At 65.6% G+C, this 115,343-nt stretch carries 89 protein-coding genes and 2 pseudogenes (2 of these 91 cut by a window edge); 51 read left to right on the top strand and 40 right to left on the bottom strand.

Features of this window, described 5'->3' with window-relative positions; translation table 11 throughout:
- Positions 1-486, top strand: the 3' portion of a protein-coding gene (locus tag ABDW49_RS25560) for a glycosyltransferase (RefSeq protein ID WP_343616411.1). It extends 957 nt beyond the left edge of the window; the window shows 486 of its 1,443 coding nt (coding positions 958-1,443); its start codon lies beyond the left edge, outside the window; its stop codon occupies positions 484-486.
- Here ABDW49_RS25560 and ABDW49_RS25555 read toward each other — a convergent pair.
- Entirely contained in the window at positions 483-1,799 is a 1,317-nt protein-coding gene (locus tag ABDW49_RS25555) for an MFS transporter (protein ID WP_343616409.1), read from the bottom strand. The genes ABDW49_RS25560 and ABDW49_RS25555 overlap by 4 nt on opposite strands.
- 142 nt (positions 1,800-1,941) lie before the next feature.
- Here ABDW49_RS25555 and ABDW49_RS25550 point away from each other — a divergent pair, with 142 nt between their 5' ends.
- Complete coding sequence (locus ABDW49_RS25550; protein WP_343616407.1) at positions 1,942-2,271, top strand: FAD-dependent monooxygenase; 330 nt, start codon at positions 1,942-1,944, stop codon at positions 2,269-2,271.
- 50 nt (positions 2,272-2,321) lie between these two features.
- A complete protein-coding gene (locus tag ABDW49_RS25545) occupies positions 2,322-3,068 on the top strand; it encodes an FAD-dependent monooxygenase (RefSeq protein WP_343616405.1) in 747 nt (248 codons plus the stop codon).
- A 6-nt stretch (positions 3,069-3,074) separates the two neighbouring features.
- On the opposite strand, the gene ABDW49_RS25540 is transcribed toward ABDW49_RS25545, so the two are convergent.
- A complete protein-coding gene (locus ABDW49_RS25540; RefSeq protein WP_343616404.1) occupies positions 3,075-3,635 on the bottom strand; it encodes a carboxymuconolactone decarboxylase family protein in 561 nt (186 codons plus the stop codon).
- 415 nt (positions 3,636-4,050) lie between these two features.
- On the opposite strand from ABDW49_RS25540, the gene ABDW49_RS25535 reads away from it, so the two are divergent.
- From ABDW49_RS25535 to ABDW49_RS25510, 6 genes and pseudogenes are all read left to right on the top strand, one after another.
- Positions 4,051-4,803: a response regulator gene (locus ABDW49_RS25535; protein WP_343616402.1), complete on the top strand. Its 753-nt coding sequence runs from the start codon at positions 4,051-4,053 to the stop codon at positions 4,801-4,803.
- Positions 4,800-5,738, top strand: coding sequence for a cytochrome c peroxidase (locus ABDW49_RS25530; protein ID WP_343616400.1), 939 nt, complete (start codon positions 4,800-4,802; stop codon positions 5,736-5,738). Before ABDW49_RS25535 ends, ABDW49_RS25530 begins: the two co-directional genes overlap by 4 nt.
- Complete coding sequence (locus tag ABDW49_RS25525; RefSeq protein ID WP_343616399.1) at positions 5,735-8,134, top strand: DAHL domain-containing protein; 2,400 nt, start codon at positions 5,735-5,737, stop codon at positions 8,132-8,134. Before ABDW49_RS25530 ends, ABDW49_RS25525 begins: the two co-directional genes overlap by 4 nt.
- Before the next feature lie 208 nt (positions 8,135-8,342).
- Positions 8,343-11,378: a TonB-dependent receptor gene (locus tag ABDW49_RS25520; protein WP_343616397.1), complete on the top strand. Its 3,036-nt coding sequence runs from the start codon at positions 8,343-8,345 to the stop codon at positions 11,376-11,378.
- Between the two features lie 230 nt (positions 11,379-11,608).
- Positions 11,609-12,037, top strand: a pseudogene (locus ABDW49_RS25515) (RNA polymerase sigma factor); the annotation flags it as partial.
- 303 nt (positions 12,038-12,340) lie between these two features.
- Positions 12,341-13,042 (top strand): FecR domain-containing protein, encoded by a 702-nt coding sequence (locus ABDW49_RS25510; protein WP_343616395.1) that lies wholly within the window; start codon positions 12,341-12,343, stop codon positions 13,040-13,042.
- A 10-nt stretch (positions 13,043-13,052) separates the two neighbouring features.
- Here ABDW49_RS25510 and ABDW49_RS25505 read toward each other — a convergent pair whose 3' ends face one another.
- A complete protein-coding gene (locus ABDW49_RS25505; RefSeq protein WP_343616394.1) occupies positions 13,053-14,594 on the bottom strand; it encodes a winged helix-turn-helix domain-containing protein in 1,542 nt (513 codons plus the stop codon).
- Positions 14,595-14,900: 306 nt separating this feature from the next.
- On the opposite strand from ABDW49_RS25505, the gene tssK reads away from it, so the two are divergent.
- Genes tssK through ABDW49_RS25485 form a run of 4 tightly spaced genes read left to right on the top strand, consistent with a single transcriptional unit; the run spans position 14,901 to position 21,680 of the window.
- Entirely contained in the window at positions 14,901-16,244 is a 1,344-nt protein-coding gene (gene tssK, locus ABDW49_RS25500; protein ID WP_343616392.1) for a type VI secretion system baseplate subunit TssK, read from the top strand.
- The gene (icmH, locus tag ABDW49_RS25495; RefSeq protein ID WP_343616390.1) at positions 16,241-17,539 is read left to right on the top strand and encodes a type IVB secretion system protein IcmH/DotU; all 1,299 of its coding nucleotides are present in this window, start codon (positions 16,241-16,243) and stop codon (positions 17,537-17,539) included. Before tssK ends, icmH begins: the two co-directional genes overlap by 4 nt.
- 5 nt (positions 17,540-17,544) lie before the next feature.
- A complete protein-coding gene (gene tssM / locus ABDW49_RS25490; RefSeq protein ID WP_343616389.1) occupies positions 17,545-20,931 on the top strand; it encodes a type VI secretion system membrane subunit TssM in 3,387 nt (1,128 codons plus the stop codon).
- An 11-nt stretch (positions 20,932-20,942) separates the two neighbouring features.
- The gene (locus ABDW49_RS25485; protein WP_343616387.1) at positions 20,943-21,680 is read left to right on the top strand and encodes a PP2C family serine/threonine-protein phosphatase; all 738 of its coding nucleotides are present in this window, start codon (positions 20,943-20,945) and stop codon (positions 21,678-21,680) included.
- Positions 21,681-21,683: 3 nt separating this feature from the next.
- Here ABDW49_RS25485 and tagH read toward each other — a convergent pair whose 3' ends face one another.
- Genes tagH through tssI form a run of 3 tightly spaced genes read right to left on the bottom strand, consistent with a single transcriptional unit; the run spans position 21,684 to position 25,518 of the window.
- Positions 21,684-23,036 carry a type VI secretion system-associated FHA domain protein TagH gene (tagH, locus tag ABDW49_RS25480; RefSeq protein ID WP_343616385.1) on the bottom strand — a complete coding sequence of 451 codons (1,353 nt, stop codon included), beginning with the start codon at positions 23,034-23,036 and terminating at the stop codon, positions 21,684-21,686.
- Positions 23,033-23,596 carry a hypothetical protein gene (locus ABDW49_RS25475; protein WP_343616383.1) on the bottom strand — a complete coding sequence of 188 codons (564 nt, stop codon included), beginning with the start codon at positions 23,594-23,596 and terminating at the stop codon, positions 23,033-23,035. The genes tagH and ABDW49_RS25475 overlap by 4 nt, the downstream gene beginning before the upstream one ends.
- The gene (gene tssI, locus ABDW49_RS25470) at positions 23,593-25,518 is read right to left on the bottom strand and encodes a type VI secretion system tip protein TssI/VgrG (protein WP_343616382.1); all 1,926 of its coding nucleotides are present in this window, start codon (positions 25,516-25,518) and stop codon (positions 23,593-23,595) included. The genes ABDW49_RS25475 and tssI overlap by 4 nt, the downstream gene beginning before the upstream one ends.
- Before the next feature lie 122 nt (positions 25,519-25,640).
- Between tssI and ABDW49_RS25465 the strand changes: the two genes are divergently transcribed.
- The 9 genes from ABDW49_RS25465 to ABDW49_RS25425 all read left to right on the top strand — a co-directional run bounded on the left by ABDW49_RS25465 (position 25,641) and on the right by ABDW49_RS25425 (position 35,802).
- The gene (locus tag ABDW49_RS25465; protein WP_343616380.1) at positions 25,641-26,642 is read left to right on the top strand and encodes a type VI secretion system ImpA family N-terminal domain-containing protein; all 1,002 of its coding nucleotides are present in this window, start codon (positions 25,641-25,643) and stop codon (positions 26,640-26,642) included.
- Between the two features lie 325 nt (positions 26,643-26,967).
- On the top strand, positions 26,968-27,510 hold the full coding sequence (gene tssB / locus ABDW49_RS25460; RefSeq protein ID WP_343617398.1) for a type VI secretion system contractile sheath small subunit: 543 nt from the start codon (positions 26,968-26,970) through the stop codon (positions 27,508-27,510).
- 44 nt (positions 27,511-27,554) lie between these two features.
- Positions 27,555-29,036, top strand: coding sequence for a type VI secretion system contractile sheath large subunit (gene tssC, locus ABDW49_RS25455; RefSeq protein WP_343616379.1), 1,482 nt, complete (start codon positions 27,555-27,557; stop codon positions 29,034-29,036).
- Between the two features lie 40 nt (positions 29,037-29,076).
- Positions 29,077-29,562 carry a type VI secretion system tube protein Hcp gene (locus ABDW49_RS25450; protein WP_343616377.1) on the top strand — a complete coding sequence of 162 codons (486 nt, stop codon included), beginning with the start codon at positions 29,077-29,079 and terminating at the stop codon, positions 29,560-29,562.
- Between the two features lie 159 nt (positions 29,563-29,721).
- Entirely contained in the window at positions 29,722-30,042 is a 321-nt protein-coding gene (locus ABDW49_RS25445) for a hypothetical protein (protein WP_343616375.1), read from the top strand.
- 8 nt (positions 30,043-30,050) lie between these two features.
- On the top strand, positions 30,051-30,557 hold the full coding sequence (gene tssE, locus ABDW49_RS25440) for a type VI secretion system baseplate subunit TssE (RefSeq protein ID WP_343616374.1): 507 nt from the start codon (positions 30,051-30,053) through the stop codon (positions 30,555-30,557).
- Complete coding sequence (gene tssF / locus ABDW49_RS25435) at positions 30,557-32,431, top strand: type VI secretion system baseplate subunit TssF (protein WP_343616372.1); 1,875 nt, start codon at positions 30,557-30,559, stop codon at positions 32,429-32,431. The genes tssE and tssF overlap by 1 nt, the downstream gene beginning before the upstream one ends.
- Positions 32,395-33,438 (top strand): type VI secretion system baseplate subunit TssG, encoded by a 1,044-nt coding sequence (gene tssG / locus ABDW49_RS25430; protein ID WP_343616371.1) that lies wholly within the window; start codon positions 32,395-32,397, stop codon positions 33,436-33,438. Before tssF ends, tssG begins: the two co-directional genes overlap by 37 nt.
- Before the next feature lie 9 nt (positions 33,439-33,447).
- Positions 33,448-35,802, top strand: a complete 2,355-nt coding sequence (locus ABDW49_RS25425) for a protein kinase (protein WP_343616370.1) — start codon at positions 33,448-33,450, stop codon at positions 35,800-35,802.
- Between the two features lie 19 nt (positions 35,803-35,821).
- Here ABDW49_RS25425 and ABDW49_RS25420 read toward each other — a convergent pair whose 3' ends face one another.
- Genes ABDW49_RS25420 through ABDW49_RS25405 form a run of 4 tightly spaced genes read right to left on the bottom strand, consistent with a single transcriptional unit; the run spans position 35,822 to position 42,242 of the window.
- Complete coding sequence (locus ABDW49_RS25420) at positions 35,822-37,252, bottom strand: efflux transporter outer membrane subunit (protein ID WP_343616368.1); 1,431 nt, start codon at positions 37,250-37,252, stop codon at positions 35,822-35,824.
- A 26-nt stretch (positions 37,253-37,278) separates the two neighbouring features.
- A complete protein-coding gene (locus ABDW49_RS25415) occupies positions 37,279-38,436 on the bottom strand; it encodes an efflux RND transporter periplasmic adaptor subunit (protein ID WP_343616366.1) in 1,158 nt (385 codons plus the stop codon).
- Between the two features lie 9 nt (positions 38,437-38,445).
- Complete coding sequence (locus tag ABDW49_RS25410) at positions 38,446-41,622, bottom strand: efflux RND transporter permease subunit (protein ID WP_343616364.1); 3,177 nt, start codon at positions 41,620-41,622, stop codon at positions 38,446-38,448.
- A complete protein-coding gene (locus ABDW49_RS25405; protein ID WP_343616363.1) occupies positions 41,619-42,242 on the bottom strand; it encodes a hypothetical protein in 624 nt (207 codons plus the stop codon). The genes ABDW49_RS25410 and ABDW49_RS25405 overlap by 4 nt, the downstream gene beginning before the upstream one ends.
- Before the next feature lie 87 nt (positions 42,243-42,329).
- On the opposite strand from ABDW49_RS25405, the gene ABDW49_RS25400 reads away from it, so the two are divergent.
- Positions 42,330-43,250, top strand: coding sequence for a LysR family transcriptional regulator (locus ABDW49_RS25400; RefSeq protein ID WP_343616361.1), 921 nt, complete (start codon positions 42,330-42,332; stop codon positions 43,248-43,250).
- A gap of 129 nt (positions 43,251-43,379) precedes the next feature.
- A complete protein-coding gene (locus ABDW49_RS25395) occupies positions 43,380-45,422 on the top strand; it encodes a radical SAM protein (RefSeq protein WP_343616359.1) in 2,043 nt (680 codons plus the stop codon).
- 30 nt (positions 45,423-45,452) lie between these two features.
- Here ABDW49_RS25395 and ABDW49_RS25390 read toward each other — a convergent pair whose 3' ends face one another.
- Positions 45,453-46,214 (bottom strand): methyltransferase, encoded by a 762-nt coding sequence (locus ABDW49_RS25390; protein WP_343616357.1) that lies wholly within the window; start codon positions 46,212-46,214, stop codon positions 45,453-45,455.
- Between the two features lie 385 nt (positions 46,215-46,599).
- Here ABDW49_RS25390 and ABDW49_RS25385 point away from each other — a divergent pair, with 385 nt between their 5' ends.
- A complete protein-coding gene (locus ABDW49_RS25385) occupies positions 46,600-47,886 on the top strand; it encodes an ROK family transcriptional regulator (protein WP_343616355.1) in 1,287 nt (428 codons plus the stop codon).
- Positions 47,887-47,915: 29 nt separating this feature from the next.
- On the opposite strand, the gene ABDW49_RS25380 is transcribed toward ABDW49_RS25385, so the two are convergent.
- From ABDW49_RS25380 to ABDW49_RS25355, 6 genes are all read right to left on the bottom strand, one after another.
- Positions 47,916-49,337, bottom strand: a complete 1,422-nt coding sequence (locus ABDW49_RS25380; RefSeq protein WP_343616353.1) for a glycoside hydrolase family 125 protein — start codon at positions 49,335-49,337, stop codon at positions 47,916-47,918.
- Complete coding sequence (locus ABDW49_RS25375; RefSeq protein WP_343616352.1) at positions 49,334-51,697, bottom strand: GH92 family glycosyl hydrolase; 2,364 nt, start codon at positions 51,695-51,697, stop codon at positions 49,334-49,336. Before ABDW49_RS25375 ends, ABDW49_RS25380 begins: the two co-directional genes overlap by 4 nt.
- Positions 51,694-52,743 carry a glycoside hydrolase family 43 protein gene (locus ABDW49_RS25370; protein WP_343616351.1) on the bottom strand — a complete coding sequence of 350 codons (1,050 nt, stop codon included), beginning with the start codon at positions 52,741-52,743 and terminating at the stop codon, positions 51,694-51,696. Before ABDW49_RS25370 ends, ABDW49_RS25375 begins: the two co-directional genes overlap by 4 nt.
- Positions 52,744-52,848: 105 nt before the next feature.
- Positions 52,849-55,776, bottom strand: a complete 2,928-nt coding sequence (locus ABDW49_RS25365; RefSeq protein WP_343616350.1) for a TonB-dependent receptor — start codon at positions 55,774-55,776, stop codon at positions 52,849-52,851.
- A gap of 233 nt (positions 55,777-56,009) precedes the next feature.
- On the bottom strand, positions 56,010-57,959 hold the full coding sequence (locus tag ABDW49_RS25360; protein WP_343616349.1) for a sugar-binding domain-containing protein: 1,950 nt from the start codon (positions 57,957-57,959) through the stop codon (positions 56,010-56,012).
- A 7-nt stretch (positions 57,960-57,966) separates the two neighbouring features.
- Positions 57,967-60,237, bottom strand: a complete 2,271-nt coding sequence (locus ABDW49_RS25355; protein ID WP_343616347.1) for a GH92 family glycosyl hydrolase — start codon at positions 60,235-60,237, stop codon at positions 57,967-57,969.
- On the opposite strand from ABDW49_RS25355, the gene ABDW49_RS25350 reads away from it, so the two are divergent.
- Entirely contained in the window at positions 60,236-60,415 is a 180-nt protein-coding gene (locus tag ABDW49_RS25350) for a hypothetical protein (RefSeq protein WP_343616346.1), read from the top strand. The two genes, ABDW49_RS25355 and ABDW49_RS25350, sit on opposite strands and share 2 nt — an antisense overlap.
- A gap of 51 nt (positions 60,416-60,466) precedes the next feature.
- On the opposite strand, the gene ABDW49_RS25345 is transcribed toward ABDW49_RS25350, so the two are convergent.
- Complete coding sequence (locus ABDW49_RS25345) at positions 60,467-60,742, bottom strand: hypothetical protein (RefSeq protein WP_343616344.1); 276 nt, start codon at positions 60,740-60,742, stop codon at positions 60,467-60,469.
- 37 nt (positions 60,743-60,779) lie between these two features.
- Here ABDW49_RS25345 and ABDW49_RS25340 point away from each other — a divergent pair, with 37 nt between their 5' ends.
- The 7 genes from ABDW49_RS25340 (at position 60,780) to ABDW49_RS25310 (ending at position 67,914) form a co-directional block, all read left to right on the top strand.
- Positions 60,780-61,346, top strand: coding sequence for a TetR/AcrR family transcriptional regulator (locus ABDW49_RS25340; RefSeq protein ID WP_343616342.1), 567 nt, complete (start codon positions 60,780-60,782; stop codon positions 61,344-61,346).
- Between the two features lie 45 nt (positions 61,347-61,391).
- Entirely contained in the window at positions 61,392-62,360 is a 969-nt protein-coding gene (locus tag ABDW49_RS25335; RefSeq protein ID WP_343616340.1) for a quinone oxidoreductase, read from the top strand.
- Positions 62,357-63,076, top strand: a complete 720-nt coding sequence (locus ABDW49_RS25330) for an SDR family oxidoreductase (protein WP_343616338.1) — start codon at positions 62,357-62,359, stop codon at positions 63,074-63,076. The genes ABDW49_RS25335 and ABDW49_RS25330 overlap by 4 nt, the downstream gene beginning before the upstream one ends.
- A 257-nt stretch (positions 63,077-63,333) precedes the next feature.
- Positions 63,334-65,385, top strand: a complete 2,052-nt coding sequence (locus ABDW49_RS25325) for an FUSC family protein (RefSeq protein ID WP_343617397.1) — start codon at positions 63,334-63,336, stop codon at positions 65,383-65,385.
- Positions 65,382-65,606: a DUF1656 domain-containing protein gene (locus ABDW49_RS25320; RefSeq protein WP_343616337.1), complete on the top strand. Its 225-nt coding sequence runs from the start codon at positions 65,382-65,384 to the stop codon at positions 65,604-65,606. Before ABDW49_RS25325 ends, ABDW49_RS25320 begins: the two co-directional genes overlap by 4 nt.
- Positions 65,606-66,505: an efflux RND transporter periplasmic adaptor subunit gene (locus ABDW49_RS25315; protein WP_343617395.1), complete on the top strand. Its 900-nt coding sequence runs from the start codon at positions 65,606-65,608 to the stop codon at positions 66,503-66,505. Before ABDW49_RS25320 ends, ABDW49_RS25315 begins: the two co-directional genes overlap by 1 nt.
- Positions 66,499-67,914 carry an efflux transporter outer membrane subunit gene (locus ABDW49_RS25310; protein ID WP_343616335.1) on the top strand — a complete coding sequence of 472 codons (1,416 nt, stop codon included), beginning with the start codon at positions 66,499-66,501 and terminating at the stop codon, positions 67,912-67,914. The genes ABDW49_RS25315 and ABDW49_RS25310 overlap by 7 nt, the downstream gene beginning before the upstream one ends.
- Positions 67,915-67,917: 3 nt before the next feature.
- On the opposite strand, the gene ABDW49_RS25305 is transcribed toward ABDW49_RS25310, so the two are convergent.
- The 3 genes from ABDW49_RS25305 to ABDW49_RS25295 form a co-directional block, all read right to left on the bottom strand.
- Positions 67,918-68,766, bottom strand: a complete 849-nt coding sequence (locus ABDW49_RS25305) for a LysR family transcriptional regulator (protein ID WP_343616333.1) — start codon at positions 68,764-68,766, stop codon at positions 67,918-67,920.
- An 81-nt stretch (positions 68,767-68,847) separates the two neighbouring features.
- A complete protein-coding gene (locus ABDW49_RS25300; protein ID WP_343616331.1) occupies positions 68,848-69,501 on the bottom strand; it encodes a DsbA family protein in 654 nt (217 codons plus the stop codon).
- Positions 69,502-69,640: 139 nt separating this feature from the next.
- Positions 69,641-71,425, bottom strand: a complete 1,785-nt coding sequence (locus ABDW49_RS25295) for an amidohydrolase family protein (RefSeq protein ID WP_343616329.1) — start codon at positions 71,423-71,425, stop codon at positions 69,641-69,643.
- A 335-nt stretch (positions 71,426-71,760) separates the two neighbouring features.
- On the opposite strand from ABDW49_RS25295, the gene ABDW49_RS25290 reads away from it, so the two are divergent.
- Together ABDW49_RS25290 and ABDW49_RS25285 are read left to right on the top strand one after the other, a co-directional pair.
- Positions 71,761-74,847 (top strand): TonB-dependent receptor, encoded by a 3,087-nt coding sequence (locus ABDW49_RS25290; protein ID WP_343616327.1) that lies wholly within the window; start codon positions 71,761-71,763, stop codon positions 74,845-74,847.
- A gap of 127 nt (positions 74,848-74,974) precedes the next feature.
- Entirely contained in the window at positions 74,975-77,365 is a 2,391-nt protein-coding gene (locus ABDW49_RS25285) for a zinc-dependent metalloprotease (protein WP_343616326.1), read from the top strand.
- A gap of 18 nt (positions 77,366-77,383) precedes the next feature.
- Here ABDW49_RS25285 and ABDW49_RS25280 read toward each other — a convergent pair whose 3' ends face one another.
- The 4 genes from ABDW49_RS25280 to ABDW49_RS25265 form a co-directional block, all read right to left on the bottom strand.
- A complete protein-coding gene (locus ABDW49_RS25280) occupies positions 77,384-77,578 on the bottom strand; it encodes a YbdD/YjiX family protein (protein ID WP_343616325.1) in 195 nt (64 codons plus the stop codon).
- A complete protein-coding gene (locus ABDW49_RS25275) occupies positions 77,575-79,617 on the bottom strand; it encodes a carbon starvation CstA family protein (RefSeq protein WP_343616324.1) in 2,043 nt (680 codons plus the stop codon). The genes ABDW49_RS25280 and ABDW49_RS25275 overlap by 4 nt, the downstream gene beginning before the upstream one ends.
- Before the next feature lie 395 nt (positions 79,618-80,012).
- The gene (gene hutC / locus ABDW49_RS25270; RefSeq protein ID WP_343616323.1) at positions 80,013-80,768 is read right to left on the bottom strand and encodes a histidine utilization repressor; all 756 of its coding nucleotides are present in this window, start codon (positions 80,766-80,768) and stop codon (positions 80,013-80,015) included.
- 58 nt (positions 80,769-80,826) lie between these two features.
- A complete protein-coding gene (locus ABDW49_RS25265) occupies positions 80,827-82,182 on the bottom strand; it encodes a formimidoylglutamate deiminase (protein ID WP_343616322.1) in 1,356 nt (451 codons plus the stop codon).
- 123 nt (positions 82,183-82,305) lie between these two features.
- Between ABDW49_RS25265 and hutI the strand changes: the two genes are divergently transcribed.
- The 4 genes from hutI to hutU all read left to right on the top strand — a co-directional run bounded on the left by hutI (position 82,306) and on the right by hutU (position 86,860).
- Positions 82,306-83,517, top strand: coding sequence for an imidazolonepropionase (gene hutI, locus ABDW49_RS25260; protein WP_343617393.1), 1,212 nt, complete (start codon positions 82,306-82,308; stop codon positions 83,515-83,517).
- Between the two features lie 190 nt (positions 83,518-83,707).
- On the top strand, positions 83,708-84,505 hold the full coding sequence (gene hutG / locus ABDW49_RS25255) for an N-formylglutamate deformylase (RefSeq protein ID WP_343616320.1): 798 nt from the start codon (positions 83,708-83,710) through the stop codon (positions 84,503-84,505).
- 31 nt (positions 84,506-84,536) lie between these two features.
- On the top strand, positions 84,537-84,935 hold the full coding sequence (locus ABDW49_RS25250) for a hypothetical protein (RefSeq protein ID WP_343616318.1): 399 nt from the start codon (positions 84,537-84,539) through the stop codon (positions 84,933-84,935).
- A complete protein-coding gene (gene hutU / locus ABDW49_RS25245) occupies positions 84,920-86,860 on the top strand; it encodes a urocanate hydratase (protein ID WP_343616317.1) in 1,941 nt (646 codons plus the stop codon). The genes ABDW49_RS25250 and hutU overlap by 16 nt, the downstream gene beginning before the upstream one ends.
- 34 nt (positions 86,861-86,894) lie before the next feature.
- Here hutU and ABDW49_RS25240 read toward each other — a convergent pair whose 3' ends face one another.
- Positions 86,895-87,371: an Lrp/AsnC family transcriptional regulator gene (locus ABDW49_RS25240; RefSeq protein ID WP_343616316.1), complete on the bottom strand. Its 477-nt coding sequence runs from the start codon at positions 87,369-87,371 to the stop codon at positions 86,895-86,897.
- Between the two features lie 121 nt (positions 87,372-87,492).
- Here ABDW49_RS25240 and alr point away from each other — a divergent pair, with 121 nt between their 5' ends.
- Genes alr through ABDW49_RS25225 form a run of 3 tightly spaced genes read left to right on the top strand, consistent with a single transcriptional unit; the run spans position 87,493 to position 90,270 of the window.
- The gene (alr, locus tag ABDW49_RS25235; RefSeq protein WP_343616314.1) at positions 87,493-88,623 is read left to right on the top strand and encodes an alanine racemase; all 1,131 of its coding nucleotides are present in this window, start codon (positions 87,493-87,495) and stop codon (positions 88,621-88,623) included.
- A complete protein-coding gene (locus ABDW49_RS25230; RefSeq protein ID WP_343616313.1) occupies positions 88,620-89,876 on the top strand; it encodes a D-amino acid dehydrogenase in 1,257 nt (418 codons plus the stop codon). Before alr ends, ABDW49_RS25230 begins: the two co-directional genes overlap by 4 nt.
- A 40-nt stretch (positions 89,877-89,916) precedes the next feature.
- Positions 89,917-90,270, top strand: a complete 354-nt coding sequence (locus ABDW49_RS25225; protein ID WP_343616311.1) for a RidA family protein — start codon at positions 89,917-89,919, stop codon at positions 90,268-90,270.
- Positions 90,271-90,679: 409 nt separating this feature from the next.
- Here the strand turns inward: ABDW49_RS25225 and ABDW49_RS25220 are convergent, their stop codons facing one another.
- Positions 90,680-91,903: a threonine synthase gene (locus ABDW49_RS25220; RefSeq protein WP_343616309.1), complete on the bottom strand. Its 1,224-nt coding sequence runs from the start codon at positions 91,901-91,903 to the stop codon at positions 90,680-90,682.
- Between the two features lie 466 nt (positions 91,904-92,369).
- Between ABDW49_RS25220 and ABDW49_RS25215 the strand changes: the two genes are divergently transcribed.
- The 6 genes from ABDW49_RS25215 to ABDW49_RS25190 all read left to right on the top strand — a co-directional run bounded on the left by ABDW49_RS25215 (position 92,370) and on the right by ABDW49_RS25190 (position 97,739).
- Entirely contained in the window at positions 92,370-93,206 is an 837-nt protein-coding gene (locus tag ABDW49_RS25215) for an oxidoreductase (RefSeq protein ID WP_343616307.1), read from the top strand.
- Between the two features lie 12 nt (positions 93,207-93,218).
- A complete protein-coding gene (locus tag ABDW49_RS25210) occupies positions 93,219-94,238 on the top strand; it encodes an AraC family transcriptional regulator ligand-binding domain-containing protein (protein ID WP_343616306.1) in 1,020 nt (339 codons plus the stop codon).
- Positions 94,239-94,248: 10 nt separating this feature from the next.
- Positions 94,249-94,920, top strand: a complete 672-nt coding sequence (locus tag ABDW49_RS25205) for an NAD(P)H-binding protein (RefSeq protein ID WP_343616305.1) — start codon at positions 94,249-94,251, stop codon at positions 94,918-94,920.
- 188 nt (positions 94,921-95,108) lie between these two features.
- A complete protein-coding gene (locus ABDW49_RS25200) occupies positions 95,109-96,167 on the top strand; it encodes an aromatic ring-hydroxylating dioxygenase subunit alpha (RefSeq protein ID WP_343616303.1) in 1,059 nt (352 codons plus the stop codon).
- A 16-nt stretch (positions 96,168-96,183) separates the two neighbouring features.
- Positions 96,184-96,411 carry a hypothetical protein gene (locus ABDW49_RS25195; RefSeq protein WP_343616301.1) on the top strand — a complete coding sequence of 76 codons (228 nt, stop codon included), beginning with the start codon at positions 96,184-96,186 and terminating at the stop codon, positions 96,409-96,411.
- Positions 96,408-97,739 carry an AtzE family amidohydrolase gene (locus tag ABDW49_RS25190; protein ID WP_343616299.1) on the top strand — a complete coding sequence of 444 codons (1,332 nt, stop codon included), beginning with the start codon at positions 96,408-96,410 and terminating at the stop codon, positions 97,737-97,739. Before ABDW49_RS25195 ends, ABDW49_RS25190 begins: the two co-directional genes overlap by 4 nt.
- Before the next feature lie 52 nt (positions 97,740-97,791).
- Here ABDW49_RS25190 and guaD read toward each other — a convergent pair.
- From guaD to ABDW49_RS25140, 10 genes and pseudogenes are all read right to left on the bottom strand, one after another.
- Positions 97,792-99,113, bottom strand: a pseudogene (gene guaD, locus ABDW49_RS25185) (guanine deaminase).
- A gap of 21 nt (positions 99,114-99,134) precedes the next feature.
- Entirely contained in the window at positions 99,135-99,461 is a 327-nt protein-coding gene (uraH, locus tag ABDW49_RS25180) for a hydroxyisourate hydrolase (protein WP_343616298.1), read from the bottom strand.
- Positions 99,458-100,900 (bottom strand): NAD(P)/FAD-dependent oxidoreductase, encoded by a 1,443-nt coding sequence (locus ABDW49_RS25175; protein WP_343616296.1) that lies wholly within the window; start codon positions 100,898-100,900, stop codon positions 99,458-99,460. Before ABDW49_RS25175 ends, uraH begins: the two co-directional genes overlap by 4 nt.
- Complete coding sequence (uraD, locus tag ABDW49_RS25170; protein ID WP_343616294.1) at positions 100,897-101,388, bottom strand: 2-oxo-4-hydroxy-4-carboxy-5-ureidoimidazoline decarboxylase; 492 nt, start codon at positions 101,386-101,388, stop codon at positions 100,897-100,899. The genes ABDW49_RS25175 and uraD overlap by 4 nt, the downstream gene beginning before the upstream one ends.
- Positions 101,388-101,768, bottom strand: coding sequence for an oxalurate catabolism protein HpxZ (gene hpxZ, locus ABDW49_RS25165; protein ID WP_343616293.1), 381 nt, complete (start codon positions 101,766-101,768; stop codon positions 101,388-101,390). The genes uraD and hpxZ overlap by 1 nt, the downstream gene beginning before the upstream one ends.
- The gene (gene puuE / locus ABDW49_RS25160; protein WP_343616292.1) at positions 101,765-102,634 is read right to left on the bottom strand and encodes an allantoinase PuuE; all 870 of its coding nucleotides are present in this window, start codon (positions 102,632-102,634) and stop codon (positions 101,765-101,767) included. The genes hpxZ and puuE overlap by 4 nt, the downstream gene beginning before the upstream one ends.
- Positions 102,634-103,875 carry an alanine--glyoxylate aminotransferase family protein gene (locus ABDW49_RS25155; RefSeq protein ID WP_343616290.1) on the bottom strand — a complete coding sequence of 414 codons (1,242 nt, stop codon included), beginning with the start codon at positions 103,873-103,875 and terminating at the stop codon, positions 102,634-102,636. The genes puuE and ABDW49_RS25155 overlap by 1 nt, the downstream gene beginning before the upstream one ends.
- Positions 103,868-105,136 (bottom strand): allantoate amidohydrolase, encoded by a 1,269-nt coding sequence (locus tag ABDW49_RS25150; RefSeq protein ID WP_343616289.1) that lies wholly within the window; start codon positions 105,134-105,136, stop codon positions 103,868-103,870. The genes ABDW49_RS25155 and ABDW49_RS25150 overlap by 8 nt, the downstream gene beginning before the upstream one ends.
- On the bottom strand, positions 105,133-106,722 hold the full coding sequence (locus ABDW49_RS25145) for a gamma-glutamyltransferase family protein (RefSeq protein ID WP_343616288.1): 1,590 nt from the start codon (positions 106,720-106,722) through the stop codon (positions 105,133-105,135). Before ABDW49_RS25145 ends, ABDW49_RS25150 begins: the two co-directional genes overlap by 4 nt.
- A gap of 10 nt (positions 106,723-106,732) precedes the next feature.
- Positions 106,733-108,097, bottom strand: coding sequence for an NCS2 family permease (locus ABDW49_RS25140; RefSeq protein ID WP_343616286.1), 1,365 nt, complete (start codon positions 108,095-108,097; stop codon positions 106,733-106,735).
- A gap of 374 nt (positions 108,098-108,471) precedes the next feature.
- Here ABDW49_RS25140 and ABDW49_RS25135 point away from each other — a divergent pair, with 374 nt between their 5' ends.
- Complete coding sequence (locus tag ABDW49_RS25135) at positions 108,472-109,383, top strand: LysR family transcriptional regulator (protein ID WP_343616285.1); 912 nt, start codon at positions 108,472-108,474, stop codon at positions 109,381-109,383.
- 7 nt (positions 109,384-109,390) lie between these two features.
- On the opposite strand, the gene ABDW49_RS25130 is transcribed toward ABDW49_RS25135, so the two are convergent.
- The 3 genes from ABDW49_RS25130 to ABDW49_RS25120 are packed head-to-tail and all read right to left on the bottom strand — an operon-like array spanning position 109,391 to position 114,544.
- Positions 109,391-110,755 (bottom strand): ankyrin repeat domain-containing protein, encoded by a 1,365-nt coding sequence (locus ABDW49_RS25130; protein ID WP_343616284.1) that lies wholly within the window; start codon positions 110,753-110,755, stop codon positions 109,391-109,393.
- Entirely contained in the window at positions 110,748-112,067 is a 1,320-nt protein-coding gene (locus tag ABDW49_RS25125) for a DUF1552 domain-containing protein (protein WP_343616282.1), read from the bottom strand. The genes ABDW49_RS25130 and ABDW49_RS25125 overlap by 8 nt, the downstream gene beginning before the upstream one ends.
- Positions 112,064-114,544 (bottom strand): DUF1592 domain-containing protein, encoded by a 2,481-nt coding sequence (locus tag ABDW49_RS25120; protein WP_343616280.1) that lies wholly within the window; start codon positions 114,542-114,544, stop codon positions 112,064-112,066. The genes ABDW49_RS25125 and ABDW49_RS25120 overlap by 4 nt, the downstream gene beginning before the upstream one ends.
- Between ABDW49_RS25120 and ABDW49_RS25115 the strand changes: the two genes are divergently transcribed.
- Together ABDW49_RS25115 and ABDW49_RS25110 are read left to right on the top strand one after the other, a co-directional pair.
- The gene (locus ABDW49_RS25115) at positions 114,543-114,749 is read left to right on the top strand and encodes a hypothetical protein (protein ID WP_343616278.1); all 207 of its coding nucleotides are present in this window, start codon (positions 114,543-114,545) and stop codon (positions 114,747-114,749) included. The two genes, ABDW49_RS25120 and ABDW49_RS25115, sit on opposite strands and share 2 nt — an antisense overlap.
- A 258-nt stretch (positions 114,750-115,007) precedes the next feature.
- Positions 115,008-115,343, top strand: partial view of an adenosine deaminase gene (locus ABDW49_RS25110; RefSeq protein WP_343616276.1) — the 5' end (the start) only. The gene runs 1,218 nt beyond the window's last position; only the first 336 of its 1,554 coding nucleotides appear in the window; it begins with the start codon at positions 115,008-115,010; its stop codon lies off the right edge, out of view.

Below are 115,343 nucleotides of genomic sequence, written 5' to 3'. Positions count from 1 at the left end.
GCCAGTCCGCTGGCCTTTCTGCGCCAGCGGCGGCGCTGGTTCGGCGGCTTCCTCCAGACCCAGCACTGGAACCGCGACATGGTCGGCAACCCCCGCTTCGGCAAGCTGGGCACGCGCATGCTGCCGGTCAAGGCGGTGGACACATTCCAGCCGATCTATGGGCTGACGGCTTTTGCCGTGCTGGTCAGCCTGTTCCTCACCCATGGCCTGTCGCTGGCCGCGCCGATCCTCTCGGTGATGGTGGCCAAGGTGGCGCTGGATCTGAGCTTTCACCTGTGGTCGATCACGCTGTACCGGCGCTGGACGGGGCAGAGCGAAGGGCTGGGGCTGGTGCAGGCCGTGCTGGTGTCCTTTGCCGAGCCCTTCACCTTCCAGCTTCTGCGCCATGCCGGGGCACTCTGGGGCTGGGGCGCCTTCCTCTCCGGGCGGGAGAGCTGGGTGAAGCAGCATCGCACCGCCATACCCCTGCTGGCGGGGCGGGCTTAGTTCTGCCTTGCCAGGCCCGGCGTTTCAGGTGCCTGCCCGGCCTCGTCGGTCCGTAGCCGGGCGGCAGCGACAAGGGCGATCAGGCTGACAACAGCCGCTCCTCCCGCATAAAGGCCCACGGGCGCCAGACCGCCATGCGCCGACAGGGCGGTGGCGACCAGCGGCGTCAATCCGCCGCCGAGCACACCGGCCATGTTGAAGGCGATCGATACGCCGGTGTAGCGGACGCCGGCGGGAAACAGCGTGGGAAGCCAGCCGCTCAGCGGGCCATAGACGGTGCCCATCAGGAAGAGCGTGACGGCCAGATAGGCGAAGATCAGCCGCAGCGAACCGCTTTCCATCATCGGGGCGAGGGCAAGCCCTGCGCCCACCACGCACACGCATCCCCCGGCAAGCACCAGCCTTTCGGAGAAGCGCGCGTCCGCGAGACAGGCGGCAAAGGCGATGCCGAGGGCAAGGAAGGGAATGGCCGCAAGCTGCACGCCCAGCAATTGCTGCATCGGATAGCCCAATGTTCTGGTCGCATAGCTGAGCGTGAAGCTGGTAACGATATAGTAGAGCGCAAAGCAGCCGATGGCGCCGAACGTGCCGAAAGCAAGCCCGCGCCAGTGAAAGCGGATCAGCGTGGCGAGCGGCAGTTTCGGCGGGACGGCCTTGCGCAGCGAGGCGGTAAAGGCGGGCGTTTCGGCCAGCCGCAGGCGCACCCACAGGCCGACGATCACGAGGATCGAACTCAACGCGAAGGGGATGCGCCAGCCCCAGGCGCGGAATTGCTCGGGGCTGAGCCATGCGCCCATCAGCAGGAACAGGCCGTTGGCGGCCAGCAAACCGGCGGGCGCGCCAAGTTGGGGGAACATGCCATAGCGGGCCCGCCAGCCGGGCGGGGCATTCTCCACCGCCACCAGCGCGGCTCCGCCCCATTCGCCGCCCAGTCCCAGGCCCTGGCCAAAGCGAAGCAGGCACAGGGCAAGCGGCGCCCACAGGCCCGCCTGCGCATAGGTCGGGAGGACAGCGATCAGCGTGGTCGACAGGCCCATGGTCAGCAGCGAGACGACCAGCGTCGATTTGCGCCCGATGCGGTCGCCGAAATGGCCGAACAGCACCGCGCCGATCGGGCGGGCGATGAAAGCGACGGCCAGCGTCGCGAAAGCCGCCAGTTGCTGAGCCTGCGGCGAGCCGGACGGAAAGAAAAGACCGCCCAGCACCAGACTGGCCGCGGTGGCGTAGATGTAGAAGTCGTAAAATTCGATGCTCGTTCCCACAAAGCTGGCCAGCAATGCGCGAGGATTATGGTGATGATGGGTTTTGGACATGGGTTCGCATGTCATGATTATCGTGAAAGCGGTCAAGACTTCCGGCAGGCAAGAAGTGTGACATCCGTAACGCGCAAACAGTTTGTCCGGACCGGCCGAATGCATTAGGCGGCAAATTATCGAGTAAATTGAGGACTCCAGCGTGCCACTTCCATCGCAAGACCCCGTTGTTATCGCCGGTGGCGGCATTGCGGGCCTTGCGCTTGCCAGAATGCTTCAGGCGGGCGGCGTGCCCTACGTGCTGGTGGAGCGTCGATTGACCCCGCAGGACGGCGGGCTGGCGATCAATCTGCCGGGCAATGCCATTCAGGCGCTGGCCGACCTTGGCCTGCGCGACAGGATCGAGGCAGAGGGGCATCCCATCGGCCGCCGCGAATACCGCACCGCTGGCGACAAGCTGCTCTTCGCGATGGACGAGGATGCTTTCTGGGGGCAGGGCTGCGCCCCCGAAGCATTCGCCGCGCCGCGCTGACGGCGATGCTGAATGAAGGGCTGGATGCTGACCGGCAGCGGCCCGGAACCGTGCGTTCGCTTGCCCTGCATGCGGCCCGCCCCAAGGTTCTGCTGGCGGACGGTTCGGCCCTCACCGCCAGCCTGATCGTGGGCGCGGACGGGGTGCGCTCGACCATTCGGCAGGAGCTTTTCGGCACTGTCGCCGGTCGTGGGCACGCCATGCTGGCCGATGCGAGCTGGCGCTTCATGGCGCCCAATCCGGGCCTCGATTGCTGGACGGTCTGGGCCGGCGCGGATGGCATGGTCTTGCTGATGCCGGTCGACGAGCATGAGGTCTATGGCTGGGCCGCGATCACCAGACCGCGTGCCAAGAACCTCTCCAGAGCCTCGCTGATCGAGCTGGCCAAACAATTCCCCGACCGCGTTCGCGAGGCGGTGGCTCAGGGCATGGCGCGGCCCGGCGGGCTGTATCACTCGCCTCTGGAAGAGGTGCGGCTGGATCGCTGGCATGACAAGCGCGTCGTCCTGATCGGGGATGCGGCGCATGCCACCGCCCCGGTCTGGGCGGAAGGGGCCGCGCTTGGCATGGAGGACGCGATCGTGCTGGGCCGCCTGCTGGCCGAAGGGGCCGATATGCCTTCGGCGCTGGCGGCGTTCGAGGCGCAGCGGCGGTCTCGGGTCGGGCATGTGCAGGCGCAGACCGATGCCATGTCACGCGCGGCGAAATTGCCGTCGGGGCTGCGTAACCTCCTGCTGCCTTTCGTCGGGCCGAAGAAGTATCGCCAGACCTATGGGCCGCTGATGCAGCCGGTGTGAGACCCTTCAGGCGCGGGGCTGATCGGCCCCGACCGCTTTGGAAAAGCGCAGCAGATCCTCGGCACTGACGGGGTCGATGTCGATCTCGAAGCTTCTGGTGATTGCCGCGACCGTTGCGGCAAAGCCCTGAACGCCAACAATTTCCACCAGCTCCGCCTCGCTGAAGAAGCGTTTGGCGGCATTGAGCGTCGTCGCATCGGCGGCCCCGGTGTTGATCAGCACCGCGACGAGATGGATCAGGGCCTTGTCGCGGTCCGAGAAGGCCGGATTGGCAAAGTCACCGGTGCGCAGCGCCTCACGCTGCTCTGCCGGAATGCCGAGGATATCTGCGATGCCCTCATGCTGGGCCACGACATAATCGGCCCGGCGCATATGGCCGACCTGCAGGATGACCAGCTCCCGGTCCCGCGCGGGCAGCGACAGAACGCTCATCTGTGCCCCCGCGAGCCGAACGAAGGCTTCGGCCCATTGCGGCGAGTGGAACAGCACGCGCAGCAGGTTCGCCACCTGAGGGGAACCCAGACGTTCCTGATAGACCGCATCCTCGACATAGCTGATCCGCGCCATGATGTGTCGATCCTGTTCAAGAATTTCAGTATGATAGGGTGATGCGCCCTGAGGTGCGGATGGACGATGCATGGGGCCGGGCCGGGCTTCAAGAAGAACTGTTACCGTTGAAACCGAAGAGTGTCGCGATGTTGCCAATGTTCAGCAAACATCTGGTCGATCAGCACATTATCGGGTGGAATTTCAACTGTAGGCAAATTGATGTCGCGGCGGAACGCGCAGGGCGATTAACATCGCGGTGGTCCATGGCCTGAACGCAGCGGCGAGGTCCGGGCCATCCCCCGCCTCGCCAGCCCTGGCATCCGGGCCCGGCAGCTAACAGGAAATGTCACGAGCCTTCTACGGGCTAACAACGGCCTCTCCGCGACGCTTCTATACACGGGCGATGTCAGGCGGTCGCTTGGAGGAGCATAAGGTGACTTTTATCGAAACGGCGGATTACATGAGCCAGGTCAAAGCGGCCCGCGTGCTGATTGTCGATGATGATCCGGCCATCCAGCGGGTGCTGGTCAATTATCTGACCGAACATGGGCTGCGTGCCTCCTGCGTCTCGGGGCGGCGCGCCCTGTTTCATGCCCTGACCGTCCGCGAGCCGGATCTGGTCGTGCTCGATCTGCATCTGGGCGAGGATGACGGGCTGGACATTCTGCGCGAATTGCGTGCGCGCAGCGTGGTCCCGGTCATTCTGATCACGGGTAATCGCCGGGAAGAGGTTGACCGGGTCGTCGGCCTCGAACTGGGCGCCGACGACTATCTCACCAAGCCTTTCGGGCTGCGCGAGCTGCTCGCGCGGGTGCGCGCCACCTTGCGGCGGCGGACGATGGACCGTATGAGCCCGGCAAAGCATCGCGAAGCCAATTTCCGCTTTGCCGGATGGCTGTTCGACCAGCGCCAGCGCGAACTCATCTCGCCGCAGGGCAGTCAGGTGCCCCTGACCAAGGGAGAGTTCGCCCTGCTCAGCGCCTTTGTGCAGGCGCCCGGACGCACGCTGACGCGTGAGCATCTTCTGCAGTCGACGCGGGTGCATGAGGATGTGTTCGACCGCAGCATCGACGTCCAGATCCTGCGCTTGCGCCGCAAGCTTGAGGACGATCCGCGCCAGCCCCATTTCATCCGCACCGAGCGCGGCATCGGCTACAAATTCGACGTCGAGGTCGAGGTGGGATGACGCGCACCGCGCTGCTTCTGGCCATATCGGCCCTGCTGTGCGGCGCGGGGATCGTGCGGTCCCAGACCATCACCGAGCCGTCGGCGCGCATGGCGCTGGCGCCGCTGCCGCTGCCCGAGCCGGGCGATGAGCGCAAGATCGCGCTGGGCCAGGCCCTTTTTGCTGACCGCCGCCTGTCCGGATCGCTGCGGCTCAGTTGCCAGTCGTGCCACGATCTCGGCTCGAACGGGGCCAGCGCGCGCAGGCTGGATGCCGGAGACAGCGGGCGCCTGATGCCGTTCAACACGCCAACAGTCTTCAACAGCGGCTTCAACTTCAGGCTCGGCTGGCAAGGCCGCGCGACATCGCTGCGCGAGCTGACCCTGGGGACGCTCCGTAACGGGCATCTCATGAGCGGCCATGGGCTGGCCGGGAGCCGTCTGGCGGCCGATCCGCAGATGGCGGCACGCTTTCGTTCCATCTATCACGCCGCGCCGGGCGAGGCCAATGTCGCCGATGCGCTCTCCGCCTTTGTGGCGACGCTGGCCACGCCGAATTCAGCCTTCGATCGCTGGATGGGCGGCGATCGATCGGCCATGACGGCGCAGCAGGTGCGGGGTTACCGCCGCTTCACGGCGCTGGGCTGCGCGAGCTGCCATCAGGGGCGCAATGTTGGCGGAAACCTCTCGCAACGTCGCGGTATTTTCCATCCGCTTGGTGAGCGCGATCCGCAGATCCTGCGCGTGCCCAGCCTGCGCAATGTGGCCGTCACCGCGCCTTATTTCCACGACGGCAGCGTGCAGCAGCTTCCCGAAGCGATCCGGCAGATGGCGCGCGCTCAGCTCGATCTCACCATTGCGGATGGGGATGTGACCGATATTGCCGCATTTCTGGGGGCGCTCACCGGCAGTTGGCAAGGCCACCGGCTCCATGCTCCGAACGGGCACGCGCGATGAGATGGCTGCTGGTGCTTCGCGCCTCCAGCGTGCTGCTGTTTGTGGCGGCGCTGCTGCTTGTGGTCCTGACGATCCACACCATCACTGCCAGCCGCCGCTGGATGAGCGAGGCGAGCAACGCCCTGATGGGCTTCTCGCTGGCGGAACGGACGCTTCAGGTCGATCTGCTCGATGCGCGGGCCGGGCTGCTGCGCAATTACGATCCGGTCAATGCGGACATCATCGCCGCGCGGGAGAATCTGCGGGCGCTTGGCGCGCTGCCCAAGCAGGCGTCGGCGGTTCGGGAACTCGGCCGTCTGCAGGCCATGGTGGACCAGCGCGAAACCCTGGTCGAGCGATTCAAAAGCGACAATGCCCTGCTGCAGAATTCGCTCAGCATGTTCCGGGGCAATCCGGGCATGGAGCATGGCCTGCATGAAGCGCTTGCGTCGCGCATCCTCTCGCTCACACTGGATACCACGCCCCAGACCGTGGCCGAGGCCCGCCGCGCGCTGGCGAGGACGCCGGTGCCCGCCGCCGGATCGATCGATGCGCAGCGCTTGTCGCATGCCCGGTTGCTGGTCGCGGTCCTGCCGGAGATCGACGACATGCTGCGCAGCATGCGCGCCCTGCCGGTCGAGGAGCAGACCGCGCGCCTGCAGGCCGTCCTTCGCGAGGATTCGGCGCGGCGCAGCGCGATCATCCGGCACGATCAGGCGGCTTTGGCCATCACGGTCCTGCTGCTGGTGGGGACGGTCATCGCCTTGGTCATCCTTCAGCGGTGGCGGACGAGGGAGCTGGAGGCGCAGGCCGCCAGTGAAAGGCTCAGCGCCGCGATCGCCCTGCCGCTGATCGAGACAGGCAGCGCCAGCTTTGCCGCCCGCGTTCAGGCGGCGGTCGAGCGTCTTGCCCCGCACATCGGCGCGAAGCGGCTGCAGTTGAGCATCCCCGGCCTGACGAATTTCCCGCAAATCTCCTGGCCGGAGGACATGGACAGCGCATGGCTGACCCGATGTGTCGAGGCTGCCGATGCGGACGAGCTGTGGGTGGGGGACCGCCTTGTCGTCTCGCGGCGTCCATCGCGCGACCGGGGCCTGCTCGAAGACGCGATGGGCGAGATGGGCGTGGACAATTTCGTGCTGCTGCGCTCGGCCGAGCCGTTCCGCGTGGTCATCGGTTTCGAGCCGGAGAACGGGCTGGCCGCGCAGCGGCGCGATCATGCCGCCAGCATCGGCTCGGCGATCGTGGTGATCGCGCATGGCGCGCGCCGCGAAGCCATGCAGATCGAGCGCGAGCGGGTCGAACGCTCGTTGGCGCGCGCCCGGCGGCTGGAGGCGATGGGCACGATGGCCAGCGGTGTTGCGCATAATTTCAACAACATCATCGGCGCCATCGCGGGTTTCGCCGAAATGGGGCAGGAGCGAACCCGCGCGGGCTCCGTCGCGCGCAACAGCTTCGACGAGATACAGGCGGCGGTGCTCCGGGCCCGCGATCTGGTCGAGGATATTCTGGGTTTTGCCCGGCAGCGGCGCTCGACCAAACAGCTTGTCGATCTGGGCGATGTGCTGGGCGATGCGCTAAGGCTGCTCGCGGCGGCATCGCGCGATCGGCAGGTTTACCGCCTGCGGGCCGGACCGGCGCGGCTGCCGGTGCGCGGCGTGGCGCGTGATCTTGAACAGGCGATCATCAACATCTGCAACAACGGCCTCTTCGCCAGCGGCGGCAAGGTGCTGGCGATCGGGACCGCGCGCATCCACCTTGCCGGGGAGCGCCAGCTCAGCCATGCAAGGCTTGAAGCGGGCGATTATGCGGTGATCTCCATCCGCGACGCGGGGCCGGGCGTGCCGGAGGCCGCTCTGTCCAGATTGTTCGAACCCTTCTACACGACAAAGGCGGTCGGCACCGGCCTTGGCCTGTCCACCGCCTGGGAGATCGTGCAGGACCATGGCGGCAGCATCGATGTCCGCAACCGGGCCCATGGCGGGGCCTGCTTCTCGATCTGGATTCCCGAAACCCGTCCGGCGCCGCAGCCGGCCATGGGTGACGGGGCGCTGATCCTGCTGCTGGCGGAAGACGCGGCCCTCGCCGCCGAAGAGGAGCTGCTGGCCGAACTTGGCTATGAACCGCTGGGCTTTGCCCTCTCGACGCCGCACGCGGTGTTGCGCGAGGCGGCGCTGGCCTGCGATGCCATTGTGATCTCGAGCCCGCAAACCCGCGTCGTGGAGGCCTTGCTGCATGATCTGGCGGATGCGCTGCAGGGCCGCAGGCTGCTGGTGGCCGCGCCTGACCCTTTCTGCGTCCCTCCGGCGATCCGGCTCGACTTTCCTCTGCGCCCGGACCAGCTTTCCAGAGCCTTGTTCGGGAGAGGCACCGGCGTCGATATGCGCGATCTCGCGCTTGCCGACGCCCTGCGCTGATGGCCCGCCCCCCATAATTGACCTATTCGCAAGTTCCGGAACAGGTGATAGGGGCGCAATCAGCATAAGACGGTTCGGATCATAGCCCCTGGCAGACTTTCGGAGACTTGTTGCATCCATCGCGACGCCTCCAGCCCGCAAGCGGCGGTCAGGCGCGCATGGCCGCGCGAGGGATCGCCTGCGCGACCTTGGTCTGACCGCGATCCTGATGGCTTGCCCCGTTGCCGCCATCGCGGGGCCTGCCGTGAAGTCGGTCCATCTTCCTGCGCAGTCCCTGACGGCCAGCGTGCAGGCGATTGCACAGATGTTCGGCATCGAATTGCTCTTTTCCGAAGACAGCCTGCGCGGCCGGACCGCCCCCGCCATATCAGGGCGCTATCCGGCGCAGGCCGCGCTGGATCTCGTTCTTTCCGGCTCGAACCTGATGGCGCGCCGGACCGAGGACGGCAGCTATGTCATCGCCGCGATACCACGCGCGGATGGCCCGCCGGTTGCGGCGACGCCCGAAATTCTGGTCCGGGGCCGCCGCAATGACAATGCCGACATCCAGCGCACCATCAATGACGTGCGCCCCTATCGGGTGATCGACCGGGAGGACATCGCGACCTCCCACAGCGAGACCGTCGAGGAGCTTGCCGCGCAGCGCCTGACGGCCAATGCGCAGGGGGCAACGCTGGCCCAGCAGGCCAGCTCCGCGATGGGCCAGACGGCATCGAGCATCAATCTGCGCGGGCTGGGCACCGATCAGACGCTTATTCTGGTCGATGGCCGCCGGTTGCCGCAACTGCCTGCCGGGACCAGCGGCTTCCTCCAGCCCGACGTCAACGCCTTGCCGCCCGAGGCGCTCGACCGGGTGGAAACGATCACCGCCACCTCGGGCGGGATCTATGGGCCCGGTTCGACAGCCGGTGTCGTGAACCTTGTGCTGCGGCGGGATTATCGCGGGATCGACCTGTCCGTCACCCATGGCGTCACGGCGCGCGGCGACGCGCCCTATTCGCGTGCGGATCTGCGCGTCGGCTTCACGCCGGACCATGGCGATACCGAAGTGATGCTGGATGTGGCCGCCTCCGATTTCGGCGGTCTGCTGGCCGGGCAGCGCGATTTCCAGCAAAGGGCCAATGCCCGCAGCTTTGCCAATGACCCCAGCCTTTTCATCGTGGCCGGCCCCCCATCGTCGCGGTCGCTGACGGTGGTGTCGGCCAATGGCACGCCGCTGGTCCTCAAGCCGGGCTATGGCGGGACGGCGCTTGGTTCGGTCATAACCTATGCGCCGCCTGCCGATGGCCGATCCGCGTCGGCTCTGGCGCAGACGCTGGTGGCCAATGCCGGGCGGTTCGATGCCACGCCGGGCGCAGGCGCCGCCGGGGCGGATGCCAGCCTGCTGTCGGCGCGCAAGACCAGCTCGATTATTGCCAGCATCCATCACCGGACGGGCGGGATCGAACTGTTCGCGGACTATCTGCGGCTGGTCAATCGGGGCGAGGCGCAAGGGACGGGCGACGTGGCGCAAATCCCGCTTGGCGCGCAAAATCCCGGCAATCCCTTTGCCCAGAATGTGATCGTCTATGCGCCGAACCCGAATCAGGCCTATCATTATGCCTTCCGGACCGAGATCGTGCGCGCCACGGGCGGTGTGATCGCCAGCCTGCCCGGACATTGGCGCGGAGAAGCCGAGTTCAGCCTGGGCGGGTCGGATCGCAACATGGTATCGAGCGGGCAGAATTTCACGCTGGCCGGCTTTGGCGTTTATGAAACGCAGATCCTGAACGGCGATGGCCCCCGCAATCCTCTGGCGGACTATTCCACCTATCTGGCATCCTTCAACGGGCTGTTCGGGCCGGACCAGGCCCATTTCCAGCAGAGCAGCCGTTTCCGTGACCTGTCGCTGCGCCTTGCCGGGCCGGTTGCCCGGCTGCCGGGCGGCGATGTGGGCCTGACCTTGCTGGGAGAACGCCGCGTGGAGCGCGTTTCGGGCGGCACGGCCAGCGATCTGGCAGCGCTTTTCGCTCAACCCATCGAGCAGACGCTGGGCGGCTATGGCCAGACGGTCAATTCGCTTTATGCGGAGGTGCGCGCGCCGCTGACCGCGCGGGATTCCGGTATCCGGCCCCTGCGCGGTCTGGAGGTGCAACTGGCCGTGCGGTATGATGATGCGATCATGTGGGCATCGGCCAATGATCCCACCCAGCCGGACGCAGGCCGGTCGATAAGGAATGGCGGCGCGGTCTATACGGCGGGTGTGAAGTTTACGCCGCTGACCGGCATTGTGCTCCGCTCGAGCATTTCGACCGGACAACAGCCGCTGGCACTGTCCGAATTGTCGCGCCGCATCTTCCCCAACGCCGGCGTTTCCTTTCTGCCCGATCCCAAGCGCGGCAATCTGCGCTCGACGAATTTCTTTGACGAGGTGCTGGGCGGGGCCCCCAATCCGGTGCCCTCCTGGGCGCGCAGCATTTCGGTGGGTGCGGTGGTGCAACCGCCTTCCGTGCCGGGGCTGCGCGTCTCGGTCGATTACACCAACATCGTGCGGACCCATGAAAATGTCTCCGGCATCATGGACGAGACCGAGTATTTCATCGCCCATGAAGATCTTTATCCGGGCCGTGTGACGCGCGCGCCGCTCACCGCCGCCGATATCGCCAAAGGCTATACGGGCGGGGTGATCGAGCAGGTCGATATCTCCAGCCTGCAGGAGGGCCGGACGGTGATCGATGCGATCGACGGGCAGGCCAGCTATCGCCTGTCGCTCAAGCGGCAGGGTGTCCTGACGCTTGACGGCAGCCTGACCTGGCAGCCGCGTTTCCGGCGCTATGTCGGCTTTGACGTGCCCAGCCGCAATTTCAGCGGCGCGGCTGACGGCGCTGTTTCCCTGCGCGCCAATGCCGGCGTCCGCTGGACCCGTGACCGCCTGACCCTGACGGCGCAGGGGGAGTATATCGGCTCTTACCGGATCACCAGCGCGGTCGAATTGCTGCGCATGAACGAGTTGCTGAACGATGTGCCGGCGCAGGGCGGGGTGACTGTGCCGGGGCAGGCGACGCTCGATCTGGGACTGGCCTATCGCTTCGCGCTGGCGGGCATGAGCTTTGATGGCCATCGGCGCAGCCTCAACCTGCGCTTTGGCGTGCAGGACGTGTTCGACAGCCGCCCCGTCACCGTGGTCAATGCTCCGGGAGGGTACAATTCCTATGTCGATCCGCGTCGCCGTCGCTTCGAATTGACGCTGGAGACAGGATTTTAATCCCGCAATTATGGGTTTTGCCCAGGCCTGCGTCTTGCTGGCGATGGCTCTTGTCTCGCCCTTTCCGACCGGATCGCTGCTGCCCTGCAACATGGGGCTGGCCTTCGCGCGCGAATCCCCGCAAAGGAGACGCGTGGAGGGCCGCAACGATACATCTGCCGAAGAGCGGGAACGCGGCATCGCGCTGGAAGCGATGCGGGCGCCGCTGACCGGCTTTTTTTCGGCGGCGCGTCGCGCAGCAGGACGATGTTCTCGACCTGGTTCAGGAGGTGTTCCTGCGGGTCACGAACCGGGGCGTGGCGGATGAGATCGGCAATCTGCAGGGCTATGTCTTCCGCGTGGCGGACAGTGTGCTGGCCGACCGGCGACGGCGCCTGACGACGCGCCATGCCGGAGATCATGTCGAACTCGACCCCGAGCGGGATGGCGAGCCCGAGCTTGGCCCGGATCGCATCGTGGAGGGGCAGGATGCGCTCAAGACCGTGCTTGCGGCGCTCAACGCCATGCCGGAAAGGATGCGCACCATCTTCGTTTTGCGACGGCTGGAAGGGATGCGCTATCGCGACATCGCCGCGCGGCTGAAGATCTCGGTCAGCGCGGTCGAGAAGGATATGGCGCGCGCCATCGCCCAGCTTGCCGAGATGGGGGATCTGCCATGAAGGTCACCCGAAACCAGCTTGCGGGGCTTTCCCCCGCCGAGGCTGCCGCTCTGTGGCAGGTTCAGCGCGATCAGGGCGCCCCGGTCGAGGCCGGGCTGTTCGAGGAATGGCTGGCGCAGAGCCCCGCCAACCGCGAGGCATGGGCCAGGGTCGACAAGGCCTGGGGACTGTTCGACGCCGCCGATGATCCGATGTTTGCCGCCCTGCGCGCCAACGCCCTGTCATTCGAGCCCGAGGCGCCGGAGCGCGCCCGTTTCGGCGTGAAGTGGCTGGGGGCCCGCGGCGGCGGCCATGGCGCTGGTGGTGACCGGCAGCCTGGCCGTCCTGCACGGACCGTGGCATCAGGATCAGGGGACCGCGCAGCCCGAGCCTTCGGTGGCGTGGCAGACCTATGCCGCGCCGGTCGGCTCCACCTCGATCGTCACCCTGCCGGATGGCACGAGGATGAGCCTGCAAGGCAATACGCAGGTGCGGATCGCGCTGGCCGCCGATCGTCGACAGGCGGTGGTCGATCGCGGGCGGGTGATGTTCTCGGTGGCGCATGATGCTGCCCGGCCCTTTGCGGTGCAGGCGCTGGATCGGCGCATCGTGGATATTGGCACAAGGTTCGAGGTCGGTCTGGCGGATCAGACGCTGCATGTGAAGCTGTTCGAGGGCAGCGTTCGGGTCGATGGCGTGGGGGTCGCGCTTGTCCTGAAACCCGGAGAGCAGCTTGCCGCCCGGACGGGCCAACCGGCTCTGGTGGAGGCCATGGCCTCTGCTGCGCCCGTCGCTCAGGAACTGGTCACCTTCGACAATGTGACGCTGGCCAGGGCGGCCGAGACCATCAATGATGGCAGCCGCATCAAGCTGGTGATCGCCGATCCGCAGGTGGCGCAGCTTCGCCTGTCCGGACGTTTCAGGCAGGGCGATGCCGATCGTTTCGCCCGGACGGCGGCGGATCTGCTGTCCCTCAGGGTGGTGCGGATCGCGCCGGGCCGGATCGAGCTGCGCCGGGCGCGCTGAAGCTAGTTGTTCAGTCGGGTGCGGCGTGCCGCGCCATGGGGCGATGCGCGCCGCCGATCGCGAAGACGCGCGCCGTTTGGCGGTAAGCGGCGCGATCATGGTGAGGGGCCGGATGCGGGCTGGCTGACCGGCTCAGGTCGAGCCGGTGCCGGGCATAGGTCCGGGTCATTTCCAGCAGCCGGAAGGCCAGATCGCCGCGCCCCTTGTCGAGCACGATCAGCCCCTTGAGGATAAGGGCATCCAGCGCGGCGGGGATCACGGCAGGATCGAGATCGGCGCCCGAGGCGGCCTCATGCACGCTGTCCAGCGTGAAGCTGTCCTCCAGCACGGAGAGCCGTTCGAAGGTCAGCCGCTCCTCGCGCGAGAGCAGGGCATAGCTCCAGTCCAGCGCGCTGAGCAGGGTTTGATGGCGGGGTGGTGCCGTCCGGCGACCGGCCCAGAACAGGCTGATATGCTCGCCCAGCAGGCGATGCGTCGCGGTCACGCCATAGGTTGCCACACGCACCGCCGCCAGCTCGATGGGCAGGGGCAGACCGCCAAGCCTGCGGCACATGTCGGCGATCAGATGCAGATCCTGAGAGGTGAGGGAAAGGCCCATGTTCCCGGCGGTCGCGCGCTGAAGGAACAGCGCCATGGCGGCATGGGAGAGCAGTTCGGGCGTTGCGGCGCTCTCGGGCGGGCAGGCCAGCGGGGTCAGCCACAGCACCCGCTCGCCGCGCGCGCGCAGCGGCTCGCGCGAGGTGACGAGGATCGTGGTGTCCGGTGCCTCGTCGCGCAGCCGCTCCACCAGCCGGGCGACCGCGTCGATGATATGCTCGCAATTGTCGAGGATCAGCACGGTGTCGCTGGCGTTCAGACCGGCGGCCAGCGCGGGTATGGCATCATCGGGCAGGGCATAATCGGCTGGGGCGGGCATGCCCAGAGCGGAGGCCAGCGCCGCATGCAGCGGCGTTGCCTCGGTGATGGCGGCCAGATCGACCCAGCAGGGCTGCGCGCCTTTCTCCGACAGGCTGTGGGCCGCCTCGATGGCCAGAGCGGTCTTGCCGACCCCGGCGGCGCCGGTGATGGTGAACAGGGTGGGGCGGTGAAGCTCCTGAACGACCAGTTCGATCTCGCGATCGCGCCCGATCAGATCGAGAGGCGCGGGCAGGGGGGCGTGAGGCCGGGATGCGGTCTCGGGCGGCAGGTCGAGCGGTGGATGGGGGGCGTCGATGGGCCCGGCAGGTTCGAGCGACCCCACAAAGGCATAGCCGACACCGACCTGGGTCGAGATGTAGCGCGCGCCCGCGGTCCCGTCTCCCAGCAGACGGCGCAGCGCGGTCATGTGAAAGCGCAGGCTGCCGTCCTCGACCACGATGTCCGACCAGATGCGCTTGATCAGCTCGCGCTTCGACCAGACGACGCCGGGGCGCTCCGCCAGAGCGATCAGCAGGTCGAGCGCCCGCCCGCCAATGTCGACCCGCTGCCCCGACCGGCGCAGCAGGCGGGCCTGAGGGAAGAGTTCGAAGGGCCCGAAGGCGACCGGGGCATGATCCATGGCAGGCCCGATCATGAAAGGTTTCCCGTGCCCGAAAAGGGGCGCGCCATATCGCCGCGCGGGGGTTGGGCACCGCCGCCGGAAAGGAGAGTTTCGCTGTTTCTCGGTCCTCGCATATCGGCAGGACGCAGAGGCTGCAAAAACCCGTAAAATCTTTCTCGCGGCTTGCCGAAAATGCGGATCGAGCCGCCCCGCGCCCGTTGCAACTGTAGCCAAAGGGGCGCGCCGTGACATGGCTTCGAAACGCGCCGCCGCCCATCTCGGCCCTTCCCCAGGAGGTGATGGAAGCTGCGATGCCCGACTTTGCTCAAGAGACCGCCGATGCTGTCTGACGCCCGCGTGGCCTGGCGCGAGGGCATCTTCCTGCGCCAGCAGCATTTCCAGCAGCAGGACCGGCATCTCGATGCGCTGGTGCGCGCCAGAGCCGCATCGGCAGGCCCGCATCCCTGGGGCATCACGCGGCTGGTTATCAACCGGGATCTGGCGGCGCTGGGCAAGTTCGCGGTCGAGGAGCTGGCCGGTGTTTTGCCCGACGGCCTGTGCTTTTCGATCCCCGGCGACCTGCCGCCGCCGCCCCCGCTCGACGTGCCCGCCAGCACCCGCGATGCCACCATCTACCTGACCCTCCCGGCGCATCAGCCCGGCGCGGTCGCGTTCCGCACCGAGCGCGAGGCGGGGGCCGCAGCGACCCGTTTTCTGGTCGATGCCATCGAGGCGCCTGATGTCTTTGCCGAGGAACGCCCGCGCGAAATGATCGAGATCGCCCGGCCCAACCTCTCCTTCGGCCTGTCGCGCGATCAGACCTACGGGCGCATCCTGCTCGGTCTGGCGCGCGTGCGCGAAACTCATGCGGGCGCGCTGATTCTGGATGACCGCTACATTCCACCTTCGCTCGACAAGGTCGCCAGCCCGCGTCTGGCCGGCTTTCTGGCCGACATCATCGGCCGCGCCGAACAACGGATCGAGGAGCTGGCCCTGCGCGCGGTGGAGGCCACCGATGGCGGCGCGGAAACCATCTCGAACTTCCTGCTGCTGCAGATGCTCAACCGTTACCACGGGCAGCTTGCCCATCTGGCCGCCCTGCCAATGGTCCATCCCGAGCGTCTGTACGAGGCCTTCGTCGGCATGGCCGGCGAACTGGCGACCCTGACGAGCGAGGCACGGCGGCCTTCGCCCCTTCCGCTCTATGACCATGAGCGGCTCCAGCATTGTTTCGAGCCGCTGGTGGACGCCATTCAGGCCGCGCTCTCGGCGGTCTATGACCGGGCGGCGGTGATGCTGGCGCTGACCGAGGCGGCGCCCGGCGCCTATACGGCGCGGATCACCGATGCGGCCCTGTTCGAGACGGGCTATGTCTTCCTGGCCGTGAGTGCTCAGGTTCCGCTCGAAGAGCTGCGCGCCCGCTTCCCCTCGGTGGCCAAGATCGGGCCGGTGCAGAAGATGCGCCATATCGTCGATTCAGCGCTCACCGGCATCGCGCTGCGCCATAGTCCGACCCCGCCGCCGCAGATCCGCCCGATCCCCGGCTATGTCTATTTCGAGCTGGATCGCTCCGCCGAGCAATGGGGGGCGCTGGTCAAGGCTCCGGCCCTCGGGCTGCATGTGGCCGGGGATTGGCCGGGGCTGAAGCTGGAGCTGTGGTGCGTGAAGAAGGCCGGGCGGTGAGCGAAAAAACCGTCTTCCAGCCTGCGCCGACCCCTTTGCAGGCCGCGAAGGCTGCCCCCGCGCGCGGCAACATCGCGGGTGCGCCGACGCCTGACGAGGATCTGCCCGATCCGCCGGCCCGCGCGCGGCCTCACAATCCGATGGTGGAGGCAGCGGCGCCGCTGCTGGCGCTGGCCGCCTCGGTGCGCTCGGGCCGGATCGAGATTGATCTACGGGCGCTGCACCGCACCGCCGCTGCTGCCGCCGCGACCTTCGACAAGGCCCTGCACGAGGCGGGCTATGATGAGGAGGCCCGCCGCCGCGCCCGCTATGCGGTCTTCGCCACGGTCGATGACATCGCCCAGAATCTGCCGGGCAGGGCCGACGATGGCGCCGCATGGGCGCGCCGAAGCCTTGTCGTGCGCGGTTTCGGCGAGAACATCGGGGGCGACCGCTTCTGGCAGTTGCTCAGCGAGATGCTGGGCCGTCCCGCCGAGCACCTCGATCTGATCGAGCTGTATCACGCCTGTCTGGCCGCCGGTTTCGAGGGGCGGCACCGGCTGGGTGACAGCAAGGGCAGGCTGCGCGCCACGCTGCACAGCGCCTATGCGGCTCTGCCGCAGATCCGTGGGCTGTCGGAGGTGGAACTCGTTCCCGCCTGGCGCGGCACGCCGACGCCGCGTGGCCGCATCGGCTTCTGGACCCCGATGGCGCTGGTGGCGAGCATCCTGTTCGGCTTTCTGCTGTTGGTCGTGCTTGGCCTGAGGCTGATCCTGATCGAGACCGGCCAGCCGTCGATGACGGCTTTGCAGGGGCTTGAGCCCCAGGCCCCCCTGCGCCTGTCCCGCGCCGCCGCGCCGCCGCCTGTGCCGGTCAGCGGACAGCAACACCGTGTCGCGGGCTTTCTGGCGGATGAGGTCGCGCAGCATCGCGTCGTTGTCGAGGAAGACCCCAACAGCCTGCGCGTGCGCACCACCGTGGGCACGCTGTTCCGTTCGGGCTCGGACGCGCTCGCGCCGGGCAGCGGCGCCCTGTTCGAGCGGATCGCCGAGGCCGTCGAGCAGGAAAAGGGGCCGGTGCGGATCGAGGGCCATGCCGACAGCGATCCGGTGACCAGCCTGACCTTCCCGGACAATGTCGCGCTCTCCCGCGCGCGGGCCGAAAAGGTCGCGGCGCTGTTCCGCCTGCGGCTGAGTGATCCCTCCCGCGTGAGCGCGACCGGCTTCGGCGCCACCCAACCCATCGCGGACAATTCCACAGCCGACGGCAAGGCGCTCAACCGCCGTGTCGAGGTCGTCATCCCGCGCAGCGAGTGAGCCCCATGGACAAATTGATGCGCAACTGGTGGGCCCTCGCGCTGCCCGCCGCGACGATCCTGACCCTGCTCGGCGAGATCGGTCTTCCCACCCTGTTTCCGGCGCTGCGCGCACCTTGGTTCCGCCTGACCCTGATCGCACTGGTGGCGATGGGCTTCGGCGCGGCGTTGCTCTGGCGCCGCTGGCAGGGGCGCAGCGCCGCTGACGCGCTGGCGGGCACGCTGGCGGAAACCAGCCCTGCCGATGCCGAGGAAGCGGCGCTGGGGCAACGCATGCGCGATGCGCTGGCCCAGTTGAAAAGCCAGACGGGCGGCCAGCGCAACTATCTCTACCAGCGCCCCTGGTATGTGATCATCGGGCCGCCGGGTGCGGGCAAGACCACGGCGCTGGCCCATTCTGGGCTGCGGTTTCCCTGGTCCGATACGGCGGTCAAAGGGATCGGGGGCACGCGCAACCTCGATTTCTGGTTTGCCGATGAGGCGGTCTTTGTCGATACGGCGGGGCGCTATACGACGCAGGATTCCGATACGGCCGCCGATGCTGCGGGCTGGGCGCGGATGTTGCGCCTGCTGCGGCAGCACCGCCCGTTCGAGCCGATCAATGGCGTGATCGTCAGTCTGGGGATCGATACGCTGGTCGCATCCGATCGCGCCGGGCTGGACGAGCATATCACGGCCATCCGCCGCCGCCTGGCCGAGCTGGGGGAGCTGCTGCAGGTCTCGGTGCCGGTCTATCTGCTGCTCACCAAGGCGGATCTGCTTTCGGGCTTCACCGAATATTTTGACGATCTCTCTGCCGAGGGGCGCCGCGCGGTGCTGGGCGCGACGCTCGATCCGGCCGGTGCCAGCCAGACCGAGGCGGTGATGGCGGCCTATGACGGCGTGCTCGATGCGCTGTGGCAGCGCAGTCCCAAGCGGCTGCAGGATGAACCTGACCAGCGCAAGCGGGGGATGATTCTGGCCCTGCCGGCGCAATTCGTGTCCCTGCGCGCGCGTCTGGCCTATCTCGTCGAAGGCGCCTTTCGTGGCGAGCGTGAGACCACGCCCTTCCTCCGGGGCGTCTATGTCGCGAGTGGAACGCAGGATGGCACGCCGTTCGACCGCGTGCTGAAAACCATGGCCGCGACCTATGGCGCCGGGCATGCCGCGCCACGCGGTGGCAAGGGGCGGGCCTATTTCCTCAATCGGCTGCTGGGTGAGGTCATCATTCCCGAAGCGGGCATGGTGCGGCCCGCCAGCCTGATCCGCCGCCGTCGCCGGATGGGCTTTGTCGGGGGGCTGGCCGCGCTTGGTCTGGCGGCGGCGGCGATGCTGGGCCTGTGGGGCCATGCCTTTGCGCGCAACAAGGCGCTTCAGTCGGGCCTGCTCGCGGGCGCCGGGACGGTAAGCGAACAGATCCGCGATGCCGGTCTCGATCTCGCCGAGGTGCGTGACAGCGACCCCGATCTCGAACAGGCCCTTCCCGTGCTTGACCGCCTGCGCGATCTGCCGGGCGGCTATGGCGATCAGGCGCGGGGATCGGTGCCCTGGTCAATGCGGCTCGGCCTGTTCCAGAGCGGCCATGCCGAGACCGCGCGACAAGCCTATCTGGAGGGGCTGCAACGCATCCTGCTGCCCCGGCTGCTGCTGCGCGCCGAACAGGCGATGCGCGAGCAGCAGCAGGCACCCGCCGCGCTTTACGCGCCCCTCAAGGCCTATCTGATGCTGGGCGGTTACGGCCCGCTGGATCGCGGCGCGGTGCGGGCCTTTGTGACCGAGGACTGGCGCGCGAATGCGCTGCCCGGCGCGGATCGCGCCGATCTGCGTGCGCGCCTTGCCGCCCATCTCGATGCCTTGCTCGCCGACCCGGATCTGGGGCGGGTCTGGCCCGGACGCCGGGCGCCGCTCGACGGGGCGCTGATCGCCTCCAGCCGCAGCGCCTTGCAAAGCCTGTCTCTGGCTGACCGTGCCTATGCCGTGCTGCGCCAGCGCGCCGCCGCTCTGGGCCGCCCGGACTGGAGCGCGGCGCGCATCCTTGCCAGCGGTGATCGGCAGGCCTTCCGGAATGGCGATGCGGTGCTGTCCGCTTCGATCCCGTGGTTTTTCACCCGTGAAGGCTATGTCCTGTCCTATCGGCCCGGCCTGCGGGATGTTCAGGCCGAACTCGATCGGGACCTCTGGGTGCTGGGCCCCGATGCGGCAAAGCAGTCGATCCGCGACCAGATCCCGCAGATGCGCAGTGCCGTCGCTCAGGCCTATGCGCGCGATTACAGCGCGGCCTGGGATGCCATGATCGCGACGCCGCAGCCTGCGGATTATTTTCAGGACGCCGCCGCGCTTGGCGCCATCAGCCGGTCCCCTTCGCCGCTTAAGGTGCTGTTGCTTGAGGCCGTGCACAACACGCAGCTTGGCGGCGATGGCGCCGGCGGCGCACGCGATCAGATCGATGCGGGCCAAACCATCGATGAGCATTTCCGCCCCCTCGCGGCCTTCACCGGGAGCGGCGCGGCGGATGCTCCGATCGATGCCTTCCTCAAGGCGGTCCGTCAGGCGGCAGTCGCGAATGCTGCTTCCCATGTGCCCGGCGCATCGCTGAGCGGCGGGGGTGTGCAGGGGCAATTCGCCACGGCGCTGGGGGAGCTGTCGACCGCAGGCGTGGTCGCGCCGCCCCAGTTGAGCGCTTTTGTCACCGCCGCGACCCGCAGCGGGGCAGGCGCCGCGACCCGCACCGCGCAATCCTCGCTTGAGCAGGACTATCGCGGCTCGATCCTCCCGGCCTGCCTGCAGGCGAGCGAGGGCCGCTATCCCTTTGTCACGAATGCTTCGCTCGATGCGACGCCTGCGGATCTGCAGCGGATCTTCGGCGTGAACGGACAGGTCGATGCCTTTGCGCGCGATCGCCTCACGCCGCTGCTCGACACCGCGCGGCCGGTCTGGCGATGGCGTGATGGTGATCCGGTGGCCGCCGGTTTCGACGGGGCCAGCGCCACGCAGCTTCAGCGGGCGGCGATGATGCGTGACCTGCTGTCAGGTGGCTTGCCGCTCTCGGTCGGGCTGGACAGTCTGGGCAGCGATGTGACGGCGGTTGAACTCTCCGCTGGAGGAACGCATTATCGTTTCGAGACCGCCACTCCGACAGGCCAGCCCCTGTTGTGGAACCTTGCCGTGCTTCCGGCGGCAGAGTTGACGATCTTCTCGGGCCGACGCGCGCTCAAACATGTCGAGACGCGGGGCCCCTTCGCCCTGTTTCGCCTGATGGATCAGGCCGTGCTGGAAAATGCCGGGCAGACCCGCATCCGCGCCCGCTTTGGTGATGGCACCCAGTCTGCGGTCCTGCGGATCGAGCTGCCGGGGGCGGTCAATCCTTTCGGCCATTCGGGCCCCTTCGCCTTTCGCTGCCCGAGGCGCCTGTGACGATGGGGGCCATGTCACTGCGTTTTGAAGACGGCAGCCGGACGCATGCGGGCTGCGTGAGAACCGTCAATGAGGACGCCTGCCTCACCCGGTCCGAGGATGCCCTCTGGGCTGTGGCGGATGGCATGGGCGGGCATGCCAATGGCGGCTGGGCATCGGCGCAGATCGTCGCGGCGCTGGCGGCGGAACGCTGTCCCGAAGATATCGCGGGCGCTGTGACAGCGGCACGATCCGCTCTGGCGCGGGCCAATACGGCGATCCATCGCATGTCCCTTGCGCAAAGGCGGGTGATCGGCTCGACCGCCGCCATGCTTGTGCTGCGCGCGCGGCGCTTTGCCGTGCTGTGGTGTGGGGACAGCCGGGTCTATCGTCTGCGCGAGGGGGTGCTGGCGGCGCTGACCACCGACCATTCGCAGGTCGAGCAGATGGTCGCCTCCGGCCTTATCAGCCGCGATGAGGCCGAGGGGCATCCGATGGCGCATATGCTCTCGCGCGCCATCGGCGTGCGCGAGGAGGCGGAGCTTGATCTGCGGATGGGCGATGTGCTGCCCGGCGACATGTTCCTGCTGTGCTCCGATGGGCTGACGCGCATGATGCGGGAGGGCGAGATCGCTCAGGTGCTGATGCGCGACACGCCCCGCCGCAGCGCTCAGGTTCTGGTCGAGCTCGCGCTGGAGCGGGGGGCTTCGGACAATGTCACGGTGGTCGTCGTCGGTTGCGACGAGACCACCCATGTCGTGGAGCCTTGACCTTCAGCCGCCGGTGCCGCGCTTCGCCTTCATATCGGCCATATGGCGGTCGTAATGCTGGCGAAATTCCTTGGCGAACAGATCCATAAAGGCATCGTCCGCGCCACGCACGACGCCCTCGAAGTCGCGTTCGAAGGCGTCCCAGTGCTGCGCGCGCCGGATCGTCCCGAACCAGCGGGCCATGCCGCGCGGCGCGCCCGGCCTGTCGCGGATCGCTGCCGGAGAGAAACGCGCCAGCGTCCCTTCCAGCGCGGCGCGCATCGCGCTCAGGGTCGCCATCTGATGGGCCTGCAGGTCCTGAAACGTGTCCTCGATGGCGCGTTCGGCGGTCATGAAGCCGGCCTCGGGCGTATCGAGCAGATGCAGCAGCGCGCGCTGCGGTGAGCGGATGAATTTGAGGGGATTGTTGCCGTCAAGCTCCAGCCCGGTGGCCTGAACGCCAAGCTGGGCCTTGGCGCGGGCGCGGGCCTCGATCATCAGCACAAGCCCGCCCACCAACTGACGCAGCACGCCCCCGGCGGCGGCGAGGGTCGCTGCGGGGGAGCGCCTGAGACGCTCGGCGGGCAGATGGCTTGCGGCAAGGAATGCGTCCCAGCCCTCTGCGGGGGGCATTGGCGCATCCATCACACCCTCGATTTCGGGGGCTGGCTGGCTGGCTTCCTCGATTGAGGGCACGACCGGCTGGTGGTTCGACCAATCATCATCAGGGCCGCCGATCTCCGCGAAATTGCCCCGCGACCAGTCGATGTCGCTCTCCTCGGACAAGCGGCCCCATACATCCTGCGCGGTGGGCGGCGCGGCGCGCGGTGGTTCGCTGGACCAGGCCGACGGTCTGGCGACAGGAGCGGGCAGATCCCATGCGCCCGGCAAAGGGGCGGGAGATGCGGTGGGCGCGCGCCAGGGTGTTGGTTGATCGAAGCCAGCCTCCAACGGCTCGGCCCAGCCTTCGTCATCCAGTGGTGTTTCATCCGGGTGCTGGTCGAGGCCAAAGCTGTCCCAGCGTTCCGGATGGGCCTGCGGTGATGGGGCCATTGCCACAACCGGCTCGGCACTGACGAGGATGGCGTAATGTCCGATGGTGATGCGATCGCCATCGGCAAGGCGGTGCGGTTGCTCCAGCCGCTGCTGGTCGCCGTTGAGATAGGTGCCATTCGTGCTGTGATCGGTCAGCACATAAGCGCCATCGCGATAGCTGATGTCGCAATGGCGGGCCGAGACCAGATTGCGCGGATCGGGCAGGCTCCAGTCGGCATGGGGGGAGCGCCCAATCATCGCCCCGTGGCGGTCCAGCGTGATCCGGTCGGGCTGGCCGTTGTCGAGCGTGTCTGGTTTTTCGAGCACAAGGATGATGGTCATGGTGCAATCTCCATTCGGGAGGCGAGCCGGGCGCCTTCATCGAGGGCCTGACGGAGCAGATCGGCGGGGTGGTGGGCGCGGGCTGCGGCGGCGATCACCGCCGCCCCGGCGAACCGCCCCGCCGCGCCGCGTGACGGAGGCATGGGCGGCTGTTCGGGCGGGGCGATCGATCCGCCGGTGTGGAATGCGGCCAGCGCGCAAAGCGACTCGGCCTCGGGCGGGATGATGGCGATGGCCTGTTCGCCTGCCGCGCGCCGCCGGGGCTCGCTCGGGTCGGCGAGCCAGGCTTGAGCCGTCTCGAAGGCGGAGCGGGCGGCGGGTGTGGGCGACGGGGTCAGAGCGATCATCTGCGCGGCCCATGCGACCGCCTCATAGCGTGTCAGGGCCTGAGCAAGGAACAGGGCGGCCTCGCGATCATGCTCTTCCGCGAGCAGCCATTGGAAATAGGCGGTGGGTGATACGCTTTCGTCGCCGAGCTGGCGGCGCCCGTTCAGCCGGTTGATCTGGCCTGCTTCGCTCCAGATCGTGCGGGGCCAGTGTGTGGCGGTGTCGGTGGTCATGCGATCAGTGGCGGCTTGCCGATCAGGCTCAGCAGGCCCTCGGCGGTGATGGTGGTGAGCGCGCCGGTGATCGTCTGGGTGGTGGTGGCGGTACTCGTCACGCTCAGCCCGTCGAGCGTGATACCGATTTCGCTCAGCGCGATGGTGTTGAGGCCGACCTGAAGCCTGATCCCGGTTTGGTCGATGGTCAGGCTGTTGGCGCCGACCGCAAGGGTGATGCGGTCCATGGCGGCGATGCTGGCCGATCCTTGAGCGATGCTGAGCGTATAATCGCCGGTTTCCACTTCGACCGTCTCATTGCGATGGATCTGGGTCAGCCGGTCGCGGCCGATCCGCGTCTTGCGGTCGCGGCGGATGCGGGCCTCGTCGTCCAGCATGATCTCGGCGAGGCGGTTACGCTGGGCGCGCAGATAGACCTGCTCGGCGCCGCCCTTGTCCTCAAAGCACAGCTCATTGTAGCCGGGCCCTGCCGGAGGGGGTTGTTCGGCCCCGCCATAATCCCCTGATGGGCCGATGCTGCGCGAGCGATAGAGCGAGCGGGTGCGATGCTCGGGCAGGGCATAGGGATGGGTGTGGCGCGAATTGTAGACCCGCCCGGTGATGAGCGGTCGATCGGGATTGCCGTCGAGAAAGGTGACGATGACCTCCTCGTTGAGGCGCGGCAGGGCGACATGGCCGAAGCCCGCACCCGCCGAGGACTCGGATATCCGCAACCAGCATGAGCGAGCCAGTTCGGTCGCGTTGCCCGGCGTGCCCCATGGAAAACGCACCCGCACGCGGCCGAGCGGATCGACATGCGTGTCATCGGCGCCGCCCATCACCACCATGGCGGTTTCGGGACCGGCGCGCGGGGCCGGTGTCTCCGGCGCCGAGCGCCAGGGCTGATCGGCCAGCGCGGCCTCCAGCCGGACATGGCGGGCTGCGGCCTCATGCCCGGTGCGGAAGGGTTCGGCATCGACCTTCATATGGAGCGCGGTGACGAGGAAACTGCGCCCGCGATCGAAGGCATCGCTGGAATCGAGGTTGAAGCGGCAGCCGCAGAACAGGGCGATCGTGTCGCCCTCGCCGGTGTAGAGGCGCTGGCGGGCATGGATCGCCTCGACTTCGACCCGTGCCCAATGGGCGGCGAGGGCCTCTTCCACGAAATCGCCGGTGAAGTCCTGTATCTCCTGCGTGTCGGCAGGGTTGCGGGTGCCGCCATCGGCCTGGCCATGCTTGATGCTGGTGGTCTGATAGTCGAAGCTTTGCAGCGAGACCTTGCGCTTGCCATCACTGCGCACATGCTCATGCCAGCGCCAGATGGCCTGCGTGAGCCCGCCGTTGCGGCCCACATGATCGGGGCGTAGCAGGACGGTTTCGAAGCCGGGCGCCGGGTGATGCGCGGCGGGGGCATCGCACAGCATCATCACGTGATCGTTGTCGCGATGGTCGAAGTAGTAATAGATGCCTTCGCGCTCCATGATCCGCGCGAGGAAGGCATGGTCGCTCTCGCGATATTGGGTGGTGTAGGGGCGCGGCAGATAGGTGCCGGTGATCAGGCTGTAATCGACATGCCGGCTTTGCGGCGCGAGGACCTGTTTGATGATGTCGAGGCCGGTCATGTCCTCGAAGATGCGGTTGGTTCTGTTGTGGGCTAGCAGGTGTAGCCAGGGGCGCAGCTTCAGCGCATAGTGATAGCCTTGGTTGGCCTCATCGAGGAAATGCGCTTCGCTGAGCAGCGCGTGGAACACCCGCACCCGTTGGCCCAGCTCGAACAGCTCGATCAGCACCGGCTTGCCGAGGCTGGGCAGAAAATCCACTTTCGCTGCGGCGATCACGTTGGCGTCGATCTCGAAAAGCCTGCCGATCGTTTCGTGGCTTTCGAAGCTCACGAGCTTGATCTCGCAGCCGACATCGATGGTGATTTCGGCTTGTCTCTTCATGATCCGATCCTTCGGCGCGTATTACAGATGTCATCAATCATGAGATTGCCGCTGTTTCCGCGAAGATTTACGGGCTTGGCCCGTATTCGCGTCTGAATACGGGCTCGAACATTTGCGAGGATATGATGAATCCCGATCCCGAACGTCTTCTGGTGCCGATCTCGGACAGCGACCGCGTCGGACCCGACCTTGCCTATGACCCAAGGCGACATGAGATCGAGCAGGCCTTCGCGGCCTCGGTCTCGATCGACACGAATGGCATCGGCACGATCGAGAGCGATATCGACTGGCGCCGCATCGTCACGCTGATCATCGAACAGAGCGCGCAGACGAAGGACGTTTGGCTCGCGGTCTATCTGTGCCGCGCCGGTGCGCGTTGGGGGCGGCTCGACATTGTCGAGGCAGGCTTGCGCTATCTTGCCGGACTGATTGAGCATTATTGGGAGGATTGCCACCCGCAGCTTCCGGATTACGGGCCCGAGGGACGGATCGGCGCATGCGATACGCTGACCAGTTTCAGCGCTTTCACCGGACCGCTGCGGACCATGATCCTGCTCGACCACCCGCGCCATGGGGCCTTCAGCGGTCAGGATCTTCAGCGTTTCCAGCGCGGCGGCGAAACGGAAGTTGGCTATGGCAGCTTCCGCGCCACGCTTGAGGAACCGGCCAGCCTTGGCCGTCTTGGCGAAACTCTGTCGCGGATCGAGGCGATCGACAGGCTGTTTCACGATGTCGATCTGGCGCTCGGCGAGCGGGCGGGTGGCGGTCTCGGGGCGAGTTTCGGCCCGATCTATGAGGTCCTGTCCGAGATCGCGGCGGCGGCGCGTGCTTTTCTGCCGGTTGCCGCGATCGATGAGCCGATCATCGAGGAAGTGGGAACGGAAGGCGTGCCGTCCGCGGCGCAGGGCATCCCCGCCGCAGTGCGTTCGCGCGAGGATGTGGTGCGTGTGATCGATCTCGCGGTGGATTATTACCGCCGGACCGAGCCTCATAGCCCGGTGCCGCTGCTGCTGGGGCGGGCGCGTGAATGGGTTCAGCGCGACTTTCTCGAGGTGCTCGAGGATATCGCGCCCAATGCGGTTGGCGATGCCCGCCAGCTTCTGCATTTTCGCGGCGGGGGCTGAGCGAGAGCCCGCCGCCGTCATGGTCCGGATTGGCGTGGAGTTGCGCATCGTCTGAAAATCATCTGGCCGGATAAAACTGTGAAACACGAAAAGATGACTGAGCCGATCCCGGCTTCGTTTCGATGATCATCGGGTTTCAGATGTAATATCGGGGCAGTTTCGCGAGATATCCGTCACTGCCTGATAGCGATTTCGTCGTTTGTGACAGCCGCAACACAATCCGCTCGCACTGTAATCAAGGAGAAGGTCGCCGCTGTGCATTTGATGCATCACCCGGCCCGTCAAGGGATGTGCCGGAACGTGACAGCAGTCAGACGAGGTGACCATGGTTTCGGCGAAGGGCGGCCAGCGTTTTATCAAGGAAAACCGGGCGCCGCGCGTCCACATCGAATATGAGGTCGAGAGCTATGGCGCGCGGCAGAAGATCGAACTGCCCTTCGTGATGGGGGTGATGTCCGATCTTTCGGGCAAATCCCATGTCGAGAAGAAACCCCATGCGGAGCGCGATTTTCTCGAGTTCGACATGGACAATTTCGATGAGCGGATGGAGCGCATCGCGCCCCGCGCCGCCTTCACGGTCGGGAACACGCTGACCGGCGAGGGCCAATTGGCCATCGATCTGACCTTCACGACGCTTGAGGATTTCAATCCCGGCCGGATCGCGCGCAACGTACCGGCGCTGGCCAAACTGCTGGAGGCGCGCGAGCAGCTCAATGATCTGATGCTGTATATGGACGGTAAGGCCGGGGCTCAGGCGCTGCTCGACCGGATTTTGCGCGATCCCGCCCTGCTGGCCTCGCTTGCTGCCGAACCGGCACCCGGCCTGATCGGCCATGACGATGCCGCCCCCGGCCACGCCGAGGATTGAACCCAAGCCCAACCGTTCCAGGAGTTATGGATATGGCAGATCACATGCTGCAGCCCATCGCGAGCGCCGAGGCGAGCGAGGTCACCTTCGCGGACGATTTCGCGATGCTGCTTCACAAGGAATTCAAGCCCGCCAATGAGGCGCGGCAGCAGCGCATCGAGCGGGCGGTCAAGACCCTGGCGCAGCAGGCGCTGGAAGATGCCGCGGTGGTCGGCGACGATGTCTATATGACCGTCGATAGTCTCAAGGCCGCGATCGACCGCAAGCTGTCGGAGCAGATCAACGCGATCATCCACCATGCCGAATTTCAGGCGCTGGAATCGGCATGGCGCGGGCTCTGGTATCTGGTCGGCAACACCTCGACCGGCAAGGATCTCAAGATCCGCGTGCTGAACATCTCCAAGGAGGAAACGCGGCGCCAGTTCCGCCAGTATCGCGATGCGGCCTGGGATCAGAGCCCGCTGTTCAAGAAGGTCTATGAGGCAGAGTTCGGGCAGCTTGGCGGCCAGCCTTATGGCGCGATGATCTGCGATTTCACCTTCGATCACAGCGGCCCCGATCTGGAGGTGATGAAGGGCTTGTCGAAGATCGGCGCGGCGGCCCATGCGCCTTTCATCGCGGCGGCTGGCCCCGGCCTGATCGGCATGGACAGCTGGCGTGAACTCGCCAATCCGCGCGATCTGGCCAAGCAGTTCGAGGCCACCGATTATCTGGCCTGGCGCTCGTTCCGCGCCTCCAACGACAGCCGCTATATGGCGCTGACCCTGCCGCGTTTTCTGGGGCGGCCGCTCTATGGTCCGGAGACTGATCCGGTCGAGGATTTCGCCTTCGAGGAAGAGGTCGAGGGGAATCACGACAACTATCTGTGGCTCAATGCCTCTTATGCGCTGGGCGTGCGGATCACCGAGGCGTTCAAGACCTATGGCTGGTGCACGCGTATTCGGGGCGTTGAATCGGGCGGCACGGTGGAGGATCTGCCGGTCGCGCTCTTCCCGACCGACGAGGGTGGCATCGACGCCAAATGCCCCACCGAAATCGCGATTTCCGACCGGCGCGAGGCCGAACTGTCGCGCGCGGGGCTGATGGCGCTGGTGCATCGCAAGAACACCGACCATGCCACCTTCATCGGCGCGCAGACGCTGCATGCGCCCAGGGCCTATGACGATCCGGACGCGACAGCCAGTGCCAATCTGTCGGCACGCCTGCCCTATATCTTCGCGAGCTGCCGTTTCGCGCATTACCTCAAATGCATGGTCCGTGACTGGATCGGCGGATCGCGTGAGGCGCCGCAACTGGGTCGCGATCTGCAGAGCTGGATCATGCAATATGTCGATCTTCAGCCCGAACATTCCGACGAAACGACCAAGGCCCGCAAGCCGCTGAAACAGGCTTCGGTCGAGGTCATCCCCGACCCGGAGAACCCCGGCTATTATCGCGGCCTGTTCCGCATGGTGCCGCATTATCAGCTCGAAGGCATGGATGTGTCGCTGAGCATGGTCTCGCGCCTGCCCAAGACCGCTGACTGATCCCCCATCTTTCTGACCTTATTCGATAAAGGAGTGCGGCATGGCCGTTGAAATGTTCCTGAAGCTCGCCGGCTGCGATGGCGAGTCGATCGCCTCGGGCCATGAGAATGAGATCGAGCTGCTCGGCTGGAACTGGGGCGTGACCAATCAGGGCAGCTCCAGCATGGGCGGTGGCTCGGGCACCGGCAAGGCCTCGTTCCACGATCTGAGCATCACCAAATATGTCGACAAGGCCACCGCCACCATTCTGGGCAATTGCGCCAAAGGCAATCACTTCGCCACGGGGGTTTTGGTCTGTCGCAAGGTGGGTGGTGACAGCCCGCTCGAATATCTCAAGATCGAGATGGATCAGGTCTTCGTCAGCGGCGTGCAGCACGGCGGCAGTCCGGGCGACGAGCTGACGGTGGAGAATGTCACCTTCAACTTCGCGAAAATGAAGGTGGTCTATACGCCGCAGAGTGCCAGCGGCTCGGCAGCCGGCAACGTTCCCTTCAACTGGGATATCCGCAAGAACCAGTCGGCCTGATCGGCGGCTCTGCCATCAGCATCGATCCAGTGGAGAATGACGATGCCATACAAGATGCCGACGGCTGTGCGGCAAAGCTTCGAAGCGCGGCGCTGGGTGGTGCGGCAAAGCGATTACTATTTCGACGGGAGGGGCGGCACCGCCCACCCTCATCTTCATATGAAGATCGAGGCGCGCGGTACCGTGCGGGATGGCGTGGCAGACCAGCAACTGCCGGGCGATATCCGCGGCGCGGTCAAGATGCTCGCCTGGAGCGATGGCCAGCAGCATCAAGGTGGCGGCGGGCGTAGCCTGATCCGCGTGGGAGGCATGGATTTTGTGCAGGCGAATGTCCCGTTCAATGAGGCCAATCAGGCTTTCATGGCCGCTGATGTCTCGCTTTATCCCCATCATTTCCATGCCTTGATGGCAGGCAATGAATCCAACCAGGATCTGAAAGAGGAAATGGGCTGGATCTGGACCTATTTTCGCGGCCGATGATCCTTGCCGTGACCCCGCGCATCAACCCGACCCTGTTCGACAAGCTGATTGCCGATACCGGCGATGATGGCGCCTGCGAGCATGCCGCCGGACGCCTCCCTCATACAGCGGCACGGATCGAGCGCTTCAATGAGGCCGCGCTGCGCAGCACGCTGCTGCGCGAGCTGGACTGGCTGCTCAACACGGTCAATCTGGACGCGGTGCAGGATCTGTCCTCGTTCCCCGAGGTGCGCGGTTCGACGCTCAATTACGGCCTTGGCGATCTGAGCGGCACCTTGCTCACCGGCAGGGGCGTTCAGGCCCGCGCCCGCGATATCCGCGAGGCCATCCTTCGCTTCGAGCCGCGCGTGGAGCGGGGCAGTCTCGATGTGGACCCTTCGCTTGAGGATGCGCGGCCCAACAGCGTCAGCTTTGTCATTCGCGGCGATGTGACGGCGGCGGTGCAGGCCATGCCGGTCGAGATCCGCACCGATGTCGAGGTCGATACCGGCACCGCAAGCTTTCGGGAGCATTGATGGATCCGCGACTTCTCCAGGCGTATAACGACGAACTCGTGCATCTGCGCGAGACGGCAAAGCGTTTCGGCGAGGATTATCCCTCGGTCGCCGGGCGGCTGGGGCTGGGCGCGGCGGCGCAGGTCGATCCGCATGTCGAGCGGCTGCTGGAGGGCGTGGCCTTTCTGGGTGCGCGGGTTCAGCTCAAGCTGCAGGACCAGTTTCCGGAATTCACCCAGCATCTGCTCAGTGCCATTCAGCCGCATTATCTGGCGCCGACGCCCTCGATCTGCATCGTCGGTTTCGAGCCCCATGAGGGCGACGCCGCGCTTACCCAAGGCATCGAGATCGAACGCGGCACGCGACTGCAGGCCGTCGCCGCCGATCGTGATGCCACGCCGGTCACCTTCCAGACCGGCCATGCGGTAACACTCTGGCCCTTGCGGGTCGAGGCGGTGGAGTATCTTCCCTCGCGCAGCGCGGTGGCGCCTTATCTGGCATCACTGCAGCCCGACGCCGCTGTCGAGGCGGGCCTGCGCATTCGCCTGCGCACCACCGGGGGCGCCAGATTGGGCGCGCTCTCGTTCACTGCCTTGCCGCTCTATCTCGATGGCGAGGGGGCAGTGGCTGGAGAACTCTATCGCCAGCTTGTTGCCGATGCGGTGGCGGTTGTGGCCACAGACGCATCGGGCACCGGCAGCATGCCTCTGCCTCTGCCTCTGCCCCTGCCGGTGCCGCATGGCTTCAGCGAAGATTGCGCGCTGCTGCCCGCCGAGCGGCGCTCGAACCGTGGCTATCGCATCCTCAGCGAATATTTTGCCTGCCCCCAGCGCTTCCAGTTCGTCCGGCTGGAGGGGCTCGACAAAGCCTGCAAGGCGCTGGCCGAGGCGGAGGCCTGCGACATCGTGATCCTGTTCCGGCGCAAGGCGGAGACACTGGAAGGCGCGGTTTCAGCGGTCAATCTGCGCGCTTTCGCCACGCCCGCGATCAACCTTTACGAGAAGCAGCTCGATCGCGTGCAGATCACGGCCTTTGACCATGAACGGCTGGTCGTGGCCGATCGCGCGCGTCCGCTCGATTTCGAGATCTACCGCCTCCTCGATGTCCACGCCCATGGCCGGCAGGGCAGCGAGCCGCGCGAGGTGGCCCCGATCTACGACTATTCCGGCCAGCTCTATGACTGGAACGAGGCGCTCTTCTATGTGACCCGCCTGCGCCACCGCCGCCTCTCGACACGTGAGCAGCGGATGCGCCGCCGCAGCGATTACACCGGCAGCGAAACATGGATCAGCCTCACGGCGCCGGGGCGGCCAGACCGGCTGGATGATATCAGCGAACTGTCGCTTCGCGCGCTGGTCACCAACCGCGAGCTGGCAGGCAGGATCCGCATGACCGGTACGCCTCTGGCAGCCGAGGGGATTGCGGCGCGCAGCATATCCTTGCTGCGCGCGCCCACGCCGCCCCGCTCGCCGCTGGGGCTGGGCGATGCGGCCTGGCGGGTGATCGGCCATCTGACGCCCAATTACACCGGTTTCGCCCGCGACCCTGCGGGCAGCCCGGATGTTCTGCGCGCCCATCTTTCGCTCTATGGCAGGGTCGAGGACCCGACCCTGCAGCGCGAGGTCGATGGGGTTCGCGAGATCCATGCTTCGCCGGTCTCGCGCCGCCTGCCGGATCGCGGACGGCCATCCTTTGTGCGCGGCCAGCATCTGCGGATCGTGCTGGATGAAGGCAATTACGAGACCGGGCGCAGCGTGCTGTTCGGCGCGGTGCTCGAACGCTTTCTGGCCGAGTTCGCGGCCATCAACAGCTTCGTCGAGGTCAGTTTCGACAATCTCCAGCAGGGATCGATCGTCCGATGGCCACCGCGCCTGGGCCAGCGCCCGACCATTTGAGCTATCTGCGCCGGGCGGCGGCCCGGATCGGCAGCATCGCGCCCCTCGCTTTGCTGCGCGGCGTGGAGGCGCGTGCGCGTCAGGCGCCGCCGATCGGCACCGCGAAGCTGCCTGCCGATGATGTGGTGACGCTGGTTCACAGTCCCTCGCTCGCCTTTCCGGCCGCGACGCTGGCGGCCATCAGCGTGGAGGGCGACCGGGCGGTGGTCGAGGGCCATTGGCTGGGGCTGACCGGAGCGATGGGGCCGCTTCCGCTGCATCTCACCGATTATGCCGCCAGCGAAGGGCGTGGCAGCGCGCACAGGCCTTATGGGCGCTTTCTCGATGTGCTGGCGGGGCGGATGCTCCAGCTTTTCTACCGGGCATGGGCGTCTGCCGTCCCGGCCGCGAGCATCGATCGGCGCGGGAGCGATCATTTTGCCACCAGGATTGCCGCTTTGACCGGGGCGCAGGATGGCGCGGCTAACCACATGGCCTTTCCCGTGGAGGCGCGCTTGCGCCATGCGGGGTTTTTCGCCTCGCCGCGCAGCCCGAGCGGTCTTGCCGATGCGCTGAGCGGCGTGATCCGGCTGCCCGTCAGCATCGTCGAGCATGTCGAGCGCTGGCGCGACATCGATCCTGCCGAAAGGACGGTTCTGGGCGGCGGCTTCTCCCGGCTCGGGGGCGATGCGGTGGCCGGGTGCCGCATCTGCACCGTGGAGGATGCCTTCAAGGTTGTGGTGCAGGTGGCCACCGCGCGGGACTTGCGCGATCTGCTGCCCGGAGGAAGCCGTTACCGCATCCTAGTCGAGGCGATCGACAGTTTCGCCCCGCCTCACCTCGACTGGGAGATCGAACTGGCAACCGCGGGCGAGGCCATCCGCCCCTCGCGGCTGGGCGCCTCCGCGCAGCTTGGCTGGTCGAGCTGGAGTGCTGCCGCCCCGGTCGGCAGTGTCCGGTCCGATGCCCGCCTTGGCGCCCATGCCCGTGGGCTGGGCACCCTTTTGATTCAGCAGGATGAAGCGTGAGAACCATCGATGGATAGATCGGTCGAGCAAACGACACTGGCCGGTGACGAGCCTGCGATGGGGCGGCGCCCGCGCGATGCCGCGCTGGCCGCGGGCGACATGCTGAACGGCATCTACAAGGTCGAGCGCTTCATCGCCCGTGGCGGGATGGGAGAGGTTTTCGAAGGCGTCAACGTCGAAACCGATGAGCGGGTGGCGATCAAGGCCATCCGCAGCCATCTGGCGAGCGATCCCAGGATCGTGGCGCTGTTCCGCAAGGAGGCGCGGGTGCTGACGCATATCGCGCATCCGGCCATCGTGCAGTATCGGGTCTTTGCCCGCGATCCGCAGCTCGATCTGCATTACATCGTCACCGATTTCATCAATGGGGAGCCGATCACGCGCTATCTCGACCGGGAGCGCCCGAGTTTGAGCGAAGTGGTGGTGCTGGCCCGGCGGCTCGCCTCCGGTCTGGAGGCGGCGCATGACCATGGCGCGATCCATCGCGATATGTCGCCCGACAACATCTTGTTGCCCGATGGCAGGATCGATCGCGCGAAGATCATCGATTTCGGCATCGCCAAAAGCCTCGACCTCAGTGCTGAAACCGTGGTGGGGGAGGGGTTCGCGGGCAAGCTGGGCTATGTTGCGCCGGAACAGTTCGGCGATTTCGGGCGCCAGATCGGCCCTTGGACCGACGTCTATTCCACCGCTCTGGTGCTGTTGGCCTTTGCGCGAGGCAAGGCTCCGGCGATGGGGACGACCCTGTCGGATGCGGTCGAGAGGCGCCGCGTTCCGGTCGACCTGTCCGACCTGCCGGTGCCGATCGCGCCCCTGATCGAGCGGATGCTGGTGCCCGAGCCCACGGGCCGGATCCGCTCGATGCGCGAGGTTCTGGTCGCGCTCGATGGCATTCGCATCGCCGCCGACCAGCCGCTGGCGCGTGGCAAGGCAGAGCCGCGTTCAGGATCGCTCAAAGAGGTTCATGCGCCCCGTGTAAAGCCGCCCGAGCCCGCCGAGACCACCTACGCGCCCGCTCTCGCGCCAGAGGCCCAGCCTGCCGGGCAGGTCGAAACGCCATCGGACCCCAAGCCCTTGCCGAGCAAGGCCCCCTCCGTCGGACGCGGAAAGGTCGGGCATGGGCGACGCCTGATCCTCGCGATCATGGCCGGCCTCGCCATCCTGTTCTCTGGTGTGCTGCTGTACCGGCATGCGCCGGGGGCTCAGGCTGTTCAACAGAGCGCCGCTCCAGTCCCCCTTGCGGCGCAAGCACCGATGCTGGCGTCTGACCGCGTGGCCCAGTGGAATTTGGCGGTGCGTGATCTGCCCTGTGCGTGGATCACCGCGCGGGCCACCACCGAGGATGGCCCCACCGAGCTTTCTGGCGGTTCGGGCGATCTTCCGGGTTTACCCGCGCGGCTTGCGGGCAAGCCGCGCAACTGGGGCAGCGTCGATGCGAAGGCGGTCGAGCCGCTGAATGTGACCCAATGCGGGGTGATCGATGCGCTGCGACCCTATCGGGCCAAACCGGGCGAGCAGGGGGCGGGCGTGCTTGCGCTTTCGACCTCGCGGATTCTTCTCGACCATCCGGGGCCGGCCTGTCCCGGAGGAGGCGTTGCTGAAGTGACGGCTGCCAACCGCGATCCCGACAGGGAATGGGCGCTGATCGGGCTTGAGCCGGATGGGCGCCTGCTGCAGATCGCCGGGTCCAGGGCGGAGTTCGCCCGGCTCGCCCGAGCGCACAGCGAAGGCTTCAGCATCGGGGCCGACCAGCTCTACCATGTTGCGCTGTGCCATGCGCTGCCCGGTTCTTCGGCGATTTTCCTTCTCGAAACGAAGCATCCTGCCGATCTTGGCCTGCGGACCGGCCGCGCCTCGTTGCCGGGCGCGGATTTCGCGCAGCGTCTGGCCGATCAGGGCCGAGATCAGGGCATTCGCGTCTTTGCGCAATGGGCGAGGATCGAGCGGGCACCGGAAGGCGATCGCGCAAAACCATCCATGGCGCCCCCGACGCCAATGGCTGCATCGCCAACGGTTTCCGGGCGGCGTCCGTTGGCTGAAGCCGTCCCGCAGCATGAGATCAGCCGCGCGCAATCCGTGCTCGAAACGGCCGAGCTGAACCGCCGCGAACTGGCACGCATACAGGATATGCAGGACCCGAACCGCCATGCGGATCTCTGCCGCGCCTATGACGGGCAGTGGCATGATGTTGGCCAGTTGCCGCGCGATGCCTGCCTTTCTCAGGCCATGAAGGGGCGCTGCAAGGTGAGCTTCGCCCTGTTCAAGAGCCGCCTCTACCGGCGCCAGAATGGGCAAATCCAGGAACAGCGCGGCAATCGCTGGAAGGACTTCTTGCGCGATGAAGCGTGCAGCGCGGGCGGGTGATCGCGCTGCCCGAGCGATGTCATGATTTGCCCTTTATGGACGCGGGTCGGTTGCCCTGAGCGGGAAAGGGATCATGCCAGCCGCCACCCAGCGCGCGCACCAGCGCCACCGACGCGGCAAGGCGGCGCGTTCTGATGTCGAGCGCTGCCTGTTGCGCCTGAAGCAGGGCGGTCTGGGCGGTCACCACATCCAGGAAGCTGGTGGCGCCATTGGTGTAAAGGCTCAAGGCGGCATCGCTGGTCTGCTGCGCGGCGGTGACGGCCTCTTGCGAGGAACCGGCCTCCTGCGCCAGTCGGGCCAATTGCGCGCGATTGTCTTCCACCTGCTGGAACGCGGTGAGGACGGTGGCGCGATAATGGGCGGAGGCTTCCCGCAGATTGGCCTGTGCCTGCGCGAGCTGCGCCTTCAGCTTGCCGCCCTGAAAGATCGGCAAGGTCACTTGCGGGCCCAGAGCCCAGAACAGGTCGCCGACCTTGAAGGGGTTTTCGCCCTGACTCTGCACGCCGCCCAGCGCGCCCAGGGTCAGGCTGGGATAGAAGGCGGCGCGGGCGATACCGATGCCCAGATTGGCCGAGGCGACGGCACGCTCCGCCGATGCGACATCGGGGCGGCGCTCCAGCAGCGTCGCGGGGAGGCCGACGGGCACATCGGGCAGCGGCGGCGCGGCGGCGGGGGCCAGGTGGAAGGTGGAGGGTGTCTCGCCCACCAGCACAGCCACGGCATCCTCCATCACCGCCCGGTCGGCGCGGGCCTGAGCCGCGGCGATACGGGCGTTGTCGAGCTGCACCTGCGCGCGCGACACATCCATCTGCGCCGCGATCTTGCCGTTGAACAGCGTCTGGGTCAGCGCATGGCTGCGGTCATAGGAGGCGACGGTCAGGTCGAGCAGGTGAATCCGGTCGTCGAGCCCCCGCAGGGTCACGTAATCGGTGGCGAGCTGCGCCTCCAGGCTGAGCTGCATTGCCGCGCGGTCGGCATCGCTGGCCTGCGCCATGGCCTGACGGCTGCGCAACTGGTTGTGCAACCGGCCCCAGAGGTCCACTTCATAGCCGATCACGCCGTTGATCTGATCGGCGCCATAGGTGTCGGGCTGGTCCGTTCCGCGCAGCGGGCGCTGCTGCGATTGCCGGTTCTGCGACGCAGAGCCCTGAAGGTCTGCCGAGGGCAGCAGCGCGGCGCGCGCCTGCCCGGCATAGGCCAGCGCCGCGTCATGGCGGGCCACGGCGGCGGCCAGATCGGGGTTGGCGCCATCCAGCCTTTGTTCCAGCCCGGCCAGAACGGGGTCGTTGAACAGGCTCCACCATGGTCCCCGCGCGGTCATGTCGGCCGGCGCGGCCTCCTGCCAACCGGGGATCGGCTTGTAGCTGGCGGGAACCGGCGTGACGGGCGGGTGATAGGCGGGCGCGAGATTGCACCCGGCCAGCATCAGCGAGGCGCCCATGGTCAGCATGAGGCCGTGTCTATGGCGCAGGCGTTTCATGCGCCTGCTCCCGCGCCCAGACGCACATGGTCGCCGTCGCGCAGCGTTTCGGGCGGGCTGTCGATCACGCGGTCGCCCGGTGCCAGACCGGCGACCACATCCACGGCATTACCATGATCGCGGCCCAGCGTGACGGTTTTCAGCCGCGCGATGTTGCCGGGCGTCAGCACCGCCACCTGCTGCGATCCGCTGTCATGGGCGATCAGCGCCGTGGCGGGGATGCGCAGAGCATTGGCGGCGCCTGCCTCCTTGAAGATCAGCGTGCAATAGGCCCCGGCGTCGATGGCTCCCGCGGGGTTGGGGGCCTGCAACTGCACCAGCATGGTGCGTGTGGAGGGATCAAGCGCATGGGATATGGCGGCGATGGTGGCGTGGCCGGTCTGGCCCGGACTTTCGGGCAGGGTGAAATCGACCTGCTCGCCCACCTTCAGCTTCGAGGCGAGGGTCTGGGGCACCTGCACATAGATGCGCAAACGGCTGAGATCGGCCACCTCGAACAGCTCCTGCCCGCTGGCACCCGCGTTGATCAGCGCGCCAATGTCGGTCTTGCGCGCGGTGACGATGCCGGTGAAAGGGCTGGCTATGCGCTTGTAGGCGGCCAGCGCCTCGATGCTGCGCAAGCGGCCCAGCGCGGCGGCGACGGCGGCGCTCTTGGCGTCGCTGTCTCCGGCCTTTTCGTCGATCACCTGCTGCGAGACGGCGCCGCTGGTCTGCAAGGCCTTCCAGCGCTGGGCGGTCAGCGCGGCCAGTTTCGCATTGGCGCGCGCCACGTTCAGGTCGCCGCGCGCCTGCGCCAGTTGCTGGTCGAGATCGGGCGTGTCGACCACGGCCAGCGTCTGCCCGGCGCGCACCGGTGTGCCGATGTCAGCCTGCCATGACCGCAGATAGCCGCTGACCCGCGCATAGATCTGCGCTTTCTGGAAGGGCTGTACCGTGCCGGGCAGGTCGATCCGGCTGGCCTGTCCGTTCTCCACTTTCGCCAGCGAAACCGAGGGCACCGACTGGACCTGCGACCATTGCGCATTGGCATGAGCCTCATGCGCGCGGCTGGCCAGACCGCTGATGGCCAGGGCGATGGCCAGCCCGGCGCCGCCGAGTCCGGTGACAAGAAGAACGCGATGGCTGGGCATTCTGGCTTGAAGGGTGTTGGTCATGACAGCACCTCAGTGTTGCGCGGGCTGGGGGGAGCCGGCGTCTGTTGCTGGTGTGGGGGTGGGTTCGGGTGAAGGCTTGCGGTGGACCATGCTGAACAACGTGGGCACCAGGATCAGCGTGGCGCAGGTGGCAAACAGCAGTCCGCCGATCACAGCGCGGCCCAGGGGCATGTTCTGGCCCGGCTCGATGGCCATGGGGATCATGCCCAGGATCATCGCGGTGGCGGTCATCAGCACCGGGCGGAAGCGGGCGATGCCGGCCTCCCGTGCGGAGGTGAGGGCGTCCTCTCCGGTGGCCATGTGCTCGCGGGCGAAGGCGATCACCAGAATGGAATTGGCCGTGGCCACGCCCATGCACATGATGGCCCCCGTGAGTGCGGGCACCGAGAGCGGCGTTCCGCAAGCGAACAGCATCCACACCATGCCGGCCAGCGCGGTGGGCAGGCCCAGCACGATCACCAGCGGGTCGAGCCAGCTCTGGAAGTTCACCACGATCAGCAGGAAGATCAGCACGATGGCGGCGGCCAGGCCGAGATAGAGCTGGCTATAGGCGCTGTTCATCGTGGCGACCTGACCGCGCAGGGCAATGGTGGCACCCTTGGGCAGTTGGGCGGCGGTGTCCTTGACGACCTTCTGCACATCGGCGGCGACCGCCCCCAGATCGCGCCCCTGCGGCGAGGCATAGATGTCGATCACCGGGCGCACATTGTAATGCGAGGTGACGGCATTGCTGCGGGTGCGGTGGATCTGCGCCATGTTGCGCAGCAATTGCGGCGCGCGCCCATCGGCACCCGCCGGCGAGATGGCGGTGTTTTGCAGCGCATCGAGCGAGGAGACCGCGCGCTGGGGCGTCTGGATCGAGACCGGGTAGGACACGCCGGTCTTGGGGTTGAGCCAGAAGGTGGGGGCGACCTGCGTGCTGCCCGCGTAATTGGTCAGCAGCGCATCGGCGGTATCCTTTTCGCTCAGCCCGACCATGCCGGCAAAGGACCGGTCGACATCGATGTTCAACTGCGGCTGCTGGAAAGCCTGCTGGATATGCGCGTCGGCAATGCCGGGAATCTGGCGGATACGGGCCAGTATCCTGTCGGCATAGGCGCGGTTGGCGGCGGTGTCGCTGCCCACGATCTGCAGATCGATGGGGGCGGGCGTGCCGAAGTTCAAAATCTGGCTGACCATGTCTGCGGGCAGGAAATCGAACTCCACGCCGGGGAAGCGGCGGGGCAGTTCCTCGCGCAGCAGCTTCACATCTTCGGCGGTGGGGGCATGGTTGGCCGAAAGGGTGATCTGCAGCGTGGCATCCTCATTGCCGATGGTGCCGGCATTGTCATAGGCCATGTTGATGCCGCTGATGCTCAGCCCCATGTTGCTGACCACACCCGCGACCTGTCCCGGCAGCAGTTGATGGATGGCATCGCTCACGCGGTCGGCGGTGCGGGTGGTTTCCTCGATCCTTGTGCCGGTCTGGGCGCGCATGTGCAGGCGGATCTGCCCGCCATCGAGCGGCGGGAAGAAATCCTGCCCCAATTGCGTCACCAGCAGCAGGGAAAGCAGCGAGAAGCCCAGAAAACCGCCCACCACCTTGCGCCGGTTGGCCAGGGCCAGATCGAGCAGGCCCAGATAATAGGCATGGATGGTCTGGAAGCGCGCCTCGAAACCGCGCTGGAAGCGGGTGAAGATGTTGGTGGGGGCGGCGTCATGGCTGGGTTCATGGATCAGCCAGTCGGCCATGGCTGGCACCAGCGTGCGCGACAGGATGAAGGAGGCGATTAGCGAGAAGACCACCGCCTCGGCCAGCGGCAGGAACAGATTGCCCGGCACGCCTTTGAGCAGAAGCATGGGCGCAAAGGCGATGCAGATGCACAGCAGCGAGACGAAAGCGGGTTGGGTCACTTCCTCGGTGCCGCGGATCACCGCGTCACGCACCTTTTCGCCGCGTTCCAGGTAGGCGTTGATGTTCTCGATGGTGACGGTGGCATCGTCGACAAGGATACCGACCGCCAGTGCCAGACCGCCCAGAGTCATCACATTGATCGTCTGGCCGAAGGCCGCAAGGCAGCCCAGCGCCGCCAGAATGGAGAGCGGGATCGAGACGGTGATGATCAGCGTCGAGCGCCAACTGCCCAGAAACAGCAGGATCATCACGCCGGTCAGCCCCGCCGCGATCACGCCCTCGCGCACCACGCTGGAGACCGCATCGGTGACGAAGACCGACTGGTCACCCGTGGCAAGCAGCTTGATGCCGTCGGGCAAGGTGCTGCGGATCTGGGGCAGCAGGTTCTTGACGCCCGAAATCACCGCCAAGGTCGAATTGGCGCCCGATTTCACCACGCTGAGCAGCACCGCATTGCCGCCGTCGACATGAACGACATTGGTCTGGGGCGGGTTGCCGTCATGCACGAAGGCCACGTCGCGCATATAGATCACCGCGCCCTTCACCGTGCGGATCGGCAGATCGTTGAAGGCGGCGATCACATCGGGGGAGTCATTGAGTTTCAGCGTATATTCCAGCTTGCCGATCTTCTGCGTGCCCACCGGGGTGATCAGGTTCTGCGCGGCGAGCGCGGCGGAGACATCATTGGCCGACAGCCCATATTGCTGGAGCGCCTGCGGATTGAGGTCAGCCTGGATCTGGCGCACCTTGCCGCCATAGGGCAGCGGGATCGATGCCCCCGCCACCGAGGCCAGCTGGGGCCGGATAAAGCTGGAGGCCTGATCGTTGAGCGCCGTATCGGGCAGCGTCTTGCTGGACAGCGCGAGCTGCAGCACCGGTACGCTCGATGCATCGAAGCTGAGAATGGTGGGCGGGGTGATGCCCGGCGGCATCTGTTTGAGCACCGTCTGCGATGTGGCGGCCACTTCCGCCAGCGCGGCGTTGATGTCCACCGAAGGCTGGAAATAGATCTTCACCACGCCGTATCCGGGGATCGACTGGGATTCGATATGCTCCACATTGCTGACGCTGGTGGTCAGGGCTCGCTCGTAATAGGTGACGATGCGGCCCGACATTTCATCGGGCGACAGGCCGTTGTAGCTGAAAACGGCGCTGACCACCGGCACCTTGACCGGTGGAAAGATATCGACCGGTGATGTCAGGATCGCCATGATTCCGGCGATCAGGATAAGGATCGACATCACGATCACCGTATAGGGGCGATCGAGTGCGATGCGGACAATGCGGTTCATGCGCTCTGCTCCGGATCGGGGGTGGCAGCCGAGCGGCAGGCGATGGCGACCAGCTCGACCAGAAAGGCGGCGATGGCGCGGGCGTGCGGTCCGGCGCCATCAGGCAGAAGGAGGGTGCGGATGTCGAACCCTGCGCGGCGCAGGGTGCGGATGGTCTCGTGGAACTGCCGGTTGTCCGGATCTTCGGATAAGCGGTGTTGCACGAAGCGCAGCGAGCAGGTCGCGTTCTGTCTGCCGGGCAGCAGGGGCGCTTCCATACAGGGCAGATCCGCCAGAACGGCATGAGGGCACAGCGCTGACGAGCGGGCCACCAGACCCAGCGTCCACAGGGCAGCGCGCCCTTCCGCGATCATCACGAGCTGGCCGTCATGCAGGCCCAGATGCACCATATGGCGCCGGATGAGGGCATGAAGCGCGGAATTGCTCGCCGGTGTCGCGCCACCTGCCACATTCAGCGCCGCAAAGGCGCAGCGCGGCACGATGGCTTGCCATGCCAGAGCCCGGCGTCGCGCCATGGGCAGCTCTCCCGCCGTGCAAAGATGCAGCACGAGCGCCTCTGGCTGGGTGTGGCGCTTGCCAAGCTCATGCCAGGTGAAGGTGGGAAGGGGGCTTTGCGTCATGCCCCTCCATTGCTCTTGCGCCTTCTATTTCTCCAACGCATAGTGTGAATTCATACATGCATCAGATGAATGATGAAGGGTTTGGCCATGGATCGCATGGACCTCAATCTGCTGGTCGTTTTCGAAGCGATCCTGCGTGAGCGCAGCATCACGCGCGCCGGGCAGCGCCTCGGGCTGAGCCAGCCCGCGATGAGCCATGCGCTGAACCGGCTGAGGCATCGGATGAAGGATCAGCTCTTTGTCCGCTCGCCTCAGGGCATGGTGCCCACGCCGCTGGGCGAGCGGCTGGCCGATCCGGTGCGCCATGCGCTGACGGAGTTGCGCAGCGTGCTGCATGGCGAAGAGTTCCTGCCCGAAACCGCGCGGCAGCGTTTCGTGATCGCGGTCAGCAATTATGCGGCCATCGCCTTTGTCGGGCCGATCCTGCAGCGCGCGCGGGCGCTGGCGCCGCAGGTGCGCTTCAGCTTTCGCCCCAGCGGTACGCTCGATGTGCCCGATCTGCTGGACCGGGGGGAGCTTGATCTGGCGCTGGTGGCCCATGCGCCGCTGCTGCAGCGCTTCCAGTCGCGGCAATTGATCGAGGAGGATTTCGTCGGGGTGGCGCGCCGGGGCCATCCCGTGCTGGAAGGCTCGCCCGATGTGACGCGTTTCGCGGCCATGGCGCATCTGGCCATTTCATCGAGCGGCGATGATCTGACCCGGCTGGACGCCTTGCTGGCCGAAAGGGGCTTGTCGCGGCAGATCGCGGCGGAGGCGCCCTATCTCTCGGCGGGCGCGGTGCTGACCCAATCGGACATGGTCGCGGTGGTGGCGCGCCATATCGGCGAGGAGTTCCAGCGTGCCTATCCGGTGCAACTGTTCGAACTGCCGGTCCAGCCTCAGCCGCTGGTGGCCACCATGGTGTGGCAGAGCCGGTTTCAGGACCAGCCCGCACATCGCTGGCTGCGTGAGCTGATCGGCACGACGGCCGCGGAGCTTTCATCGGAACGCGGGGCGTGGCCTGCTTAAAGACGGGCGCCCCATATCAATACTATAAAATTTTAATTACGAAGAATCACATGTTTACATCTTCCAATTATGGTAAACAAAATCCTTCATCCATCATCGACGATAGCGTGACGATGTGGAGTAACGAAGGTGAAGGATGTTGGTCAGCTTTCCCCGGCCCCGCTGCTGGACGGTGAGAGAAGCACCCTCGATCGGGCGTTCGATCTGCTGAAAGGTGACCGGCCGAATCCGATTCAGGCCACCATGGCTCTGCTCAAGGCTGAGGGTCTGACGCTGGGTGGTGCCGAGGCTCAGCCCTTGCTGGCCGAACTGCTGGTCGATGTGCTCGACGATCTTGAGGCGGATGCGCTGGCGCCCGAAGCCTTGAGCTTCTTTGATGGGCTCGACCCCGCCACCGCCGATCTGGCCTCCAACATGCTTTATTTCGCCAATTTCCCTGACGGGCAGGGCGAACTCAAGGCCTTGTCCGATGCCACGGTGCTTTGCATGGCCCATCTGCTGGGCGCGTCCGGTCAGCCCGAGAACGGCTGCGACCTGCTAACCAAGGCCGCACAGAGCCGCCATAACCCACGTTTCGCGGCGGCGGTTCATGCCACGCGCTGCCATCTGCTGGGCATCGACAGCGCGATTTCCGCTCTGTGGCCGTCGCGGTTGAAGGTGACGGTCGATCCTGAAAACCCGGCTGGCAGCGTGGATGCGAGGCCATTGGATGTGGCGGCGCATCGTGCTTTCGCCCGCCATCTGGCCGAGCAGGCCCGCTGGCGCGAGGCCATCGAAGCGCTGGCCGTGGCGATTGCCCTGCCCATCGACCGTGCCAGCAAGGAAGGGATCGGCGCGGATTTCGCGGTGCTGGTGGCTTTTCTGCAGGCGGTGGGCTTTGGCGGCATTCCAACCATCTGCGGCGGTATCGCTCCGGCGCTTCATGCCTATCCCGCTGTGGCGCAAGAGGCGCTCGATTGTCTGGAACGTGGCCTCACCGGCCCGGCTGCCGCCAGCGTCGAGGCGCATCATCTTGCCGGCGCGCGCGCCTATTTCGCGCCTTTCGTCGAACAGTCTGTCCCCGCCTATCCCGTGCGGCGTGATCGCCCGCATGTCGACATCGTCTGGCTGGAGATCACCAACTACTGCAATCAGAAATGCACCTTCTGCCCGGATATGCATCGCGAGGATTCGCGGCAATGGCAGCCCTTCGACCAGATCAAGCGCACCATCGATGATCTGACGGAGAATGTCAGCGTCGGCTCGATGCAGCTCAATGCCTATGGCGAGCCGCTGCTGCATCCCGATATCGACCGGATCCTGGCCTATTTGCGCGAGAAAGAGGTGCCCTGGCCGACCTATTTCACCACCCATGGCATGACGCTGGTGGACAAGAAGCTGAAGCAGCTTTCGCACAATTATCCGCAAGGCATCGCCGTTTCGCTGCATAATGACAGTCAGGAGTCCTACGCCGCGACCCGCAGCGCCAAGATCGGCGACTATGATACGCTGGTGTCGCGGGTGACTGGCCTGCTTGAACAGATGGTCACCGACGGCGCCGCAACGCATATGCGCCTGTATCAGATGGTCTGTAACGGCGCCGAGGACCCCAATGTCGCGGCGGAAACGCGCGGGGCCTTCCCCGACACGGTGGAGCGCATGCTCACCCATGTCCGCAAATGGGAGGCCATTGCCGCCAGCATCGCGCGGAACGCCCCTGCGGAGCGCCGGGCACAGGCCGAGGTCAACAGCCGTGAGATCGTCGAAAAGGCCTTCTACAAGGCTTCGCATCACGATGGCGTGCATCTGCCCATTCTGCGCTGGCACGATGAGGCCGGGCAGGAGCAGCAGGCCTTCATGTCGCCGCGCCCGGTTTCGACCTATGCCAATCTGCTGCTGGAGTATGACAAGGGCTGGGATGTGAAGCGCAAGCTGATCAACAAGACCCGTTGCGGCTTCACGCTGGCGCCCTCTTTGGCGATCTTTGCCACCGGCAAGCTGGGCATCTGCTGCATGGATATGAACAGCACGGCGACCTTCGGAGAGCTGTCCGATTTTGCGAACCTGCGCGCGGCGCTGGAAAGCCCGCAGGCGCGCAAAATCTTTGCCGAATTGTCGAACGGCATTGCCGCCAGCCGCGGTTGCCAGATCTGTCTGGCCAGTGATGAGCAACTGTGCCGGACGGCAGCTTAGGCAAGCCGTCCAGCATGGCTTCTCCCGCCGTTATTTCCGTTTGAAAACGTAGATGAACTGGTCGGTACGGCCACGGATCGAGGGATCGAAGACCAGCGCCGTATGGGGATCGGCCGGATTGCGCAGGGCATGGCTTTCCGCGACGAAGGTAAAGCCGGCGGCGGCCATGTCGGCCTTCACCACAGCAGGGTCGATCCGATGTGTGGTGTTGGTCGCGGCAAGTTTCGAGCCTTCGGGGGCCACATGGTCGACGATGACGAATCGGCCACCGGGCTTGAGCGCCCGGTAGACGGCCTTGTTGAACGCCGGGACATCGACCGGGCCCATGAAGGGATCGTAGAGATCGTGGTAGTTCTGCCGGATCCAGATCACATCGACTTTCCGGGGCAGGATCATCTCGGTGGGGGCGGTGCTGACCGCAATGACATTGGGATGGCCCGCCACCGGCATGGAGCCATTGGCGGGCGTCGCGACCTTTTCCGCCTTGTCAGCCACAGGCAGATGGACCGCGTAAACCGTCCCCTTGGGGCCAACGGCTGTCGAAAAAAGCCGGTCCCAATAGTCGCCGGGCCAGATGTCGGCGATGGTATCGCCGGGCTTGAGGTTCAGGAATGTCAGGATCTCCGCCGGGTGGCGGTTCGCGTCCAGAGCACGATCGTCAGCGGGGCGGCCTGGGTCGGTCACCGCTGCCGGAACTTCGGCGCCCGTGGCTGGCGTGCTCAGGACTGCGAATGTGATTCCCATGGCGGCGGCAGCCAGCGTGGTTTTCACCTTTGCCTTCATCGAAACCATGACCATATCCTCCCGCTGTTCTGGCGATATATTAGCCCTTCTGGAGCCCGGAGCAAAGCCATTTGCACCGTGCCGGCTTTGCCGAGGAGAGGGCTCTCGGGCAGCGGGCGGGGGATGCCCGGCGCTGTCGGTTCGGCACGCTTTTGCTTGCATTTGTAAATCATATTTATATTTTCGAACCGAAGCAGAAAACGAAGGCAGAGGAAGGATAAATTGGCCCGCGCGAGCGGGTTAGCCGTGTGCACGGCGCAGCCATGCTGCCTGTTGCACGGTTTCGCCATTTTACCTGTTCGCAGACGCCATGTTGATGCAATGAGGCATGGGTTAGCGATATCCTAAACCGCGGCATGGGGTCGGAGCATCTGGAAGGGACGTTCGAAGGAAAATGAGGCATTCGAATGGACGCAACGAACAGGACGATGCCGGAAACCGGCATACCATCGCGAGCCGGGCCTCGGAGACGCAACCACGCCTGTCCGGCACCAATCTGGAGCGCGCGGCCGATCACAACCAGCGCATCACGCTGCATGCCATCCGCGTGCTGGGGCCGCTCACCCGTTTCGACCTCGCGCATATCACCGGGCTGACCGGCCCCGCCATCGCCAACATCACCAAGCGCCTGCTGCAGGACGGTCTGATCGAGGAGGCCGGGCAGCGTCGCGGCGGGCGCGGCCAGCCGCCGACGAAGCTGATCGTGAAGCGCGACGCCTGCTATTCGATCGGGGTCAACATCGACCGCGACCATATCACCATCGTGCTGGTCGACTTTTCCGGCGAGACTCTGGCGCGCGTGTCCGAGGAGGTGGATTTCGCGCTGCCCGATCAGGTCCGCGCGCTTTATCGCAAGTCGATCCGCAACATGCTGCGGCGCACGAATGTCGAGGTGAGCAAGGTCGTCGGCCTGGGCGTGGCGATGCCCGACGATCTCGGGCGGGTCGATCTGCCGGGCCGCCCGGAGGCCTATGCCGCCTGGGAGAACATCAACATTCCGGCGCTGTTCGAGCAGCCGCTCGACCTGCCGGTCTTCGTCGAGAATGACGCCGCCGCCGCCGCCATGGGCGAGATGCAGCTTGGCCACGGGCAGAGCAACAACAGCTTTTTCTACATCCTGATTTCCTCGGGTCTGGGTGGCGGTCTGGTGATCGACGGCACCTATATTCGCGGCGCGGACGGGCGAAGCGGCGAGCTGGGTTTCATGCGCTCGCCCCATCACGATGCCACGCCGGGCGAGCAGATCCAGACGCTCGTCTCGCTCTCGGGTCTGTCACGCAGCCTGGAGCGTGAGGGCTATGCGCTGGCCGATGTGATCCGGGGGGCGAGTGAACCGGGCCTGCTCGCCTGCCTTGCCGACTGGACCGAGCGCGCGGCGCAGCAACTGACGGTGCCGCTCGACGCGATCAACTGCCTGATCAATCCGGCCGCGATCCTGCTCGGCGGACGGCTGCCGACCGCGCAACTCGATGCGCTGGCGGCGCGGATCGCGGCGCTGATGCAGGCACGCGCGCCGCTGCTGCCGGCGGTGGCGCCTGTCGCGCGCGCGGCCCTGTCGGAGGATGCGCCCGCCGTCGGCGCGGCGATCCTGCCCTTCAGCCATTTCCTTTTGCCCAAGCCGGGCGCCTTGTGGAAGACCTCGGGGCAGGGGGAAGCCCGCGATCCGGTCGGCCCCGCCTGATCCTGAAGGGCGGGCCGACCGTTTCGGGGTCAGAGGGGGCTGGCGAGAAGTGCGGGTTTGCGCTGCAGCGTATCGAGGATCAACTCGCCAAACAGGCCGTTCGCCCAGGCGAACCAGGGCCGCGTGAAGGTGTTCGGATCGTCCTTGTTGAAGCTTTCATGCATGAAGCCGGTGCCGGCATGCGTTGCTTTCAGCCAGCGCAGGCATTGCAGCACGGTCGCATCGTCATCGCTGTTGCGCGCGTGGACCATGATCGACATCGGCCAGATCATGTCGAGGCCGACATGCGGGCCACCGATGCCCTGCGCGGCCTTTCCTTCGAAAAAGAAGGGGTTGCGCGGGCTCCAGGCCAGCGCTGCGGTGCGCCGGAACAGCGGATCGTTGCGATCCGCCGCGCCGAGCAGGGCAAGACCGCACAGGCTCGGCACATTGGCGTCGTCCATGAAGATCGAATTGCCGAAGCCATCCGTCTCATAGGCCCAGACCTCGCCGCCCTGACCATCGGGCATGCGGCCATAGGCGTTCAGCGCCGCCTCGACCTCGGTGGCGAGGGTCAAACAGTCATTTGCGGCAGCAGCATCACCCCGTGCCTCATTGTGAACCTGCGCCAGCATCCTGAGCGCCGAAACGGCGAAGAGGTTCGAGGGGATCAGGAAGGGCAGCACCGTGGCGTCGTCAGACGGGCGGAACCCCGAATGGATCAGCCCGACCTTGCGCGTCGGCGTACCGTAACCGTCCAGCATCAGCGTCTCGGTCGGCGATTTGTCGACGCGCTGGAAATGATAGGGGCCGGGGCCCACCTTGCGCTGCTGCTCGCGGAAGGTGGCGACGGCGCGCGCCATCGCCTGTGCCCATAGCGCATCGAAAGGCGCCTTGTCGCGCGTGGCGCTCCAGTACCCATGGGCGAGGCGCATCGGATAGCAGAGGGAGTCGATCTCCCACTTCCGCTCCGCCACGCCGGGCTTCATGTCGGTTTTGTCGCCAAGTGCGGACAGGCTCGATGGCGCGGTGGGGTCTTCCATAAAGGCGTTGGCGTAGGAATCGATCAGGATGCAGCGCGCCTGCCGCTGGATCAGCCCGTGGAAGACACGGCGCAGATCCGCATCCTGCGGGGCCAGATGGACATAGGTCTGTATTTGCGCCGAGCTGTCGCGCAACCATAGCGCATTGATGTCGCCGGTGATGACAAAGGCATCGGGCTTGCCATCGACTGTGCCGAGCTTGACCGTGGTGTCGAGCGTGTTCGGATAGCAATTCTCGAACATCCAGGCGAGTTCGGGGTCGGCGATCTGGGCGCGGACCCGCAGGATTTCCTGCTCGACCGCGCGGCTGGTGAAACGGCGGGCGCTGGGGGGAGGGCGCTTCGAAATCAGAGGCTCCGCCGCGCGCAGCGGCATCGCCGCCGTCACCGCCAGCGCGCCGGCCCCGATCATCACATCACGACGGTTCATTTGCGCCCTGCCTGCGCGGCAGGCGCGCTCATCGAGAAGGGCGCATCGGCTTTGGCCGCGCCCCATTGCTTGTTGGGCGTGGGGCCCATCACGAAGCGGATCGTGCCGCCGCCCTGCAGTGCCTCGCGCGTGAACCAGGGCTTGGCATGGGCCTTGCCGTTGAGCGTCACCGACTGGATATAGACGTTCTTCGGCCCGTTGTTCTGTGCCTCGATGGTCAGCGCCTTTCCGCCCGGCATCGCCACCCGCACCGAGCGGAACAGCGGGCTGCCGATGGCATATTGCCCGACGCTGGGCGTCACGGGATAGAAGCCGAGCGCGGAGAACACATACCAGGCCGAGGTCTGGCCATTGTCCTCATCCCCCGGATAGCCGTCGGGCGTGGCCGAATAGAGCTTGGCCATCACATCGCGCACATGGCTTTGCGCCTTCCACGGCTGCCCGGCCCAGTCATAGAGGTAGATCATATGCTGGATCGGCTGATTGCCATGGGCATATTGGCCCATGTTGACGATCTGCATCTCGCGGGTTTCGTGGATCACCGTGCCGTAATAGCTGTCGTCGAACAGCGGGGCGCGGGTGAAGATCGAATCCAGCTTGTCGGTGAAGGGCTTGTCGCCGCCCGACAGGTCGATCAGCCCCTGCACGTCCTGCATCGCCGAGAAGCTGTAATGCATCGCATTGCCTTCGGTGAAGGCGTCGCCCCAGGCATTGGGGTTGAAGGGCGCCATCCAGCTCCCGTCCTTGTTGCGGCCCCGCATCCAGCCCGATTGGGCATCGTAGACATTGCGGTAATTCTGCGCCTGAGCGGCATATTTGCGCGCATCCTCGGTCTTGCCCAGAGCGGCGGCAAAGCGCGACAGCGAGAAATCGGCGGTGGCATATTCCAGCGTGCGCGCGGCGCTCTCATTGATGCCGACGTCATAGGGAACATAGCCCAGCTTGTTGTAATATTCGACGCCCTCGCGGCCGACCGCGCTGACGACATTGCCGCTCTTGTCGCGAGGGCGCCCTTGTGAGGTGGTCGCATTCTTGACCATCGCCTCATACAGCGTTTCGGCATCGAAGCCGCGCACGCCGTTCAAATAGGCGTCGGCAATGATGTTGCCCGAGTTCGAACCGATCATCACATCGCGCTGGCCGGGGCTCATCCATTCGGGCAGCCAGCCGCCCTCCTTATAGGCATTGGCGAGGCCCTGCATGATCTGGCTGTCGAGATCGGGGCGCACCAGCGCGAAATAGGGGAAGACCGCGCGCCATGTGTCCCAGAAGCCGTTGTCGGTGAACATCGGGCCATCATGCACCTTGCCGTCATAGGGGCTGTAATGGACGGTCTTGCCGCTGGCATCCACTTCATGGAACATGCGGGGGAACAGCAGCATGCGGTACATTGCCGAATAGAAGGTGCGGCGGTTGTCGATGCTGGGATCGCTGACGGTGATGCGGCCCAGCTCGCTTTCCCATGCCGCCTTGGCCTTGGCCTCGGTGGCGGCGAAATCGTCCTTGCCGATCTCGCTGTCCAGATTGCGCTCGGCCTGCTCCGCGCTGATGAAGGAGGAGGCGACCTTGACGCCCACCTGTTCACCAGCCTGCGTCTTGAAGCTGACCACCGCGCCGACATGGCCGCCCTCGCGCGTCAGGTCGGCGGTCATCTGCCAATTGTCGTCCCAGGTGCGGCTGACGGTGAAATCATGGTCGAACTGGGCGACGAAATAATTGCGGAAGTTGTCCGGCACGCCGCCGTGATTGTTGCGGACATAGCCGGTGATCCGGCGATGCACCGGGTCGATCGTCACCATCGATCCGCCCGCCAGCCCGTCGAGCAGGATATGTGCGTCGTCGCTCTTGGGGAAGGTGAAGCGGAACTGCGCGGCGCGGTTGGTCGGCGCGACCTCGGCGGTCACGTCGTAATCGGCGAGATAGACCTTGTAGCTGTAGGGATGGCTGGTCTCGGCCTTGTGGCTGAACCAGCTTGCGCGTTCATCTTCCTTCAGGCGGACCGGGCCGGTCTCCGCGAAAAGCGAGAAGGCAGCGTAATCGTTCATCCACGGGCTGGGCTGATGGGTCTGCTTGATACCGTTGATCTTTTTGTCATGGTACATGTAGCCCCAGCCGCTGCCGGGCTTGCCGGTGACGGGCGACCAGAAGTTCATGCCCCATGGCACGGCAACCGCCGGATAGGTGTTGCCATAGGACAGTTCATGGTCGGAATCCGTGCCCATGAGCGGGTTGACCAGATCGGCGAGCGCCTCCCGCTGAGGCGCTGCATCCCGCGCGCCATCCCGAGCAAGGGCCAGCGTCGGTGCAACAAGGGTGGTGCTGGCGAGAAGGGCAAGCAGCGTGCGAAACGGCGTCTTCAACGCAGGTCTCCTTTGGGGGAATGCTGGATCGGGCGCGGGGACACGCCCTCATGGGTCATCACAACGGGTTTGATCGTGCCGTCGGCGGCAAAATTCATGTGCTCGATGGCGATCTGGCGATGTTCGCCCTTGTCGTCGCCGAGCGGGCGGCGGTGGTAGACGATGTACCAGTCATCGGTGCCCGGCACATTGACCACCGAATGATGCCCGGCCCCGCGCGCAATATGGAAATCCTGCGCCAGGATCTTACCCATCGGCTTGAAGGGCCCAAGCGCGCTCGGCCCCATCGCATAGGCGACGCTGTAGTCCGGGCCGGTCCAGCCGCCCTCCGACCACATCAGATAATAGACGCCCTTGCGCTTGACGAGGAATGAGCCCTCGACATAGCCGGGCGGGGTGATTTCCTTGTAGGTCGAGCCATCCGGGAAGGGCAGCACGCTGCGCAGATCCGCGCTCAGGCGCACGACATTGCAATGGCCCCAGCCGCCGTAATAGAGATAGATCTGCCCGTCATCGTCGCGATAGACGAAGGGGTCGATCGGCTGGGCGCCATTGTGGAAACTGCCGATCAGCGGCTTGCCCAGCGCATCCTTGAAGGGGCCGCCGGGCTTGTCCGCCACGGCGAGGCCGATGCCGCCAAGCTCGCCGTCCTTCTGGATGTCATTGGCGCCGAAGAACATGTAATAGCGCCCCTTCTGCTCGATCACCGTGGGCGCCCAGACCGCATAGGCCGCCCATGGCACATCCGCCACGTCGACGACATGCGGATGCTTGGTCCAGTGGACCAGATCGGGCGAGGAAAAGGCGTTGAAGAAGGTCTGCTGCACGTAGGAGGGGCGTACCGTCTTGACCTTGCGTGCCTCCACCTGCGCGGGGGTGAAGCTTTTCGAAACGTCTGGCGCGCCGTCATCGTCGGAATAGGTGGGGTAGATCCAGTACTGCCCGGCGAAGACCCGGATCTCGGGGTCGGCATACCAGCCCGGCACGATCGGATTGGCCGCCAGGGCGAGCCCGCTCCCCGCCAGCAGCGCGAGCCCAAATGCCATTCGGAAAATCTTCATGCAGCACTCCGAAAGGAGGGAGGTGGCCCCCGGAAAGGACCACCTCCAAGGTGTGAGCCAGGGGGCTGGCTCATTCATGGAACCGTTGGATCAGAAATTCCACTGCACACCGACATAGGCGCGGCGGCCGGTGTAGGCGCTCGAATAGAAGCGGGCGGTGGTGTCATTCCCCAGATGCGCGGTCTGGGTCGATTTGGTCAGGTTGATGACCGAAGCGGTGAGCGAGATGTTCTTGGTGATGTAATATTGCGCGTTGAGGTCAAACTGCTCGTAAGGGTTGTTGTAGATGTTCAGGCCCGAGACGATGCCGCCAACCTGCTCGCCCTTGCGGTTGTACGACAGGCGCAGCAGGACACCGTGCTTCTCGTAGAAGACCGAGGCGTTCCACTGGGTCTTGGCGCTGCCGACCAGCGGCGAGGTGCCGATCTTCTGGCCCTCGAGCGACACATCGGCGGTCGAGGTGTGGTTGTAGGTGAAGTTCACCTGAGCGCCCAGACCCATATCCAGCGTGTGCTGGGCATAGAGTTCGACGCCTTCCGACACCGCGCTGGAGCCATTGGCCTGCGTCGAATATTGCTGCACCACCACGGTCTGGCCCTGCACCGTCTGCGGCAGGTCGAGCACCAGCGGCACGACGAAGTTCTTCACATCCTTGCGGAACAGGGCGAAGCCCAGCACCGATCCGCGATGGAAATACCATTCCGCGCCAAAGTCATAGGCCCATGCCGAGAAGGGCTTCAGGTCGAAGTTGCCGCCACTGCCGAACCAGCCGGCCCGCTCGCCGAACTGGGCGCGGTCGAAGGTATAGGCGTCGGAGTGGAACGTCAGCGAGCGCGACGAGGCCAGATCGTTGAAGGCGGGCCGCGCCACCACCTTCGACACGGCGGCACGCACCAGAATGTTGCTGGTGGCATCCCAGGCGATGTTGAAGCTGGGCAGGAAGTCGGTGTAGGACTTGCTCTCGCTGACCGGGGCATAGACCCGTTGTTCGCGCTGGGCCTGCGGGATCACCTGGCAATTGCCGTCCGGACCCAGCGGACGGTTGGGATCGAAGGGACCGCCGGGGCCGTCAACGCAATAGTCGTTCTCGAAATAGAGCGTGTCGGTCGAGCGGCCCGTCTGCTGGGTGTTGGCGATGCGCAGGCCGATGTTGCCGCGCACCGGGCCGGTCTTGTAGTCGATCTGGGCGTAGCCGGACCAGATCTTCTCCCCGATGTCATAGAGGTTCTGCGGCTGGGGCACCTCCACGGCGTTGCCATAGGTGTTGTTCAGATAGTTGAGGTAGCTGGTGAGATTGATGCCGGGGAAGGAGCTGGCCGTAAAGCCGCCCGGAATGTTGCTGATCGGCGAGCTGTAGAAGAACGAGGGCTGCGCGACCGCACCGGCCGGCGTGTCCTGGAAACGCAGCAGGGTTGAGGGATCGGCGTACCAGTCCAGCTCGCCCGTTTCGCGATGGATCTTGCCGTCACGCCATTTTGCGCCGACGCGGATCTTGTCGATGAAGCTGTCGAAATGCCGGGTCAGATCCACCTGAGCATAGGTCTGCTGAATGCTGCTGTTGGTGAAGCCCGAACCGGTGCTGCCGGTGTCGATCTGCGCCAGACCGTTCATCAGATTCTGCTGCAACTGGGGCGAGAAGGTCATGTTCAATCCGCCACCGCTAAAATCCCACGAACTCAGATAATTGCCGTTCTGGGTCACATTGCCGGTCAGGCGCGGCTTGGCCGCGACGGAGAACTGTTGCGAGGGCCCGCCCGTGCCGCGGGTCCTGCCCACCACGAAGCTGGCTTCAAGCCGGTCATGCGTCCATTCGCCATGCAGGTCGAAGGTGTTCGAAACATCCTTCTCCTTGGAATAGACACCGGAGATCTGCGGCGTCTCCATGGTGCAGATCGGCGTGTTGTTCAGGCATGGCGCGCCTGTCACGTCGAAGGTTGCCGATTGCATGATCGTGCCGCTCTTGTCGAGCTTGGCGCCGGTGAAGAAGTTGTCATAGCCCCATTCGGGGATCTTCAGAACGTTCGACTGGGTGTTGCTGTTCAACTGGAAGCGGAAGTAATTGGCGGTCAGGTGCAGGTTCTCGAAAGGTTTCCATTCCACCGTCGCCTGAATACCAAGCCTTTCACGCTGCGAAGTGACGATCGATTCATCGACCGACTGCGGCGCCCAATAGCCATTGTAATGCGTGCCGCTGCGCGTCGTCTCACCCTTGTTCTGCGACCAGTAGGTGACCGAGGAATCATTGGCAAAGGTCTTGCCGTTGACGTCGGTCGCCTTGATGCCGGTGGCGCGACCGCCATCGGTCCACCACTGCCAGCTCTCGGTCGAACCGTCCATCTCGCGGTTGGTGCGCTTCTGATAGGTCGCGCCGACCAGCACGCCGAAGGTGCGATCCTTGTTGTGCCAAGAAAGCTGGCCGGAGATCTGCGGCTCGACCTTCTCGGTCACGTCGCCATAGGTGCCCTCGGCCGAGATAAAGCCCGACCAGGGCTTCAGGTCGAGCGGCTTGCGGGTCTTGAGGATGACCGTGCCGCCGACGCCGCCTTCATCGAGCCGCGCTTCGGGCGACTTGTAGACCTCGACGCTGCCGATCATGTTCGAGGGCAGCAGCAGATAGTTGAACGAGCGCGAGGGATCGCCGCTGTCGGCGGTCGCGATGAAATTGCCGTTGAGCTGGGTGAGCGTCAGGTCCGACTGCAAGCCACGGATGCTGACGCGGCTGCCTTCGCCGCCGCTGCGCTCGATGACGACGCCCGGCACGCGCTGCAGTGAATCCGCGATGTTCTTGTCGGGGAATTTGCCGACATCTTCCGCCGTGATGACATCGATAAAGGCATTGGCAACCCGCTTTTGCGACAGGCTGGCCTCGATCGATTTGCGATAGCCGTTGACGACGATATCCTTGTCGGACGTCGTCGTGTCGGTGGATTGTGCCTGCGCATCATTTTGCGCGGGCTGCGGGTTTGGCGCGGTGGGCGCAGTCTGGGCATGCGCCACGCCCGCAAGCGCAACCACCATGCTGGCCGACGCCAGCAACCTCCCCCATGCACGCGTGTGCCGAACCGACGCATCAGCCAATTGAACAACCATCCCTGTTTCCTCTCCGCCATATGGGGCATCCTGCGACCGGATTGTTCTTGGTGGTCGTCGATGCCCCGAATGCCTGTGTTGAACCGTTATTCCAAAACCAATTTTCTAATGAAATTGCGGAGCGGGCGGCGTTCCCCCCGTTGCGTTTTCAACGCCGCGCTTCAGTTTTTACGCTTGTCCCACAAGGGGGCGGCCAGCCGCGCAAAGTCCTCGACCGGGGCCTTGGCGACCTCGCGGTCATAGGTCAGCAGGCCGTTGATCTCGCCCTCGACATCGGTGGTCTGGGTGTAGACCGATGCGCTCAGGCCGTGCTCCTTGGCCTGTCGCACCACCTCGTTGAACTTGCGGGCATAGCGGGCCAGATAATCCTTGGGATCGCTGGTGACCTGATAGCTCCAGCGCTTGTCATCGCGCCACAGATGCCCGTCGATCGGCCTGCCAACACCGCCATATTCGCCAAGCGCGATGGCACGGGTGCTCTGGCGCGTGGGTGTGTGGGGCACATCCTCATAGGTGTGAATGTCGAAGACATCCGACACGCCCGGCGCGACATCGAGCCAGCCGCTGTCGGCATTGACCAACCGGCTCGGATCGATGCCCTTCACATAGCGCGCAAGGGTGGCGGAGTCATACTGCCCCCAACCCTCATTGTTGACGACCCATAGCACGATCGAGGGGAAGGCGCGCAGATCGCCGATCATATGCGCCAGCTCGTTCTGCTGCTCGGCCATCACGTCGGAAGAGAGCACCGCCTGGCTCTGGCTGTTGCCGGTGACGAACTGGTCCTCGCCCCCGCCCGAGGGCATGTCCTGCCAGATCAGCATGCCAAGATGGTCGGCATCGTAATAGTAACGCGCCGGTTCGACCTTGATATGCTTGCGCAGCATGTTGAACCCGGCCTTCTTGAGGAAGACCATGTCGCTGCGCGCGGCTTCCTCGGAGGGCGGGGTCAGCAGCCCATCGGGCCACCAGCCCTGATCGAGCACGCCATTCTGGAAATAGGGTTTGTTGTTGAGCAGCATCTGCGGCTGCCCGGTGACCGTGCCGGGACCGACCGAAATCTTGCGCATCGCGAAATAGGCGTTGACCTTGTCGCGCGGCGTGCCGGTGATCTGGGCGGCGGCATAAGTCGCGGTTTCGCCTTGCGTAAAGCGCGCGTCGTAAGCGCTGCGATCCCGCTCGGTCTTGCCCGCATAGGGATCGCGCACATCCACCAGTTCGGCGGTGAGATCGTAAAGGAACGGGTCCTCGGGCGACCAGAGATGCGCGTCAGGCACGGAAAGCGTGGCATGGCGGTTGGCGCGGGTTACCGTGGAGGCGATCACCTTCCCGCCCGAGCGCACCGTCAGCCGCACCGCGTCGGTGTCATTCGCCGATCCGTTCAGCGCAACATCGATGTCAACCTTGCCTTGGTCGATATCGGGCGTGGCGCGCACATCGGCGATATGCAACGCCGAGACCGGCTCGATCCACACCGTCTGCCAGATGCCGCTAACCGGCGTGTACCAGATGCCGTCGGGGTTCAGGATCTGCTTGCCGCGCGGCTGGCTGCCCGCGCTGGTCGGGTCCTCGACCTGCACCACCAGTTCGTTCGCGCCCGGCTTCAGGAAAGCGGTGATGTCGAGCCCGAAGGCGTCCGATCCGCCTTCATGCGCGCCGACGATCGCGCCATTCACCCAGATCCGCGCGGCATGGTCGACCGCGCCGAAATTGAGCATCACATGCTGCCCGGCCCAGTCCGCAGGCACGGTGAAGCTGCGGCGATACCAGATGCGATCCTCCGGCAGCACCTTGCGCGCCACGCCCGAGAGGCGGGATTCCACGGGGAAGGGCACCAGGATCTTGCCGTCCATTTGCGTTGGCATGGGGGCCGCCGCCTTGGTGATCGCATAATCCCACTGGCCGTTGAGGTTCTCCCAGCGCGCGCGCTCGAGCTGCGGGCGCGGATAGCTGCGCCAGGCGTTTTCCGGCGTCACCGCCTTGCCCCAACGGGTGATCATCGCGCCGCCGGTGTAGGTCGAATCCGGGCGTTGGGCTGGTGCCTCCTGCGCCGTTGCAACGCCGCTCCACGCGCAGGAAAGGGCCAGCAGTGTCAGAATTTTACGCATCATGTCCCTCTTAATGTCGCGTGATCGACGGCGGCGCATCACTTGCCGCGCTGCCCCAGGCCGGATTGGGCTTGGGCCCCATGGTCAGCACCAGACTGGCACCCTGCGCGATATCGGCGTGGCGGAACCATGCCTTGGTCCACGGCTTGCCGTTCAGCGTTGCCGACTGGATGTAGAGATTGTCCGCCGAGTTGTTTTTGGCGACGATCTCCAGCGCCTTGCCATTGCCCATCTTCAGCACCGAGCGGTCGAACAGCGGGCTGCCCAGCACATAGACATCGCTGGACGGATCGACCGTGTAGAAGCCCAAGGCGCTCAAGGCATACCAGGATGAGGTCGCGCCCTGATCGTCCATGCCGGGATAGCCATAGCCGCTCGCATCGCTGCCATAGAGATCGCGCAGGATGCGGCGGGTCAGTGCCTGCGTCTTCCAGGGCTGGCCGCTCCAGACGTAAAGATAGGGCGCCTGCTGGTCGGGCTGATTGCCCTGGACATATTGCCCGATCACGCCGGTGCAATCGCGGCAAATGCCCTTGGGGTTGTAGGGCGTGGTGAAGAACTCATCGAGCTTGGCGTTGAACTTCGCGCGCCCGCCCAACTCGCCGATCAGGCCTGCCACATCCTGCGGCGCGAGCCACAGTGTCGACCAGCCCGAGGCCTCCTTCATCATGAAGTTGTAATAGGGCTCGCGCGGATCGAAGGGGGCGATCCATTTGCCGTCGGCGGTGCGGCCACGCACGAAGCCGATCGTCTTGTCGAAGACATTGCGGTAATTCTGCGCGCGCTTGGCGAACATTGCCGCATCGGAGCTATGGCCAAGCTTGCCGGCAAACTCCGCCATCGCCGCATCGTCCCACGCATATTCCAGCGTGGTGGCGGCGCCCGCCTTGCCGCCTGCATAAGGAGGGCTGGGGTTGCCCGCCGGGATCTCGTCAGCGATCCAGCCCTGCTTGTCATATTCGGCAAGAAAGGCGCGGGGCCCGGCAGGATCCGTCGCGTTCTTGCGCAGGAAAGTATAGGCCGCCTCGTAATCGAAGGGAATGCCGCGCCGCATCGCGCCCAGATAGAGAAACACCGCATTGTCACCGTGGAACGAGGTGTTCATGAAGCCCCGCTCGCGCGCCATATCGAGTTCGGAGCGCATGATGTTCACCGTCGCCTCGGGCTCCAGCAATTCGAGCAGAACGATCTGGTTGCGACCGGTATCCCAGAACGGCACCGGGCCGTAGCGGTCATAGGCGGCGGTCTGCGTCTGGCCGTTGGTGTCGGTGAAATTCTCGCCCTTGCGCGCGACCAGGCGCGGTGACGCAAAGGACTGGAACAGCGTCGAATAGAACAGCATGCGCTGCTTGGCCGTGCCGCCACTCACCTGCACGCGATCGAGCAGGGTCGACCATGCGGCACGCGCCTTTTGGTGGATGCCCTCGAAATCCCAGTCGGGACTTTCGCTGCGCAGCCGCTGCTCGGCGGCCTCATAGCTTGGTCCGTGGGCGATCTTGACCAGCACGGCCTCGCCCTCGCCGGTGGTGAAGTCGAGGTAGGAGCCCGCGAAATTGCCGTCGATTGTCCGCGCGGCGGGCAGCACATCCTTGTCGCCGATGCCATAGCCGCGCTCGGCGCCGGGCGTTTTGCGGAATGTGCCGAAGCTCTTGAACGGCTTCGAGAATTCCGCGACGAAATAGCGTCCGTCGCGCGCATCATTGTCGTTATGCTGCGCAGCAATGCCCCGCACGACATGGTCGCCGACGATCTCGACCGACCCGCCGCGCCCCGGCAGATTGAGGATCACATGCGCGCGCTCGGTCGCCGGGAAGGTGAAGCGCATCAGCGCGGTCGATTGCGTTGCGGTCAGTTCTACCTTGGTCTTGAACGTGTTGAGCCAGGCCGAATAATAACCGGGCGCCGCCTTTTCCTGCGCCTTGTCGTAATAGGCTTCGGTGTAGGCGGGCGGCACGGTCCAGTCGCCGACCACCGGCATCAGGATCGGCTGAGCGCGCGCGCCATAGGTCGGTCCGCCACCGCCGGTAAAGCCGATCATGGTCGGGTTCGTGTAGTAATAGGGTGTGGCAACGCCGGCAGGATAGCTCAGCTCGACATTCAGATTGACCGGTGCCGCCTCGACCGCGCTATGCGGCAGGCGCGCGCCGGGGGAGGTGATGCCGGAATAAAGCGGCTCGCCGGCGGGGGGCGCATTGCCGATCCACTCGGGCTTGTCGAGCGGCGCGGTGCCGACCAGAGGATTGGCTTCATCGACCGGCGCCGTGTTCTGAGCCGCCACCATGGCGCTGCCAAGCAGCGCGGTGGCGATGATGGTCGTCTTTGTCGCGCGCCATCCGACGCGCCTTGTCCTGGATAACCTGCTTAAGGCCATTGCCGATCCCCTGCCCTCGCAGCCGATGCGCTTGTCCGCATTCGGTCTGGTGCCGCCTTGTCGGCGTGCTGATGGGATCTTCGATTAAATAAAACATTTTGTCAATCGAATTAATCTGACAAGTTAACCTTTTGATTTATCATGACCATGGCGTGCCGGATAAGGCAGCTAATCTCATGATTATCCTTCTGTTTCCGGCATTATTGGGCCGCGTTGGGCCATGCGGCCAGATTGCAAGATGGTAGCGCAACCAAATTTGATCTTGGCTGAAACGCATCGATCCGGTGAATTTATCAGATGTTTGAGGCGTGCCGCTCAACCTGCCACGACGAATCCCGCCGCCGTGCGCGGCCGGATGATCTCCCCTATCCGGGCGATGGCTGTCGGGAAGGGCGTTAAAAAGCGCCACCAGCATACTTGACTGATCATTCCATAATCCCCATCTACGTTTTATGGCAAGACCCAAGGAATTCGATTCGGACACCGCGCTCGATGCCGCCATCGAGGTGTTTCGCGCGCATGGCTTCGCGGGGACCTCGGCGGGCATGTTGACGCAGGGCATGAAGATCGGCCGCCAGAGTCTCTATGACACCTTCGGTGACAAATGGCGGCTCTATGTGGCGGCGGTGGGCCGCTATTCGATGGTCGAGGTTCAGGCGCATCTCGATGCCCTGCGTGGTGGCCCGACCGCATGGGACGGCCTCTTCGCGATGATCGAGCGCGTTGTGGAGCAGGCGGATCGGCCCTGCCTCGGCGTCGGTTCGATCTGCGAATTTGGCGATCAGCATGAGGATCTGCTCAAGGCCCGCGAGGCGGCCGGGCGCATGCTCACCAGCGGCATGGTGACGGCGCTGCGCGAAGCGCAGGCGGCAGGTCAGGCCAGTTCCGGGATCGATCCGGAGGATGGCGTCGCCTTTCTCAACAGCAGCATCGCGGGGATCCGCATTGCGGCGCGCGGTGGCGCCGGGCCCGAGCAGCTTCGCGCCTTGGGGCGTCTTGCCCTGAGAGCGATTGGATAAAGATTTGCGTAATTTTGGAATGAATGTTCAAGAAAGGATGGAGCGATGAAAGCAGTGGTGATGAACGCTATTGGCGGCACGGAGGTGATGGCTTTCGCCGACCGCCCCGATCCTGTGCCGGCTCCGGGCGAGGTGCTGGTCGAGATCAAGGCTGCGGGCGTCAATTTCATGGATATCGGCGTAAGGCAGGGCAGGGCCTGGACCGAACACGCCAATCCCAAGATCCTTGGCGTGGAAGGCGCGGGCCGCGTGCTGGCGCTGGGTGAGAGCGTGGCGGATTTTCAGATCGGCCAGCGTGTCGCATGGGTCTATCACCCCGGCAGCTATGCCCAGAAAGCGGCGATCCCGGCCCATGCTCTGGTGCCTGTGCCCGATGCCATCGACGATCGCACCGCCGCCGCCGTGATGATGCAGGGCCTGACCGCCAGCCATTTCGCCAGCGATTTCTACCCGGTGCAGCCCGGCGATGTTGCCTTTGTCCATGCGGCGGCGGGCGGTGTCGGTCTGCTGCTGACCCAGATCATCAAGCTGCGCGGCGGCAGCGTGATCGGGCGGGTGTCGTCGCAGGACAAGGTGGCCGTGGCAAGAGCAGCGGGGGCCGATCATGTCATCGTCGACCGCGAGGGCCAGTTCGCCGCCGAAGCCCTGCGCCTGACGGAGGGCGAGGGCGTTCATGTCGTCTATGACGGCTCCGGGCCGACGACCTTTCGGGGCTCGCTCGATGTGCTGCGCCGCTCGGGCACCTTCTGCTGGTACGGGCCGGTACTGGGCGGGCCCGGCGCCCTGGACATCATGAGCCTGCCGCGCAGCATCAAGATCGGCTATGCCACCTTCTTCGACCATATTCCCACCCCGGCGCTGCTGCGCCAGCATGCCGCCCGACTGTTCGACTGGATCGCCCAGGGCCATCTGACCATCAATTTCGGTGGCGACTATGCTCTGGCCGATGCCGCCCGCGCCCATGCCGACATGGCCAGCCGCGCCACCACCGGCAAACTGCTGCTCATCGCATGAGCCGCGTCGCCCTTGTCTTCGGCGGGTCGCGCGGGATCGGCGCGGCCATTGCCCTGCGCCTGGCGCGCGACGGTTTCGACGTGGCCCTGACCTATGTCTCGCGCCCCGACAGCGCCGAAACTGTCGCCGCCGAAATCCGCAGCATGGGCCGCAAGGCGCTGCCCATCCGGGCCGACAGCGCTGATCCCGGCGCGATCACGGCGGCGGTGGAGGAAGCTGTTGTCCATCTCGGCATGCCGGATGTGGCGGTGATCAATGCCGGATTGCTCAGGCTCGGCTCGGTCGAAGGTTTTCCGCTCGCGGATCTGAACCAGATGCTGGCGGTGAATGTACGCGGCGTCTTTCTGGCGATCCAGGCCTCTGTGGCGCGGATGCGCGATGGCGGGCGGGTCATCACCATCGGCAGCAACACGGCGGTCCGCACCGGATCGCAGGGCAGCAGCGTCTATGCCATGACCAAGGCGGCGGTGGCGGGCATGGTGAAAGGGGTGGCGCTCGATCTGGCGCCGCGCGCGATCACCGTCAACAACATCCAGCCCGGCCCGACCGAGACGGATATGACAGCAGCCATGGCCGAGCGGTTGAAGGAGATCGTTCCGCTCAAACGGATCGGCCAGCCGGCCGAGATCGCGGCTCTGGCCTCCTGGCTGGCCGGGGATGAGGCAGGCTATATGACCGGCGCCAGCCTGACCATCGACGGCGGTTATGTGTTGTGAGAGGAAGGCCTGGACAGACGGCCCCGCCGCGAGGAACCGGCTGATACGCTGGCTGCGCATGCTCTGAACATGCTGCTGACAGGAAAAGCAACGCTTGCAAGGGCTTGTGCCCGATGTCGGGCAAAGGGCGGCCTGTCGCGCCACGCCAGTAGAATTACAGCAAATTTATTGCACTTAAACAGCAAAATTATGCGCTGAATATTTGACCCCCGGCTGGGATAAGGGGGCGCCATTCCACAATGGCTGACCCCAGAACCATGACCCTCTCCCCCGGCGCAAGGCGCACGGCGCCGCCTGCGCCGCTGATCGACCCGCAAAAGCTGCTCTTTTCGCTGAGCAGCTTTCTTGCGGCGTCGCTCACGCTGGTCATCACCTTTATGGCCAGCCTGCCCCGGCCGTGGTGGGCGCTGCTGACGGTCTATGTCACCGCGCAGCCGATGGCAGGCGCCTTTCGCCCCAAGGTGCTCTATCGGCTGGGCGGGATCGCGCTGGGCGCGCTGGTGACCATCGCGCTTGTGCCCAATCTGCAGAATTCGCCCGCGCTGCTGGTGCTGTGCCTGGCCTCATGGACCGGCTTGTGCATCTATTTCGCGGTGCTGGACCGCACACCGCGCGCCTTTCTGTTCCAGATGTCGGCCTTCAGCGCGGCGGTGATCAGCTTTCCCTATCTCGACGATCCGGGCAACATCTTCGACACGACCATCGCCCGCGTGCAGGAAATGACCATCGCCATCCTGAGCGTCACGGCGGTGCATGCCGTGCTTCAGCCATGGAGCGCCACGCCGGTGATCCGGGGCCGTGCGCAATCCTTCCTGACCCACGCACGGCAATGGATGACCGAGGCGATCGGCGAAGACCACACGCAGCTTGAGAACGACCATCGCCGCCGCCTTGCCGCCGATGTGACCGAGCTGGGCATGCTGGCGGTGCATCTGCCCTTCGATCAGCGCTGGGCGCCCGCCACCCGCCAACGCATTGCGGCCTTGCAGCAGCAACTGGCCCGCATTCTTCCGCTGGTCTCTGCGGCATCAAACCGGCTTGGTCTGCTGCGCAACGGATCTGCACTGCCGCCCGTGCTTGAACGCCTGCTCACGGACATCACCGCATGGCTGGGGGATCGGGGCAGCCGCGCGGGGGAGGGCTTCGCTCTGGCCCGGCGCTGCACGCATCTTGCCCATGCCGCCGAGGCGCAGCGCGATTGGCCCTCCCTGCTGGAGGCCAGCGCCTGCATCCGTCTGGCCGAGGCGCTCAAGGCCATGGCGATCAGCCGCCGCCTTGCCGAGCGGATCGGCATGCCCGGCCGCCCGCGTGGTGGCCAGACGCCCGCGCCTTTCTCTCTGGCGCGCGATCATACCATGGCGGCGCTGGCCGGATTGGGCACGGCGCTGGCGATCATGCTCTATTGCGGTTTCTGGATCGTGCTGGCCTGGCCCAATGGCTCGGCCACGGCGGCCTTTGCGGCGCTGATCACCTGCTCCTTTGCCGCGCAGGACGATCCGGCGCCCACCATCACGCGCTATCTGCTGGCCACGCTCAAGACCTATCCGCTGGCGGCGCTCTATCTCTTCGTGATCCTGCCGCGCGTCGATGGCGCGGAAATGCTGATCCTCACTCTGGCGCCCGCCCTGATCTGGATGGGCTATATTCAGGCCGACCCCGCCCGCACAGCGCAGGCCCTGCCGATGTTCTCCTGCTTTATCGTGGCGATGGGTTTTCTTGCCCGGTTTCAGGCCGATTTCGCGAATTTCGTCAACACGGGGTTTGCGCAGATGGGAGGCATCGTCACCACGCTGGTGGTCACCAAGCTGTTCCGCTCGACCAATGCGCTGTGGACGGCGCGGCGCATCGCCCGCGCCAATTGGGCCGATATGGCCGAGCTGGCCGATATCCGCCGCCCCTTCCGCCCCGCCGACTGGACCGCCAGAGCGGTGGACCGCCTCGGCCAGTTCGCGGCAAGGATCGCGCTCGCCCCGCCGGGCGATGTGCTGCACGGCGTGGACGGGCTGGCCGATCTGCGGATCGGGCGCAACATCATCCCGCTGCGGCGCGCGCTCTCCCATGTGCCGCATGATCTGCGCCACAGTCTGGGCGTGGTGCTGGGCGATCTGACGCAGGCCTATCACGCGCAAAGGTGTCAGGGTATGGCGCTGTCGCCGCCCGCCGCGCTGCTGGGGGGCATCGATGATGCCCTGAGCGGCCTGCTGACGCTGCCTTCCGATGCCGCGCGGCAAGAGGCGGTGCGCGCGCTGGTCGGCATGCGCTGCAACCTGTTTCCGCAAGCCGATGATTTCACCGTGAGGGTTCCGTGATCGAGGAAGTGCATCTCTGGGGCATCTACATGCCCGCCGCGCTGGCATGGGGCGTGCTGGCCGCGCTGCTGGTCTACGCCCTGCGCCCGGCCTTGCAGCGTTTGCCCCTCGAACGCCTGCTCTGGCACCCAAGTCTCGCCGAACTGGCCCTGTTCTTTCTGCTGTGGTGGGGGCTTGGCGCCCTTGCCGACAGGCTTCCTGCCGGATGGTTCACATCGTGATGGTCTATCGTCAAACTCTGCTGCGTTCGCTGGCCACCTTGCTGGTCATCCTGATCATTCTGGCGGGCATCTATGCGCTTTGGCTGCGCTATCAGGTCGAGCCCGTCACCCGCGACGGCAAGCTGCGCGCCGATATGGTGCCGGTTTCGCCCGACGTCAGCGGGCTGGTCACCGATGTGCGGGTGGCCGACAATCAGGTGGTGAGGAAGGGCGACATCCTCTTCGTCATCGACCGGCCGCGCTATCAACTGGCGCTCGATCAGGCCGAGGCGACGCTGGCCCTGCAACAGACCATGCTGGCGCAGGCCGCGCGCGAGGACCGCCGCAACCGCGCCATGCCCGAGGTGGTCGCCGCCGAAGTGACCGAGCAGGGCAGCGCCAAGGTCAATGAGCTGCGCGCCACCATCGGGCAGGCTCTGGCGACCCGCAATCTGGCGCGCTTCAACCTGAGCCGCACCATCGTGAGGGCGCCGGTGGATGGCACGGTGTCCAATGTCGGCCTGCAGCCGGGTGTCTATCTGACGGCGGGCAAGCCGGCGCTGGCGCTGGTCTCCGACAAGACCCTGCGTGCCGAGGGCTATTTCGAGGAAACCAAGCTGCCCGATGTGCGCATCGGCGATCCGGCCAGCCTCTATCTGATGGGCGTGGCCGACCGCATCGACGGCCATGTTCAGAGCATCGCGGGCGGTGTCGAGGATCGCGAAAGAACCGGCGCGGATGGCCAGTTGGCCAATGTGAACCCCTCCTTCACCTGGGTCCGCCTCGCGCAGCGCATCCCGGTGCGCGTCGCCATCGACAAGGTGCCGCCCGGCGTCCGCCTGATCCCCGGCCAGACCGTGACCGTCATCGTGCATCCCCGCAAGGATGGACGCAGCATCCACAGGAGCCTGCCATGGTAAGGCGCGCCGCACCGCTGCTGCTGGCGACGGCGCTGGGCGCCTGCACCACCGTGGGGCCGAATTACCGCGTGCCCGATGAGGCGGTGGTGAAGGCGCCCGAGGCACAGGGGGCGTTTCTCTCCACCGCGGCGGGCACCATGGCGCAGGCGCTGCCCGATCGCTGGTGGGCGCTTTATGATGACCCCAGGCTGGATGCGCTGATCGAGCAGGCCCTGAGCGCCAACACCGATCTGCGCGTGGCTCAGGCCAATCTGGAGCGCAGTCTGGCCCTGCTGGGCGAGCGCAACGCGAGCCGTGAAATTCAGGGCGGAGTCGACGCGGAAACCACCCAGTCGCAGCGTTCCGCAGAGGCCGAGTTGCAGCATGTGCAGCCGCCCCGACGCGAGCTTTACAACATCGGCCTGTCGGTCAGCTATGATTTCGACCTGTTCGGCGGGCTGAAACGCGCGATCGAGGCCGCCCGTGCCGACAGCGAGGCGGCAGAGGCCGCGCGCGATCTGGTGCGCGTCAATGTCGCGGCGGAGGTGGCTCGGGCCTATGCCGATATCTGCAACAGCGGCCACCAGCAGGATGTTCTGGACCATGCCATCGCGGTTCAGGAGAAGGGCGTTGCTCTGACCCGGCTGACCATCCGGCATGGCCGCACGGCGCCCTATGAACTCGATCGCCGTCAGGCTCTGCTGGAAGGCACCAGTGCCCGCCTGCCGCGTCTGGCGGCACGGCAGCGCAATGCCCTGTTCCGCCTGACAGCCCTGCTGGGGCGGGTGCCCGCTCAGGCCGACACGACCCTGCTGCAATGCCATACGCCTCTGACAATCCGGCAGGTCATCCCGGTGGGTGACGGACAGGCCCTGCTGCAACGCCGCCCCGATATCCGCATCGCTGAAAGACGTCTGGCGGCCACGACAGCGCGGATCGGCGTGGCCACGGCGGCGCTCTATCCCGATATCACCTTTGGCGCGACGGCGGGTTCGACCGGGGCGCTCACCGATTTTCTCTCGCCGCTGACCAACCGTTTCGGCTTTGGTCCGGGGATCAGTTGGACGCTCAACCGCCATGCCGCCCGCGCGCGGATCGAGGCGACGCAGGCGCAAAGCCGGGCCGATCTGGCCAGTTTCGACGGAACGGTGATCAAGGCCCTGCGCGAGGTGGAAACTGCGCTCAGCAGCTATGAGGCGGGCCTTGTGCAGCAACAGCGGCTGGAGCAGGCGCAGGCCGATGCCGCCCGCGTGCTGCAGCGCACCGCCCAGTTGCGGCGCGGCGGGCGGATCGCCGCCTTCCCAGCGCTGGATGCGGAAAGAGATGCCCTGGCCGCCGAACAGGCCGCCGCAGAAGGGCAGGCCGCCGTCAATGACGACCAGATCAGCCTGTTTCTGGCACTGGGCGGGGGATGGAGCGCGCCGAAATAGGCGTCAGACCGTGATCGCCGCCGCCACATGCAGGCCCGAGCGCACACGGTCCATCACGCCGGAATCGGCCTTGGCGGAATGGACCATATAGGCTGAATAGGAAAACTCCGGGCTGCCCGGCACCAGCACCAGCCGGCCTTCCTCCATATAGGGGCGGATAAAGCCCTTGCGGAAATAGCCGCTGCCGCCCGTCGCCAGAATATAGTCCAGCGCCAGCGGGCCATAGCTGATCGAAACCACCGGATTGGGCTGATCGGGGAAGGCTGCCTGATAGCTGGCGGCAAACTCGTCGCCCCAGTCGATCTGCACATGGTCCTCGGCGGAGAGGGGGGCGCTGGTCGGCGTGGTGCGCACCAGCACCAGCTTTTCCTCGAACAGCAGCTCCGCGATGATGCCCGGACGGCTGGGCGCGGCATAGAGCACGGCCACATCGAGCGTACCGTCCTGCACCTGCTCCATCAGCCGCTCAGAGACGTCGATCTGGGTGCTGACGGCAATCTCCGGGCATTCCCGGCGCATCCAGAGCAGCCAGTGGCGCAGCAGCGGGTTCCACAGGCTGAGTTCCGCCCCCACCGTCACCACGGTCTCGCGCCCCGGCGGCAGGGCCACCGCCCGCTGGGCCCGCGCCCAGACCTGCACCAGCGTGGTGGCGAAGCGCAGGAACTGCTCGCCCGCCGGGGTCAGCCGGGCCCCGGCCTTGTTGCGGATGAAGACCGGGCGGTCGAGTTGCTCTTCCAGCACGCGGATGCGCGCGCTGACCGCCGTCTGCGTCAGGTTGAGGTTGTTGGCCGCCCCCACAAAGCTGCCGGTCTTGACGACCTCCAGAAAGGTCCGCGCGACGCTGATATCCATTCAATCAATTTTCTGCATGGAATGGCACATTCCAGCACTTTTACTTGGATCGCCCATGGCTCTCAAGGGAAGAATGTCCGCTCACGACAGGGGCGTGTTGTGGCGCACCGCCTCGACCGTGCTCTGCAGGGTGGCAAGGTCGACGGCGCCGGGCAGCAGATAATGCCCGATGATGATCCCCGGCGTGCCCGACAGCCCCGCGAGCCGCGCGAAATGATCCGTGCGCTTGAGCGCCGCATCGATCGCCGGGCCATGGCTCTTGAGATCCGCCTGCAACCGCGCCCAGTTCACGCCCGAGGCATCGGCGGCGCGGCGCAGGTCGTCGGCGTTGAGCTTGACAGGTCCGCGCGCAATGGCGTCATCAAAGGCGGCATGCTTGCCCTGATACTGCGAGGCCATGGCCGCCCGCGCCGCCGCCTGCGACATGGGGCCGAAAATGGGCCAGTCGCGATAGACGATCCGCACCTTCCTGTCGCGCGCCATCAGTTGCGCCAGTTCGGGGTGCAGCTTGCGGCAATACTGGCACTGGTAGTCGGCGAAAACGACCACGGTGACATCATAGCCCTGCGGGGCCACACTGGGCAGGGCGGGGTCGTTTTCCAGCGCCTGCTGCAGACGGGCGCGCTCGGCGGAGGGTTCCTCCGCGCTGGCCTTGCCGGTCAGCGTGGTGGTTCCGGCCATGCCAAGCGCCGCGAGGGCGGCCACGGCGGCGATCCCGATCCCGAATTTCAGCATGCTTGTTCCTTTGCGCCTGTATCTGCGCGGCCGCATGCCAGACCGGCGCCGTCAGGGCCAGTGCTGCAATGAAAATAGGATGCGCCATCCGATCATGGCAGGCGTTGCCCGTGACCGGCACGGGCAACGCCGCTTTTCCTCAGTAGAAGGTCCAGTTGTCGGTCTGCAGCCACAGCTTCTTGCCGCCGGGGCAACTGGCGCCCAGCTCGACCTGCGTGACATCGGTGCCGGTCCATGGTCGGGCACGCTTGCCGTCGCCATGCAGGCTGGTGAAAGGCACCTCGATCGTCTGCCATGTGTTGCTCACGGTCACCGCCGCGCTCCAGCTCGCGGCGGCCACGCCGTTCAGCGTCACCCGCGCCTGACAGTCATTGCCCCGCACATCGAGCCGCACGCCATGCCAGCCCCGCAGATCCGCCGGGCGGATCGATCCGCGCGACAGCGGCACCGCTGTCCCGGCATAGGCATGCTGCTTGACCGCCATGCGCGCGGTGATCTCCAGCGCATGACCGCCGCCCCCTCCTTCGCCTGCGCGCAGCACGGGCTGGCTGATCTCCACCGTGCGGTCGATGCCGCCATCGGGCGTGTCGACCCGTAGTGTGTCGAGCTGCGAGCGTCCATCACCCCGCTCGAAATCGTCGATGGCGGCGGGCACCTTGACCGGATCGAGCTGCCGCGCGGCATTGGCGGCGGGCAGGGGCGGCGCGCCCAGGCCATAGATTGGCTTGCCGTCGATCATCGTCAGCGCCAGCTTGTGAATGTCGGCGATGTTCTCCCAGGGCTTGCCGTCGAAGAGCAGGATGTCGGCGCGCTTGCCCGGCGCGATGGTGCCGCGATCCCCGTCCTGAGCCAACAGATGGGCGCTGGTCTGGGTTGCGGCAACCAGCGCCTGAGCGGGCGTGAGCCCGGCGCGCACCAGCAGTTCCAGCTCATGCAGGGTGGAGGGGCCATGCGGGGTTTGCGGCATGCCGGCGTCGGTGCCCAGCGCGATGGGCACGCCTGCGTCATAGAGCAGTTTGACGTTTTTCAGCGCATTGTCGAATTTGCGCAGCCGCTGGGCATCGGCGGGCTTGGAGGGGTCCTTGTTGGGGTCATAGACCGCCAGCGTGGGGATTTCGGCCATGCCGCTGGCCTTGATGATCTGCACCTCATCGGCGGTCAGCACGCGGTCCTGCAGGCCATGCGCCAGCGAATCCACATTGGCCTTGGCGGCCACCAGCCCGCGCTCGACGGTGACGGTGTGGGTGACGACCTTGAGATGCTGCTGATGCGCCGCCTCGGTCAGCGCCGAGAGCGTCCAGCCATCCATGCTGGTGTTGTCCGGCGCGGCGCCATAGCGCCAGCCATCGGTGAAGACCTTGATGAGATCGGGCTTGTAGGCGGCCAGACTTTCGACGGCGCTGCGCGCCGCCTCGGGCGTGTTGACCCATTTGGTGGTGGCCTGATCGGCCCAGTCGGCACCATGCCCGCCCGGCGTCGAAATGCGCGCGGCGAAATTGACATGCGGCGCGGCCAGCGTGCCCAGCCATTCACGCAGCGGGGCATAGGCCTCGGGCGCCTCGTTGAAATCGTTCACCGTGGTGATGCCCGCCTTCACATAGGCGGTGGCGATGGGTGGGAAAACATCGGGCTCGCCGCCAGCGGTCCAATGGGTGTGCAGATCGTAGAAGCCGGGGGTGAGCGCCTTGCCGCGCGCCTCGATCACCTTCGCGCCCGAGGGCACTTTCACATCGGCGCCGACCGCGATGATGCGGTCGTCCTGAATGAGCACGGTGGCCGGGTGGGGCGCGGCGCCGGTGCCGTCGAACACGATTGCGCCGACGATGGCGGTGGTGCGGGGGGCAGCTTCCGAGCGGGTCGCGGTGACGGCGAGGCCGGCAAGAGCGGTGCCGACGGCAAGAGCGCAAAGGAAGCGCTTGGTCATGATGGTCTCCGAAAACAGTCTTTGGGCGCGTGATGTCGCGTGAACGACAAAGCAGCGATCATGAAGAGGGTGAAGGACGTATAGATTGCTGCGTCAAGGTGATCATAATTCGATGATAAATTCCAATACTATGGATTTTATATGCGGCAATATGGTCATGTCGATGATCGCCGTGATTGACAAGGTCATTCGTTCAACGCTTAAATCCTATAAAGTAAATAGGAAATCAAGATTGACTTGTGTGGTATGAACATTTGCTGCGTTTGGGGCGCGGTCTTTGTTCTCCATGCTGCACGCACGGGCTGGGGTTTTAGCCCAACGAAACGGGGACTATCATGATCAAGCGACACAAACGCGCGGGGCTGATCGCGCGTGCCAGCAGCTTTGTGCTGGCCATGGCGATGTTCACCCAGGCGGCTCAGGGGCAGGACGCGCCCGCCGCCGCACCTTCCGCCGATACGGCGCCCAGCGAGGGCGAGGCAGCAGCCATCACCGTGGTCGGCTCGCAGATCAAGGGAGCCAAGCTCAACGCCGCTCTGCCGGTCACCGTGGTCGACCAGCAGCTTATCGCCGCGAGCGGCGCGGTGAATGGCCAGGACCTGTTCCGCTCGATCCCGCAGATGGGCGATGTGACGTTCAACGCGCAATATACGGCGGGCAGCAGCAATTCGGCGCGCGGCGACGTCAATTCGATCAATCTGCGCAACCTTGGCGTCGGCAACACGCTGGTGCTGCTCAACGGGCGCCGTGTCGTCACCCACCCCACCAGCCAGGCCAATGACCAGCTTGTGCCGGTGCTGGGCTACAACAGCAATGCCATCCCCGTGAACGGGCTGGAGCGACTGGAGGTGCTGCGCGATGGCGCCGCCGCCATCTATGGCGCCGATGCCGTGGCGGGCGTGGTCAACACCGTGCTGAAGACCAATTTCAACGGCGCGGATATGTCGGTGCAATATGGCGGGGCGGAAGGCACCCGCCTGCGCGAGTTCAACGCCAGCGGCCTGTTCGGCAAGAATTTTGCCGAAGGGCGCGGCAACATCACGCTCAACGCCACCTATGACCATGGCACGGGCATTCTCTCGACCGATCAGGCCTATACGGCCTCTTCGAACAAGACGCCGCTGTTCGCGGGCACGGCTTTTGCCACCGCCACCTCGCTCGATGGGCGCAGCACCACGACGCCCTGGGTCTCGGCGGCGACGCCTTCCAGCTTCGGCACGATCCGGCAGGGCACCACCGCGCTGACCAGCGCTTCGGGCGCCTTCCATATCCAGCCCACCACCAGCAGTGGCTGCGCGATCGCCATCGGCAACGGCCTGTGCGATGCCACCGGCGCGCTGGCGACATCGGGCGTCAACCGCAATCTGCGGCTCGACAATGCGGCTGGCGGGCTTTCGGTGCTGCCTGCGCTCAACCGTGTGAACCTGTTCTCCAGCGGCCATTACGACATCAGTGACCATGTCACCGCCTTCTTCGAGGGCGGCTTCTATTACGCCAAGACCCATGCGCAGCAGAGCCCGATTTCGACGCTCTCCTCGATCCCGATCACGGTTCCGGCCAGCAATTACTACAATCCGTATGGTGCGGCGGTCTTTGCCAATGGCACGGTCAATCCCAACCGCATCGCGGGGACCAATGTGCCCGCCGCTGGTCTGCCGGTGACGATCACGGGCTATTCCTTCTCCGATCTGGGCAACATCAACGTCGATGTGACGAACAAGCAGTTCCGCCTGCTGTTCGGCCTGCGCGGCAACTGGGACAGCTGGAACTGGGAAAGCGCGCTCAGCTATTCCGAGGCGACCGTGCGCGATGTCAGCGACAACATCTCGCGCAGCAAGCTGCAGGCGGCGCTCGCCCTTTCCACGCCCGATGCCTATAATGTCTTCAACGGCGGCACGCTGGGCAATCCTTCGGTGGGGGATGGCACGCCCAACAGCCAGGCCACCATCGATTCGATCCGGGAAAAGCTGACCCGCTTCGACAAGACGACGCTGGCCACCTATGACTTCCGCGTGTCACGGCGCGATCTGCTCAAGCTGCCCGCGGGCAATGTGGGCATCGCGGCGGGGCTGGAAGCGCGGCGCGAAAGCCAGCTCGACGATCGCGATTCCGGCATCGACGGCACGGTCAATTTTGTCGATCCGATCACCGGTGTGGTCGCCAGCAATTTCGTGCCCAACAGCATCAACCCCGACACGCATGGCACGCGCGAGGTGTTCTCGCTTTATGGCGAATTGGCCATTCCCGCGATCTCGCCCGAGATGCATGTGCCGCTGATCCACAATCTGGAGTTCCAGGCAGCGGGCCGTTTCGAAAGCTACAGCGATTTCGGCCCGGTGGCGGTGCCCAAATTCGCGGGCGCTTGGGACATTGTGAAGGGCATCCGTTTCCGCGCCTCCTGGGCGAAATCCTTCCGCGCGCCCAATCTGGAGCAGACCAACGCCTCGCTGGTCACCCGCACCAACACGCGCACCGATTACGCCTTCTGCGAGGCGGATCTGCGCGCCGGGCGGATCTCGGCCTTCTCGCAGTGCACGCGCTCCAATTCGGTGACCGCGCAGCGCGCCGGCAACCCCGATCTGCAGCCCGAGCGTGACACCACCCTGTCGATGGGCGTGGTGCTGGAACCGCCGCTGCCGCAGGGGCTGGGCCATCTGACGCTGACGGGCGACTATTGGCAGGTCAAGCAGAAGGGGCTGGTCGGCGTCTTCGGTGAAGGCAATGCGCTGATTCAGGACTATCTGCTGCGCCAGAGCGGCAGCTCCAACCCCAATGTGGTGCGCGCCGCGCCGACCGCCGACGACATTGCGGCCTTCGCGGGCACGGGGCTGACCCCTGCGGGTCAGGTGCTTTATGTGAAGGACCAGTATGTGAACCTGCTGCCGCAGACGGTGCGCGGGCTCGATATCAATGTGGTCTACAACACGCCGCGTACCCGCATCGGCAGCTTCAATGCCTCCTTCAATCTGTCGCATCTCTTCCGCTATTATCAGGATCCCTCGCCGGGCATCGCGCAACTGCTGGCGGCCCGCGCGGCGGGGCAGATCAATGCGGGGACCACGATCACGGGCGGCGGCGACCTGCTGAGGCAGAACGGCAAGCCCGCGTGGAAATGGTCCGCCGCGCTGACCTGGTCGCTGGGCAATCTCACCGTGGGCGGCTTCACCCAGTTCATCGGCAGCGTGGATGACACCAGCCTGCTCGATTCGGTGGGCAATGCCTGGGTGGTGCAGAGCCAGATCACCGGCAATCTCTATGCGGATTATCGCCTGACCGAGGGCACTCTCAAGGGCACCAGCCTGCGCTTTGGCGTGCGCAACCTCACCAATGAGCAGCCGCCGCTGTCGTCTTCGGGCTATATGGGCACGCTCTATGCGCCTTATGCCCGCTACTGGTATGCCAGCGTGCGGCATAAGTTCTGACATCCATGCTACGGAGGGCGGACAGGCCGCCCTCCGCTGTCCTGTTTTGCGAAAGTCCATCATGCCCTTGAAGCCGGTTTCGTCACGATCAGTTCTGCGGTGTGTCTCTGCCATGGCGGCGCTGGCGATGGCCTGTGCGTCACCCGCGCGGGCTGACACGCCGCTGTTTCCTATCGTGGCCGATCCGGGCGGGCAAAAGCAGGTGATCCGCCTGCCCGCCACCGGGCCCGACAATGTGCTTGGCCGCTTTCTCTACACGCCCTCGATCGCCAGCGGATTGGGCGTGACCGGCGTGGGTCTGGACCGCGCCCTGCTGGGCCAGACCCAGATCATCACCTTCCGCCGCATCGGCAAGAAGGTGCTGGCGCAGTTCGACAACAGCCGCTTCCGCGCCCTCGATGGCGATCGCGGCGAGGAAGAGGCGGTGCGCAGCTCCTTTGCCCCCTCCACGATCTGGGCGGGGGATATCATCGAGGACAGCGCGGGCACGGTGTCGGTGGACATCGCCGGCCTGCTGACCCGCGACACGCTGGACATTGCCGGGCGCCTGAAACGCGGCAAGGCCGGAACCTACCGGCAGGTGCCCGCGCTGGGCTATGTCGATGCGGCGCAGAGCCAGACCTTCCCCGACAATGCCGAGTTCCAGACGGTGGAAACCTTCGCTTCTGAGGATCCGGGCCCGGCGCTGCGCCGCTCGGTTCCCGATCCGCGCAGCATCACCGTGGCGGTGCATCACAGCTTTATGCGACTGCCCGATGACGGCTTCCGCCCGCGCGAGCATGATCCGCGCACCGGCACATCGGTTCAGGTGATCAGGGGCAATTACGCGGCGGCGGTCGATCAGCCGATCGTTACGCGGCTGGTCCGCCGCTTCCGGCTGGAGAAGACCGATCCCGGCGCGGCGCGTTCACGGGTGCGCAAGCCGATCATCTTCTATGTTGACCGCGCCGCGCCCGAGGAAATCCGCAATGCGCTGATTGAGGGCGCGCGCTGGTGGGCGCAGGCCTTTGACGCGGCGGGCTACATCGATGCCTTCCGCGTCGAGCTGCTGCCCGAGGGCGCCAATCCCGCCGATGCGCGCTACAATGTCATCGCCTGGGTGCACACCGATACGCGTAGCTGGTCGACTGGCGCGACCATCGTCGATCCGCGCACGGGCGAGATTCTGCGCGGCGTGGTCCAGCTTGGCTCGCTGCGGGCGTGGCAGGACCGGCTGATCTTTGACGCGCTGGTCGGCGCCGGGCGCGAGCATACGGGCGGGGCGGATGACCCGCTGGTGCTGGTGCGCGCAAGGCTGCGGCAGCTTGCGGTGCATGAGGTCGGCCATGCGCTGGGTCTGGCGCATAATTTCGCGGGCAGCACCTTTGCCGACCGCGCCTCGGTGATGGATTATCCGGCGCCGCTGATCCGGGTCAACAAGGGCCAGCTCGATTTCTCGCAGGCCTATGCCACGGGTGTCGGGGCGTGGGACCGTTTCGCCATCAAGTGGCTCTATGGTGTGACGCCTGCCGGGGCCGACGAAAAGACGGTGCTGGATGGCTGGGCGCGTGAGGCGCAGGCCAAGGGCTATCGCTTTGTCAGCGATGGCGACACGCGCGGCGCGGGCGATGCCCAGCCCTGGGGCAATATGTGGGATAATGGCACGGATCCCGTGGCCGAGCTGACCAATGTGCTGGCGGTGCGCCGCATCGCGCTGGCGCGTTTCGGGCTGGACAATCTGCCCAAGGGCTCGGCGGCAGCGGATCTGCGGCGAATGATCGTGCCGCTCTATCTGTTCCATCGTTATCAGGTGACCGCCGTGTCGAAGCTGATCGGCGGGGTGGACTACAGCTATGCGATCAAGGGCGACGGGCATGAGCGCGCCCCCGTGATCGGCGCGGCGCAGCAGCGCGCGGCGGTGAGCGCCTTGCTGGAAACGCTTGATCCCGCGCAGCTTGATCTGCGCGACGATCTGCTGGGCGTCTTGTCTTCGGTGCAGCCGGGCACGGCGGACCCGCAGTTCGAGATCGAACTGCTGCCATCGCGCACCGCCGCCGCCTTCGACCTGCCGAGTGCGGCGGAAGCCGCGGCGGATATCACGCTGGAGGCTCTGCTCGATCCGGAGCGGCTCAACCGGCTGGTCGAGCAGGCAAGGGTTGATGGCGGACAGCTCTCGCTGACGGAACTGCTCGACAGGATTGCCGCTACCCTCGGGCCGCAGGAGGGCGGTGCGCCGCGTCAGGCCGAGATCCGTCGCCGCATCCGCGCCCGTTATGCGGTGCGGCTGGCCGGACTGCTGCGTGACAAGACGTTGTCCTCGACCGCTCTGGCGGTGGTGCGCGGCGGGGCGACGCGCTTTGGCAAGGCGCTGGCGGGATGCAAGGGCGATGCCGCTGAAATGGACAGTTGCGCCTATCTGGCAAACCTGTTGACCGCCGCGCCCGATCAACTGGCTCTGCTGGCCGAGCCTGCCGTGACCCCGCCCGAAATCCCGCCCGGCGCCCCGATCGGGAGTGATGAGGATAGCTGGTTCAAGTGAGGTCGATGAGGGCGGGGCTCAGCAGCAGCGTCCGCCCTTCTTGCCCTGATAGCGCGCCTGCTGGCGTTCACGGAAAAAGCTCTTTTCGTCCATGACCGGGGCCTCGGGGTGGCAGGCCGCCATATGGGCGAGATAGGCCGGATAGGAGCTTTGCCCCACCATCAGCCGCGCCGTTTCCGCCAGCTTGCCGAGAAGATCGCGCAGCAGGCTCATGATGCTGCGGCGGCGGCAAGCGCCTCATCCATGGGCCCATCGCTGGCTCTGGCCGCCAGACAGGCGCGAATGCCATAGGCCAGAATGGACAGCACCACGAGCATGAAGACCAGGGTCAACCCCGCATCCACCCTGTCGTTGAAGATGATCGCCTGCATATCCTGCAGGCTCTTGGCCGGGCCCAGCAATTTGCCGTCCGCCAGCGCGCCCTGAAACCGCGAGGCATGGGCCAGAAAGCCCACCGCCGGATCGCTCGAGCCCACCTTCAGACTGCCGGCATAAAGCGTGCAGATCAGCAGCCAAGCGGCGGGCAGGGCGCTGACCCAGGCATAGGCCTGCCGCTTCATCTGGAACAGGAACACCGTCGCCAGCGTCAGGGCAATCGCGGCCAGCATCTGGTTCGAAATGCCGAACAGCGGCCACAGCGTGTTCACCCCGCCCAGCGGATCGGTCACCCCCTGATAGAGAAAGAACCCCCATGCCGCGACACAGAGCAGCGTGGCGCTGAGCGAAGGCACAAGGCCCGTCGCATTGCGGAAGCTGGGCACGGCAAGGCCGATCAGATCCTGGATCATGAAGCGGCAGGCGCGTGTGCCCGCATCCACGGCGGTGAGGATAAACAGCGCCTCGAACAGGATGGCGAAATGATACCAGAAGGCCATCATCGCCTTGTTGCCGAACAGGCTGCTGAAGATCTGCGCCATGCCGACTGCCAAAGTCGGCGCACCGCCCGCGCGTGAGATGATCGTCGTCTCGCCCACATCATGGGCCACGCCGTCGATGGTGCTCGCGCTCACCGGAAAGCCCATGGAGGTGACGGCATGGGCCGCGCTGGCCGAGGTGGTGCCCACGACCGCGGCCGGGCTGTTCATGGTGAAATAGACTGCCGGATCGATCACGCTGGCGCTCACCAGCGCCATGATCGCCACCATGCTTTCGGCCAGCATCGCGCCATAGCCGATGGAGGTGGCATGCCCCTCATTGGCGATCAGCTTGGGCGTGGTGCCGCTGGCGATCAGGGCGTGGAAGCCTGAGACCGCCCCGCAGGCGATGGTGATGAACAGGAAGGGGAACAGCGACCCCGACCAGACCGGCCCGCCGGTGCTGGCAAAACCCGTGATCTGCGGCATGCGCAGTGGCGGCGCGGTGATGACGATGCCCACGGCCAGCGCCAGAATCGCGCCGATCTTGAGGAAGGTGGAGAGATAGTCACGCGGCGCCAGCAGTGCCCAGACCGGCAGCACCGAAGCCAAAAAACCATAGCCGATAAGGATATAGCAGAGCTGCTTCGCAGTGAAGGTGAAGAGCGGCGCCAGCAGTGCCGATTCCGCGACATTGCGCCCATAGACCAGCGCCAGCATCAGCCCGATAAAGCCCAGCACCGACACTTCGCCGATCTTGCCGGGCCGCAGCCAGCGGCTGTAGGCGCCCATCAGCAGGGCCAGCGGAATGGTGGCCGCGATGGTGAAGGTGCCCCACGGGCTGTTGGTCAGCGCCTTCACCACGATCAGCGCCAGCACCGCCAGAATGATGACCATGATCAGGAAGGTGCCGAAGAGCGCGATCACGCCGGGCACCGATCCCATATGCATGCGGATCAGCTCGCCCAGCGAGCGCCCGTCGCGCCGCATCGAGATGAACAGCACCATGAAATCCTGCACGGCGCCTGCCAGCACCACGCCGGCCAGAATCCACAGCATGCCGGGCAGATAGCCCATTTGCGCCGCCAGCACGGGCCCGACCAGCGGCCCGGCCCCGGCGATCGCCGCGAAATGATGGCCGAAGAGCACGGCTCTGTCGGTGGCCACGAAATCCAGTCCGTCGGCCTTGGCGATCGCCGGTGTCGGCCGTCGGGGATCGAGCCGCAGCACCTTGTCGGCGATGAACCGGGCGTAGAAGCGATAGGCGATCAGATAGACGCAGACCGCCGCGACCACGACCCACAGGGCATTCACGGTCTCGCCATGCAGCCAGGCCACGATGGCCAGCGCGGCGGCGCCGAGCAGCGCGATGGCGCCCCAGAGAAGTGCTTTGAACAAGGGTTAGGATCCTCTTTTCCCGGCCTCTCCTGCGGGCCTCTGCTGCGTGACCCTCATGACGGCTGGCCTTGGTCGTGCCTATACAAAACGATACGCCTTGCCCTGGCGGCGGGCAGGGGCAGATCACCTTTCGGACCAGCCTTCCGTCCTCGCCAGCGCGCGGCGCATCCGAGCTTTCCATAGGGTTAGCGGCGAATGACAGCCTCGTCTACGCCCCGCTTGCCGTCGATCCGGCCGGTCGTCCGGGATGGACGATCTGTCACAGGCGATGGGAGCAGGCGCGCCGCCGGGCGCGGGGGCATCCGCCTTTACGATCTATCGAGGCCGGCATCATGTCGGGCCGGTGCCGTGCCGAAAATGCGCTTTCGCGCATGGCCCCAACGGCCTCCCGGCCCTTAATCTGCCGGTGGAGGCGTCGAGGCGCTGGAGGTGGCCGGCGTGAAGCTTGCGATGATGGCATGCATGTCGGCAGGGTAGGTGAAGCGCACGAAGGTGACCGCCGCCCCTTCATGCCAGGTGCGCCGCTGGACGACCAGGCATGGTGCGCCCTCATCCACCTCGAGCAAGGCGGCGTGCTCCGCATCGGCTCCCACGGCATAGATCTTGTGTTCGGCGGTGGTCCAGGGGACTTGTCGCTGCAGCCACTGGCCGGGCGCATGGTGGGCAAAGTCGATGTCGCCAGCCTCGGGGACGACATTGAGGTTGATCAGCCGGTCCTCGGTGCAAAAGGGGCGGCGTCCAGCAAAATGCACGCAGGAGATATCCAGAACCTGGCTCTTGCGTTCCGGGAGGAAGGCGGCGGCGTCAGCGGCGTTGGCTTTGCGTGTGGTGCGGCTCACCAGCCTGAAGCGGTATTCGCGGTTCAGGCTGCGGACTTCGGCTTCGATATCGTGAATTTCCAGAACGGCCGACTGCACCCGTGGTTGCGCCACAAAACTGCCGGATCCTTTGCGCCGCTCGATCAGGCCGTTGTTCGCAAGGCGGGTCAGCACCTTGTTCATCGTCATGCGCGAGACCTGATAGGATTTGGCCATCTCGATCTCGATGGGCAGTTGATAGCCGGGGCTCCATTCCCCCGACACAATCCGCCTTTCGATGTCGCCCAGAATTTGCTGGTGCAGCGAGATGGTGGCTGGTGACGTCGTTTTCATCCAAAATCCTGCATGCGCGGCGAGTTTTGCGCTTCGGGGCCGGCGGTCTGCTCGGGCATCACGCGAAGTCGTGAAGAAGGTCCTTCATCGTCTGGCGGTATTGCGCTGAAATCCTGTCACGATCAACATGGCGGCCTTGAGAAACCCGTTTTTTGCCCAGAACCCAGACACTGTCGATCCCCACCCCATCGCCGAAGATCCAGTGATCAAGCACGGCCTCGGGTGCCAGATAGGGCACGGCGCTGGTGTCGAGCGCAACGAAGCTCGCCTCCCCACCGGCCTTGAGGGCGCCGCCGCCATGGATCGATTGCGCGCCGCCGCTGACGGCTTCGGCCAGCAGGCGCGCGCCGGTCGACTGCCCCGCATCGGCGATGATGTTGCGTGAGCGCAAGGCCAGCCGCTGCGAATATTCGAGCATGCGCAGCTCCTGCGTCAGCGAGATCGCGATGTTCGAATCCGACCCGATGCCGAAACGGCCGCCCTGCTGCAGAAAGGGCGGGACCGGGAAGATGCCGTCGCCCAGATTGGCCTCGGTGATGGGGCACAGGCCCACAACGGCTTTGGCCCGGCCCATGCCGGCAATTTCGCGCTCATCGACATGGGTCGCATGCACCAGCGTCCAGTCCCGGTCGACCGGCGCATTGGCCAGCAGCCATTCCACCGGGCGCGCGCCCAGCCTGACGATGCATTCCTCGACCTCTTTGACCTGCTCGGAAATATGGATGTGGACGGGGCCGCCTGCCTTGAAAGCCAGAATTTCGGTCAGCTCTTCGGGCGTGGCCGCGCGCAGGCTGTGGGGTGCCAGGCCAACACGGCCGCCCGGCATGGCCTCCACGGTCGAACGGCACGCCGCCACCAGACGGCCGTAGCCATCGACCGAGTTGATGAAACGCCGTTGCTGCGGTGAAGGGGCCGCGCCGCCGAAACCGGAATGGGCATAAAAGACCGGCAACAGCGTCAGCGCGATGCCCGTCGCCGCCGCGGCCGCTGCCACGCGCTCGGCATGTTCGGCGATGTTGGCATAGGGCTGGCCGTCCTGATCGTGATGCAGGTAATGGAATTCGCCGACACGGGTGAAGCCGGCCTCCAGCATTTCCATGTAGAGTTGCGCCGCCACCGCCTCGAGCTGTTCGGGCCGGAAGGCGAGGGCGAAACGGTACATCACCGTCCGCCAGCTCCAGAAGCTGTCGTTGGTGGGCCCGCGCGTTTCGGCGAGTCCGGACATGGCGCGCTGAAAGGCGTGGCTGTGCACATTGGGGGTGCCCGGAACCATGATGTCATGGTGCTCATCGTCGGGATGGGGCTGCGCATCGGTCTGGATGCTTCGGATGCAGCCATGTTCCAGCTCGAAGCGCACGCTGTGTGCCCAGCCTGTTTCCAGCAGCGCCGACTTTGCAAAGACACTCGTCACCATCGCCTCCATCCGCTTCGGGGCATCCTGCGGGCTGCCATATTTATCACTTGCTATGGCGATATTATGTATATACATGTTTGCGGCAAGGAAAGAGAAAAATAGGGAAAAGGCGTCGTGTCTCGCTTGCAAAAAACCCTGCTCGCCAATGCCAGGATCGCGACGCTCGCCCCTGACCATGCAGGTCTGGGCGTGGTCGAGAATGGCTCCATCCTGATCGATGGCGGTACCATCGTTGCCATCGGGTCGGACGGTCGCCTGCCCGCCGGGGATGCCACGGTGATCGACCTTCAGGGGCGCTGGGTGACGCCGGGGCTGATCGATTGCCACACCCATCTGGTTTACGGCGGCGACCGTGCGCGCGAGTTCGAGATGCGGCTCAATGGCGCGACCTATGAAGAGGTGGCGCGATCCGGCGGCGGGATCGCCTCCTCGGTGCGGGCGACCAATGCCCTGTCGGTCGATGAGCTGGTGGCGGCCACGCTGCCGCGTCTGGATACGCTGATGGCCGAGGGTGTGACGACCATCGAGATCAAGTCGGGCTATGGCCTCAACATCGATGCCGAGCTGCGCATGCTGCGCGCCGCGCGCCGCCTTGAAACGCTGCGCCCAGTCCGGGTGCTGACCACCTATCTGGGCGCTCACGCCACGCCGGTCGCGTATAAGGGCCGCAATGCGGATTATCTGGCACAGGTCGTGCTGCCCGGCCTGGAGGCCGCCCATGCCGAGGGTCTGGTCGATGCGGTGGATGGCTTTTGCGAGGGCATTGCCTTTTCCCCCGCTGAAATCGCCGTGCTGTTTGAAAAGGCCCGCGCTCTCAATGTGCCGGTCAAGCTGCATGCCGAACAACTGTCCAACCTGGGCGGGGCGAAATTGGCGGCGTCGTTCGGGGCCTTGTCCTCGGATCATCTCGAATATCTCGACGCTGAAGGGGCCGCCGCCATGGCGGATGCCGGCAGTGTCGCGGTGCTTCTGCCGGGGGCATTCTATGCGCTCAATGAAACGCGCAAGCCGCCGGTAGCCCTGCTGCGCGAGGCGGGTGTGCGCATGGCCCTGTCCACCGACAGCAATCCGGGCACCTCTCCGCTCACCTCGCTGCTGCTGACCATGAATATGGGCGCGGTGCTGTTCGGCCTGAAGGTCGAGGAATGCATCGCGGGGACGACGCGGGAAGCAGCGCGTGCGCTGGACATTCTGGACCGCACCGGCACGATCGAGGTCGGCAAATCCGCGGATCTGGCGGTGTGGAACATCGAGGCCCCGGCCGAGCTGGTGTACCGGATCGGTTTCAACCCGATCCACATGCGCTTTTTCAAGGGACGGCCGGGCTTTGTCTGAGAGACTGTTTGGAAATTCGGCGAAGCCGAATTTGCGGCACCAGCCCACTCCCCCGCCCGGCCACCCATCGGTAGTATCCTGTGGGTGGCCGGGCGGGGGAGTGGGCCGGCGCCGCGCTGAAAATGCGCGAAAGCGCATTTTTCAAACGGGCTCTGAGCGGGTTTCGGTCTGCGACCAAGAGGGTTCTGACATGACTGTTTGCGACATCGAGCGCGGCGCCTCGCCGCTGATCCTGAGCTTTCCTCACACCGGCACCCATGTTCCCGAGGCGATCTGGAACCGGCTGAACGACAATGGCAAGCTTCTGGCCGATACCGACTGGCATGTGCACCGCCTCTATGCCGGATTGGTCGAGGGGGCGACGACGGTGCGCGCGACCTTCCATCGCAGCGTCATCGATGCCAATCGCGATCCCTCCGGTCACAGCCTTTATCCGGGGCAGAACACGACCGGGCTGGTGCCGGATGCGGATTTCGACGGGCGCGCCATCTGGCAGGAAGGCCAGGCGCCGGGCGAGGAGGAGATTGCCCAGCGTCTGGCGACCTTCCATCAGCCCTATCATGCTGCGCTGGCCGCGGAGATCGCGCGGGTGAAGGCGCTGCACGGCGTGGCGATCGTCTATGACTGCCATTCGATCCGCTCGCATGTGCCCTTTCTTTTCGAGGGCAAGCTCCCCGATTTCAACATCGGCACCGACAGCGGCAAGACCTGCGCGGCTCTGGTGGAGCAGACGGCTCTTGCCATCGCCACTGCGGCGCAGGGCTATGATGCCGTGCTCAACGGGCGGTTCAAGGGCGGCTGGAGCACACGCCATTATGGGCGTCCGGCGGATCATGTTCATGCGATCCAGATGGAACTGGCTCAATCGACCTATCTCGGATCGGAAGTTCATCCTTTCGACTATGATGAGGAAAAAGCGGAGAAACTTCGCTTTCACTTGCGGAAGATCCTCAACGGGATCGTCGGGCTTGCGCAAGACCTGATCTGAACCCCTCAACACATGTGACAGGAACAGGAAAATGGCTTCGAATCCACGTTACAATGAACGGGTGATCCGCGCCCCGCGCGGCACTACGCTGAATGCCAAGAGCTGGCTGACCGAAGCGCCGCTGCGCATGCTGATGAACAACCTCGACCCGGAAGTGGCGGAGAACCCCAAGGAGCTGGTGGTGTACGGCGGCATCGGCCGCGCCGCGCGCAACTGGGACTTCTACGACAAGATCGTCGAGACCCTGAAGAAGCTGGAAGACGACGAGACCCTGCTGGTGCAGTCCGGCAAGCCGGTCGGCGTGTTCAAAACCCACACCAACGCGCCGCGCGTGCTGATCGCCAACTCCAACCTGGTGCCGCACTGGGCCACCTGGGAACACTTCAACGAACTGGACGCCAAAAGGGCCTGGCCATGTACGGCCAGATGACCGCCGGCACGTGGATCTACATCGGCAGCCAGGGCATCGTGCAGGGCACCTACGAGACCTTCGTCGAGGCGGGCCGCCAGCATTACGACGGCAACCTGAAGGGCCGCTGGGTGCTGACCGCCGGCCTGGGCGGCATGGGCGGCGCGCAGCCGCTGGCCGCCACCCTGGCCGGCGCCTGCTCGCTGAACATCGAGTGCCAGCAGAGCCGCATCGATTTCCGCCTGCGCACCCGCTACGTCGACGAGCAGGCCAAGGACCTGGACGACGCGCTGGCGCGGATCCAACAATACACCGCCGAAGGCAAAGCCATCTCCATCGCCCTGCTGCGGCAACGCGGCCGAAATCCTGCCGGAGCTGGTCACGCCGCGGCGTGCGCCCGGACATGGTCACCGACCAGACCAGCGCCCACGATCCGCTCAACGGCTACCTGCCGGAGGGCTGGAGCTGGCCGCGTGGAAGGAGAAGCGCGTCAGCGATCCCAAGGCGGTCGAGAAGGCCGCCCGTGCCCGTCGATGGCCGAGCACGTCAAAGCCATGCTGGCCTTCCAGCAGAGCAGGGCGTGCCGACCTTCGACTACGGCAACAACATCCGCCAGATGGCCAAGGAAGAGGGGCGTGGACAACGCCTTCGACTTCCCCGGCTTCGTGCCGGCCTACATCCGCCCGCTGTTCTGCCGCGGCATCGGTCCGTTCCGCTGGGCCGCGCTGTCCGGCGACCCCGCAGGACATCTACAAGACCGACGCCAAGGTGAAGGAGCTGATCCCCGACGACGCGCACCTGCACCGCTGGCTGGACATGGCCCGCGAGCGCATCGCCTTCCAGGGCCTGCCGGCGCGCATCTGCTGGGTTGGCCTGGGCGAGCGCGCCAACGCCTGGGCCTGGCCTTCAACGAGATGGTGCGCAACGGCGAGCTGAAGGCGCCGATCGTCATCGGCCGCGACCACCTCGACTCCGGCTCGGTGGCCAGCCCGAACCGCGAGACCGAAGCCATGCAGGACGGCTCCGACGCGGTGTCCGACTGGCCGCTGCTGAACGCCCTGCTGAACACCGCCAGCGGCGCGACCTGGGTGTCGCTGCACCACGGCGGCGGCGTGGGCATGGGCTTCTCCCAGCACTCGGGCATGGTGATCGTCTGCGACGGCACCGACGAAGCCGCCGAGCGCATCGCCCGCGTGCTGCCCAACGACCCGGCCACCGGCGTGATGCGTCACGCCGATGCCGGCTACGATATCGCCATCGACTGCGCCCGCGAGCAAGGGCCTGAACCTGCCCGCGATCCTGGGCAACTGACCCACCCTGCCGCAGGGCTCTCGATCGCGAGAGCCCTGCGGTTCTTTTCGGAGAGAGCCGTGAAACTGCTGCTTGCGGAGGATTATCACCTCACGCCCTGGAAAAACGGCGGCGGGGTCACCCGTGAGGTGGCGGCCTGCTATCCGCAAGGCGGCGACGGCCAGGATTTCCTGTGGCGGGTCAGCATCGCGACGGTGGCCGGCAACGGGCCCTTCTCGCATTTCGCGGGTATCGACCGCACGATCGCGGTGCTCGATGGTGGGGCGATGGTGCTGGCCGGGGCCAATGGCGGGGTTATCCTCTCCGCGCAGAGCGAGCCCTATGCCTTTCCCGGCGAACGGGCCATTCATGCAACGGTTGAGGAACCGACCACCGACCTCAATGCGATGACGCGGCGCGGCGCCTGTGCGCATCGTATGGAACGCGTGCGCTTCGATGGCAGCGTGATGGTGCTCGCAGATGCCGGGACGACGATCCTCGTGTTCAACAGCGCGGTGACGGTCGCAACGCCTCGGCAATCGCTGGCCGTGCGCCGTTTCGATGCGCTGGTCGATATCGAGCCGGGCACATCGCTGAGGCTGACGGCCGATGGGCAGGGGGAGGTGTTGATCATCCGCTTCCTTGAAGATGCGTGATCGGGCGGTCCTGCCCCATCGGCAAGACCGGTGTTCATGAGCCGCGCTTGCGGTTCCTTTTGGGGCGCAGCGCGTCACGCATGGCGAAGCTGGAACTGATCCGGGTCACACCGGGCAGGCGGGAGAGCACCTCGCCGTGGATTTCCTCATAGGCCGCCACGCTGTCGGTCCGCAGACGCAGCCAGTAATCGACGTGGCCGGTCATCAGGAAGCATTCCCGCACCTCGGGGCATTGCCGCACGGCGTGTTCGAAGCGGGAGAGGTAATCCTCGGTCTGACGGTCGAGCGTGACCTGCACCACGATATCGACCCCGCGTTCATCATCGTTTTCATTTCCGGTGATCACCGTATAGCCGGTGATCACGCCGCGCTGCTCCATCATCTTGATGCGGCGCAGGCAGGCCGATGGCGAGAGTGACACCGCTTGCGCGATCTCCGCATTGGGGCGCCGCCCGTCCATGCGCAGGATTCGCAGGATCGCACGATCGAGATCGTCGAGTGTGGATGGCATAATCTGCAAAATCCTCGCATGATCGTGATAAAATCACCCGTTTCTTAGTCGAACATGCGCGTGTTTCGCAATTCATTTGACGGATCATGCGTTACAAGAACCTCACAAGAGGGAGGGCGGCATGATTGGCGGAGCACGTCTGACGATCGATCTGGAAGCGCTTGCGGCGAATTATCGCCTGATCCGTGACCGGGTCGGACCGGCCCAGGTCGCCGGGGTGGTCAAGGCGAACGGTTATGGGCTGGGTTCAGCCGAGGTTGTGCGCACGCTGGCGGCGCAGGGCTGCCGCCATATCTGTGTGGCCGTGCTGGGCGAGGCCGAAGAGTTGGTCGGCACTTTGGGAGCCGATGCCTGCCGGGGCCTCGACATCTATGTGCTCAATGGTCTTTTGCCCGGATCGGAAGGGCTTTGCGCGCGTCTGGGCGTCATCCCGGTGCTCAACTCGCTGGGCCAGATCCAGAGCTGGTCTGCGCAGGCCGCCGCCATGGGACGCCGGCTGCCCGCCGTGCTTCAGGTCGATACCGGCATGTCGCGCATGGGCCTGCCGGAGGATGAGCTGGCCCTGCTGCTGGACACACCCGCCCTGCTCGAGGGAATCGATCTGCGGCTGCTGATCAGCCATCTGGCTTGCGCCGATGAGGGCGACGATCCGGCCAATGCCATGCAGTGGTCGCGTTTTCAGAAGGTGGCGCGGCGTTTCCCCGATGTCCCGCTCGCCCTCGACAACAGCGGCGGGGCTTTCCTTCGCCGCGCGCATTTCGATCTCGTGCGCGCGGGGATCGCGCTCTACGGCGGCGCGCCGCATGATGGTGCCAATCCGATGCGTCCGGTGATCGCCCTTGAGGCAGCCATTGCGCAATTGCGCAGCATTCCGGCAGGCGCGGGGGTGGGCTATGGCCTGACCTTCCGGGCCGACCGTCCGACGCGGATCGCGACGATCCCGGTCGGCTATGCCGATGGCCTGCCGCGCAGCCTTGGCAATCGGGGCGCCGGCTGGATCGCGGGCGTGCGCGCGCCGATTGCCGGGCGGGTCTCGATGGACAGCATCACCCTCGACGTCACCGATGTCCCCGAGGATGCGCTGTATCCGGGTGCTCCGGTTGAGCTGATCGGCCCCCATCAGACGCTCGATCAGCTCGCGGCGGACGCGGGCACCATTTCCTACGAAATTCTCACGCAACTTGGTCGCCGTTATCAGCGGGTTCTGCTTCCCGCCGAGGCCGACGCTCTTAGCTGGAACACTGCCCCATGAAAATTGCCATCCTCGGAAGCGGGGTGATCGGTGTCACCTCGGCCTGGTATCTGGCGCAGGCCGGACACGAGGTCACCGTCATCGACCGTCAGCAAGGCCCGGCGCTGGAAACCAGCTTTGCCAATGCCGGGGAGATTTCTCCGGGCTATGCCTCGCCCTGGGCGGCGCCGGGCATCCCGATGAAGGCGCTGCGCTGGCTGATGATGGAGCATGCGCCGCTGATCCTGCGCCCCAAACTGGATATGGCGATGCTGCGCTGGCTCACCGCCATGCTCGGCAATTGCAACGCGCGCGACTATGCGATCAACAAGAGCCGCATGGTGCGCCTCGCCGAATTCAGCCGTGACCGGCTGATCGAGCTGCGTCAGCATAACGGGATTTCCTATGACGAGCGCAGCCAGGGCACGCTGCAACTGTTCCGCGAGGAAAAGCAGCTGGCCGGGATGGCCAAGGATATCGCCGTGCTGGAGCAGGATGGCGTCCCCTTCGAGGTGCTCGATCGTGCCGGCTGCATTGCGGCGGAACCTGGGCTCGCATCCAGCGCCGCCAGCATTGCGGGCGGCCTGCGTCTGCCCAATGACGAGACCGGCGACTGCTTCAAATTCACCAATGCTCTGGCAGAGCTGGCCATCGCGCAGGGCGTGCGTTTCGACTATGGCACCGCCATCCATGGGCTGGTCGAGCAGGGCGGACGTGTCACCCATGTCCGCACCAGCAAGGGCGACATGGCTGCCGACGCCTTTCTGGTGGCGATGGGCAGCTTCTCGCCGCAATTGCTGGCGCCGCTGGGGCTGCGTCTCCCGGTCTATCCGGTGAAGGGCTATTCGCTGACCGTGCCCATCGTCGATGAGGCACGCGCGCCGGTCTCGACCCTGCTCGACGAAAGCTACAAGGTGGCGATCACCCGTCTGGGGGACCGGATCCGGGTGGGCGGCATGGCGGAGATCTCCGGCTTCAACAATGATCTGCCCGAGGCGCGGCGCGCCACGCTCGAACACAGTTGCGGCACGTTGTTCCCCGGCGCGGGCGATCTTGGCCAGGCCAGCTTCTGGTCGGGCCTGCGGCCGATGACGCCGGACAGCACGCCGGTGATCGGGCCGACGAAGATCCCCAACCTTTTCCTCAACACGGGCCATGGCACCCTGGGGTGGACGATGGCCTGCGGTTCGGCTCATGTGATCGCCGATATGATGAGCGGGCGCCGCCCCGCCATCGAAACCGCCGATCTTGCGATCAGCCGCTATCGCGCATAGGCGCGGGTTGCACATATTCATCCCAACCAAGGACCAGCCCATGACCATCACCCGCATCGACCAGGGCCCGCGTTTGAGCGAGGCTGTCATCCATGGCGATACGATCTATCTTGCAGGGCAGGTCGGCACGCCCGGCGAGAGCGTCGCGGCGCAGACCAGGGAAGCCCTCGCCGAGATCGAAGCTTTGCTGGCGCGCACCGGCAGCAGCAAAAACCATCTGCTTCAGGCCACCATCTGGCTGGCGGATATGGCGGATTTCGAGGAGATGAATGCTGCGTGGGACGCATGGGTCGCCGATTGCGCGCCGCCCACCCGCGCCACCGGCGAGGCAAAGCTGGCCGATCCGGGCTATAAGGTGGAAATTATCGTGATTGCCGCCGTAGCGAAGCCGTAAGTTTCAATCGCGCTGAGATCCGCAGCATTCTGCGGATCTCAGCCGTATGGCTGAGGGCGACGAACCTGCCAATGAAAACCATGGCAATTTTTAACTGTGTCTGGATTTGCGGGCAGAGGTCGATCTGGCGCCCTGCCTTTGCGGGCCGGAGATCGGCAGTCTGGCGAGCGGGCCTCAATAATCTGGAGTTAGCCCCGGCGGGTGATCCGGGAAGGTGACTTTTCGAGGTCGGGAGTGACGTGACCAAATTTGGCTCAGTCTGTCGAATGACCGGGCAGTCGTGGTGACCGGAAGGCCCGCTTTCAGATTTGGCAAGAGGAAAGTCGCCCTTTATTCATCATGCAGCTCTTTCGGCCCAACCTTTGAGATCGTGGCGTGACGGCTGAGAGCACGCACAAGAAGAGCGAACCTACAGCACGCTCAAGTCGATGTCCCCGTGTCGGTCCAGCCACTTGTCGGCCGGCGGCATGGGATATTTGAGGCCGGTCGCGCAGTTGAACAGCACCGTGCGCTCTTCCTCATCGACCAGCCCGTCCTTCACCGCCTGACGATAGGCAGCCAGGGTCGCGCCGCCCTCCGGGCATAGCAGCAGGCCGTCCTTTCGGGCAGCCTCGTCCACCGCCGTCAGGATCGCGGGATCGCCCACCGCCAACGCGCGACCGCCCGATTCCCGCACTGCGCGCAGGATCAGGAAGTCACCTACAGCGCGCGGCACCCGGATACCGGCGGCGACGGTCGCGGCATCGTCCCAGCGCTCGGCGTGTTCCTCGCCCGCCTCGAAAGCGCGGACGATCGGCGCGCAGCCCGAGGCCTGCACCGCGTACATGCGTGGCCGTTTGGAACCGATCCAGCCCAGTTTCTCCATCTCGTCGAAGGCTTTCCACATGCCGATCAGGCCCGTGCCACCACCCGTCGGATAAAAGATCGCGTCCGGCAGCTCCCAACCGAACTGGGCGGCTAGCTCCAGGCCCATCGTCTTCTTACCCTCGATCCGATAGGGCTCTTTCAGCGTCGAAAAATCGAACCAGCGCCCCTCTGCGGCTCCCTTGCCGACGATCGCGCCGCAATCATCGATCTGCCCGTTCACCCGCCAGACGCGGGCACCCTGCGCGGCGATCTCGCGGACATTCACCTCCGGCGTCTCCTCCGGGCACAGCACCAGGGTCTCGATTCCGCAGCGCGTGGCATAGGCCGCCAGCGCCGCCCCGGCATTGCCATTGGTGGGCATGGCGATCCGCGTCACGCCCAGTTCGCGCGCCATCGCCACCGCCATCACCAAGCCGCGCGCCTTGAAGGAACCGGTCGGCAGCCGCCCCTCGTCCTTGACGATCGCGCCCGGCCCGCCCGAGCGGGGGATCGGCACCAGCGGCGTCTCGATCTCCCCCAGCGAGACGATGCTCTGCGTGCGGCGGACGGGCAGCAGTTCGCGCCAGCGCCACAGATCGGTGGGGCGCGCCGCAATCGTGTCGCGCGAGACAGCGCGGCCCAGGGCATCGAGATCATAGCGCACCAGCAGTGGCCGCCCCACCCGCGACAGGCCGTGAAGCTGGTCGGCCTCATACCGTTCGCCCGTCATCGAACATTCGAGGTGGCTGACGAACGTCGGGCGGTTTTCAATCAGATTGGCGTTCATAATTTCCTCGAATCCCGGAGCAAACCAGACCACCTGGATCGGAGCCCAACCGCCAAGTGTAAAGGCGTTCCGTCAGGAATGTGCCACCTCATGGCGCACAGCCGGTCACGCAAGGGGCATCAGCCAGCCAGGCCCCCTTGGATCATCCGCGCCGCTTGGCACTGAAAGCAGCGTGTACAGTGCGCGATTGCAACGGGAAAGCCGGCTCGCGCGGGCAGCAGGCTGCCGTTTCATGAATGATGTCCCACAGCGTAAATCCGCAGACCTCTGAATAAATGAAGGGCAGCCCTTGGTGGTCCGGCCCTGGGCCTGGACCGTCTATTTCATCATCTATGGCGCAATCGGGAAATTCCCTGGCGTGTTGTGCCAATGCAAGGAGGCGCTGTTGCGCGTTAGGAAGGAGGGGCAGGTGGCTCGCGGGTCGCCGTGCTTTGCCAAACCTCCGCATCAACAGATGGAACAATCCATGCCAGATCAAGTCATACTCGTCACCGGCGCTTCTTCCGGCATTGGAGAGGCCACCGCGCTCAGGCTCAGCCAGATGGGCCATACGGTTTATGGCGCCGCGCGCCGGGTCGAGCGTATGCGGCATCTGGCTGACAGCGGCATTCGGGTTCTGGCGATGGATATCACCCAGGATGCCTCCATGCAGGCCGCGATCGAGACCATCATCGCTCAGGAAGGGCGTCTCGATGTCCTTGTGAACAACGCCGGTTATGGTTCTTACGGCGCGCTGGAAGATGTGCCGATGGAGGAGGCCCGCGCCCAGTTCGAGGTCAATGTGTTCGGCGCGGTCCGCCTGATCCAGCTTGCCTTGCCGCATATGCGTGCCCGGCGATCGGGCACTATCGTCAACATCACCTCGATGGGCGGCAAGATCCATACGCCGCTGGGCGGCTGGTATCATGGCACCAAATTCGCGCTGGAGGCGATCAGCGATTGCCTGCGCATGGAGCTTCGCCCCTTTGGCATCGATGTCGTGGTGATCGAGCCGGGCGGGATCAGGACCGAATGGGCCGGTATCGCCGCCGATCAGCTGCGCAAGACTTCGGGCCATGGCCCCTATGGTCCGCAGGCCGAGGTCATGGCACAATCCATGACCGGTGAGGCCAGCCTCGGACGTCAGTCGCCACCGCAGATCATTGCCGACACGATTGCAAGGGCGGTCAAGGCCAGGCATCCCAAGACCCGCTATGCGGCGGGTTTCGCTGCAAGGCCGACGATCTTTCTGCGCTGGCTGCTGTCGGATCGCGCTTTCGATGGCGTGATGCGGCGCGCGACCGGTCTGTCGAAGGTGGCGTGAAAAGGGAAGCGCATGGTTCAGGTCGACCGATGCAAAGTGCCTGCGGCGTTCTGGCGCGCTGCCGAGCAGATGGGGGTTTTGCCGCCCGCGCTCCTGCGGCTGGCGCGCCTGCCTGCCTCGCTGCATGTGGGCGGGCAGGCCTATGTGACCACGGCCCAGTATTTCGCGCTGCTGACCGGCCTGGAGGCGCTGACCGGTGACCCCACGCTTGGCCTGCGCATGGTGCGGGAGGTCGAGACGGCGATCTACCCACCTTCCAGCCTGGCCGCTTTCCATGCCCGTGACTACCGCGATGGCCTGGCGCGGCTGGCCCGTTTCAAGCGGCTCTGCATGCCTGAGCAATTGCACATCACCGAAGCGCGGAATGAATGTACAATCCTTGCGGAATGGCCTTTTGCCACGCAGGCAGAGCCGGACATCTGTGTGGACATCACCTTTGCCTCGCTGGTCGAGCTGGGACGCCGGGCGACGGGCAGGCCTATCGTGCCCCGGCGGATTGACTATGCCCGCCACGGAGCCGCGCATCCGGCGCATCAGGACTATTTCGGCTGCCCGATCCGCATGGGCATGGCGCGCAATCTGCTGGTGCTCGACCGCGCCGATCTGGATCATCCTTTCCCTGGGCACAATCCCGACATGCTGGAGATGCTGACCCCGGCGCTTGGTGCGGCGCTGGGAGAACTCGATGCAAAGGGCTCGGTCGCGCAGCAGGTCACGATCATGCTCAAGCGCAGTCTGGCGAGCGGGCAGCCCAGCCTGTCGGACACGGCCAAGGCGCTGGGCATGAGCGAGCGCAGCCTGCAGCGCCGCATCACGGAGGAAGGCTTCACCTTCCGCGACCTGCTGGCCAAGGCGCGCCATGACCTTGGACGCCGCCTGCTGGCCGATCCGGCCGCGGATGTCGATGAGGTGGCATGCCTGCTGGGCTATCAGGACACGACCTCCTTCTATCGCGCCTTCCGCGAATGGGAAGGCATGACGCCCAATCGCTGGCGTGAGGTTCACGGAACGGACAAGGCGTTTCTGCATTGAGGGTTTCACCATGAGTCTAAGCATTCTTCTGGCAGGCAGCACGGGGCTGATCGGGAACCTTGTAAGCGGCAGGCTCCCGGCCCGGTCCGGCGTCGATCTGACCCGTCTTGTTCGGCAAGGATCCCCCGCCAATGGCAGTGCCATCGATTTCGAACAGCTCTGCGCGGCGCCTGAGGCCACGTTGCAAGGCCATGCCCCCGCGGGGGCCGATGTCGCGATCTGCTGTCTTGGCACGACCATCCGCACGGCCGGGTCGCAGGCGGCCATGCTCCGCGTCGACCGCGATTATGTGCTGGCGTTTGCCAGAGGCGCCCGTGCCCTGGGCGCGCGTCAGTTCATTCTCGTCAGCTCCGCAGGGGCGGGCGGCCCAGGCTTCTACCTCCAGACCAAGGGAGCGGCTGAAGACGCGGTTCGCAATCTGGGGTTTGATCGCGTCGATCTGATCCGCCCCGGCTTCCTGCTGGGCCAGCGCTCTGAGCGGCGGGTATGGGAAGCCATCGGCCAAAGACTGTTCGCATGGCTTTCGCCGGTGCTGGTCGGTTCGCTGTCACGCTATGGCGCCATTGGCGCCGACACTGTTGCCGATGCCATCGTGGCGCTGGCAGGCCGTGAGGGAGCCGGGGTTTATGTCCATCACAATGCCGATCTTCGTCATATTGGCCGCCACTCTGCCCCGTCATAGGTGGAGGGCGCGCAGGAGATCACGTCCGGCCTTCCGGCTCACATCCCTCCATTGATGTGTTCAGGCGGGCCGCGCATTGCGGTCTCTCGGGGGTGTTCTGATTTTTGCAGTGATACATGAAAATGATTGCGTTTGATCGCACGGGGCAGCGCGGCCATTCTCTCTCAACCCACTGAGAGTTTCTGACCATGGCCACATCTTCCGTCTCGCTCCTCGCTCCGCCGGAGCCCGAACTGCCCCGCAACTGCACTTTCGACGGCGGCGACTGGGCCATTCTTGCGCAGCACTGGTATCCCATTGCCCTGGCGCGCGATGTCGGGGACAAGCCGCTTTCCACCAAATTGCTCGATGAGCCGCTGGTGATCTACCGCGCCGGGGCGGAGCTGGTCGTGGCGCGCGACATCTGCCCGCATCGCGGCGTGCCGCTCAGCATGGGCACGCAGGTCGAGGGCGGGGTCACCTGCGCCTATCACGGCCTGCGCTTTGGCGCCGGGGGGCGCTGCAACCATGTCCCGGCCCATCCTGATCGCGATATTCCCGCGCGTCTCAACCTCAAATCCTATCCCCATGTCGAGCGCTACGGCTTGATCTGGACCTGCCTGCTTCATGATGGCGGCGCTCCCGTTATCCCCGACATGCCGCATTGGGACGAGGCCGAGTTCCAGCAGATCGTCTGCCCCACCATCGACATCTTCGGCTTTGCGGGCCGCCAGATGGAGGGCTTTCTCGACGTCGCCCATTTCGCCTTCGTCCACACCGACACCTTCGGCGATGCCAACAATGCCGAGGTGCCGCCCTACAAACCGGCCAAGACCGAACATGGCTTCGAGGTGGAATATCGCAGCTCTGTCGGCAATTACCCCATCGGCGTGACCGACCGGGGCAAGCCGGGCTTTGAATGGCTGCGCCACTTCCGCACCCATCTGCCCTTCACCGCCACGCTGGAGATCCACTTTCCCGACGCGGCGCGGCTGGTGATCATGAACGCCGCCTCGCCGGTCTCGGCCCGCGTGACCCGTCTTTTCGCGCCCATCGCCCGCAATTTCGACAAGGACCTGCCGGTTCAGGACGTCTATGATTTCAACCGCCGCGTCTTCGAGGAGGACAAGGCCATCGTCGAGGCGCAGATGCCGGAATGCCTGCCGCTCGACCCCATGATGGAAGCGCATATTCCCGCCGATATGAGTTCAATGGCCTATCGCCGCGGGCTGCGCGATATGGGATTGAGCCGTTTCTTCACGGCGTGACGGAGATGGGTCTTTGGTGAGTGACAATGTGGGTGCCAATCACGGTGATCGTGCCAGCCATGCGATGATCGGGGACTTCCACCCCACCGGCTGGAGCGAAGAGCAGATCCGCGACAAGGCCCTTGCGCAGGGGCTGAACCTGCCGGACGCCTGCCTGCCCGGCATCAAGGCCAATCTGGCGCTGCTGGAAGACCGCTGGGCCACGGTGGAGGCCGCGCTGACCGCCATCGGGGATGTGCCATGAATGTCACCCTCGCGGCCCTGTCCTCCGCCACCCAGATCGCCCGCGCCGTGCGCACCGGCCGCGTCCGGGCGGTGGAGGTCGCCCTCGCCACGCTGGAAGCCATCGCCGCGCGGGATGGAGAGATCAAGGCGGTCAACACGGTGCTGGGCGATCGTGCGCTGTACGCCGCCGCCGCCATCGATGCCGCTGTCGCACGCGGGCAGGACCCCGGCCCGCTGGCAGGGGTTCCCATCGGCCTCAAGGCCCTGTTCGATGTGGAGGGCCAGCCCACCACCGCCGGCGCCGCGATGCGCATCGATGCTGCGCCTGCCTTGCGTGACGCTGCCCTGCTGCGCCGCCTGACCGCCGCCGGAGCCGTGCCCATCGCCGTGCTGAACATGGACGAATATGCCTATGGCTTCGTCACGGTGAACGCGTATTTCGGCACCACATGCAACCCGCGCGACACCGCAAGGCTGGCCGGTGGCTCCAGCGGCGGATCGGCGGCGGCGGTGGCGGCGGGGATGCTGCCGCTGAGCTGGGGGTCGGACACCAATGGCTCGATCCGCGTGCCCGCCTCGCTTTGCGGCGTCTGGGGCTTTCGCCCGGCGCATGGCAGCGTGCCGGAAGACGGCAGCTTTCCCTTTGTGCCGATGCTCGACACGCTGGGGCCCTTTGCCAACACGCTGGACGATCTGCGGCTGGCGGCAGAGGTCGCGCAGGGCGAACCCATCGCCCCCATGACGGCCCGCCGCGTGGCCCGGCTGGGCGGCTGGTTCGTCGATCACGCCATTCCTGATCTCTACAAGGCCTTCGCGGGGATCGAGGCGCTGCTGGGCGTGCTGCCCATGGCCGAGCTGCCTCAGGTGGAGGCCGCCCGCGCCGCCGCCTTCTTGATCACCGCTCATGATGGCGGGCGCCTCCACCGGCAGGACCTGTCGAAACGGGCGCTGGCCTTTGACCCCGAAACCCGTGACCGGCTGCTGGCGGGCAATCTGGTGCCGACGCCTCTGCGCGATCGCGCCGTCCGCTTCAGGGACTGGTTCCGCAAACAGGCGCTTGCGCTGCTGCAACGCTATGACGTGCTGATCGCCCCGGCCACGCCCGATGTCGCGCCCCTTATTGCCGATCCGGTGATCCATACGGGGTTTGGCCCGGCGCCGGCGCGCGCCAATCTGGGGATGCTGGCTCAGCCGATCAGTCTGGCAGGAGTGCCGGTGCTGTCGGCGCCCTTGAAGCGGCCGGGGCAACTGCCTTTGGGGCTGCAGTTGATCGGGGCACCGGGGCGGGAAGGCTTGTTGTTCGATCTGGCGGCGCGGCTGGAGGTGGCCGGGGTTTTAGGGATTTAGATGGAAGAACATTAAAGGGTGAATGCGAGGGTGTTACACCCTCGCGCTCCCATTATTGTCTGCGTTGCGCTTCGGGTTCGGCCTTTGGTGCATCCCGGTCGTGGGCGAGGTCACCTGCAATATAGGTGCGCGCAACAAAGCGGTCGTCTCCCAGAATTTGCATGGCAAACAGGCGTTCGGCCAAGGGGAGATGGGCGCAGCGGCGGGCGGAGAGCGGCGTGGCTGCATGGTCGAGAAGGAGGAAATCAGCTTCCTGCCCTTCCATCAGCGCCCCGACTTGCGTACCCATGCCCAGCATATTGGCGCCGCCCTGCGTGGCCAGGTAGAGCGCGCGGAACGGGTCGAGCGGATTGCCCTGCAATTGGCAGACTTTGTAAGCCTCCCCCATGGTCGCCAGCATGGACAGGCTGGTGCCCGCTCCTACATCGGTGCCCAAGCCCAGCGCCACCCCATGCGCGTCCAGCCGCGCCAGATCGAACAGCCCCGAGCCAAGGAACAGGTTGGAGGTGGGGCACAAGGCCACCCCCGCGCCGCTTTCGTGCAGACGGCAGCATTCGCGGTCTGACAGATGGATGCCATGGGCGAAGACAGAGCGCGCGCCCACCAGCCCGAAGCGGTCATAGACATCGAGATAGTCGCTGGCCTCGGAAAAGCGCCCCAGCACGGCGGCGATCTCGTCGCGGTTTTCGGAGATATGGGTGTGGAGCAGGGCTTCGGGATGAGCTTTGAGCAGCTCCCCCGCCACCGACAATTGCGCGTCGGAGGAGGTCAGGGCAAAGCGCGGGGTCACCGCATAGGTCAGGCGGCCTTTGCCATGCCAGCGGGCGATCAGAGCCTCGCTTTCCGAGCGGGCGGTTTCAGGCGTATCGCGCAAGCCCTCCGGCCCCAGATCCATCAGCACCTTGCCCGAGGCGATGCGCATCTTGCGTGCCAACGCCGCCTCGAACAGCGCATCGACCGAGCCCTCATGCACCGTGGCGAAGACCAGCGCGCTGGTGGTGCCGTGGCGCAGCAATTCGTCAAGGAAGAAGGCAGACACGTCGCGGGCATGGGCCGGATCGGCAAAGGCGCGCTCGGCGGGAAAGATATGCTGGCCAGCCAGTCGAGCAGTTGCAGGCCATGGGCGGCGATGCGCTCGGTCTGGGGGTAATGGATATGGGTGTCGATGAAGCCGGGCACCAGCAGGAGCGGGCGGTGGTCCTCGATGGTGAGGCCGGGGAAGCGCGGGGCCAGCGTGGCGTAGTCGCCGCGAGCCACGACGATACCGCTTTCGACCACCAGCAGGCCGTCCGCCTCATGGCGCAGCGCCTGGGTGCCCGCCACACGCGGATCATGCGGCAGGCTGAGAAGTTCAGCCCGGAAACCCTTCAACACTTTGGATATCTCCAGTCTGGTTCAACTGCCGCGATAGGTCGAGAAGGCAAAGGGCGAGACCAGCAGCGGCACATGGTAATGGCCCTGATCGCCTGCCCCGAAATGGATGGGCACCACATCCAGAAACGGCGGGTCGGCCAGCGGCGTGCCGAGGCCACGGAAATAATCGCCCACATGGAAGGTCAGCACATAGGCGCCCGCTGACAGCGCCGGGAAGCCGCGAAAGCGTCCATCGGCATCGGTGATGCCCTCGGCCAGTCGGGCATCGCCTTGCGTCAGCACCACGCGGATGCCGGGGGCGGGGCGCCCGCTGACGGTATCGAGGACATGGGTGGACAGGCTGCTCATGCTGTTTCCTTGCGGGGCCATTGGCCGAGAAATTCCTCATCGTCATAGGTGAGGAAGGCGGCCAGATTGCGCTCCTTGTCGTCGAGGAAGAGCTGATCGGCAATCCCCCCGGCCAGCTTGGGCAGCGCCTGCTCCAGCCCGGACAGCGCCGAGGCCGACAGCCCCATGCTGAGCAGCGCGGCATAGTTGAAAGCAAACAGCCCATGGACCTGCGCAGTCTTGTCGGGCGTGTTGGGCAACAGTTCAAACGACGGTCCCAGATAGGGATGCGCCGCGATCAGATCGCCGATGGAGGGCGCGACATCGCAGCCCTCGGGCACCGGTACGCGCTCGCCCCAGCGGGCGATGCTGTCGGCCACCAGGCGCAGTTCGGGGCGCAGGGCATGGTCGCTGATCAGCCCGGTGGAGAGCACGACAAAATCGAAAAGATGCGTGCCCTTGGGCGTCGTGACCTTGACCTGCGTGCCATCATTGACGGCCTCCACCGCCAGCCACGGGCTGCCCAGATGCAGATCGAAGCCCGGCAGGGCGGCGGCCCGCTCGAAAGTGTCATTGGTGGGCGGCTGGTTGTGGCTCAGGAAACAGGCCATGGCGCGGTATTTGTCGGCATCGGACAGCGCGCGATAACGTGCCGCCAGCCCGACACGCTCCATAAAGCGGATGGGGTTGATGCGCGGCAGCACCTTGCGGCGGATAAACACCTCCGCCGCGCCGACGCCCGCGTTCAGCGCGAATTGGGCATTGTCGAAGGCGCTGGCCCCGCCGCCCAGAATGCCGATGCGCTTGCCCTTCATCGCGGCGTAATCGACCGCCTCGCTGGTATGGGCGTAGAGATGACGGGGCAGATTGTCGCGGATCATGGCGGGGGTATGCCACTCGCCGCCGCCCTGAATGCCGGTGGCCAGCACCACCTTGCGCGCGATCACGGCATCGCCGCCCGCGATATGGATGCGGAACAGGCCACCGCCCAAGGGCTCGATCAGTTCCACCCTGGCGCCGTTGCGGACCGGCAGATCCAGCACCCGGCGATACCAGCGCAGATAGTCCATCCAGTCGCCGCGCGGGATCTTGTCCAGCTTGTTCCAGCCTTCTGCGCCGTGCTGGGCTTCCCACCAGGCGCGATAGGTGAGGGAAGGAATGCCGAAATCCACCGGCGTCAGATGTTTGGGCGTGCGCAGCGTGACCATGCGGGCATAGGTCACCCATGGACCTTCCTGTCCCGGCTCATTCTCGTCGAGGATCAGGATGTTGTTGATCCGCTCGCGCCTCAGACCGAAACCGGCGGAAAGGCCACTTTGTCCCCCGCCGACGATCACCACATCGTAGACATGTTGGCCATCCAGATCACGCGGATGAGTCCAGTCCGGCCCGCCCAGCGCGATCTGCGCCAGATCATGCGCCAGCCGCGCTTCCAGAGCCGGAAGGCCATCCGCGATCATGCCATATCGTCCAGCCGCAGCTTCACGATCTTGCCGATCTCGGCCAGAGCGGTGGCGACCTCCGTGGTCGTATCGTTGGCCGCGCGCGCTTCCATCGCGGCGAGGATACCCGCCTTGTCGGTCAGCCGCACGCAGATGATGAAGGGCATGTCATGGGTGGCGCGATAGGCGGCGTTCAGCTCATGGAACCGCGCGAACTCTTCAGGCGTCAGGCGATCCAGCCCGGCGCTGGCCTGTTCGGCGGTGCTGGCTTCGGTGAGGGTTTTGTCGATCGCCGCCTTGCCCGCCAGCTCCGGGTGAGCGCGGATCAGAGCCAGCTTTTCCTCTGCCGAGGCGGCGTCCAGCGCCTGCATCAACCCAGCGTGCAGATCGGCAAAGGGGCGCAGAGCCGCCGCCCGCTCTACCACCCAGGGCGAATGCTCGAACAGGGCGCCATAGCACGCCACGAAGGCGTCCGCAGGCAGGGCATTGATCGCATCGAGCATCATCAGTGCGTGTTCCCCTCCAGGCTGACATGGGCGGAGACCACCTTCCAGCCATCGGGAAATTTCACCCAGCTTTGCGTCTGGCGGCCCCGGCGGTCGGAGTTTTCCCGGAAGAATTCGGCATCGGCGGTGGCGAAACTGTCGCCATAGACGGTGATCGCCACGCGGCCCAGTTTACGTTGCGGGGAGCCGCCACGCCCCTTGCGGAATTCGCGGATCTCCTCGATGCCGTAAAGCACCTCGCCCACGCCATAGCGGTTGGTGGTGGGGGCCTCGTGGAACAGGGCGTCCATCGCCGGGATATCGTCCTCCATCAGCGCGCGCTCATATTCGTGGAAGGCGGCGGTGACTTCGGCCAGCAGGGCGGGATTGTCGATCATCATGCGGGGTGCTGCTCCATCCAGTGGCGGGCGATATCGATGCGGCGGGCCACCCAGACATCGTTGTAGCCCGCGATATGATTCAGAAAACGCGCCAGAGCCCGCGCCCGCGCCGGCTTGCCGACCACGCGGCCATGCAGGCCCACGCTCATCATGCGGCCACCCTCGGCATAGAGCTGGTCGAAGGTGTCGCGCAGATAGTGGAAGAACTGATCGCCTTCCGTAAAGCCGTTCAGGGCAACGAATTTCATATCGTTGGCGTCCAGCGTATAGGGCACGATCAACTGCTTGCCCTGCCAGTATGGCACATCGTCGGCATAGCTGTCGGCATCGTAGAGAAAGCCGCCTTCCTCCGCCACCAGACGCGCGGTGTTGGGGCTGGTGCGCCCCTGATACCAGCCGAATGGGCGGCTTCCCGTCACCTTCTCATGCAAAGCGATGGCCTGAGCGATATGCTCGCGCTCCACCTCTTCGGGCACATATTGGTAATCGATCCAGCGCAGCCCGTGGCTGGCGATTTCCCAATCGGCTTGCAGCATGGCGGCCACGGCTTCGGGATTGCTTTCCAGCGCCTTGGCCACGCCGAAGACGGTGACAGGAAGCCCGCGCTGCGTAAACAGCCGGTGCAGCCGCCAGAACCCGGCCCGGCTGCCATATTCATAGAGGCTTTCCATCGCCATGGCGCGATCCGGGTGACGCGCCGCGCCCACCATCTCGGAGAGAAAGCCTTCGGACAGCTCATCGCCGTTGAGGACGGTGTTTTCCGCGCCCTCCTCGTAATTGATGACGAATTGCACGGCGATCTTCGCGCCCTGCGGCCAGTTGGCCTGAGGCGGGGTGGCGCCATAGCCGATCAGATCGCGCACCATCACGCAGCCTCCCATGCGGCCATGGCGGCAGGCACGGCGGCGCCCAACGGCAGGCTGAAACCTTCAGCTTTCAGACAAGCCTCAAGCGCGGAGAGCGTAATCAGCACCTTATGCTTCATGGCGTTGTAGCCCATCGCCCCCAGCCGCCAGATGCGGCCTTGCAGAGGCCCGAAAGCCGTGCCGATCTCGATCTGGAATGCGTCACGCATCATGGCGCGCACCGCTTCGCCATCGACGCCATTGGGAATCCACAACCCGGTCACATTGGTCATGCGATGCGCGTCGTCGCCAAAGACCTTCAGGCCCATCGCCCGAGCCCCCGCCGTCATGGCACGCCCGGCGGCGGCATGGCGGGCAAAGCGGGCGGACAAACCTTCCGCCAGCACCACACGGGCACATTCGCGCGCGCCATAGAGCATGGTGGTCGCCTCGGTATGGTGGTTGAGCCGCTTGGGTCCCCAGTAATCCATCACCATCGCCAGATCGAAATAGTTCGAGCCGATCATCGCGCCGATACCATCCTCGATATCGTCCCGCGCGATGCCTTTCTCGACATGGCGGCGATGCAGGATATGGGCCGCAGCCGCCTCCGAAATGGTGATGGGAGACGAGCCCGAAGGCCCGCCAAGGCACTTCTGCAAACCACCGGTCACCACATCGGCGCCCCAGCGGTCGCTGGCGATCTCCATCCCGCCGATGGTGGCCGTCGCATCGACATAGACCAGCGCACCGACCTCCTGCGCAATCGCCCCGATCCCTTCCAGAGGCTGCGCCATGGTGGTGGAGGTATCGCCATGCACCGCGCAGATTAGCTTGGGTTGCACCCGGCGTGCGGCCTCGGCAATGGCCTCCATCGGCACGACTTCGCCCCATGGCGCATCGACGGTTTCATACTTCGCGCCGATGCGCTGCAAAATCTCCTGCAGCAGCAGTCCGAAACGCCCGAAATTGACCACCAGCGCCATCTCGCCTGGCGCGATCAGGCTGACCAGCGCGGCCTCGATCCCCGCCCGCGCGGTGCCGTCCACCAGCATGGTCCAGTGGTTTTCCGTGCCGAACACCGGGCGATAGAGCGCCATCACCTGGTTCATATAACCGGTCATTTCGGGGTCGAACTGGCCGAGCATATCAGCACTCATCGCACGCAGCACGCGGGGGTGCGCATTGACCGGACCGGGCCCCATCAACAGGCGCTGCGGCGGGTCGATCTGCCCGAAAAGATCCTGCGGCAGATCAGACATGCTTGGCTCCCAGGGTTTCGATAAAGCGCATCATCGCGGTGAAGGCAGCCTCGACATCGGCCACCTCGACATGTTCCGCCGGATTGTGGCTGACCCCGCCGCGGCAGCGGATAAACAGCATGGCGGTGGGGCAGATCGCCTCCATGATCATGGCATCATGCCCCGCGCCCGAAACGAGCCGGAACGGTTGCTGCCCGCTCGCGGCGATCCCGTCATCCATCAGATCCATCAGATCGGGCGCGCAGGGGCTGGCGGGCAGGTTGTGGATTTTCTCGATCCCCACGCCAAGCCCACGCGCCCCGGCCAGTTCCCGGATACGGGCGAGGATGGTTGCCGCGGCGCGGTCGCGACGGACCTCATCGCCCGAACGCACATCCAGCGTAAAGATGGTCTCGCCGGGGATCACATTGGCCGCGCCCGGCAGCACTGCCATGCGGCCCACCGTGGCGACCAGATCGCTGGCATCGGCGCGGGCGATCTCTTCCACGGCCAGCACCATTTCCGAGGCGGCGGTCAGCGCATCCTGCCGCAGCCCCATGGCGCAAGTGCCCGCATGGCCAGCCTTGCCCAGCACGGTGATCTGATAGCGCAATTGCGCGGCAATGCCGGTGACGGTGCCCAGCGCCAGACCCTGCGCTTCCAGCACGGGGCCTTGTTCGATATGCGCTTCCAGATAGGCGAGCGGCGCGCGGGCCAGCTTGGCCTCACGCCAGCGCGCGATATCCAGCCCGAAGGTCGCCATCGCCTCGGCCAGGGTCACGCCGCGCGCATCGGCCATATCCAGCGCGGCTTCGTCCAGCGTGCCGGCCATGGCGCGGCTGGTCAGCATGGCGGCGGGAAAGCGGCTGCCTTCCTCATCGCCGAAAGCCACGACCTCGATGGCGAAGGGCAGGCGGCGCCCGGCTTCATGCAGCGCCGCGACGCATTCCACCCCCAGCATCACGCCCAGCGGACCGTCATAGAAGCCCGCATCGCGCACGCTGTCGATATGGCTGGCGATCATCAGGGGAGGCAGGTCGGGCCTTGTGCCCTCATACCGGCCGACCAGATTGCCCATGGCATCCATGCGGACGGCCATGCCCGCATCCGTCATCCAGCCTTCCAGCGTGCCCAGCGCGGCCTTGTGAGCCGGTGTCAGCCATGCGCGATAGAGGCCATTCTCCATATCCGAATAGGGCGTGCGGCCCAGCAGGTCACAACGCTCGACCGCGCGGGCGCCATGGGACAAGGTTGAGGGCAAGGCTGTGGATAGACTGTTCATAGGCCGGCCGCCCTCCCGTCGCAGCGCGGATCGCTGGCGCCTTCGAACCAGTCCTTTCCGGAACTGTCTCTGCCCATCACGATGGCTCCGGCATGGCCCATCATCGCATTGTTGGCGCCGACCCGTTCCACCACATGGCCTGCCGCGCGGAGGCTTGCGTAAAGGGCTTCATCAAACCCCTCCTCGATCTTGAGCGAGGTGCTGTCCTCGCCCCATGTGCGGCCCAGCAGCCAGCGGGGCGCGGCGATGGCCCGAGCCAGATCGGTGCCCTGCCAGCCATAGCGGCTGAACACGGCGGCCTGTGTTTGCGGCTGACCCTCGCCGCCCATGGTGCCATAGGCCATCACGCGGCCATCCTCGAAATGCGCCAGCGCGGGGTTGAGCGTATGGAAAGGTTTTCGCCCCGGTTTCAGCGCATTCCAGCCTTTTTCTGCCAAACGGAATGAAGCGCCCCGGTTCTGCCAGGTGATGCCGGTTTTGGGCAGCACCAGCCCGGAGCCGAACTCGAAATAGGTCGACTGGATCATGGAGACGACCATGCCGTCCCTGTCCGCCGCGCCGAACCACACCGTATCCCCCTGCTGCGAGGGCTGGGGCCAGGGCAGGGCGCGCGCCGGATTGATCTTGCCCGCCATGGCCTCCAGAGCGGTTGCATCCGCCAGCAGGGCGCGCGGATCGGCCTCCATAAAGTCCGGATCGCCGCAATGGGCATCGCGCCACAGGAAGGCCTGCTTGGTGGCTTCGACCAGTCCGTGGAGATGGGCAAAGCTGCTGTCAGCGTCCAGATCCAGCCGGTCGGCCAGAGCGAGGATCAGCAGGCTGGCGATGCCCTGTGTGGGGGGCTGATGATTGAACAATGTGGCGCCCTTGACCGACACGCTCAAGGGCTCGGTCTGTTCGGCGCGATGCGCGGAGAGATCATGCGCGGAGACCGGACTGCCCAGAGCGGCCAGATCGCTGACAAGATCCAGCGCCAGTTCGCCACGATAGAAGCTGTCCAGACCGTCCTGCGCCAGACGTTCCAGTGTGCGGGCCAGAGCGGGCTGGCGCAGTCGATCGCCCTCGGTCAGAGGTTTGCCCTCGGGCTCGAAAATCTGCGCATAGGCGCCGGGCTGGCCGCGCAGTTCCGCGCTTTTGGCCGCCGCCAGCGCAGCGCCCCCGGCGGTGACGCTCACCCCGTCGCGTGCATAGGCGATGGCCTCCGCCAGCAGGCGCGACAGCGGCAATGTGCCCGGTGCGATCTCCCGCGCCTTGGCCCAGCCGGAAATCGCCCCCGCCACCGTATTGGCCGCCAGAGGTCCGCGCCATGGCACGCTCTGCAAGCCCGCATAGAGCGCCAGATCGGCCTTGGCCGCCGCTCGCCCGCAGGCATCGATCGCCACCACGGGCTGGCCGGGCCGGTGAATCAGCCAGAAGCCGTCCCCGCCGATCGAGTTCATATGCGGATAGACCACCGCGATGGTCGCGGCGACGGCGATGGCCGCCTCCACCGCATTGCCGCCCTCGGCCAGCACGGCGCGACCGGCTTCGGCAGCGGCGAAATGGGGGGCGACGACCATGCCCTGGGTGGTGCGCGATGACAGCATTCAAACTCCCTCAGGCAGCGGCGATATAGGCAAAGCGCAGGATGAACAGGACGGCCAGCACCAGCAGCAGCCAGTCGCCCCTGGTCACCTCGCGCTTCATGATCTTGATCGCGGCATGGGCGGTGATGCCGAAGGCGAGGCCATTGGCGATGGAGAAGGTCAGCGGGATCATCACCAAAGTCAGGAAGGCGGGCACGGCCTGTTCGGCACGTTCCCAACTCACTTCCTGCAAGGGCGCCATCATCAGCGCGCCCACCAGCACCAGCGCAGGCGCGGTGGCGGCCAGCGGGACGGCGGCGGCATAGGGCGCGAAGGGCAGGGCGATCAGGAACATCAGCCCACAGACGATGGCGGTCAGCCCGGTGCGGCCACCGGCTTCCACGCCGCTGGTGCTCTCCACATAGGAGGTGACGGTGGACGTGCCGATCATCGATCCCGCCATGGTGGCGATGGCATCGGCATAGAGCATCTTGTTAAGGTCACGGATCGAACCGTCGGGCTCGATCAGGCCGGCGCGTTTCGTCACCGCGCAAAGCGTGCCGATGTTGTCGAACAGATCGACGAAGAGGAAGACGAAGACCACCTCCAGCAAGCCCAGACCATAGGCCTTGCCGCCCAGATGCATCGCGCCGTTGAGGTCCAGCGCCATGATCGTCTGGCCGATGCCCGCCGTGTCCACCTTGGCGGGGGCAAAGGGCACCAGATGCGTGATCCAGCCGATCAGTGTGGTACCCACGATGCCGATCAGGATTGCCGCGCGCACGCCGAAGATCGAAAGCCCGGCCATGATCGCCAGACCGATCAGCGCCAGCAGAGGCCCGCCCTTGTGCAGATCGCCCAGCGCCACCACCGTTGCGGGATTGGCGACCACCAGATCGGCATTCTTCAGCCCGATAAAGGCGATGAACAGCCCGATGCCCCCCGCCACCGCCGCCAGCAGATGCGGCGGAATGGCCGCGACGATCATCTGGCGAATGCCCGCCGCCGTCAGCAGCAGAAAGGCCACGCCCGAGATGAACACGCAGCCCAGCGCCACCTGCCATGGCACATGCATCGCCTGCACCACGGTAAAGCTGAAATAGGCGTTGAGCCCCATGCCCGGCGCCAGCCCCAGCGGGGCATTGGCCATCACGCCCATCAGCACGCAGGCCAGAGCAGCCGAAAGACAGGTCGCCGCCGCCACCGCCGCCACCGGCATGCCCGCCAGCCCCAGAATGCCGGGGTTGACCACGATGATATAGGCCATGGTGAAAAAGCTGGTGAGCCCGGCCACCACCTCGGTCCGCACATTCGATCCGCGCTCGGCGAGGGCGAAATGGCGCTGGGCCAGCGCCGTCAGCGATGAGGCAGCAGGGGCTTGGGCGGCTTGGGTCATGGCAGAGGAAGATCCTTGCTGATCGTCGATGGGGCGCAGAGGCCCAGCCTATCGCCGGGGGCGCCGTCTGTCTTGCCCCTTTCCCCGAAAGGACCGGCGCCGCGAAAGGGGAGAGCGGCGCCGGCCACAGGATCAGCCAGCCGGGCTCCACTGGTAAGACTGGCCGATGATGGGGTGCTGAAAGGTGAGGATCATTCTGTCATCCTGCCGGGCGCCGCGGCGCGGGGTGGCGGAAGAAGGCTTGGAGCCGCTTTCGTCCGATGCTGATCTCTGTCTATCGGCGGCCCCCGTGCAAATCCATTAGAATTGATTTGCAATTTCTCGATAATTTTTAGAACACTCTGGTTCCTGCTGTCATGGAGCCATCCGCCGCCATGTTTTCGCGTTTTGCCGTCTATTTCGATGAGGTCGTGCGCTCCGGATCGATCCGCAAGGCGTCGGAGCGCCTGCATATCTCGCCCTCGGCCATCGACCGCCATATGCTGCTGATGGAGGAAAAGCTGGGGGTGCGCCTGTTCGAGCGCATGCCTCAGGGCCTGCGCCTGACGGCGGCGGGCGAGGTGCTGATCACCTATGTGCGCCGCTGGCGCCGCGAGCTGGGCCACGCCATGGCGCAGATCGACGATCTCACCGGGCTCCGTAGGGGCGAGGTGACGATGGCCATCGCGGAAGGGGCGATCGATTTCGTGGCGGGCGCGCTGACCCGCTTCCGCGAGGATTACCCCGGCATCGACCTCAATGTGGTGGTGGCAGGCGCCCAGGCGGTGGGTGACAGCGTGACGGAAGGGCAGGTGGAGCTGGCGCTCACCTTCAATCCGCCCGAAGGGCATGGCTTCCGTGTCGAGCGCACCATGGTCTATCAGCTTGGCGCGGTGGTGGCGCAGGGACATCCTCTGGCTCAGCGCAGCGAGGTGGGCTTTGCCGAATGCGCCGAACACGGGCTGGTGCTGCCCGATGAATCGCTGTCCTATCGGCAGGTGATCGACAATCTCTGGGCGCGCACCGTGGGCGGGCGCACCCGTGCGACCATCAACGCCAATTCCATCGGCCTGCTCAAGGCTTTGTTGCAGGGCGGGCGCGGCGTGGGGCTGCTCACCAAGCTGGACGTCACCGCCGAACTGGCCGAGGGCAGGCTGATCTTCGTGCCGCTGGCCGAGACGAACATTCCGCTTTCCGTGCTGTCGCTGATCAGCGCTTCGGGGCGGACCCTGTCGGTGCCCGCCTCGCTGCTGCTCAACCATCTGGCGCAGGTGATGCGTGAGAGCGGGGTCGGCGGCGCGGGATAAGCGCCAATTATGTGGGTTTGACGGCGGTTGTCGCGGGAAAAACGGCGTTAAAGGCGGCTTTGACCTCCTTGAGCGTGCCATCGGCCACCATCGCGGGCGTGTGCCCCTTTTTATCCGCCAGATCGGCCCGCGCGCCATGGGCATGGAGCAACGCCAGCATCGGGGCGAGCTCGGGGCTGTAATTGCTTCCCGCCAGCACATGCAGGGCAGTGCTGCCCCGGTCATCGGCCAGATTGACATCGGGGCCCACGGTGATCGCCAGCGCCAGCGCATCGGCCCGGCCGCCCTCGGCGGCGGAAATCACGATGTTGCTGCCATTGGCGGCGGTGAAGTGGGGATCGGCGCCATGGTCCAGCAGCAGCTTCATCACCTGCGTCTGGCCATGCTGCGCGGCCAGCAGCAGCGGAGGCGTTGGCGGCACGGGCGGCGGGGGCATGCCGAAATTGGCCTCGGTCACCCAGGTGATGCCGGAGGGGCCGGAAAGCCCGTTGACCGCCGCGCCCTTGGCCAGCAGCAGTTTCACCAGCGCCAGATCGCCGCCCATGGCCGCCGCGTTGAGCGGCGGCAGGCCCTGATCGTCCTTTTCGGCCAGCAGCGGGCTGTTGTCGGGCAGGCGCTGGACCAGTTGCGCGGCGGCGGCCCAGTTCTGCTGATAGAGCGCCAGTTGCAAAGTGCTGGTGTTCTTCGGCCCGCGATGATTGGCATCGGCGCCGGCTGCCAGCAGGGCGGCGCTGGCTTCGGGCACGCCGCTCTTGATCGCGAAGAACAGCGGGGTGAAGCCGGCCTGCGTTTGGGCGTTGATTTTGGCTCCGGCTTTGAGCAGCAGCGCCATGGTGTCCGTGCGGCCTGATGCGGCGGCCCACATCAGCGGGGTCTGGCCCCGGCTGTCTGGCGTATCGACGGGCAGTTTGGCCGCCAGCAATCGCGCGACCACCGGTGTCGGGGCATAGCGCGCGCAGATATGCAACGCGCTGGCGCCATCGGGCAGGGCTGTCCGCAGATCGATATGCGGCGCGGAGAGCAGGCGCTCCAGCACGGCCTCACCGCCCAACTGGCAGGCCAGAGTCAGGGGGGAAAGGCCTTCCTCATCCGCGAGATTGGCATCCGCTCCCGCGTCCAGCAGCAGGCCGACCAGCGGTGCGTCTTGCCGATCCACCGCCTGCATCAACGGTGTGGCGCGAAAGGCCAGCCTCCGGTTGGGCGCGGCATGGGCGGCCAGAGCGGCGCGGGCGGCATCGTCGTCTCCGGTCTCGATGGCGCGGGCGAGGGCGATGTCAGCCTCGCCCGGCGCCGGATCGGCCTGTGGGGCATGGGCGGCCAAAGCAGGCGCGGTCATGCCCAGCAACAGCGCGACCATCATGGGCTTATGCAAGGGCGACCTCCTTCAGGGGGCCGGTGCTGTCGCCGAAATGCGTGTCCGGCACACCCACGGCATTGAGCGCGGTGAGCAACAGGTTCGACATGCTGGTGCCCTTGGCCACGGTTACATGGCCCTCATGCTTCACCAGCCCGCCGGCCACCACCACCGGCAGGTCGAGATAATCATGCTCATTGGGGTCGCCGAAGGCCGAGCCACGCAGCACGAAACTGCGATCCAGCAGGCTGGTCTCGCCGTCCCTGGTCTCGCTCATACGTTTGAGGAGATAGGCGTAATACTCCATATGGTGGCGGTTGATCTGCGCCAGCTTGACCTTTTTCTCCTCCATATGCCCGTGGTGGCTGAGCATATGGTGGCTATCGGGCACGCCGATCTCGGGATAGGTGCGATTGGAGATTTCCCGCCCGATCATAAAGGTGGCGACGCGCGTGATATCGGCCTGAAAGGCCAGCACCTGCAAATCGACCATCAGCTTCACATGGGCGTCGAAACTGTCGGGGATACCGGCGGGGCGCTCCATCGATCCGGCATCGGCCAGAGGCGTGGAGGCGGCGCGCTGGATGCGCTTTTCGATGTCGCGCGTGGCGGTGAGATATTCGTCCAGCTTGCGGCGGTCCTCCATGCCCAGCTCTCCGGTCAGGCGCTGGGCATCCTCCCGCACGAAATCGAGGATCGAGGTCTGGCGCCGCATCTGCGCCATGCGGCTTTGCGCGTCCAGAGCATCGCCATCGCCGAACAACCGCTCGAACACATCGCGCGGATTGGCGGCGACGGGCAGCGGCACGGTGGGGCTCATCCACGAGATGCCATTGGTGTAGGCGCAGGAATAGCCGATGTCGCAACTGCCCAGCAGGCTGGGCTGGTCGATGCCGGTTTCCAGACTGGAAAGCTGCGTCGCATCGCCCAGATGCCGCGCATAGACCTGATCGACGGAGATGGCGCAGCGGATATCGGTGCCCTCGGTCTGGCGCACATGGGTGCCCGTCAGGAAGGCGGGGCAGGAGCGGCCATGACCGGCGTTCAGATCCCCCATCGGCGCTGCCTGCGGATGGCCGAGGCCGGTGATGACGGTCATCCGGTCCTTGAAGGCGTTCAGCGGCTCCAGCGTGGTGGCGCCGGGGCCGGGCCTGAACTGGTCCATCATCATGCCGTTGGGCGTATAGAACACCGAGAGGCGGCGCGGGCGCGCGGCGGCATCGGCGGCTTTGGCGCTGGGGGCCATGGCCTCCATAAAGGGCAGGGCCATGGCGGTGCCGATCCCGCGCAGCACGGTGCGGCGGGCGAGGGGCTGACGGCGCAGGATCATCGAGCTTGCCTCATGGTGATCTGGGTGGGGGTGAGGGGCTTGCCGTCTGGCACCTTCTTCAGGCGGAAGCTGTCACTGAAGACGATGCCGCGAATGATCGTCTGGATCTTGTCGCCATCGCCATCGGCGGCATGGGCGATGGCGCGCACCTGCGGCTGATCGAAAGGCCCGAGCCCGCGCGAGAGGGCATAGGTCATCAGCCGCGAGGTGAAGGCCTGAACAAACTGTTCGCGGTGATCGAGCAGGATCTTTTGCAGCCCCGAAAGCCCCGCGAAATGGGTGCCATCGGGCAGGATGCCGCTGTTGTCGATCGGCTGGCCGACATCCATGGTGCGCCATGCGCCCACCGCATCATAATTTTCCAGCGAAAAGCCCATCGGGTCCATCCGCACATGGCAGGCCGCGCAAGAGGGGTTGGAGCGGTGCAGCTCCAACTGCTGGCGCGCGGTCAGCAGCTTGCCGCCATGGGCTTCCTGCAGCGCGGGCACGTCGGGCGGGGGCGGCGGGGGCGCTGCGGCCAGCAGGTTTTCCAGCACCCATTTGCCGCGCTTCACCACGCTGGTGTGGTTGCCATAGGAGGTGACCGTCAGAATGCTGGCCTGACCCAGCAGGCCGCCGCGATGCCATGCCGGGTCCAGCTTCACCAGACGCATTGCCGTGCCGTTGATACCCGGAATGCCGTAATGCTGGGCCAATCTGGCGTTGAGGAAGGTGTAGTCCGAGGACAGGAAATCCAGCACGCTGCGGTTCGATTGCAGCACATGGGTGAAGAACAGCTCGGTTTCCTGCGCCATGGCGGCGCGCAGGCGCACATCGAACTGGGGGAAGACATCGGTATCGGGCCGCTGCTGGTCGAGGTTGCGCAGATAGAGCCACTGCCCGGCGAAGTTCTTCGTCAGCGCGGTGGAGCGCGGATCGGCCAGCATGCGGGTGATCTGGGCGTTCATCACTGCCGGATCGTGCAAGCGGTTCTGCTGGGCCAGAGTCAGCAGTTGCTCATCGGGGATCGAACTCCACAGGAACAGCGAGAGGCGGGTGGCCAGTTCCAGATCGCCGACCGCATGCACCGAACCGGGCGCCGCGCCCGCCGGATCGCCCTCCACTGCGAAGAGGAAATGGGGGGAGACGAGGATAGCTTCCACCGCCGCTTCGACACCCGTCTCGAAGCTGCCGGTTTTGCGCTCCTCGGCGTAAGTCTTCATCAGCGGGGCGATATCGCTCTGGCTGACTGGGCGGCGATAGGCGTGGCGCGCCAATGAGGTGACGATGGAGCGTGCGCAAGGCTCTTCCTGCGCCGCACTGGAAGGATGGCAGGTAAAAATGCGGCGGCGGCTGGGCGTATCGGGCAGCGGTGCTTTTGCCGCCACATCGTAGGGGCCCAGAACATCGATCTCCATCACATCGCGCGGGAAATTCTGCTGCGAATAGCGCTGGCTCATGCGGTAGGAAGGCACCTGAACGGTCTGCACCTTCACCCCATCCACCGACACATCCATCGGCAGCATGATGGGCTTGTCCACCGGCAACGGCACCTTGTCGGTGGTGTTGCGCAGCGTCTGCACGCTTTCATCGGGCGCGATGCTCTTGCGGAAGGAGAGGCCGATCACATGGGCTCCGGCCTGCAGCGGCACGCGCACCGCCACGCGGTCCTCGGCCATGCGGTCGGCTTCATTGTTGGTGTTGGCGTTGAGCCAGCCCGCCACCTCATAGGTGCCGCCGGCGCGCGCGTAGTAATCGAAGGCGCCGCCCCCGCGTGAGCCGATCGGCAGGCGCTCGCTCATGCGGTCATTGTAGGCCGGGCGGCCCGAATTCATGATCGAGCCGTCCTTGGGAATATCATGCGTGGTGGCGAAGGGCTTTACGGGACCAAGCCCCGTCGCCAGCCGCGCCACGCGGCCTGCCACCAGCACATAGCGCTCGACCAGCGTGGGCGAGACCGAGAGCACATCGGCAATGTTGTCGAAGCCATAGCCTGAATTGTCCTGCGGCAGATCGCGGCTGACATCGACCTGCAGCCCCAGCAGATCGCGCACCGCATTGGCATATTCCACACGGTTGAGGCGGCGCACCGTGGCGCGACCCGGATCGGGATGGGCGCGGGCGTAGCCGTCCAGCGCGCTTTGCAGCCAGGCGACCAGCGCGGCGCGCTCGGCCGGGCTGGGCTGGTCCTTGCTGCGCGGGGGCATTTCCTGCCGGGCCATCTTGCTCAGGATCTTCTCCCAGGCATCGGCATGCGCGCCCTGCGCCACATCGCCTGGTTTCAGATCGTCGAGCGAGAAGGAGGCGACCTTGTCGATGTCATTGTGGCAGGAGGAGCAATAGGCATCGAACAGCGCGGCCACATCGGGGGCCGGGCGTGTTATGGGAGCAATCGGCGCGCTTTCTTGCGAACGCACCAGCGAAGCGGCGGTCACCGTCAGCGCGCCCATGGCCATCAGGCTGCGTGTGAGGATGCGGTGGCTTTGGCGGCCCGTCATGGATTTTGAATTGCCCCCTATGGATATGCTGTGCGGCGCCACGATCCCGCGCGAAACGGGGCCGGGGCAGAAGCCGATCCGTGCCTCGCCCCGTTTCATGTCCGCCGCCGGTCGAGCAGCGATCCATTTGACTGTGGAATTGGCTGCTCGGGTATCGGTGATTCACCGGGGCGTCCATCATCGTTACAAGCACGGGGTGTTCTGAAAATTCGTTTTCGGTCCGGTTGGGAGTGCGTTCTTTTGAAACGGCCCGCTGCACTGCGGCATTTCTGAGGGTGGACTAATTTTTAGAACGAGATGTTGAATTCATTATGGTTGATTGAAACGGGTGCCTCGGTCAGTTTCGGTGAAACGGGGATCGGATAGGGGCCCACACCATGCGTTCGTTTCGGTTTGGCCACCCTTGCTTGCGGCCTGTTTTTTCCTGTGCGCAAAAGGCTGACGTCTGGTCGGGTGCCAAGGCGTGATCCTTCGCCTGCTTTCACGAACCGGTTTTGCTGCGGCTGCGTTGCTGGTCGGTGCGCCCTTGATGGCGGCGCCTCAGCAAACGATGGCGGCGGTGCGCGAGGCGCAGGTGGCCGCCATCTTCGACCATGCCGCCGCCAGCCCCACGGCTTTGCGCGTGCTGCTGCGCGCCATGCCCAAGGGTGGCGATCTGCACAATCACATGGGCGGTTCGGTCTATGCCGAGGATTTCATGCGCTGGGCGGGCGAGAAAGGCCTGTGCATCGATGCTGCCACGCTGGCCTTCGCCCAGCCGCCCTGCGCGCCGGGTTTCTCCGAGAAGGAGGTCGCGGAA

The sequence above is a fragment of the Novosphingobium sp. genome (assembly GCF_039595395.1).
GTDB lineage: Bacteria > Pseudomonadota > Alphaproteobacteria > Sphingomonadales > Sphingomonadaceae > Novosphingobium.
Note: the sequence above shows the minus strand (reverse complement) of the source record. Positions and strands in the feature narration are given on the sequence as shown.

What these genes read in the sequence shown, in the direction of transcription:
- ABDW49_RS25555 (WP_343616409.1), bottom strand. Translation starts at nt 1,799, where the DNA reads ATGTCCAAAACCCATCATCACCATAATCCTCGCGCATTGCTGGCCAGC.
- ABDW49_RS25540 (WP_343616404.1), bottom strand. Translation starts at nt 3,635, where the DNA reads ATGGCGCGGATCAGCTATGTCGAGGATGCGGTCTATCAGGAACGTCTG.
- ABDW49_RS25530 (WP_343616400.1), top strand. Translation starts at nt 4,800, where the DNA reads ATGACGCGCACCGCGCTGCTTCTGGCCATATCGGCCCTGCTGTGCGGC.
- ABDW49_RS25525 (WP_343616399.1), top strand. Translation starts at nt 5,735, where the DNA reads ATGAGATGGCTGCTGGTGCTTCGCGCCTCCAGCGTGCTGCTGTTTGTG.
- ABDW49_RS25520 (WP_343616397.1), top strand. Translation starts at nt 8,343, where the DNA reads ATGGCTTGCCCCGTTGCCGCCATCGCGGGGCCTGCCGTGAAGTCGGTC.
- ABDW49_RS25505 (WP_343616394.1), bottom strand. Translation starts at nt 14,594, where the DNA reads ATGATCGGGCCTGCCATGGATCATGCCCCGGTCGCCTTCGGGCCCTTC.
- tssK (WP_343616392.1), top strand. Translation starts at nt 14,901, where the DNA reads ATGCTGTCTGACGCCCGCGTGGCCTGGCGCGAGGGCATCTTCCTGCGC.
- tssM (WP_343616389.1), top strand. Translation starts at nt 17,545, where the DNA reads ATGGACAAATTGATGCGCAACTGGTGGGCCCTCGCGCTGCCCGCCGCG.
- ABDW49_RS25485 (WP_343616387.1), top strand. Translation starts at nt 20,943, where the DNA reads ATGTCACTGCGTTTTGAAGACGGCAGCCGGACGCATGCGGGCTGCGTG.
- tagH (WP_343616385.1), bottom strand. Translation starts at nt 23,036, where the DNA reads ATGACCATCATCCTTGTGCTCGAAAAACCAGACACGCTCGACAACGGC.
- ABDW49_RS25475 (WP_343616383.1), bottom strand. Translation starts at nt 23,596, where the DNA reads ATGACCACCGACACCGCCACACACTGGCCCCGCACGATCTGGAGCGAA.
- tssI (WP_343616382.1), bottom strand. Translation starts at nt 25,518, where the DNA reads ATGAAGAGACAAGCCGAAATCACCATCGATGTCGGCTGCGAGATCAAG.
- ABDW49_RS25465 (WP_343616380.1), top strand. Translation starts at nt 25,641, where the DNA reads ATGATGAATCCCGATCCCGAACGTCTTCTGGTGCCGATCTCGGACAGC.
- tssB (WP_343617398.1), top strand. Translation starts at nt 26,968, where the DNA reads ATGGTTTCGGCGAAGGGCGGCCAGCGTTTTATCAAGGAAAACCGGGCG.
- tssC (WP_343616379.1), top strand. Translation starts at nt 27,555, where the DNA reads ATGCTGCAGCCCATCGCGAGCGCCGAGGCGAGCGAGGTCACCTTCGCG.
- ABDW49_RS25450 (WP_343616377.1), top strand. Translation starts at nt 29,077, where the DNA reads ATGGCCGTTGAAATGTTCCTGAAGCTCGCCGGCTGCGATGGCGAGTCG.
- ABDW49_RS25445 (WP_343616375.1), top strand. Translation starts at nt 29,722, where the DNA reads ATGAAGATCGAGGCGCGCGGTACCGTGCGGGATGGCGTGGCAGACCAG.
- tssF (WP_343616372.1), top strand. Translation starts at nt 30,557, where the DNA reads ATGGATCCGCGACTTCTCCAGGCGTATAACGACGAACTCGTGCATCTG.
- tssG (WP_343616371.1), top strand. Translation starts at nt 32,395, where the DNA reads ATGGCCACCGCGCCTGGGCCAGCGCCCGACCATTTGAGCTATCTGCGC.
- ABDW49_RS25425 (WP_343616370.1), top strand. Translation starts at nt 33,448, where the DNA reads ATGGATAGATCGGTCGAGCAAACGACACTGGCCGGTGACGAGCCTGCG.
- ABDW49_RS25420 (WP_343616368.1), bottom strand. Translation starts at nt 37,252, where the DNA reads ATGCTGACCATGGGCGCCTCGCTGATGCTGGCCGGGTGCAATCTCGCG.
- ABDW49_RS25415 (WP_343616366.1), bottom strand. Translation starts at nt 38,436, where the DNA reads ATGACCAACACCCTTCAAGCCAGAATGCCCAGCCATCGCGTTCTTCTT.
- ABDW49_RS25410 (WP_343616364.1), bottom strand. Translation starts at nt 41,622, where the DNA reads ATGAACCGCATTGTCCGCATCGCACTCGATCGCCCCTATACGGTGATC.
- ABDW49_RS25405 (WP_343616363.1), bottom strand. Translation starts at nt 42,242, where the DNA reads ATGACGCAAAGCCCCCTTCCCACCTTCACCTGGCATGAGCTTGGCAAG.
- ABDW49_RS25400 (WP_343616361.1), top strand. Translation starts at nt 42,330, where the DNA reads ATGGATCGCATGGACCTCAATCTGCTGGTCGTTTTCGAAGCGATCCTG.
- ABDW49_RS25390 (WP_343616357.1), bottom strand. Translation starts at nt 46,214, where the DNA reads ATGGTTTCGATGAAGGCAAAGGTGAAAACCACGCTGGCTGCCGCCGCC.
- ABDW49_RS25385 (WP_343616355.1), top strand. Translation starts at nt 46,600, where the DNA reads ATGAGGCATTCGAATGGACGCAACGAACAGGACGATGCCGGAAACCGG.
- ABDW49_RS25380 (WP_343616353.1), bottom strand. Translation starts at nt 49,337, where the DNA reads ATGAACCGTCGTGATGTGATGATCGGGGCCGGCGCGCTGGCGGTGACG.
- ABDW49_RS25370 (WP_343616351.1), bottom strand. Translation starts at nt 52,743, where the DNA reads ATGGCATTTGGGCTCGCGCTGCTGGCGGGGAGCGGGCTCGCCCTGGCG.
- ABDW49_RS25365 (WP_343616350.1), bottom strand. Translation starts at nt 55,776, where the DNA reads ATGGTGGTTGCGCTTGCGGGCGTGGCGCATGCCCAGACTGCGCCCACC.
- ABDW49_RS25360 (WP_343616349.1), bottom strand. Translation starts at nt 57,959, where the DNA reads ATGATGCGTAAAATTCTGACACTGCTGGCCCTTTCCTGCGCGTGGAGC.
- ABDW49_RS25350 (WP_343616346.1), top strand. Translation starts at nt 60,236, where the DNA reads ATGGCGCTGCCAAGCAGCGCGGTGGCGATGATGGTCGTCTTTGTCGCG.
- ABDW49_RS25355 (WP_343616347.1), bottom strand. Translation starts at nt 60,237, where the DNA reads ATGGTGGCGGCTCAGAACACGGCGCCGGTCGATGAAGCCAATCCTCTG.
- ABDW49_RS25345 (WP_343616344.1), bottom strand. Translation starts at nt 60,742, where the DNA reads ATGCTGGTGGCGCTTTTTAACGCCCTTCCCGACAGCCATCGCCCGGAT.
- ABDW49_RS25340 (WP_343616342.1), top strand. Translation starts at nt 60,780, where the DNA reads ATGGCAAGACCCAAGGAATTCGATTCGGACACCGCGCTCGATGCCGCC.
- ABDW49_RS25335 (WP_343616340.1), top strand. Translation starts at nt 61,392, where the DNA reads ATGAAAGCAGTGGTGATGAACGCTATTGGCGGCACGGAGGTGATGGCT.
- ABDW49_RS25330 (WP_343616338.1), top strand. Translation starts at nt 62,357, where the DNA reads ATGAGCCGCGTCGCCCTTGTCTTCGGCGGGTCGCGCGGGATCGGCGCG.
- ABDW49_RS25325 (WP_343617397.1), top strand. Translation starts at nt 63,334, where the DNA reads ATGACCCTCTCCCCCGGCGCAAGGCGCACGGCGCCGCCTGCGCCGCTG.
- ABDW49_RS25315 (WP_343617395.1), top strand. Translation starts at nt 65,606, where the DNA reads ATGGTCTATCGTCAAACTCTGCTGCGTTCGCTGGCCACCTTGCTGGTC.
- ABDW49_RS25310 (WP_343616335.1), top strand. Translation starts at nt 66,499, where the DNA reads ATGGTAAGGCGCGCCGCACCGCTGCTGCTGGCGACGGCGCTGGGCGCC.
- ABDW49_RS25305 (WP_343616333.1), bottom strand. Translation starts at nt 68,766, where the DNA reads ATGGATATCAGCGTCGCGCGGACCTTTCTGGAGGTCGTCAAGACCGGC.
- ABDW49_RS25300 (WP_343616331.1), bottom strand. Translation starts at nt 69,501, where the DNA reads ATGCTGAAATTCGGGATCGGGATCGCCGCCGTGGCCGCCCTCGCGGCG.
- ABDW49_RS25295 (WP_343616329.1), bottom strand. Translation starts at nt 71,425, where the DNA reads ATGACCAAGCGCTTCCTTTGCGCTCTTGCCGTCGGCACCGCTCTTGCC.
- ABDW49_RS25290 (WP_343616327.1), top strand. Translation starts at nt 71,761, where the DNA reads ATGATCAAGCGACACAAACGCGCGGGGCTGATCGCGCGTGCCAGCAGC.
- ABDW49_RS25285 (WP_343616326.1), top strand. Translation starts at nt 74,975, where the DNA reads ATGGCCTGTGCGTCACCCGCGCGGGCTGACACGCCGCTGTTTCCTATC.
- ABDW49_RS25280 (WP_343616325.1), bottom strand. Translation starts at nt 77,578, where the DNA reads ATGAGCCTGCTGCGCGATCTTCTCGGCAAGCTGGCGGAAACGGCGCGG.
- hutC (WP_343616323.1), bottom strand. Translation starts at nt 80,768, where the DNA reads ATGAAAACGACGTCACCAGCCACCATCTCGCTGCACCAGCAAATTCTG.
- ABDW49_RS25265 (WP_343616322.1), bottom strand. Translation starts at nt 82,182, where the DNA reads ATGGTGACGAGTGTCTTTGCAAAGTCGGCGCTGCTGGAAACAGGCTGG.
- hutG (WP_343616320.1), top strand. Translation starts at nt 83,708, where the DNA reads ATGACTGTTTGCGACATCGAGCGCGGCGCCTCGCCGCTGATCCTGAGC.
- ABDW49_RS25250 (WP_343616318.1), top strand. Translation starts at nt 84,537, where the DNA reads ATGGCTTCGAATCCACGTTACAATGAACGGGTGATCCGCGCCCCGCGC.
- hutU (WP_343616317.1), top strand. Translation starts at nt 84,920, where the DNA reads ATGTACGGCCAGATGACCGCCGGCACGTGGATCTACATCGGCAGCCAG.
- ABDW49_RS25240 (WP_343616316.1), bottom strand. Translation starts at nt 87,371, where the DNA reads ATGCCATCCACACTCGACGATCTCGATCGTGCGATCCTGCGAATCCTG.
- alr (WP_343616314.1), top strand. Translation starts at nt 87,493, where the DNA reads ATGATTGGCGGAGCACGTCTGACGATCGATCTGGAAGCGCTTGCGGCG.
- ABDW49_RS25230 (WP_343616313.1), top strand. Translation starts at nt 88,620, where the DNA reads ATGAAAATTGCCATCCTCGGAAGCGGGGTGATCGGTGTCACCTCGGCC.
- ABDW49_RS25225 (WP_343616311.1), top strand. Translation starts at nt 89,917, where the DNA reads ATGACCATCACCCGCATCGACCAGGGCCCGCGTTTGAGCGAGGCTGTC.
- ABDW49_RS25220 (WP_343616309.1), bottom strand. Translation starts at nt 91,903, where the DNA reads ATGAACGCCAATCTGATTGAAAACCGCCCGACGTTCGTCAGCCACCTC.
- ABDW49_RS25215 (WP_343616307.1), top strand. Translation starts at nt 92,370, where the DNA reads ATGCCAGATCAAGTCATACTCGTCACCGGCGCTTCTTCCGGCATTGGA.
- ABDW49_RS25210 (WP_343616306.1), top strand. Translation starts at nt 93,219, where the DNA reads ATGGTTCAGGTCGACCGATGCAAAGTGCCTGCGGCGTTCTGGCGCGCT.
- ABDW49_RS25205 (WP_343616305.1), top strand. Translation starts at nt 94,249, where the DNA reads ATGAGTCTAAGCATTCTTCTGGCAGGCAGCACGGGGCTGATCGGGAAC.
- ABDW49_RS25200 (WP_343616303.1), top strand. Translation starts at nt 95,109, where the DNA reads ATGGCCACATCTTCCGTCTCGCTCCTCGCTCCGCCGGAGCCCGAACTG.
- ABDW49_RS25190 (WP_343616299.1), top strand. Translation starts at nt 96,408, where the DNA reads ATGAATGTCACCCTCGCGGCCCTGTCCTCCGCCACCCAGATCGCCCGC.
- uraH (WP_343616298.1), bottom strand. Translation starts at nt 99,461, where the DNA reads ATGAGCAGCCTGTCCACCCATGTCCTCGATACCGTCAGCGGGCGCCCC.
- ABDW49_RS25175 (WP_343616296.1), bottom strand. Translation starts at nt 100,900, where the DNA reads ATGATCGCGGATGGCCTTCCGGCTCTGGAAGCGCGGCTGGCGCATGAT.
- uraD (WP_343616294.1), bottom strand. Translation starts at nt 101,388, where the DNA reads ATGATGCTCGATGCGATCAATGCCCTGCCTGCGGACGCCTTCGTGGCG.
- hpxZ (WP_343616293.1), bottom strand. Translation starts at nt 101,768, where the DNA reads ATGATGATCGACAATCCCGCCCTGCTGGCCGAAGTCACCGCCGCCTTC.
- puuE (WP_343616292.1), bottom strand. Translation starts at nt 102,634, where the DNA reads ATGGTGCGCGATCTGATCGGCTATGGCGCCACCCCGCCTCAGGCCAAC.
- ABDW49_RS25155 (WP_343616290.1), bottom strand. Translation starts at nt 103,875, where the DNA reads ATGTCTGATCTGCCGCAGGATCTTTTCGGGCAGATCGACCCGCCGCAG.
- ABDW49_RS25150 (WP_343616289.1), bottom strand. Translation starts at nt 105,136, where the DNA reads ATGAACAGTCTATCCACAGCCTTGCCCTCAACCTTGTCCCATGGCGCC.
- ABDW49_RS25145 (WP_343616288.1), bottom strand. Translation starts at nt 106,722, where the DNA reads ATGCTGTCATCGCGCACCACCCAGGGCATGGTCGTCGCCCCCCATTTC.
- ABDW49_RS25140 (WP_343616286.1), bottom strand. Translation starts at nt 108,097, where the DNA reads ATGACCCAAGCCGCCCAAGCCCCTGCTGCCTCATCGCTGACGGCGCTG.
- ABDW49_RS25135 (WP_343616285.1), top strand. Translation starts at nt 108,472, where the DNA reads ATGTTTTCGCGTTTTGCCGTCTATTTCGATGAGGTCGTGCGCTCCGGA.
- ABDW49_RS25125 (WP_343616282.1), bottom strand. Translation starts at nt 112,067, where the DNA reads ATGATCCTGCGCCGTCAGCCCCTCGCCCGCCGCACCGTGCTGCGCGGG.
- ABDW49_RS25115 (WP_343616278.1), top strand. Translation starts at nt 114,543, where the DNA reads ATGGATTTTGAATTGCCCCCTATGGATATGCTGTGCGGCGCCACGATC.
- ABDW49_RS25120 (WP_343616280.1), bottom strand. Translation starts at nt 114,544, where the DNA reads ATGACGGGCCGCCAAAGCCACCGCATCCTCACACGCAGCCTGATGGCC.